We start from the raw sequence: 115,343 nt of genomic DNA, 5'->3' as shown, positions 1-115,343 counted from the left end.
CCATGTACTTCAACACCATCAAAGCCTGCTTTTATTGCATTAATAGCCGCTTGTTTATAGTCGTTCACAATCGCTTTAATTTCTAAAGCACTAAGCGCTCGTGGGGTTGGGCAATCAAGCATGCGCCCTTGTCCATCATCACCCACAACCCAAACTTGTGCATCTGGAGCCAGTGCTGATGGCGCAACAGGTAAGCCATCACTATGAAATGAAGGATGTGACATACGCCCTACATGCCACAGCTGTAAAAATATTTTCCCGCCTTCGTTGTGCACCGCCTGTGTTACAAGTTTCCAACCTTCAATTTGCTCCTGCGAGTAAATACCAGGTGTGAACGAATAACCTTTACCTTGCGGGCTAATTTGCGTTGCCTCTGAAATAATCAGCCCAGCACTTGCGCGTTGAGCATAGTACGTTGCCATTAACTCAGTTGGAATATCACCTGGTTGCGCTGTGCGTGAGCGGGTCATAGGCGCCATAACAATTCGATTGTTAAGGGGTGTATCGCCAATTTTTTTAGCGTTGAATAACGATTTTATAGACATAATTTGCTCTCTTATTTAATAATTTACACTAGGGCCTGTTGACCTTTAGCGATTGATTTTGCAGCTGCATGTTTAGTATTTAGGCAAGGCAGAGCCTATGGTGTGTGGTTACTCCCCATAAATAGGCGATAACGCAATATAAATGCCAAACATGCGCTGCCCTTTGAGCTCGATCTAGGGACGATTAACTCTTTGTTGCCTACACGCATGTCGGTAAGGGGCGTGAGCAGGACGCGGAAGCTTTGCTCGGTTTTGACTTAGCCCGCTAGGTTACAAACCTCGCGCCGCGATTAAACCGCCCCTAGATTGAACAAATTTCAATCCACAAAGGTCAACACGCCCTAGGGTTAAAACTAAATTTCATTACTATTAAATAGCATTTCGATTTTTAGCCCTTCAGGCCCATCTATAAAAATCTGATGCTCTAGCAGCTCAGGCACTGAGCGCTCAAAGTAAATGACTCCTGTTTGATCTAAACGATTCTTGAATGCTTGGTAACGTAAGCTACGAATTGCAATATGATCTACAACACCTCGGCCTTGCATTTTGCTATTAACCGCTGATAAATAACGCTGCTGTGCTTTATTTCCAGCAGCGTTGACTAAGTGGATTAACGCAATATTATCGGTGCCATATAGCCAACTACCTTCAAATGAAAACGGTGGCCGGTACCCTTGCGTTAATCCAATTGAGTTGATAAAAAATTGGCGCATTACTGGATAATCAGCACTCGCAATTAACACATGATCTAATCGCATTCGTTTTCTCTTGTCGTTTTTAATACAGCCAGTTTAATTGTTTATGATAATTTGATAATTGAGTTAATATTAAAAAGACTATTCATAAAAACTGAATATAGAAGTGAGGATTAATGGCTAAAATTGATGATATGCAGCTTTTTGTTCATGTAGTGAGATCCTCAGGACTTGCGGCAGCGGGACGGAAAATAGGTTTATCGCCAGCGAGCATGACGGCGCGAATTAATCAGCTCGAAAATCACTATCAAACACGTTTATTGATCCGTAATACCCGCAGCATTAAGTTAACGGATGCAGGTGAGCGATTTTATCAAGGCTGTTTAAGAGTGATTGCTGAAGTTGATGCCGCCGAGCAGAGCATCGCTATCAATGACTGTGAGCTTTCTGGCAGCCTAAAAATCACTGCACCTTCAGATTTTGGTAAGCAGTTTGTTGCCCCTGCGCTATCAAAATTTGTCGCCCTTAATCCGCAAGTAAAACCGCATCTTCATTTAACAGATGGCTTAATCAGCTTAATTGAAGAAGGCATTGATGTCGCTATTCGCTTTGGTAACTTACCAGACAGTAATTTAATCAGCCGTATGATCAAACCCAATAAACGGGTGCTATGTGCCTCAGCTGATTACATAGAAAAACATGGGAAACCTTTATCACCGGGTGATTTAGTTGATCATCGATGCCTGGTGATGGAACGATTTGGCCAGCCGATGAATGAATGGCATTTTAAAAACACAATAATACGTGTTCCAGTCGCTATGAGTAGCTGTGATGGTTCGGTGATCAGGCATTGGGCTATTAATGGAGCTGGTATTGCACTTAAATCATTCGTCGATATTAGTGTTGATTTAGCTAACGGTAGCCTAGTAACTTTACTCGATGAAGATATTCTTGGATTTAGTAATAAAGATAAAGAACAGATTGGTTTACAGTTTGTCTATCCGTCACGTAAATTTCAGCCTAGGCAAGCGGTGGCATTTATGGACTTTTTACAGCAACAATTAATATAAAAAAACCTTGAGAGCTTGCGCTTTCAAGGTTGTAATTTTGAGGCTATATGATACTTACAAAAGTTAAGCTGTACCACCAACGGTTAGATTATCAATTTTAAGACTTGGCTGACCAACGCCTACCGGTACGCTTTGACCATCTTTACCACAAACACCAACACCTTTATCAAGTGCTAAGTCGTTACCAACCATCGATATTTGCTGCATTACTTCTGGGCCATTACCAATAAGTGTTGCGCCTTTAATCGGCTGAGTAATTTTACCATTTTCGATTAAATACGCTTCTGATGCGCTAAATACAAACTTACCTGAGGTTATATCTACTTGCCCGCCGCCAAAGTTAGGCGCGAATACCCCTTTTTTAACGCTGCTGATAATATCGGCCTGGCTGTGCTCTCCACCTAACATGTAAGTATTGGTCATGCGAGGCATAGGTAAATGCGCGTAAGACTCGCGACGTGCGTTACCTGTAGGATTTACACCCATTAAACGCGCGTTTAGCTTATCTTGCATATAGCCTTTTAAAATACCTTTTTCGATCAGTACATTGTAAGCTGCAGGTGTGCCTTCGTCATCTACGTTAAGCGACCCTCGGCGATCAGCCATTGTACCATCATCAACCACTGTACATAGTTCAGACGCTACTTTTTGGCCAACTTTACCGCTAAATGCAGATGCACCTTTGCGGTTAAAGTCACCTTCAAGTCCATGCCCTACAGCTTCGTGTAAAAGCACGCCAGGCCAACCATTACCAAGTACAACTTCCATAGTACCAGCAGGGGCATCAATTGCTTCAAGGTTTACTTTTGCTTGGCGCACTGCTTCTTCGGCAAATTCCATCCAACGTGGTTTACCATCAACAAGTTCTTTAAAATAACCATAGTCTAAACGTGCACCACCGCCTGCGCCACCGCGCTCACGGCGACCCTCTTTTTCAAGCAGTACCGAGCAGTTTAAACGAATAAGCGGGCGAATATCGGTGGCAAACGTGCCATCACTTGCCGCGATTAATACTTCTTCGTATACCGCAGACATTGAACTAATTACTTGCTCTGCATCGGGTGCTAGTTCACGAATATAGTTTTCAAGTTCGCGTAATAAGTTGACCTTGTCGGTATCGCTCATACTAGAAATTGGCTGATGTGGTGCAAACTGCTCTTTGGCTTTAACATCGCTAAATACTTTAATCGCTCTATCTTCACCTGCATCTGCAATGCTACGCGCTGCTGTTGCAGCTTTATTTAGTGCTTCAAGATTTATTGCATCAGAGTAAGAAAAACCTGTTTTTTCGCCGCTTACAGCACGCACACCAACACCACGCTCAACATTGTAAGAACCTTCTTTTACAAGCCCGTCTTCAAGCACCCACGATTCGTGGTGGCTTGATTGAAAATATAAGTCAGCGTAATCCACTTTATGCTGATGTATGTAAGCGAGCGTTTTTTCGAGCTCTTCTCTATTTAGCTGGCTGTCGTGTAGTAAATGCTGTTCAACCGAATTCATAATAAATGCTCTCTAAATCGTTGATGAGATTGCACTGGCATATCTCGTCTAATTTTTTGTAACTGGTCTAAATCTGCGTTGCAGCTTATAAAACCGGTGCCTGTTGGCAATTCACTTAGGATGTTTCCCCAAGGTGAAACAATAATACTGTGACCATATGTTTGTCGGCCATTTTCATGTATACCGTACTGAGCTGCTGCAACTACATAACATTGTGTTTCTATTGCGCGAGCTGCTAATAGCGGTTGCCAGTGTGCTTGCCCTGTTGGTACAGTAAAAGCACTCGGTACTAAAATAATATCCGCGCCTTGGCGTACTAGTTCGTTGAATAAGCCACTAAAGCGCAGATCATAACATACTGTTAAACCTATTTGGCCAAAGGGAGACTCAACCACCACCACATCGCTACCTGCTTGAGTAAAATCTGACTCTCGGTAGTTTCCTGTTTTGTCATCAATGTTTACATCAAACAAATGTATTTTGTTATACGTTGCAACTAGCTCGCCTTGGTTATTGAATAAGTGCGACGCTGCATAATATTTATTTTCATTAAACGGCTCTGGCATTGTGCCTGCATTTAACCAAATATTATGAAGTTTACACAATTTACTAAGTTGCAGTTTGTATTGTTCAACTTTCTTAGCAACAACGAGCGTATCGTGGCCACTTTTGCTAAAGACTAAAAAAGCCTCAGGTAAACAAACAAGCAATGGCCTGGTTGCTGGTAATGTTTTCAACACGCACTTTAAGCTTGCCATGTTTTCATCAGCATTTAGCGTTGAGCACATTTGCACAGCAACTATTGTAGGTGTTTTAAGGCTCTCGGTATTATTCATTGGCTGTTTTTACATCAGTATTTTTAAGCGTTAACTCTGTTGATGTTTGGGGCTGATTTTGCGCTGCTTGTGGTAACGTAACTTCACGGCTTTTTCTGTCAAGCTCCTGCACAACAGGATCGTTCATTTTCCCTGTTACTTTAAAATTAATTTCTGAAATAACATTCGCTGAATGAATAACTTTATCAAGTGCTAGCGCCGCAAGCCCTGTTACTGGATTCACCATCCAAGCAACAATAACCGGAATACTCGACGTTACTTGTGGTGCGACAGCAAGGTCGTAATTTATATCAAGGGTGTTTAAGTTTGCGTAGCCCTTAATGGTTAGATCAGCAGGTACACCATCCATTTTAGTATCTTTAGTATATGCGATGCCATTTTCTAGCTGCATAGAGCCTTGCATGCTGTTATAAAAAAAACCTTTTGAAAAAACATCTCTAAAATCCAGCTTTAGCTTACGTACCAACGAATCCAGGCTCAATAATGAAAATACCCGAGCACCGCCATCACTAACTTCAGTTAAATGCCCTTCTCCTAAATCCCACTGTATTTCACCACTTAAACTTGCAACATCAAAGTCATAAGGAGCGCCTTGCCACCCTAAATTATAATTAATGTTTGTTTTAGAATCTTTAATCGCTGTAGTTATATCAAACTCATCAAACAAGGCACCTACATCATCACTTTTAAGCTCGCCATTAAGATTAGTTAAACCATTTTCCCATTGTCCTTTGGTTCGCAGTATATGGTCGCCTTTATCAACAACGAGTTCAGAAATAACAAGTCGCTTGCCATCACCTAATAGCGAGGCACTTACTTTATCTAATTGATAATGAGATATTTTACAGTCACTACATTCAAACTCTATTGCCGGCACTTTAGTTAACCAACTTAAATCTTCGTCGAGTTCTGCATCCTTGGTATCTAGCTCTTGTTGGATTCTCTGTGCAAAGTTAAGTCTTAAATAATCAGCATTAATACGTATTGGCTGACTCGGCTGGGAGGTAGGAATAAATACACCAGCACGCAACTCTTTTGCGTTTAATTTTAGAGAAAAATCACTTTGCGTAGGTGCCAACTGCATTTCAAAGTCATTAAATACAATACTACTTGCATTAAAAGTACCTATATTTGCAACGACCTTATTTAGCGGCGGCATAATGCCTGATGATTGGCTATTTGGATCGTCTTTTGCTGCATCAATTATTTGATCAATAAGATCAATCCACGGGACTAACTCTGTTTGCTCGAGATTAATATTAACGCTTAAATCTTTTGGGCTAAGCCCTAAATCTTGTTTACCCAGTACAAAATGAGCATTGCTAAATTGCGACTTATTATTTTCTAAAATAGCATTAAAGTAAAATTGCTGATTTGCATTTGCTGTAATAAGATTTGAAATTTCATCGCCTTGCACAACAGCATCAAGTGCCCATATTTGTTCACTCGTTTTATTATAAGGTGCTGGTAAGTTGCTCGTTAAACCAAGTAGTTCTGAAGTTACCTGTGCACGATAATTAAAACCTTGCTCGGTAAAGTTAAGGACTAAACCAATATCAATATCACTTTGACCCTTAAGGTAATCTTTTAAAATACCTTGTCCGCGTGCTATTAAGGTATTGGCGTCAAGTTGCGCATTAATATCTATATTTACTTGGTAATTTTTAGCATCACTTTTACTGCTGTAGTTAATATTTAATGGCATACCAAGCCACGTAGCTGTAGCATTTTGAAGTGTGATATTGTCGTTTTTAAAACTAAGTTCACCACTTAGGTTTTTAAGATCAATACCTGGAGTCGCAATGAATACTGGCAGATTACTTAAATCAACTTTGCCACTCACACTTGCACCATCTTCAAACTTAGAGCCAATTAATAACTCAATACTGGCTTGTGCCTCTCCTTTGCCTTGCACAACAGTAAAAATCTCAGCAAGAGGATTGGCAATAGGAGTGGCTGCAAAAAAATCATGCAACTTTTCCATTGGTGCTTTTTTATCTATTTGTACAATAACTTCGTCAGCATTCATCAAATCGGCAATGCTTACTTTTACGCTGCTGCCTATGTCTAAATTTACTAGTTTGCCCTGCTGACTATATATATACATACGTTCATTAGCAAAATGCAGAGCAACATTTGCATCAGTAACAGTTGGCCAATCAGGATCAAATTCATAGGTTGCATTATCTATTTGTGCCAATACATTAAACTGACCTGAACCATCAGCAAATGGAAATCCCGATACAGGTCCGGCAAATAAAATCTGCGCTTTGGCTATTTCGCCACCTTTAATTGCACCATTTAGATAGCTAACAAGTTCTGAGCTCATCGCTTTAAGCGGAAAATAATTACCTGCAATGCTCGCATCTGGTGCGAACGCTTCTGCATATAAATCTAAGCGGGGGGTTTTACCTAAGCTCAGTGCCATCTCGGCAACTAATGTCACTTCGTTGTTATCAAACCAAATATTATCACTGCTGATATGCCAGCTATCATTTTGCTTAGCTAAATCAAGCACAATATTAAGCTGGTTGTAAGCTATATCATTACTAAAGCTGTCGCCTGTAACCAATGTACCGTTTTCGCCAAACAATGAAATACGACCGCGGCTTTGGTTAACTAAACCGTTTACACGCAACCCTTGCACTGCTGGTATTGAATCCAATTCTTGCCAGCCAATCTCGTTCGCCTCGAACCATAACTGCCATTGCTGTGCATTATTAAAACTGACATAAGCTTGTTTTATTTGACCGCTAGGTTGTCGATTTAAAAATGGTTTAAGTGCATCAAAACGTGTAAGTTCCGCTAAATTAGCAAGTAACCCCAAATCAACTTGCTCTAACCATAGTTGCTTTTGAGTACCTAGTTGCGCTTCAAATTTTAAACTTGGCCACGTTGTTTTATTACTATTAAATGTTAAACCAGTGCTTTTTAAGTGCCAGCTGTTTTGCTCTGGATATAAATGAAAGCCGCCTTCACTCAAACTTACTTGCTGATTTTGCTCTGCACTTTTCCATCGAACAAAGCTAGGTAACCATTGCATTTTTATATCACTTACAAGCCCTTTTTCAAGCTTAAGCCACGCCTGTAAATTTATATCGCTACTTAATTGCTGCTTTTCAGTGTTAATGTATTGCGATAACAAATTAGACACATCAACTTTATTTGCTTGCACATATATATCACCCGCCACTTGCTCAATTGTTTCACCAGTAAGTGCAATGCGTGCATCAAAATTGCCCACTGAAATCCCGGGTAAAGCTAAGGTGCCACTGCCTAAATGCTGGTTTTCTTCGTTTTGCCAAGTGATATTTTTGAGCAACAATTTCCGCTCTGTGCCATCTTCTAGCACAAAGTTAATGCTCGAGTTTTCTACTGCAAAATGGCCTGTTTCACCTAAAAAAAGCTCTTCTATTAATTCTTTTTGTTCAAACGAAACCTCTTCAGTCTCGTTACTATTAAATAAATTAGCCATATTGACGCTGGTATGAAAACCATTAATAACAAAATAGTTAGATTTAAATTGCAGCGTTTTTAAGCTTTCCCACAAGTTAAGCTCTAAGCTTGTTTTGGCTATGGTGAGTGATATAGGCGCAGTTTCGTTATCTTTAAACGATAAGTTTTCAAGTACTAGAGCAGGCCCACTGCCCTGCCAGCTCGCCGAAATTGCGCCAATTGACAGGCTTATTGCAAACTTATCATATAGGTAGGTTTCAATATTGCTTTTGTAATCGTTTGCATAGGGAAGTGTATATTTTAAAATAGAGACAATAACGGCCAGTAACACTAAAGTGATGGCACAAGTTTGCCATAACTTTCTAAAACAAAAAAAACAGGCCGCTTTTACCTTCATTACATCATCACCACATCAAACTGTTCTTGGCTGTACAAACTTTCGGTTTGAATATGTACTTGCTTACCTATAAACAGTTCAAGTTCCGCAAGGTTATGATATTCATCATTGAGTAAAGCTTCGCTTACAGCAGGTGCGGCATAAACCATAAATTTATCTGCCGCATAAGCTCGGTTAACGCGGACTATTTCGCGTAATATTTCGTAGCAAACTGTTTCAACCGTTTTTTGCGAACCGCGACCTGAACAGGCAGGGCATACATCACATAAAATATGCTCTAAACTTTCACGGGTACGCTTACGAGTCATCTCTACCAAGCCAAGTGCTGAGAGTCCGTTAATGTTTGTTTTGGTTCGATCTTGTGATAAAGCAGCTTCAAGTGAATGAAGCACTCGACGTTTGTGATCCTCGCTTACCATGTCAATAAAGTCGATAATAATAATACCGCCTAAATTACGTAACCTAAGTTGGCGAGCTATGGCTGAAGTAGCCTCAACATTGGTATTAAAAATGGTTTCTTCTAAATTTCTATGACCCACAAACGCGCCAGTATTTACATCAACCGTAGTCATCGCTTCGGTTTGATCAATAATGATATAGCCACCCGACTTTAACGTAACTTTGCGATGTAGCGCTTTTTGGATTTCATTTTCAACATCAAATAAATCAAAAATTGGCCGTTCACCTGGGTAATACTCCAAGACTTGCGACAATTGTGGTACAAATTCTTCGGTAAATAGTTTTAATTCTTGGTAAGTGAGTTTTGAATCAACACGAATACGCTCCATGTCTTCACCGACATAATCTCGTAGCGTTCTAAAGGTAAGCGTCAGATCTTCATGTAATATACTGGCTTTGCTCGTTTTTTTACGACGGGATGTTATTCTCTCCCAGAGCTTTCTTAAAAAGCCGGCATCGTGCCGTAATTCAGCTTCACTAGCACCTTCTGCAGCAGTGCGAACAATAAAACTGCCATTTTCGTCACCATATTCAGCAACAATTTTTTTAAGGCGCGAACGCTCTTCTTCGGTTTCTATGCGCTGACTAACACCAACATGAGTCGCATCAGGCATAAAAACTAAGTATCGAGAAGGTATCGTTATATCAGTAGTAAGCCTAGCACCTTTAGTACCCAGAGGATCTTTTACCACCTGCACCATTATGAATTGGCCTTGGCGAACTAACTCTCTAATATCTTGTACTTTTTTTATTGGTACGTCGTCGACCCCTTCAACAATAGATGCACTGTTGACAATATCTGATGCATGTAAAAATGCCGCTTTTTCAAGACCGATATCAACAAAAGCCGCTTGCATACCAGGCAAAACACGGCTTATTTTTCCTAAATAAATGTTACCTACAATACCTAGGTTACCTATTCGTTCTAATTGAATTTCTTGTAATACGCCGTTTTCTATTAGGGCAACACGGCTTTCGCTTGGCGTGACATTGATCAGTAATTCTGTACTCATGTTACCTTCTTAAGAATGCTTGTAATAATTGTTCGGTCTCATATAAAGGTAAGCCTACTACACAAAAATAGCTACCCGAAATATGGGTAACAAAGCGACCGCCTAAACCCTGTATACCATAACCACCGGCTTTGTCTTGTGGCTCGCCACTTAGCCAATAAGCTTTTATTTCTTCATCGGTGAGGTCTTTAAAAGTAACGTCTGTTGTTACAACACAACTCAATATTTTTTCTTGTGTAGCAAAAGCAACTGCCGTTAACACTTGATGTGTTTTACCCGACAAGCGCTTTAACGTTTGTGTAAAGTCAGCTTCGTCCAAAGGCTTACATAAAGACTCGTTATCAATCACAACAACCGTATCACTGCCTAGCACTGGACGGTCAATATAGCCAAGCTCAACACCTGTTTTTGCTTTTAAACGCGCTAAGCGCTCTACATACTTCTGTGGTTGCTCATTAGGCAACTGGCTTTCGTCTGCGTCAACACTAAACTGCGAAAACTCGATACCTAGCTGAGCTAGTAATTCTTTACGACGGGGAGAGGCTGATGCCAAATATACTGCGGTAGTCATTTACCTAATCCTAAAATGTCTGCGATATTTACGAAGTAATAAAAAGACCCAAAACCAACTTAACATGCCGGTTAAAACTGGCCATAAATATTGTGGATTAAAGTAAACACCCAGTAAAAAGTGATTTAACCAAAACTGCATTAGATGATAAAGCGTTAAAAATAAACCAATTAATAAGCTTTGTTGCCACAAAGAAAAATTGCGGATTTTTTGAAAATTACTAGCCGTTACAAAAATACAGATTGAATAGGTTAACGAGTTAACGCCAAGCGGCGAGCCAGATGCTAAGTCAATTAATAGACCAACCACCCATGCCGTACCAATATTTAAACGATGTGGCGCTGCAAGAGACCAGTACATTAATACCAGTAATACCCAATCAGGGCGAAATGGTTCGAACGAAAATGGCAACGGCATGAGCGCCATTATCAAAGCAAAAAATATGCTTAGTGCAATTAATAATGAATAACGGCTAATCATTATTTAAGCGCTCCTGTTCGTTTCGCCACAAAATAACTAATAAACGGACACGATCTAATTGTGCAATTGGCTCGGCATAAACTTGTGCAAACGGACGCCCTTCATCACGATTAATTTCGGTGATTACTGCAACAGGATAACCTTCGGGAAACGTTGCACCTAGGCCTGAAGTTACTAATATATCGCCAATACGTACGTCTAAACTATGTGGTACATGCGACAGCTTAACCACGTTAATTTTTCCGATCCCTTCGACCACGGTACGCACGTCATTACGCAAAATACGCACTGGTGTAGCATGAGTCGTATCAGTCATTAACAATACACGTGATGTGGTTGAGCCCACTTTTGTTAGCTGACCTACAACGCCCATTTCATCAATGACAGCTTGACCTTCACTGAGTCCATCGGTTGTGCCTCGATTTATAACGACTTGATGACTATATGGGTTTGAATGGACAGAAAGTACTTGGGCAATTATTTTTCGGTTAGATTGCTTTGCTGATGAGCCTAATAATGCACGTAATTTTTGATTTTCTCTGGCTAGGTACTGATACTGCTGAAGCTGCTCACTTTGTAACATTTGCTTTTTCTTCAGTGCTTCATTTTCAGTAAGCAGTTGATCGCGCGTATGTAAACTTTTAGCGCTTAGACTAAATAATTCATAAGGTAAGTTAGCAACATAGATTAATGGGCTTACAAGCGTATTTAGGCTGGTACGAATAATCGTACTGCCTTGTGTATACCTATCACCTGCTATGAGTACGATACTCAAAAACACTGCGACAAAAAGTCGCAGTTGTAAAGACGCGGTTCTTTCAAACATTGATTTCATTAATCGTAACTAAAAACGTCACCACCATGAACATCAATCATTTCAAGTGCTTTACCACCACCACGTGCTACACACGTTAGAGGATCATCAGCAACAACAACCGGAATACCTGTTTCTTCCATTAATAAACGGTCTAAATCTTTTAGTAATGCACCACCGCCAGTTAAAACCATGCCGTGTGCAGAAATATCTGATGCGAGCTCTGGCGGAGATTGCTCAAGAGCTACCATAACAGCACTTACAATACCCATTAATGGCTCTTGTAATGCTTCTAATATTTCGTGTGAGTTAAGTGTAAATGAACGCGGCACACCTTCAGCAAGGTTACGACCGCGTACTTCAATTTCAATTGGCTCATCTGTTTTAAACGCAGAACCGATTTGGTGTTTAATATTTTCTGCTGTCGCTTCACCAATTAAGCTGCCAAAGTTACGGCGCACATAATTAATAATTGCTTCATCAAATTTGTCTCCACCAATACGAACAGATGATGAGTAAACAACACCATTGAGTGAAATAATAGCCACTTCAGTTGTACCACCGCCAATATCAACAACCATAGAACCGGTTGCTTCTGATACTGGTAGGCCTGCGCCAATAGCTGCTGCCATTGGCTCTTCAATTAAGTAAACTTCGCGTGCACCCGCGCCCATTGCAGATTCACGTATTGCGCGTTTTTCAACTTGAGTAGCCCCACACGGTACACAAATTAATACACGTGGGCTAGGTCGCATAAAGTTATTATTATGCACTTGCTTAATGAAGTGTTGTAACATCTTTTCTGTTACATAAAAGTCAGCAATAACACCGTCTTTCATCGGGCGAATGGCTTTAATATTACCAGGTGTTCGGCCTAACATTTGCTTTGCTTCTGTGCCTACAGATGCAACACTTTTAGGCCCACCAGCACGCTCTTGGCGAATCGCAACTACTGAAGGTTCATTTAGTACAATACCTTCTTCTTTAACGTAAATCAGGGTATTGGCTGTACCCAAGTCGATCGATAGATCGTTAGAAAAAATACCACGGAGTTTTTTAAACATGAGGCTGGATGACCTTTGAAATATTTTGTATTAACGGCACTCTAATTTTTAGATTTTAAAATTCAAACTAAAAATAGAGGCTTCCTTTTATAAATTATCGTTCTCGCATTAAGCGAAAACCAATGTAATTTGCTCTAAAATCAGGGGTCAAAATTAAGCGCGTTGACGCTCGAGCAAGACTTGGAGCAAAATTCCACGCCCCACCTCTAACTGCAACATCAGATTCTCCTGACTCTTTGTCAGTCCATTCCCACACATTACCAACTGTATCGTATAAACCAAACGCATTGGGAGAAAAAGAGCCCACAGGTGCTGCACGCTTATTTGACCATTCACTACCACACCAACCACAGTTAGCTAAGTTTTTATCTATGTCGTTACCCCAAGGGTACTCAGTGTCAGTACCTGATCGTGCGGCATATTCCCACTCAACCTCATTCGGTAAGCGAAATTGTTGCCCTGTTTGACCCGACAGCCATTCTGCGTAGGCTTTTGCGTCGTTATACGTTAAACATACAACTGGAAAATCATTACCTTGATCAAAACCTGGGTTACGCCAATTTAAATTAGTTTCCCATACCGGCTCACCATTTAAATAGTACGCACACCCCTTGCCCTGCTCTGCTTGCGTTTTATAGCCGCTGTTTAAAACAAACTTCTCGTAAGCGCCAACGGTTACTTCTTTACTTTGCATTGCAAAAGAGTTTGCAATCGTTTTTTCAACAACAGGGCGTTCGTTTGCTAAGCCACTGCCGTTAATATCGCCCATTTTAAACTTTCCCGCAGGAATAATGACAACAGGCTCATCAACGATTGTATTTAATATTTTTACATTTTCATTTACTTGACTAGTAATGACTTCTGGTTGCTCACGAGTATATGTCGGTGCAGCAATCGACTTAGACTTTTTTACTAAATTAGCATGAATAGTTTGCGCTTTATTCAAGTCGATTCTAACTTGGTAAGGTTTATAACCTAGTTTACGCACTTCTACATTGTGAATACCGCTTGGTAAACGAGTCACTAAGCGCGTTGATCCAAAACTTACGCCATCAATAAACACTTCATCATCGTATACGTTTGAACGCAGTGTTAATTCAATTGACTGGTTTTCATCTTGCCCAGCACTAATGTTGTTATCTATTGTTAGCGACTTCATCGCGTAATCAGATGATGAGGCTGCACTATTATCAGCGTCATTACTGAATGTTAACTGACTATCTGAATAAGTATTGCTGCGGTAGCTTGGCTGATATGTTGTCGCCATCGGAGTACCGTATTCAGAACAATAGCGATTATCTATACTTAGTAAATTACATAAACGGCTGCTGTTAACTTCGCCGCGCATCGTGACACTTAAATTAACGTTATAATTGCCTTGTCCACTAAAAGCACTACTTACTACATGGCTACTTAAAATTTGCACCTGAGCGCCCGCCATATTTCGCTTTGGCTCAACTAAACGCTCTTCGGTTAAATTAACAAATATTTGATCGACAAACCGCTTAGTTGCTTTTTGTAATCCCATTTGCTGGCCACGCTGCTCACACGCTGCAAGCGTTTCTGTACGCTTACAATTTATAGTGTGATCTACTTCTAATGTACCCTCACGCGTAAACTCATTACGTAATCGTTCAACACGCGCAGTGGTTAATTGCTCTTTTAAACTCTCTAATGTGTTTAAAAGTGTATGCTTGGCAACACGAATTTGTTCAATATCTTTACGGTGGGATGCAATTGCCGCCAACTGCATAGAAATATCGTTCTTATTTTGCTTATGATCGACCACCGCTTTTTGATAGCGCGATTGAGCCACACTAATATCAAGTGTCGGGTCGTCGATTAATCGGCGATACATTTCATTCATCGCATCAAGAGCTTGGTTTTTTTCTTTATCTAACTCTGTAGAGCGTGAACGAAGCAATTCAAGTTGACTTTGTAACTGATTTTCTTCTTTTAAGTGTTTATCAAGTATTCTTGTCGAGCTATCGTATTCAGTTTGTTTAATACTAATCTCAGACTCAATTCCAGTCACAGTGGCTGTATCTTGTGCAAATGCACTACTAGCTAATAAGCTAGCTGAAATTAGCAGAGATAAAGAAGCAATTCGCATATATTCTAGTCCCAAAAAGCGGCAATTATTTGGTCGTTATTTTTTTTATAATTAAAGTCTTATGCTATGTACTTGCGGCGCAAAACACAAGCTTTGTTCAATTATTATCTTAGTTTACAACTATTCCCGTGCTCCACGCCAGTAAATAACCCGATCATTTCTCCTAAAGCGGACAAATCGTAAAATAGTGCTGGGATCGAGTTCGAGTTTGTAACTTATTAACCCAAGTAAAATTGCGTAACAAGGGGTAATTATCTTTAAAAAGAATCTTTAGTAATGTTTATTCTTTACAATTTTGCACTCGATTGAATAGGCATGACAAAAGCTTCATTTGTGCAAGTAGCGATAGCAACTGTATACTTAATCTGAACTCTGGATATTAAATCTATTTCAAACTGTTATTTTCAGCGCAAACTGCGTTGAAAATCTCTGACTAGAGAAAATAAATTTAAATATCATTATGGTTCAATATGCTAGAAGTTTAGGTTACTTATTCTTGTTCAAAAACACGCCCAGATAAAAAATATGAATTTTCCGCAGTTAAAAATAAATGAAAATAATGCTATTCAACAAATAAATACGACATTTCTAAAAGAGAGGGATATTTATTTAGGTATAAAACGTGACGATTTACTTCACCCACAAATAAGTGGCAATAAGTGGCGTAAGTTAAAATATAACTTAGCCCGTATGCAAGAGCTAAACAAAACAGAATTACTTACTTTTGGAGGTGCTTTTTCAAATCATCTTCATGCTTGTGCTGCTGCAGGAAAAGAATTTAATTTAGTCACCCATGTTATTGTTAGAGGTCCTGAACTCGATAACAATAACCCCACAATTCAATTTGCACAGCAATGCGGGATGAATTTACACGTAGTTAATAGACTTGAATATCGGCAACGTAATAACCCTGAGTATCTTAAAGAAATTCAAGCTCGCTTCCCAAATGCATACATCATTCCTGAAGGAGGAACAAATGAGTTTGCCATACAAGGTTGCATTGAGTTAGCGCAAAGCTTGCCTCAACATGACTATTTAGTTTGCCCTACGGGAAGTGGCGGAACACTCGCAGGACTCATTGAAGGCAGTGAATTAACAACTCAAGTTATTGGTATAGCTGTGCTTAAGCAGGCTGAATACTTGAAAAGTGAAATATGTAAACTAAGCAATAAAGCTAAGACTCAAACTAATTGGCAATTAGTGACTGATTTTCATGGTGGAGGTTATGGTAAGTTTACCCCTGAACTCTGGCAATTCTGTCAATATATGAATAACACTCACAACTTACCTTTAGAGCCAATTTACAGTGGAAAAATGATGCATGCCTTGTGGCAGCTTATTGAGCAGGATTACTTCCCAACTGGCAGTAAAATAATTGCAATACACACCGGTGGATTGCAAGGATTGAACGGCCTAAAATACCGAGGGCTGATTTAGCCTGAACGCTGGATAATAAATCTCTCTCGAGCAGCTACTTTCAGCGCTAACTGCGTTGAATATACTTGCAATAGGCCCCTATTGACGCATAAATTCGCCTTGTTTTCACTGAAAATCTTTGGCTAGAAAAAATAACTTTAAATATCACCATGATTCAATACGTTAGTAAATATCTTAACCAGAGCTCAGGTTATTTAATGAAATACGGCTTCAGTCAATTCTTGTAAAGGCCTAGAAAAATAAAAGCCTTGTGCTGCGGCCACACCAAGCTTAGTCAGTGTAAGTAATTCTTTTTGAGTTTCTACACCGACAGCATATACAGGTAAATTTAATAATTTCCCTGCATTTATTATTCTTTTTATTTGTTTTTGGTGCTGAGTTTTCTCATTAATTAGGTGGACTAATTGATACGAGAGCTTTAATCCACAGACTTCTTTGTAATTAATAAGCATCGGGATATTTTTACTGCTATTAACATTATCAAGGATGATATGAGCGCTATCTTTTTTAATGACTCTAAATGCATTAATCACTGCCGCTTTATGAGCAAAGAAATAGTCATCACTTATTTCAAATTGTAACTTACTACTTAACTTTAAATCATCAACACATACAGATAACCAACCCCAAAACTGAGTACTGAGCCAATTGTCAGGGTGTAAATTAATACTAACCGTCAAGGATGAGCTTTCTGTAACTACCAACTTCAAAATTTTTGCCAAAATACTTTTATCTATCATTAATGCGTCTTTAGCCGTTTTAACCTGCGTTATATATGGCTTAGCATCGAGTAGGCCATGCGTATTATGCCTAACTTTAATAATTGCCTCATGCTGAAGAATGTCACCATCAGTAAGATCAAACAAAGGTTGAAAAGAAAGTACAAACTTATTTGTTTTAATATTTTCAACGATTTGTTTGCTTGTTATGCCTTTTTCTTGGTTATCGCTTAAGGATAATCGATGGCAATGCTGCAATAGGCTAAACTGGGAAAGCGTAAGCGCCGATTTCGCTAACTGATAAACATTTGTTTGATCATCCCCAAAACAATAATCACATGCGCCTACTTTAATATTTTTTCTTACAATCGTTTTTTGATGTTGTTGGCATAATAAAAAAATACGTTGATGTAAACGATCTATATACCGATCTAACTCTATAATGGGCACATTGAATAATGCTATAGCAAAGCTTCCATTATCCAATAGTTTGAAAGATGACTCCCGCAACTCAGGAAAGCTTTTAATGATTAAAATTTTAAAACTAGCTTCTTGATCAGTATGTTTATCAAATCTGCAATCACATTTTATAAGTACATATAAACTGTGACATGTTACAACCTCCTTATCTAAAGTTTTCAACTCTCTGCTTTTTAATGGTTTTATTAAACTTTTTATTTTTTTTGCATCAGCCGTACTTGGTTTCGCTATTAGATATTGAAGTGAATTTAACTGTGACGGCTTTAAAGTATCTCGCCATTTATAAAACCAACGAGCAGTCCCTAAAATAATAAGGTTTAGCAATATAAATAGATAACTTTCAACAATCCAACTCGGGTAATGGTATAAGCTTATATTGAGAGTTTTATAAGAAAAAACATCACGCTCTGGCTGTATAAAGCTAGCAGAAGATGGGTCGAGTTTGAGCATAAAACCGCGACTTTGAGCGAGTGCTGTAACGATCTGGGAATCAATAGTGGGGTCTATTTGTAGTTCGTAAATTTGCTTAACAAACTGCTGCCCTAAGCGGTGAGCCTTATCATGCAATGCATTATTTAAGGTCAAGTTTAGCACAATGAGTGACAGTACAAGAAAGAGTAAATAAATCGCCTTGAATTGATTTAAGAACCACAGCCTTACCTGTTGCATAGCTTGCTCACTCGTTAATGTAATAGTTGAAGTGTTGTTCAAAATTTCTATTAACACAAGGCAGCACAGCAAGTTTAAATTTTCAAAAAAACAAAAAAGCCGCTATTAAGCGGCTTTAAAATACTTTTTCAACATTTTGTATTTTGTCTTAGGTCAGAATGGGATATCGTCGTCAAAATCAATGGTTGGTTCCATTGGGTTTGATGCACCACCTTGTGGGGCATTTTGTGGTTTAGGAGCGAAACCACCTTGTTGCTGCGGTGCACTATTTTGTTGTGGTGCAAAGCCGCCTTGCGGTTGTTGGTATTGATTATTTTGTTGTGGTGCTGGCGCTGACTGAGGTTGCGCTGCTGGTGCTGTTTGCTGTTGTGGAGCATAACCACCTTGTTGCTGGTTATTTTGGCCTTGATTATTTTGACCGTAACCACCGCTTTGTTGACCACCTTGCGCTTGATTACCTTGGTAACCACCACCTTGTTGTCCACCTTGTGATTGATTACCTTGGTAACCACCACTTTGCTGATCGCCACCACGTGCGCCTAACATTTGCATTTGACCAGTAAAGCCATCTACAACTATTTCTGTAGTGTATTTTTCTTGGCCTTGTTGATCGGTCCACTTACGAGTTTGAAGTTTACCTTCAACATAAATTTGTGAACCTTTACGACAATATTCACCAACAATTTCAGCTAACTTGCCAAAAAATACAACACGGTGCCACTCAGTTTTATCAACCATTTGGCCAGTGTTTTTATCTTTATAGCTATCTGAAGTTGCTAAGGTAATATTTGCTACACCGTTGCCGTTAGGCATATAACGAACTTCAGGATCTTGCCCTAAATTACCAACCAAAATTACTTTGTTCACACCGCGTGCCATGGAACCATCTCCTATAAATGTTAGATTAAACCAGCGACTTTACGCGCTTGGTCTAGGTCAAATTCTTTATCATTAATCTTTAAATAGCTGCGATTTTCATCGCGAACCACAGTTGCTTCTATTACGCCTGGTAAAGCAACTAACTGAGAAGCGAGTGTTTGAGCATGCTCTTCAGAATCTAATTTGGTCATTAAACTAATAACTTTACTTTTGGGTGGGACTTGCATTTTCCACGCAATAATAAGCCATATTAACCCAACAAGTGCCGCTGCCGCAAACACAGCTTGCGTCGTTGTAGTTTGTGCTACATAGCCGCCTAACATACCACCTAAGAAGGCGCCTAAAAACTGACTAGATGAGTAGCCCCCCATTGCTGAACCTTTTTGGCTTGCAGGTGCAATACGCGATACAAGTGCAGGCATTGTGGCTTCTAAAAAGTTAAATGCTACAAAATAAAGTAGCATACATACAGCAATACCTACTACGCTATTTACCCACGCCGACATTGCTAACATACTTATAGTTAACAAGGCTACTGAGCCAATAAATGCTTGTTTTTCTTTCTCTTTTTTAATAGCCACTATCATTATTGGGACCATTAATAAAAAAGCTAAAAACAACACTGGAATATACAAATACCAGTGATGATCGGCAACCAAGCCATCTTTAATGAGTTGACTCGGCAATACCACAAAGATTGTGGTTAGGGTTAAATGCAATAGCAGCACACCTGCATTTAATCGCGCTAACTGAGGGTGTTTAATTAGTTTTTTAATATCACTAAAGCTTGCTAACGTATCGCCTTTGGGTGCTTTATTTACCGCATTTGGCACTAGCATAGTAACAATAAATATACCAAAAACAGCTAAAATAGCAGTCAGCCAAAATACGCCGGCAATGCCCCACGAAGCTGCAACAATTGGCCCCAATAACATAGCAAACGCAAAGCTCATTCCTATGCTCATACCAATGACAGCCATTACTTTTGGTCGTTGCTCATCGCGGCTTAAATCTGAAGCAAACGCGAGTAGCGCACTGGCTATTGCGCCCATACCTTGTAAAGCGCGGCCTACCGTAACCATTTGAATAGAATCTGCTAATGCAGCCACTACCGATCCAATAGCAAATACAATTAAGCCACCTACAATAACCTTTTTACGACCAATTTTATCGGATAATCGGCCCATAGGTATTTGTAATACAGCTTGCGTTAAACCATACGCACCAATGGCAAAACCAATCCAAATAGGCGAAAAACCTTCAAGCGATTGTCCATAAATAGCCAATACAGGCATCAGCATAAACAAGCCGAGCATTCTAAATGCAAACACACTCGCTAATGATACAGCGGCGCGTTTTTCTCGTGAATTAAGTGAAGATGCGGTCATTATTTACGTGATCTTACTCTATGAAAAATTGAGGTGGGGATTCTACCATAAGCTTGGCAATAATTAATCGCCTATAAGTAAGGATTTTTTCATTGATCAAGGATTAATATTGCTTCGTATTATGCGATACTGAGTAAATAATTTTGGTAATAAACGAGATAGCATGGAAAACATTGAAGTCCGAGGCGCCCGCACGCACAATTTAAAAGACATCAGCCTAACCATCCCACGTGATAAATTAATAGTTATTACTGGCCTATCTGGTTCGGGGAAGTCATCACTTGCATTTGATACACTTTATGCAGAAGGGCAACGCCGGTATGTTGAATCACTCTCTGCGTATGCAAGGCAATTTTTATCGCTTATGGAAAAGCCTGATGTCGATCACATCGAAGGCCTCTCTCCTGCCATTTCTATTGAGCAAAAATCAACGTCTCATAATCCACGCTCAACCGTGGGTACTATTACCGAAATTTACGATTATTTACGACTCATGTTTGCCCGCGTTGGCGAACCACGATGTCCTACACATGATTTACCACTTGCTGCGCAAACAGTGAGCCAAATGGTCGATAGCGTTTTGGCACTGCCTGAAGGCAGTAAATTAATGCTGCTTGCGCCTATAGTAAAAGAGCGTAAAGGTGAGCATGTTAAGTTATTAGAACAGCTATCAAGCCAAGGTTACATTCGCGCCCGTATAGATGGTGAAGTATGTGACTTATCTGATCCACCAACCCTTGAGCTTCATAAAAAACATACCATTGAAGTGGTTGTAGACCGTTTTAAAGTAAAAGATGGCTTACAACAACGCCTAGCAGAATCGTTCGAAACCGCACTTGAAATGTCTAATGGCGTTGCACATGTAGCATATATGGATGATAGCAGCGCTGAAGAAATTCTATTTTCAGCAAATTTTGCCTGCCCTACTTGTGGCTATGCAATGACTGAACTAGAACCGCGTTTGTTTTCGTTTAACAACCCTGCTGGTGCGTGCCAAACCTGTGATGGTTTAGGTGTACGCCAATATTTTGATCCTAATCGTGTAGTGCACAATCCTGAGCTCAGCCTTGCTGGCGGTGCAATTAAAGGCTGGGATAAACGCAGCTTTTATTACTATCAAATGCTACAAGCCGTTGCGGATCATTATAGTTTTGATTTAGATGTGCCTTATCAAGATTTAGACAGCGACTCGAAAAAAATTATTTTAGATGGCTCTGGTAGCACTAAAATTGCGTTTAATTACCGTAACGACCGTGGCGATTTAATTACGCGTAACCATGAGTTTGAAGGCGTTTTAAACAACATGAATCGTCGCTACCGCGAGACCGAGTCAAACTCTGTACGCGAAGAACTTGCTAAATACCAAACAAGCCAAGCGTGCCCTAGCTGTCATGGTTCACGTTTACGCGAAGAATCTCGAAATGTATTTATTGGGCAAACCAACTTACCTGCAATCACGTGCATGAGTATTGGTGAAGCCATGAGCTTTTTTGAAGGGTTAACACTCACCGGACAAAAAGGCCAAATTGCTGAAAAAATATTAAAAGAAATTCGCGACCGTTTATCGTTTTTAATTAATGTTGGCCTAAATTACTTATCACTTGAGCGAAGCGCCGACACTCTATCGGGCGGTGAAGCACAGCGTATCCGCTTAGCGAGCCAAATTGGTGCTGGCCTTGTAGGCGTAATGTACGTACTAGATGAACCATCTATTGGATTACACCAACGCGATAACGACCGCTTATTACAAACACTGGTCCATTTGCGCGACTTAGGTAACACCGTTATTGTGGTAGAGCACGATGAAGATGCTATTCGTGCCGCTGACCATATTATTGATATTGGCCCAGGCGCGGGCGTTCATGGTGGGCATATTATTGCTCAAGGTACACGCGACGATATTTTAGCAAGCAAAGAGTCTGTTACGGGCCAATTTTTATCAGGCGTACGTAAAATAGAAATACCAAAAGAACGCCACCCAACGAACGAAAAATGGCTAGAGCTATTTGGCGCTACAGGGAACAACCTCAAAAGTGTGGATTTAAAAATTCCATTTGGTTTAATGACCTGTGTTACCGGTGTATCAGGCTCGGGCAAATCAACGCTAATAAACGACACTTTATTTAAACTTGCTCATACAGAGCTAAATGGCGCAACCACTGCCGAAGCTGCACCGTATAAATCAATTAGTGGTTTGGATCATTTTGATAAAGTAATCGATATAGATCAAAGCCCAATTGGTCGTACTCCGCGTTCAAACCCGGCAACCTACACTGGTATATTTACCGGTATTCGCGAGTTATTTGCAGGTACGCAAGAAGCGCGCTCACGTGGCTACAAAGTAGGCCGCTTTAGCTTTAACGTTAAAGGCGGACGCTGTGAAGCGTGCCAAGGCGACGGCTTAATTAAAGTTGAAATGCACTTTTTACCTGATGTATATGTACCGTGTGACGTATGTAAGAGTAAGCGCTATAACCGCGAAACACTCGAAGTACAATACAAAGGTAAAAACATACACCAAGTGCTTGAGATGACTGTTGAAGACGCCCATGATTACTTTGATAAAATACCGGCTATTGCCCGTAAGCTTAAAACGCTGATGGACGTTGGTTTGTCGTATGTCCGTTTAGGTCAAGCCGCTACTACTCTCTCTGGTGGTGAGGCGCAACGTGTAAAATTAGCGCGCGAGCTATCAAAGCGTGATACCGGTAAAACACTCTATATATTGGACGAGCCAACAACAGGCTTACACTTTGCTGATATTGAACAGCTGCTTGTTGTGCTTCATCGCTTGCGCGATCACGGCAATACAATTGTGGTTATTGAGCACAATCTTGATGTTATTAAAACAGCAGACTGGGTTATCGATTTAGGACCTGAAGGCGGTGCTGGCGGTGGTGAAATACTCATTGCAGGTACACCAGAAGAAGTAGCCGAATGTGAGCGTTCACATACAGGACATTACTTAAAACCTCTCTTAAGTAAATAGAGGTTTTACTTACCATAAAGAAAGTCGGTGTTGAGTACTCTAGAGTTATAAAGTGGCGGGCAAATAAGCTTCTATATAAATATAATTCTATTAATCCGTATCATATAAAAAATGCCGCTTAATAAAGCGGCATTTTTTGTTTTTAAACTTATATAATTTAACCGCGAGGTATAAAACCAAGCGCATCGTATACCGACTTCAGTGTTTTCTCAGCGTGTACACTGGCTTTTTCAGCACCTGATTTCATTATGCTATCAAGTAGGTTTTGATCTTCTCTGATCTCTTTAAAACGTGCTTGAATCGGCTCAATCATGTTGACAACTGCATCAGCTGTATCTTTCTTTAAGTGGCCATACATTTTATCTTCATACTCAGGCACTAAGTCTTCAATTGAGCGCTTAGTTGCAACACTCAATAAAGTAAGCAAGTTTGACACACCTGGCTTTTCTGCGCGATCGAAGTAAATGCGCGCTTGCTCATCTGAATCAGTTACTGCTTTTTTAAGCTTTTTCACAATTTGTTTAGGCTCATCTAATAACATGATGTAACCATTTGGGTTTTCGTCAGACTTAGACATCTTTTTAAGTGGATCTTGCAAGCTCATTACGCGTGCACCAAACTGTGGAATGTACGGCTCTGGTAATTTAAATACGTCACCGTATAAATTATTAAAGCGTGTTGCTATATCGCGAGTCAGCTCTAAATGCTGCTTTTGATCATCCCCTACAGGTACTTGGTCAGCTTGGTATAATAAAATATCCGCCGCTTGCAATACTGGGTATGAAAATAAGCCCACGTTTACATTATTTGCATGCTTAGATGACTTATCTTTAAACTGAGTCATTCGATTAAGCTCGCCCATCTGCGCGTAACAATTTAATACCCACGCTAACTGTGCGTGCTCAGGTACTTGCGACTGTACAAATAACGCAGATTTTTCAGGATCAATGCCACATGCCGCGTATAGAGCAATACCATCCAACACACGAGAGCGCAGTAATTCAGGCTCTTGGCGAACCGTAATAGCGTGTAAGTCTACTAACATAAAGAAACTTTCGTGGTCTTCCTGTAACTTTAGCCACTGGTTAATAGCGCCAACATAGTTGCCTATTGTCATACCACCGGTTGGCTGAATGCCGCTTAAAACTACTGGTTTACTCATGATTTTCCTTTATTTTGCTTAATGAATAATATTTAACGCTGTGTTAGAACAGGTATTATATCTAAGAAGTTATCGCATAGGTACTGCGGATTATAATCCTCAAGATTTTCGCCTTGATTATAGCCGTAACTAAGTGCAATTACGTCTATATTAGCGGCTTTAGCGGCGAGTATATCGCTTTTTGAATCGCCTATCATTATGGCTTTATTGGGTTCAACATTTAGCTTTTTGCAAGCAAAAAGCAATGGTTCCGGCGATGGTTTTTTTGCCATATCATCACCGCAAATAATCACATCAAAGTGGCTTGTTAGCGCTAGTTTATCAAGTAGCTTTTCTGTAAATATACGGGCTTTATTTGTAATTAACGCTTTTGGCATACCACGAAGTGCCGCAAGGCCTGTTTCTACATGTTGGTACAATAAGCTGTATTCACCAACTTGATGCTCATAGTGCATATGAAACTGCGTTGTTGCTTTGCTACTTAGTGCTTCATCTAAATGTTCGCTAACTTGCATATCACCGCTTAAAGCGCGTTTTACTAGTACTTCAATACCATTACCTACCCAGCTTTCAACTAAGCGCTGACTAACAATAGGAAAAGCGAGTTCACTCAAGGTAAGATTAAGGGCAATGTATAAATCATAAACGCTATCAACCAAGGTTCCATCTAAATCAAATAAAGCGACATCGTACTTCATTATTTAACACTTCCGAGCTGCTCACGCATTTGATCTATCACCTCTTTGTAATCTGGTTGATTAAAAATAGCAGAACCCGCAACAAACATATCTGCACCCGCAGCTGCTGCAGCTGCAATGTTATCAACTTTAATGCCACCATCCACCTCCAAACGAATTTCACGACCTGATTCAACAATTCGTTGTTTAGTTTGGCGTAGTTTTTCAAGCGTGTGAGGTATAAAACTTTGCCCGCCAAATCCGGGGTTTACCGACATAAGTAAAATGACATCAAGTTTATCAATAACATGATCCAAATAACTTAAGCTGGTTGCAGGGTTAAACACTAAGCCCGCTTTACAACCATGATCTTTTATTAGCTGGATGGTGCGATCAACATGCTCACTCGCTTCTGGATGAAACGTAATAATTGAGGCACCCGCTTGTGCAAACTGGGGAATAAGGCTGTCGACTGGTTTCACCATTAAATGTACGTCGATGGGTGCTGTAATACCGTAATCTCTAAGTGCTTTACATACCATAGGGCCAATAGTTAGATTAGGTACATAATGATTATCCATTACATCAAAGTGCACCACATCGGCACCGGCTGCCAAGACTTTGTCGACGTCTTCACCTAGTTTTGCAAAATCAGCAGAGAGAATTGAAGGGGCTATCAAGTATTTTTGTTCTGGAGTAAACATAGTAAATCCATCAATGAATCATTTATTCCATAATGTAACTTAATTTGTGATGTTACCCAAGTTACTACAACAAAATAGTCGTAGCTTTAAAGTTAATTATTTAAAAGTTAAGTTATTATTTTATATAATTATTACCTATATTCAGTTAAATTTAAGTTTGTTATTTAATCAATTTTTGTTATGCTTAAAAAAGTAACAAATTATTAGGTTATATTATGCGGGCTTTTAAAATTGGGATATTAATTGCATCGGCAATACTATTTATTGGGGCGTTTAGTTTTGCTTCAGATAGCGAGCAAGAACTTAGCTCTGTAAATAGCTGCCAACATCAAAAAACTGTAAATGCATGTATCAAAATAGAAGATGACTCATCTTGGTTTTCTTGGGTTACCGGTGATAGCCGAAGCGCTCAGTTTCATTACCTTGATTTGTTAGAACTACTTACCAGCAACGAAGACTCTAAAAACACCTCATCTTTAAAGCCATTGTTTAAATAATGCTGCATTTTTTTAGCGCGATACAGAGTGTGTTAGCAGCATTTTTTGGTGTTCAATCTGAAAATAAGCGCCAAACAGATTTCAAACAACACTCCCTATTTTCAATTGCAATAATCGCTATTGTTTTCTTTATTCTATTTGTTGTCGCTATTTATGCCGTGGTCGTTCTGGTGTTAAATACATAGCCATCAGCTCATTGACTTTATTACGAGATCCCCCTTTAGGACTAATAGTACGTTTTACTTGAATTTGCTCAAGCGATGCTTGGCTGTAAATTTTACGAGTCCAGACGGTATCGTGATTCGAAATAAGTACGGGGGTATTATTTTCAAATGCAGCTTGTTCAGCTAAATTAGCTAAATTAGCTTGATCATCTAAATTGAACCCGCCTTTAGCATAAGATGTAAACGACGCTGTTTTGCTTAATGGTACATAGGGTGGATCGCAATATATAACGGCATTTTCGGGCACCAGTTTAAACACATCATCGTAACCTAAACACGTAAAGGTAGCTTGCTGCGCTTTTTCGGCAAAGAAATACATTTCTTTTTCAGGAAAATAAGGCTTTTTATATTTTCCAAAAGGTACATTAAAAATACCTTTTAAGTTATATCGACAAAGGCCATTATAACCAAAACGGTTCATGTATAAGAACAGCATTGATCGCTCATAAACATCGCGGCTTTGATTGAACTGCACACGATACTCATAGTAAGCGTCGGGGTGATTATTTAAATCTACAAATAGCTTTTTAGCATCACTGATAAACTCATCAGGAGAGTCTCTCAGTTCTTTATATAAGTTGATTAAATCAGCATTAATATCATTAAGAATATAGTGTTTAAAATTGCTATTTAAAAAAACTGAGCCCGCGCCAACAAAAGGTTCAACCAAAGTATCAGCATGCTTAGTTGCTTGCTTTAATCGCGCGTTAATATCATCAACTAGACTGTATTTTCCGCCGGCCCATTTAAGGAAGGCTCTACTCTTTTGCTGCATTGGGCTCTTTACTTCAATTCGGTGTTGCAAGATTTTACACTAAAGTCGTTTAATTTACTGATCTAGTAATGCAATTTCTTGTTTTATTTTATTAATTCTTTTATAGAAAGGCTTATTCTTTAAAATACCTATTGGCAAATTTTTCATCGCTAAGGTCGCATCACTTAAATTTTCGAAACTGCCGTATGTTATTACCCACCAAGCTTTATTATTTCTTTTTGTTTGATAAATATGCACCGTATTCTGTAGCTTATATTGAGCAATAAATTGAACACTCACTTGCTGCTGCGTAACTGCTAATAACTGAATAACAATATTAGCTTCTGGTTGCTTGAGGTACCATTGTTTTTCACTTTCGGGCTGACTAGTCTTATTAGTAATTTGTTTGCTGACTTTTGCAAGCGGTTCAATAACAGGAGTCGATTCTCTATCATTGCTAGCGACAATATCAATGCTCTCTTTAGGCTTTGTGAGGCTTTGCATTATTGCCGGCACATCATTATGAAGTGGTTTACGCTCAGCAATGCTTGGCTCAGCAATTACTTCGTCAGCACCAAAGGTAGAGCTGTTTGGTGTAGATAAAGCGCTTTTTACATTATCTTTTTCTAGCGACGATTCGGTAATCTGCTTTACAGAAATTGCTGTGGTACTAACCTCAACCTGCTCTTGCTGATAGTATTGTTGCCACCATTGAGTCATGTCTGATTTATATAAAAAACCTATAATTAAAAACATGATGATCAACATCAAAATAAGCAAATGCAAACGCCAAGATACCTTGTCTTTTACAACAACATCGGCAACGTGATCATTAGCTTGCCATGCGAGTAATAAACTTGGGTTTCCGTGTGCCTCAGTTAAAAACGCTTGAAATACGGGATCTTCATCATAAGGAAGGTCCTTAAAATACCATCCCATTAATTGCTTACTCTCACTCAGCGTTAGCGGCTCTAAATAAATTTCTACCGCATTATTCAAAGGTAACTTTGATGATGATGCAAGCATGATGTACAAAGTACTCGGGCTATTTTTTGCAAGTAATTCTAATTCAGACAAAAATTCTTCAGATAGATTTCGGCCGCCATCAAGCACCCATAAGCAGGGACCACAAGATTGCTGTTGTGATAGCTGGAAAAAATTTTCAGATAAAGTTAAGTTATGATCAACTAAAGGGGTCTTAAAACTTTGCTCCAACAAATTACTCATTAATTGAGTGTCAGTCATTTTTGCACTTGTCTGCACAAAAACTTTATTAAACTCGGTATATTTGTCAGTAATGAAAGTTTCGAGCATATAGCTTTTACCGAGCCCTGAAGTGCCCAATAAAACAATGAGGTTTTGCCCATATTCAAATTGCAGTGCGATTCTATCCACCAAAGCAGCACGGCTTGGTAAAATTTGTAGCTGCATTTATTGCTCGATTAAGTCTCGAACTTGGTCGTCAGATACATCATCAACTAATGCACATTGGCCAAATTGGGTGGGTAAAATAAAACGAATCGTTCCTTTTTTATTCTTTTTATCTTTACGCATGTGCGTTAGAAATTGCTCGCTTGTCATTTTTGTAGGTATTTTGGTAGGTAAGTTATACTGTGCAATCACATCAATAATACGTGTTACTTCGTCCACACTTAAATCTTCACGCGCATTCGCCAGCTTAGCCGCAAGTACCATCCCAGTAGCAACAGCTTCTCCGTGTAACCAAACACCGTACCCCATTTGCGCTTCAATCGCATGAGCAAATGTGTGGCCTAAGTTGAGTAGTGCTCGTAAACCATGTTCTTTTTCATCTTGAGCAACAATTAATGCTTTAATTTCACAACACCTAAAAATAATATGTTGCAAACAAACTTCATCTAATTGCTGTAAATCTGTCACATGTTGCTCTAAATAACTAAATAGATCGGTGTCGTAAATCAAACCATATTTAATTACTTCAGCCATACCAGCAGCAAACTCTCTGGCAGGTAACGTATGTAGTGATTGTGTATCGATAAAAACAGCTTGTGGCTGATAAAACGCCCCTATCATATTTTTACCTAGAGGATGATTTACAGCGGTTTTACCACCTACTGATGAATCAACTTGCGATAATAACGTTGTGGGTATTTGAATAAACGGCACACCGCGCTGATAACATGCAGCGACAAAGCCCGTTAAATCACCAACAACACCACCGCCCAATGCAATTAAGCACGTATCTCGGCCGCAATTGTTTTGAAGTAAAAAGGCAGATATTTTTTCAAACCATTCTAATGATTTATACTGTTCGCCATCAGGAATGATAAAAGAAAGTGGATTTAGCTCAGCTAATGAATCAAGTAGCTTTTGTAAATATAAAGGCGCTATTGTGTCATTAGTAATGATGATAGGCCGACAATCACCAATGTGGTGGACTAGGCGGCCATTATCTTGAAGTGCAGATTTACCAATGTATATAGGGTAACTTCGCTCGTCCAAATTAACAGTTAATTCAAGCATGCTCCGTTATTCCTTTATTATTAGTTTTTAAAAATCTAGTTTCTCGATGATTTGGTTAGCAACAACTTTAGCGCTTTGCTCATCAGTGCGTACAACAAAATCTGCCACTTCTTTATATAACGGTTCGCGTTCTTCTGCTAAGCGCTCTAATACATCACGAGGTGCTTCTTCTGTTTGCAGTAACGGGCGACGCTTGTCGCGTTGTGTGCGTGCAACTTGTTTTTCAATCGGTGTCTCTAGGTATACAACGATACCTCGAGCCGAAAGCTTGTTTCGAACTTCTTTACTCATTACTGAACCACCACCGGTAGCAAGTACAATACCTTGCATTTCCGTTAAGTCGCCAATAACAGATTCTTCACGAAGTCTAAAGCCTTCTTCACCTTCAAGATCAAACACCCATGCAATATCTGCACCTGTTCGGCGTTCGATTTCTTGATCAGAATCAACAAATTCAAGGTGTAATTGATCGGCAATGTGACGACCAATTGTGCTTTTTCCAGCCCCCATGGGGCCAATTAGAAATATATTACGTTTCTCAGCCATATCTTTTAGTACAAACGAACTCTAAAATTTGAAATAAAACCCCGCCTAACGACCTGGCCCCAAAATTAAGGAGGGGATTATCTCAGTAATTGCAGGAGCATTTCAAGTCAATTAGCATAAAAAGCTATATAACGAGCAATTAATCTAAATAATTACCCGTTGGTTAACAAAAAACTATCTTATTTTAATCAATTTGTATTTTTGGAGTCACGAAAATCAGTAATTCACGTTTTTCGTTAAACTCACTGGTACTCTTAAACAACCTTCCTAAGTATGGAATATCGCCTAAAATTGGTACTTTTTTAGTCGAATTTATAATTTGTTGCTGAAAAATCCCACCAAGTACGACTGTTTGGCCATTTTCAACAAGCACTTGTGTTTCTATTTGTTGAGTATCAATAGCAACAGCTGGACCAGTTCCAGTTTGAACTGTATCCCCTCGTGTATCTTGAGTGATAATTAAATCTAAAATGACTTTATTGTCAGGTGTAATATGTGGTGTTACTTGCAAACTTAACACTGCTTTTTTAAAGCTCACCGTTGTCGCACCACTTGAAGCCGATTCAACGTAAGGGATTTCAGTCCCCTGCTCTATACGTGCCTGTTGTTGATTTGCTGTAGTGATACGAGGACTCGCGATAATTTCGCCTTTATTTTCTTCCTCAAGTGCAGTTAACTCTAAATCAATCAATGTCCCATTGGCAAGCTTCGCAATATGCATACCTATACTTGCTGACGGATTTGCAACGGGTAAGTTTACATTTAATCTATCTGATATAGCTGGGATAACACCATTAGAAATTGTGTTAGCCCCTTCCAATGTGCCCGATATACCATCACTACCTTGCTGATCACTAAAGCCCAAAATCACACCTAAGTCTTCTTTTACGTTATCGCGCACTGTGACCATGCGGGCTTCTATTACAACCTGCTTAACTGCTATATCGAGGGTTTCGACCATCCGGCGCACACTTTCAATGCTTTTTGCGGTGTCCTTTATCAATAATGTATTCGTGCGCTTATCAACAGAAACACTTCCCCGTTGAGTGATGATACTATTGGTATCTGTTTTTAGTAGATCGGCAAACTCCTCAGCTTTAGCATAATTTAGACGAATATACTCGCTATATAGCGGCTCTAAATTTTCAACATCTTGCTTTGCCTTTAAATCTTTTGCCTCTCGCGCCGCTAGTTCCTCTGAGGGAGCAACCATTAATATAGAGCCATCCATGCGCTTATCAAGCCCTTTAATACGAAGCACTACATCAAGCGCCTGATCCCATGGCACACCATCTAATCGTAGCGTAATATTGCCTGTCACTGAGTCACTGGTCACTAAATTAAAGTTATTGTAACCTGCTATAATTTGTAACACAGCTCGAACAGAAATATCTTGAAAATTTAAGGTCATTGGGCGACCTTGATACTCTTTACCACCATCTAAATAAGCATTTTGAGCATCGTCTTTTTCTACTGTTAATGTAAAAATATTATCTATTTGTTGATAAGTGAAAGTGAATGCTGCATTTGGCTCAATAACTATTTGGGTTAGACCCTCTTTTTTGAATGTTTCTATTTTACTAACAATCGTTCCAAAATCGAGCACGTCTAGCTCATACAGTAAATCATCTAAAATATCAGTATGGTGAAAGTCAGCGATAATTTTACCGCCACTTTCATGTACCTCTATTGCCGCTTGAGTATCTTGTAAAAAAACAAGCACCTTCGCTTCACCTTTTTCACCTCGACGGAAATCTATCGATTGAACGCGGTTAATATAATTACCCGCTATTTCTTGAGAGTTAGTATTTTCACCTTCAACAATATGCTCTGTTAATGGATTATCAGAAACCCGTAAAGAAACAAGATTGTTATGGATTTGTGTTTCATAAATTTTCAAACGCTCAAGATTGACGATAACTTTTAAGCCATTACTTGTTAGCGCGCTAGTAACACTCTTGATGCCCGCTTGATTAACCGGTACATTTTCTAATCCCTCCTCCAAGTGAGCAGCACTGAATAACATTTCTATACGTGCCGGATTATTAAAAACTTGGATTTTAGGCTCTTGAATTAATTCTTCGTCAAATACCAGCTGTAACTCAGTTTCACCTTTAAGCAGTGGGTTATAACGAACATCATAAAGTAACGGTGTTGCGATAGCGGAGTTAGCTGTAAACACACTCACGATAACAAATAAAATTATCGAGATGCGGTTAAGCCAAGGAACATCCTTATGCATGCTGTTTTTACCTTTTTTCTTATTAATTTGCGCCATCAATTGCCGCCTCTAACATTTCCAATTTCGTCAGGCGCTCTTTCCAACAACCAGACCCATCAGGGATTAATTCTACAAGCTCTATATAGTCATTCGTTACTAATCTTACCTTTCCATCATAACTGCCTAAATGGTTGCCAACGGTTACCCGGTGCAAAGTGGCGTCAGCAGCAGTAATAAGTGCCCATACTTGTTCAGCTGATCCGATTGTGCCTTTCATTGCCAAATTATCCAACGGGTATTTTTCCAGCACTTCGCGTGTACGCTCTGGATCTGGATGCAAACAGTTTTTAATTTGTGTTAGTTTATTTTGAATAATCTCTGGTTGCGGTGCTACAAAAGGGCTTCGCAATTGTTTTGCGTTATATTCAAAATGTTCAAATTTTAATAATTCAGGAATTGAGTCAACTTTAGGCGTTGTACTCGCTTTAACTTGGTCAATAAATTCTTTTTGCTCAGATATGTCATCGTTACACCCGCATAGCACAAGGGCCAGTACTGAAGTTAAAAACAAGCGCTTCATTTTTGCAGACCTTCTTCATAACGATATGTTTTTGCCACTACGCTAAATGTTAACTGTTTTTCACCTGATGATGAAATAGAAAAGTCGTGCAAACTAACAATACGGGGGAGTTGCGCTACTTTACCGACAAATTCACCAAACTCATGATAGGTTCCTACCACTTCTATCTTTATTGGTAATTCAGTATAGAATTCTTTTTCAACTTCAGGTAACCACCCTATTTTTAAGAATGTTAAGCCACTAGTTGTTCCTACATACGACAAATCATCTAATAAACCAGGGGTTTCATTTGAAGTAGGTAAGCGCTTTAATAATTTAGAAAATTTATCTTCCATTTCAAGCATTTGTTGACGATAAATATCAAGTTTACTGCCCACTGCATACTTTGTACGGTAAGTCGTTCGTAACTCAACTTCTTTTGCAACAGCATTGTGATAACTATTAATTTCATCAGAAACCAATAAGCTATAGCTAAAAAACAACACAAGGCTCGCAATAAATGTGCAGCAAATGGCCTTAACTGCGATAGGCCATTCACTGATGTTATCAAGCTCTATTTCATTCCAATCAATATCATTAAGTGCTTTAAAATCAAGGTTCATTGTTAACTTCACCAATTTTATTGAATGGTTTTACATAAAATTCCATATTAAAGTCACTCAGTAGGCTCGATGATTTATTACCAGCAACAATACCTTGCATTGATGGTCGTTCTAATAGGTATGAGCTTTGCACTTGGCGAAGCATAGTCGACAAACGATTATTAGATTCGCTACGCCCTAAAACATGAATTTGGTTACCTCTGCGCTCTAGCTTTGTAAAGTAAACGCCCGCTGGGACAATTTTTGCCACCTCATCCATGATTTGAGTCCCTAAATTACGACTACTTTGTAGCTCTTCTATTAAACGCATTCTTTGTTGTAAGTTCTCTTTTTTCTTATCTAAGTCTCTAATATCAGTGATTCTTTTATCAAGTTTGTTAATCTCTGCACTGAGATAACTATTCTTTAAATTTTGCCCATCTTTTAAAGCTCCATAAAATGAACTCAACAAATACATGCTCGCAAAACATACAATGACAATGGCAATTAAAATGGTGACAAATTTCTTCTTCGACTCTTGGCGCTGTTCCTCACGCCAAGGCAGTAAATTTATATGTGGCACGATGAAAACCCTCTCAATGCCAATCCTGTAGCAATTGCAAATTGCGTTTTATGTCGCTGCATTACATTACGATCAACCTTAGGAGATATTTCCATATTATCAAAAGGTTCAACAACCACAGAGTGGATACCCAGCTCTTCAATTAACAGACGATCGACTCCCTTAATCATGGCAGTACCTCCTGTTAAAACAATATAATCAACTTGATCTTTACCGCTGGTTGTTAAAAACATTTGCACGGCTCTGCGTACTTGTTGAAGTAACGATGTCTGAAATGGCGCAAGTACTTCGAAAGTATAATTTGGAGGCAAATCGCCCGTTGTTTTGCCAATTTCAGCTTCATCAAAACCTTTATTATAATAAGCAACAATGCTGTTTGTATATTGATCGCCGCCAAACATTTGATCTCGGGTGTATATAGTCTCTCCTGCTTGCACAATACTTACAAGCATAAGCACCGCGCCAATATCAACAACAGCTACGCATTTATTAAATGCATCACTAGGTAGTTGCTGATAATAAACATCCATTGAGCGACTAAGCGCGTAACTTTCTACGTCTACAACCTTCGCTTCTAAATTTGCAACCTCAAGCGCACCAACACGGGCTTCCACACTTTCTGTCCGCGCAGCTGAAAGTAGTACGTTCATCTTACTTGGATCGGCTTCGTTTATTGAGAGCTTTTCAAAATCAAGATTTACTTCATCGAGGGGGTAAGGAATTAAGCTGTCTGCTTCAATTTCTATTTGCGACTCCAATTCAGCATCGGTTAATGACACATCCATAAAAATCACTTTTGTGATAACAGTTTGGCCTGAAACAGCAACAGCGGCAAATTTTAACGATCTTGGTAGTTTTCTTTTCAACTTAATAATTACATTGCCAATCGCTTCAATATCTTGAATGGCGCGTTCACTCATTGCACCTTTTGGCATTGGCTCAATGGCAAGCGCCTCTAGCCGAAATCCAGTTTCAATTTCACTTAAAAGTACCGCCTTAATGGAATGCGATCCAATATCAATTCCGACCATCATAGTCGACGGTTTTTGAAATAGTTGACTTAGCATGTTTGCAACTTGACCTTTGTTTTAATAATAAACAAGTTATAATTTTTATCTGAAAAAATATTATTCATTTTTTAATCAATATATACTAGCAGTCTCCATGCATAATTGGGAGTCAATTTAGGGAAATATAAGTGATTTTATTAAAACGAACTTTACAATTTTTTATCATTTGCACGTTACTTGGACTGATCACTTTAATCAGCCTTTATTATTACGTTAAATCGGATATCCCTAGCGTTCAAGTTTTGAAAGACGTGCAACTGCAAACCCCCATGCAAGTATTCACTAAAGATGGGCTTTTAATAAATCAATTTGGCGAAAAACGACGTATTCCCGTTACTATAAACGAAATACCAACACCTTTAATCAATGCTTTTTTAGCAACAGAAGATAATCGGTTTTACAGCCACATTGGTATAGATCCTATCGGAATAGTACGCTCGGCGTTAGTACTTATTTCTACTGGTGAGAAAAAACAAGGTGCTAGTACAATAACAATGCAATTAGCGCGTAACTTTTTCCTTACCCGCGAAAAAGCGTATATCCGTAAAGTTAAAGAAATATTTATTGCGCTACATATAGAAAATATATTAACAAAAGATGAAATCCTTGAACTTTATCTAAACAAAATAGAATTAGGCAATCGTGCATTTGGTATTGGTGCCGCCGCACAAGTGTATTACGGAAAAGAATTAAAAGATTTAACACTTGCACAAATGGCAATGATCGCAGGTTTACCTAAAGCACCGTCAGCACTCAATCCTATTCGTAACCCCACACGTGCAAAGTCTCGTCGTAATGTAGTACTTGGCCGCATGCTGACAGAAAAGTACATAACGCAGTCCGAATATAATGACGCAACAAATCAACCTATAACCGCTTATTTTCATGGGGCAGAAATTGATTTATATGCACCTTATATATCTGAGATGGTACGTGCAGAGATGGTTGCCCGTTACGGAATTGATAAAGCGTATAATTCTGGCTATAAAATTTTTACAACGGTTGAATCTAAAGTACAACAAGCAGCACAAACAGCACTGATCAATAATTTGCACAACTATGATATGCGACATGGCTTTAGAGGCCCTGTAAAGGTGTTGTGGGAGCAAGAAACTCAATCAGTACTTAGCAAATCACAAATTATTAATGAGCTACAAAACGTACAAGAACTAGGCTCTCTAAAAATCGCGGTTGTAGTTGCTGTTAATGAAAAAACAGCTGATGTTATTCTCAAAAATGGTACGCAAAGCACACTTACTTGGGATAATTTAAAATGGGCGCGTAAATACATTACGCGTTACCGCCAGAGCTTTGCACCAAAAGCGGCGACCGACATCCTAGCACCAGGTATGCAAATATGGCTTCGTAAAAATAATGACGACAGTTATTTGCTAAGCCAAATACCTGAGCCATCAAGTGCGATTGTATCGCTCAATCCTCAAGACGGACGCATTAAAGCAATTGTAGGTGGTTACAGTTTTGAGCAGAGCCAATATAACCGAGCGGTGCAAGCTAAACGCCAAGTGGGTTCAAACATTAAACCTTTCATTTATTCGGCAGCGCTTGAAAAGGGTTACACCTTAGCGTCTATATTAAATGATGCGCCTATAAATTTATGGGATAAGGGGCAAGGCGTAGCATGGCGCCCAGAAAACAGCCCCGCTATTTATAATGGACCGATTCGTATTCGCCGCGCTTTAGCACAATCTAAAAACGTTATTTCCGTACGTTTGCTTCGTGGTGTAGGGCTGCAACGTACCGCCGATCACTTACTAAAATTTGGCTTTAAAGATGAAGATATAAACCGCAGTGAATCATTAGCACTAGGTAGTGCATCAATAACTCCACTTGAACTAGCCCGTGGTATGAGTGCATTTGCCAATGGTGGGCACCTAATAGAACCTTATTTTATCTCTGAAATTCAAGACCCCTACGGCAATATATTATTTAAAACAAACCCTGTTGTTGTATGCGATGAAGAAATGAATAAAGCAACAACTATCCCTACTAACTTTACAACTCAAAATAATGAGAATGAAACTAACCAAATCACACAATGTGCGCCACGTATTATTTCTAAGCAAAATGCATTTTTAATTGCTGACGCTATGCACAGTGGTATTTGGGGCGGAGGTAGTTGGGCGCAAAAAACTGGCTGGAGCGGTACGGGGTGGCGTGCTCAAGCATTAGATCGCCGCGATCTTTCTGGCAAAACAGGCACGACTAATAACTCCGTTGATACTTGGTTTAGTGGATTTAATAAAAATGCGCTAACCTCTGTTTGGGTTGGCTTTGACAACCCTGGAAACCCTTTAGGTCGTTCAACATACAATAATAATCTTGATAGTAGTCAAATATCAGGAGCTGAGTCTGGAGCAAAAACAGCTCAACCAGCATGGATTGAATTCATGAAAGCCGCACTTGAGGGCGTACCAGAGGCGCCGATAGAGCCACCTGAAGGTCTTATTTCAATTCGAATTGATTTAGCGACTGGCTTGTTAAGCCATAAAAATGACTATACCAGCCGGTTTGAATACTTTGATAAAGGCACTGCACCAACGAAATACGTACTTTCGCAGCCAACTGATATTTTTGAAGAAGAGACTAAAACTGAAGAAGAGCTATTTTAGGTTACTTTCGCAAATAAACAGGCAGCTAATTTAGCTGCCTGTTTGCTTTTGACTATATGCTATCACTTTAAATTTTGCATCAGCCAATATAAATCTGAGTGAATGCCAGCTGCTGTAACTTCCTTTCCAGCACCTGGACCCTGAATAACTAACGCGTTATCGCTGTACCATTGACTGTTAATTACAAATATATTGTCGCCAGGTGTTAAGTTCGCCAAAGCATTGCCTTTTGCTACATAACTGATACCAACCTTCGCGGTTACTTTACCTTGATTTATTTCTAATAACCCCGTGTAACGAAGAACTGAATTCTCTAATTGCGCTTTATGGGCATGCGCTTTTATAAATTCATCTAACTGATCTTTTTGATCAATAAAATCATTCCAACTACCTTGAGCCAGCTCATCGGGCATAAGTGCCGATAACGCTATATCGTCAAGGTCTAATTTAATGCCCAGCTCACGCGCTAAAATCAGCAACTTGCGCTGCATATCTCGACCCGATAAATCCTCTCTAGGGTCAGGCTCTGTAAAGCCCATATTTTGTGCTTCGAGCACTAAATCAGAAAATGCTTTTGAACCATCATATTTACTACATAACCACGATAATGTCCCTGAGAAAACACCTTCTATGCGCGTAATTTTGTCGCCACTATTTTGTAAATCAGCGAGTGCAAAGTTAATTGGTAAACCAGCTCCAACACTTGTGTTATAGCGCCAATGCAAGTTTTTTTCTGTAATGCTTTTACACAGTGATTCATACCAAATAGTTGGAGCTGTTCCTGCATATTTATTAGCGCTAATTAAATGGCAATTGCGTTCAACAAGATCAGTATATAACGCACTAAATTTTTCACTGGCGGTTATATCAACAACTACTTTATGCTCATAATCTAGCTCATTGATCGCGCTCAATAAATCATGTTCATTGTAGTTATTTGCTTCATGTTGCCATTGAGTTTTCCATTGTACTGTATTGATACCACTGGCATTAAATAGCATCTGTGTCGAGCGCACTAACCCCACAAGTTTGACGCTAAAGTTATCCGATAAACGATCGAGTTGAGTAGATAGCTGCTCAATAAATACTTCACCGACATTACCCAGCCCTGCCACTATCAGCGCAACTTCTTGCCCTTTATTAATAAGCTTATCGTGTAATATACTTAAAATATCACTATCAATTAATTGATCTGTCAGTAGTAATACATAGCCATCACCTTGATGTACAAAACGAGGCTGAATACTTTGTAGGTTGAGTAAATCAAGGGCATGTAAAGCTAACGTATTTACGTCCTGCTCAGGAGCTAAAACCGCACAACCATTTAAATTCGATTCACTAATATTCGCTCTGCCAGCGAAGTAGCTTACTACCTGATACGTTGAAGCTGCTGGTACCACTAAATACGTATCTCCATTTTGACTAAAATGATGAAGGCTGTGCTGAATAAGCTGGCTAACATGAGTAACCTCACCTTCACTCAGACCTTCAATAACTAATAAATCGACATTCTGTAAGGTTGTTATAAAACGCTTTTGTTTTACACAGCCTTCTTTAACTATATCGGTTTGGCTGGCTTGTACATCGTAACTACTGCGCACAGCAAGTTTTATGTCGGTATTTTTAAGTGGGGATAGTGTTTTTGCATGCAAAACAGGATTGCCTAATCTGGCTAGCAAATTCGCTTGCCCGCGACACACTTTTGCGTACTTAATCGCTTTATTTACTTTACGGGGATCGGCGCTAAATATACCTTGCGTATCAGTCCAGATACTTACGTGCTTTGCATTACAGTAACTTGCTAATAAAGTCGCGCTGTAATCGCTGCCATTACGCCCAAGCGTTACGGTATCACCAAGGCTGTTGGACGCAATGAACCCAGTGACGACATTAATTTTATTACTGGCAATTAACTCACTACATTGTTGAATATTTTGCGCATGTAATAATTGCCCGTCATTTAAGATAAACAGATTTCTGGCATCTTGCAGGCAAGCTTCAACATTAAGCTGCTGTAAATAAGCGGCCAATAAACGCGCCGACCATAATTCCCCATGAGCAAGCAATGCAGATTCTTGTAACTGTCCATTTTGAGCAAGCTCAGCGATTAAATTTAACTCTTCGTTTAATGTATGTAATGCATTGCGCTTAACATCTGCGCGCAGTAATTGTTCAATTAAATCACCTTGATGATTACTCAACTGCAACACAATATCAGCAACAGCTTGCGTGTCTTTTTGTTGATAGCTTTGCCACAAAGTTACTAAGGTATCGGTTGTTTTACCTGATGCCGACACAACCACACAATCACCTAGTTGAGTGTGCCCTAAAATAATTTTTGCCACACTTTGATAACGTTCGGCCGACCCTAAGCTCGAACCGCCAAATTTATGTACACAGTTAACCATATTGTACCAATCCATTTTAATCACCAAAGTGCCGGATGAGCAGCACTTAATTTAACATTGTTATTAGAAACGCCAGCCCTTTTCCCTGCGTGACTTTCGTTCTTTTTATACCCTGGTTTAACAAGATTAAATACGCGATCAAAGTCTGCAAGTAAATCATGTATATCTTCAATACCAACCGAAATACGGATAAGCGTATCGCCCACCCCCGCTTCTAAGCGTGCTTCTTCTTCCATTCCTGCATGAGTCATTGTCGCAGGGTGGCAAATTAGACTCTCCACTCCCCCTAATGACTCAGCTAAACTAAACTCTTTTAAGCTTGTTAAAAATGCAGCCGCATCGTGTATGTCGCCTTTAATATCAAAGCTAACCATGCCACCAAAACCAAGCTGCTGTGCTTTCGCTAATTCATGTTGAGGATGCGACTCAAGACCTGGATAATAAACTTGGCTAACAAACTCAGATTCTTCAAGATACTTAGCAATTGCTAATGCGTTTTCTTGGTGCTGTTTTAAACGGATATTTAAGGTACGCAAACCTCGTAATGTTAAGTAGCTATCAAAAGGTGCCCCTGTAATACCAATATTATTTGCCCACCAAGCAAGTTCATCACCCAGTGCTTGTGTTGCGGTTATGACTGCACCACCAACAACATCCGAATGGCCATTGATATACTTAGTTGTAGAGTGCACGACAATGTCTACTCCAAATTTAATTGGGTTTTGTAATGCTGGTGACAAAAATGTGTTATCTGCTGCAACCAATGCACCGCATTGTTTTGCAATTTCAGTGACCGCTTTAATATCAGTTAAACGTAATACTGGGTTACTGGGTGTTTCTATCCAAATTAATTTTGGTTTAATCTCTAATATTTGATCAAGGCTCTGTTGTTTAGTTAAGTCTAAAACTTTAAGTTTTAATAAGCCGCGCTTTTGTAATGAAGTAAATAAACGATAACTACCACCGTAACAGTCGTGTGGGATCACCAATGTATCGTCGTGATTAAGTAGCTGCGTAGCTAAATGCACAGCAGCCATGCCTGTAGCTGTAATAATGCCACGCGCCCCACCTTCGAGCTCTGCAAGCGTTTCAGCTAAAATATCACGATTAGGATTACCGCTACGGCCGTAATCATATTGGCGCTTAGTATCAAAATCAGCAAACGAATACGTTGTCGACAAATAGAGTGGAGCCACCACTGCACCATGCTGTTTATCAGCCTCTATACCGCTACGCACTGCAATAGTTGCTTTATTTTTTCCACTCATACTTGTCACCTAATTAATTTGGATGTTTAGACGTCTAAAAGAGTAGTTTATTCAATTTAAGAAGTCAAAACATTTAAACCGCTAGATGGCTAAATAACAAGTATTTGACTATCTTTTTTAAATCGATAGAATTTCACGCATATTCACACGCTTTTATCTTGTGTGAGCAATTAATAATCTGAGGCAACGATACATCTTATGGCTAAATGGAATGGTGAGTATATTCACCCATACGCAGAACACGGTAAAAAATCAGAACAAGTTAAAAAGATCACCGTTTCGATCCCACTAAATGTATTAAAAGTATTAACTGATGAACGTACACGTCGTCAAATTAGTAACCTACGCCATGCGACAAACAGTGAACTATTATGCGAAGCTTTTTTACATGCATTTACAGGCCAACCTTTACCTAATGACGACGATTTACGTAAAGATAATGCCGAAAAAGTACCTGAAGAAGTGAAAAAAATAATGCAAGAAATGGGGCTTGAAGTACCTGTTTTAAATGAAGATTAAGCGTTTAAAAAACATAAAAAACCTCAGTAATTACTGAGGTTTTTTTATAACTGAATTTTACTGCATATTTTACTGCATACTTTACTGCATACTTTACTGCATACTTTACTGCATACTTTACTGCATATAGTTTTCAGGTAGCTCAATACGCGCTACACCCGACTCAACAGCAGCAAGAGCAACCGCTCTTGCTATACGTGGAAGTAAACGTGGGTCCATCGGCTTTGGAATAATATAATGAGCGCCAAATTCTAACTTATCTACACCTGCGGCTTTTAATACTTCAGCCGGTACAGGCTCTTTAGCAATACTGCGAATAGCTTCTACTGCGGCTATTTTCATTTCGTCGTTTATCGCGCTTGCACGAACATCAAGTGCGCCACGGAAAATAAACGGGAAACATAAAACATTGTTAACCTGATTAGGGTAATCAGAGCGCCCTGTTGCCATAATTAAATCGCTACGTGCGCTGTGTGCGAGTGCAGGATCTATTTCAGGATCTGGGTTTGAGCACGCAAACACAACCGGCTTATCAGCCATTAACTTTAAATCTTCAGCACCTAATAAATTAGGTCCCGATACACCAACAAATACATCTGCGTCTGCAATTACATCTTGCAACGTACGTTTATCGGTATTATTGGCAAACAATTGCTTGTACTCATTTAAATCATCACGGCGTGTGTGAATAACCCCTTTGCGATCTAACATATAGATATGCTCGCGTAGTGCACCACACTTAATTAGTAACTCCATACACGCAACAGCAGCGGCACCGGCCCCTAAACAAACAATAGTCGCATCTTCAATTGACTTTCCCTGTACCTCAAGCGCATTAAGCATACCTGCTGCGGTAACAATGGCGGTGCCGTGTTGATCGTCATGAAAAACTGGAATGCTACAGCGCTCAATTAACGCTTTTTCGATTTCAAAACACTCTGGTGCTTTAATATCTTCGAGATTAATACCACCAAATGTATCTGCTATATTTGCAACTGTATTTATAAAGTCTTCGGTAGTACGGTGCTTAACTTCAATATCAATCGAATCTAGGCCTGCAAAACGCTTAAATAATAAAGCCTTGCCTTCCATTACGGGTTTAGATGCGAGTGGCCCTAAATTACCCAGACCTAAAATTGCAGTACCATTAGTAATGACCGCAACCATATTACCTTTACCGGTATATTTATAAGCATTTGCAGGATCAGCAGCAATTTCACGCACAGGTTCAGCAACACCTGGGCTATATGCTAGGGCTAAATCTTGAACCGTTTCGGCAGGCTTGGTTAGCTCAATGCTGATTTTTCCTGGAACGGGATGAGAATGGTAATGTAGTGCTTGTTCACGAAAGTCTGACATAACGCGATTGTATCCTGCAATTTAAGTTAAAGTGAGAGGTGTTGTCTGGGTTACGATACCCTTATTATTTTTAAATTCCAAGCAATATCAGGTCTATCCTGTTATATGCTAGATTCATTGATTTTAAGAGGTTTTTCAGTAACTTTGCGAAGATATACTGACATTTCATAAATAGAAATTCATATAAAAAGAATTTTAGAGGTACTTTTAGCCGCGAGTCGTTTTCTCTAAAAACGACTGTCAAATTTTTAGTATAAATAACTATAAACAGCTTAATACTCTACTTTAAAAACATTTATCTTCACGTTAGCTACATTTAACAACTTAGTTAAAAATTGAACACTTCAAAATATAGAGACTATTGCGTACTTTGTCTGCAAAGGTTTATGCATACTCAGAATAAGAACAGGAAATAGTTATGCAAAGAAGATAACGTCAAAATAGGCAGGAAAAGTAAATAAAAGATGAATTTTAGACATAAAAAAAGCACCCTAAGGTGCTTCCTTTAACTAAATAGAAAAAATTACTTCTTGCTACCAAGTGCACCGAAACGCTTGTTGAAACGATCAACACGTCCGCCAGTGTCTAAAACTTTTTGCTTACCAGTGTAAAACGGATGACACGCAGAACATACGTCTAAGTGAATGTTTTTACAAAGAGTAGAGCTTGTTTCGAATTCATTTCCGCATGAACATGTTGCTGAAATTACTTCGTACTTAGGGTGAATACCTTCTTTCATAGAAACCTCTAGTTAAGGCCGCATCGCTCTCCAAACCCGTAGTTTGGTACCATACGTCGTTAAAACAAATTTGTTGGTGGCGGATTTTATCCAACAACTACCAAGCACACAAGGTTTAATTATATTTTTTGCTAAAAAAGTAATCAAATAATAAAACGGTTATAATTTGCTAGTAGGTTTTTAACCGTATATTTAGTACATTACACCATTAATTTTATTAGTTGAGTTGTTATGCGTTTTGTTGAAGTTGCTATAAAAGTCCCGTTACCGCGCACCTTTGATTATAAAGTAGATGAACAGCTCTCAGGCTTGGTTTCGGATCTAAAGCCTGGAATGCGTGTTTTAGTCCCTTTTGGCAACCAACGTAAAGTGGCCGTTATATTAGCTTTAAAAACCAGCACTGAAGTTCCTGAAAATAAAATTAAAAGTATTCTTGAAGTCATTGACGATGCTCCTATTTTATCTACGCAACACTTAGCGCTTCTTAGCTTTACCGCTCGTTATTATTGCTACCCTTTGGGCGAAACGATTCATATAGCCCTGCCTAGTGCACTACGCCAAGGTGAATCACCAGACAAAACAAGCATTAACATGGTAATGCTTACCGAAAAAGGCGCTAAAGTACCGTCATTAAAAGCCAAAACTCAACTCAACTTATTGAAGCAGTTATCACAATCAGGTAAGTCGTCTTTAACTGAACTAAAAGCCTTAGGCTTTAGCAAAAAAACCATCGATAGCCTCATTGATAAAGAACTTGTCACACAAACTATCGAACACGATAACCAATGGCAAAGCATTACCCCCAAAGTGGGTAGCAAACCAATTCTTAATAAAGAGCAAGCGGTTGCCTGTACGGCGATTAATCAAAGCAAAGGCTTTAGCAGCTTTTTATTGGAAGGTGTGACAGGCAGTGGTAAAACTGAAGTATATTTACAGTGCCTTGAAGAGGTATTAAAGCGTGGTGAGCAAGCCCTCGTATTAGTTCCCGAAATAGGTTTAACCCCCCAGACAGTTAATCGCTTTCGTCGCCGCTTTCCTGATACACCCATTATGCTTTGGCATTCAGCCCTGACCGATAACGAAAGACTCCAAACATGGCGATTTTGCGAAAAAGGCAGCTGTGCAATCGTAATAGGCACTCGCTCGAGTATCTTTCTGCCCTTTTTGCAACTCGGTATGATAGTGGTTGATGAAGAACACGACTCTTCATTTAAGCAGCAAGATACCCTTCGCTATCATGCTCGTGATTTAGCCGCATACAGAGCATTTCAGCATAAAATTCCACTCATATTAGGCAGTGCTACGCCCGCGCTTGAAACACTTCACAAAGCGATTAATAATAAATATCAGCTATTGAGCCTAACTGAGCGTGCACAAACCGCGACCGACAACCAATTCAAATTACTCGACATGAAAGGCCAGCCCGATCAAGCTGGTATAGCCCATGCAAGCCTTGCCACTATGCGTCAGCATTTAAATCGTGGTAAACAGGTGATGGTATTTTTAAATCGCCGAGGCTTTTCGCCCACGCTTATTTGTCATGAATGCGGCTGGCTAAGCGAGTGTAAACGCTGTAGCACTAGCGCAACGTTTCACAAAGCGATTGGTCAAATGATTTGCCACCATTGTGGCGATCAATACCCGGTGCCTCATCAATGTCCTGATTGTGGCAGTACGCAAATATTCCCCAACGGCAAAGGTACAGAGCAAATAGAAGAGTTTTTATCAACTGAGTTCCCTGATACGCCGATCACGCGCATTGATCGCGATTCAACTCGTCGTAAAGGGAGTCTTGAAAAAGCACTTGATGAAATTAACTTAGGGGGAGCACGTATTTTAGTTGGCACACAAATGCTTGCCAAAGGTCATCACTTTGCAGATGTCAGCTTGGTGCTTATTTTAGATGTAGATAGCGGTTTATACTCCTGTGACTTTAGAGCAACCGAACATTTAGCTCAGCTTGTTACACAAGTAGCAGGACGTGCTGGGCGCTCTGGAGAACCTGGCCAAGTACTATTGCAGACCCACTTTCCTGAGCATCCACTTTTACAAGACTTGGTTAACAATGGATATCAAGACTTTGCTCGCTTTGCACTGAGTGAACGCGATGATGCCGATCTCCCTCCAATTACAAATATGGCTATTGTTCGTGCTCAAGGACATAGCATTAAGCAAGTCGTCGACTTTTTGACTGATTTGGTTCCAGTCAATGGGGTATCTGGTATACAATTGCTCGGCCCGATACCTGCGCCTCTAGAAAGGGTCGCAGGTATGTATCGTTTTCAGTTACATATTCAAGCGCAAGATCGCCGCATACTGCACCAATATCTTGCGCAAATGGTTGATTATTTAAGCTCAAGCAAACTCGCACAAAAAGTCCGCTGGAGCTTAGACGTAGACCCTATAGACATGATTTAGGTTAAGGCCAAAATAACGCTATGGCACAGCACGATTACATTAACAAAAAACCAGCAAACAGAAAAAACAATAAGCAAGCACCTGCGAAAAAACCATTTCCGATTTTTTTAGTGAGCATTGCTCTTTTACTTGTAGGCGGTTTCGTCTACGGGTTATGGTTTATTAAAAGTAACGCCGATCCTAAGCTGGTAGAAAAGCAGGCTAACCCGACGACAGCTGAAAAAAAAGTCGAAGTGGTTATCCCACGTACGCCCGCATTTATTAAAGAAATTAGAAACCACGAAATTCAAGTTGAGGTAAAACAGCTTGAGCAAAAAGGTCCTTACGTTATGCAATGTGGTTCATTTAAAACCCACGCCCAAGCCGAATCACTCAAAGCTAAAATTGCATTTGCAGGACTTATATCTGAAATTAAGCAAGAAGGCACTTGGCACAAGGTGCGTTTAGGGCCTTATAAAACCAAACGCCAAGCCGAAAGTGATAAAAACAAGCTTAAACGTGTGAATATAGTCAGCTGCGGAATTTGGAACTGGACTTGAAAATAAACCATTCACCCATATAACCTCATCATAATCGTTTTTTACGAGTTGTCTCTACAGCTCGATGATGAGGAATAACATGACTACTATCGTAAGTGTACGCCGCGGCGACAAAGTTGTAATCGGCGGTGACGGCCAAGTATCTCTTGGTAACACCGTAATGAAAGGCAACGCCCGTAAAGTTAGACGCCTTTATAATGGCAAAGTAATTGCTGGCTTTGCCGGCGGTACTGCTGATGCCTTTACCCTTTTCGAACGCTTTGAAAGTAAATTAGAAATGCACCAAGGCAACCTCACCAAAGCAGCGGTCGAAATGGCTAAGGACTGGCGCAGCGATCGGGCTCTTCGAAAACTCGAAGCATTGCTCGCTGTAGCAGATGAAACTGCATCTCTTATTATTACCGGTAACGGTGATGTGGTGCAGCCAGAGAATGATCTAATCGCCATCGGCAGTGGCGGTAATTTTGCCCAATCTGCAGCAACAGCCTTATTAGAAAATACCGACTTAAGCGCTCGTGAAATCGTCGAAAAAAGCTTAACTATTGCAGGCAATATCTGCGTATTCACTAATAATTTCCAAACCATCGAAGAATTATAATAGGAACCGCTATGTCTGCAATGACCCCAAGAGAAATTGTTCACGAACTAGATCAACACATTATTGGCCAAGCGAATGCAAAAAAAGCAGTGGCTATTGCACTTCGCAATCGCTGGCGCCGTATGCAACTTAATGAAGATTTACGTGGTGAAGTGACACCTAAAAACATTCTAATGATTGGCCCAACTGGCGTAGGTAAAACAGAAATTGCACGCCGTTTAGCAAAATTAGCGAATGCGCCATTCATTAAAGTAGAAGCGACAAAATTCACCGAAGTTGGCTATGTTGGTAAAGAAGTTGATACGATCATCCGTGATTTAGTCGACGTGTCGATTAAAATGACTCGTGAGCAGCAAACCAAAAAATTTAAACATCTCGCAGAAGAAGCGGCCGAAGAGCGTATTTTAGATGCCTTGCTTCCTCCTGTTAAAGATCAATACGGCGAAACACAGCGTGATGATAACTCCTCAACACGTCAAACGTTTCGTAAAAAACTACGTGAAGGCCAGCTAGATGATAAAGAAATTGAAATTGATTTAGCTCAAACACAGCCAAACGTAGAGATTATGGCGCCCCCTGGTATGGAAGATATGACCAACCAGCTGCAAAGCATGTTTCAAAACATGGGTGGCGACAAACGCACTAAACGTAAGCTAAAAATCAAAGAAGCCTTCAAACTATTAACGGAAGAAGAAGCCGCGAAATTAGTGAACCCTGAAGAGCTAAAAGAACAAGCTATTTTTGCAGTAGAACAAAATGGTATTGTGTTTATTGATGAAATAGACAAAATTTGTAAGCGTGGTGATTCTTCAGGTCCTGATGTTAGCCGTGAAGGTGTGCAGCGCGATTTACTGCCGCTTATTGAAGGTTCAACAGTAAACACTAAACACGGCATGGTTAAAACTGACCATATGTTGTTTATTGCCTCTGGTGCATTTCAAATGGCAAAACCATCTGACATGATCCCTGAGCTACAAGGTCGCCTGCCAATTCGTGTAGAGCTTGAAGCGCTTACTGCTGATGACTTCAAACGCATTCTCACAGAACCTCATGCATCGCTTACAGAGCAGCAACGAGAGCTTCTAAAAACTGAACAGGTAACTGTTGAGTTTAGTGATGATGCTATTGATCGTATTGCAAAAGCGGCATGGCAAGTTAACGAAAAAACTGAAAATATCGGTGCTCGCCGTTTGCATACTGTGATGGAAAAGTTAATGGAAGAGATTTCATACGACGCTTCTGAAAAAGCAGGCTCGTCACTTACTATTGACGCCGCTTATGTTGAAAAACACCTAGGTGCATTGGTTGAAGATGAAGACTTAAGTCGCTTCATTCTTTAATTGATACCACCTATACTAAAAGCCTCCGTTATGGGGGCTTTTTAATGGGATAAAAATGAAACACGTAACAAAAATACATTACCACAGCATAAGTAAAAACGTAGATATTTACTTTGATGACGAAAGCAAATCGGTATTTAGTAGTGAATTTTTACGCGTCCATTCTCCATCTGCTGAAGTACAAGGACATGGTTCAGGTCCGATGAAGTTAGTGTTTAATAAGCAATCTGTGAGTATTAACAGTATTGAACCCGTTGGGCACTATGCGCTTCGTTTAGGCTTTGATGATGGTCATAATAGTGGATTATTCAGCTGGCAATATTTTGCAAAACTACAAGAGCAGCAAAGCGCACTGTGGGATGAATATTTACAACGTATAAACGAGCATAAAAACAATAAAGATAGTGTGCCAATAAAGTTTATTCCTTAAACCTTATTGGCCATTTAATAGTTTATTATAAGTTATAAATAGCTTATTGATTACACCTTAAACTTATCTATAGCGGCAAATAGCACACGAGATTGTTGAGATACTTCTTCACTTGTTTGTGCATTGCTAGATGCATTTTCTGATGCGCTTTGTGCAATATCGCGTATACGCACTACGTTTTTATTTACCTCTGATGCCACTTGGCTTTGCTCATCAATGGCTACGGCAATTTGTGTGCTCATTTCCATTATCGTTTGTACATCTTCCGTTATTGCTCCAAGTAAATCGCCAGCTTTAATTGCCTGCGATGCACTTTCGTCCCCCTGTGAGCGGCACTTATGCATAATACTGACGACTTCTTGTGTACGCTGCTGCAAAGTACTTATTATACCTTCAATCTCACTTGTGGACTCTTGGGTACGTTTTGCTAATGAACGAACTTCATCTGCTACAACCGCAAAACCGCGTCCATATTCACCAGCTCTTGCAGCTTCAATCGCTGCGTTAAGTGCCAATAAGTTGGTTTGTTCTGCAATGGCACGAATCACATCGAGTACAGATCCAATAGTCTCACCATCTTTTTCTAATTGAGAAACAACGCTCGATGCATCTCCCAGTGAGCCAGACAGCTCTCTAATTTGCTTAACGGTTGACTCAACCTCATTACGCCCTTGCTGTGCGCTCAAGTTGGTTGATTCAGCTTTTTTAGCCGCAGCCTCAGTATTATGTGAAATATCCTGAATTGTTGCTTGCATCTCAGTGGCTGCCGTTGCCACCATATCAGCTTCATGCAATTGCTCTTGCATACCAGAGCTTGTTGCTGCTGTATTCTCTGACAAATGCTCTGTGGCAATATTAAGTGTATTCAAAGCCCCATTAACATCGTTAACTAGGTGTTTAAAGTCACCGATTAAGCTATTGAAGTCGACTGTCATCGTGGTGATTTCATCTTTGCCAGTCTGCTCTATCAAAATAGTAAGATCATTGCTGCGGCGAATATCATTTATAGTATGATAAACACGTTCAATAGGAATGATAATTGAGCGACTAGTAAAATAAACCAAAGCTAAAACAATAACACCTGCAATAACAAAAACGAGAATAGCTAAAAACTGCGCTTGCTCTACGCTTTTTTCAACTTGTAGCTTGGTATCTTGAACGATTTGAGTAACAATTTTTTCACTTTTATTTACGCTCTCTTGCATAACACCCAGCGCACCAGAGTTGAGATCTAACCCTAATTCAGTTTGCGCTTGCACAAGTGTTTTAAACTCATTTTGGTAGGTATCAATTAGCGGGGTTATTTGTGTTTTATAACTACTTAACAAATCAGCCGATGCAATCTGCTGCTTAAAGGTATTTATACTTTCATTAAAGCGGCCTAGATATTTATCATCAAATCTAAGCATAAAATCTTTTTCTGAGCGCCGAAGTTGTAACATAGATGATAAAAGCTTGTAGTTTTCTTGCTCTTTTAATAGTACTTCGACTTCGTGCACTGCACTTCTTAGCTTTCCGTATAAGCCATCTTTAGGGGTCAACCCAATCTCTTTTTGCAGCGTAGTAACCGTGTTAAAGTCGTTGTTATAGCTGTTTATTAGTTGTTCAAAACGTTCAAGCTGAGCAGCAGAAATCCCCTGCTGAGTCATTAATTGTTTTAACTTAGTAATTTTAATGCTTAGCTGCTTAAAATTCATTTCAAACTCAGCCAGTGAATCTTCTTGCTTGTAAAACAAGAAGTTTTTTTCGTGGTTACGTAATGCTAATGAATGTACATTAAGCTCTTCCGCCAATTGAATCGTTTTATTTAAATTCAAAGTGGTACGTGATTCAAAAATTATCACACATAATAAAACAATCATTGCTAAGCCAACAACAATCGCATTTAATTGCAAGCGACGTTTGATAGTAAGATTCTGCAAAAAATTCATTCTAAGAGCCTATATTTAATATTCTTCTCTAGTATAGCTAAGCATAGATCAAGTGGTTCAATTATCAGAGTAAATTTTTAATTTATTTCTGCTATGACACATTTACACTTCCCCAAAGCCCTTTATGCAGTGATTGCGTATTACACCATTGCTTATTTACCAACCAGTTAATTAACGGTGTGGGATCACTAGGATAATTAATTCGTTTATTTTGTGGGGCACTATTCCAATCATCTAGTGCTTGCGGGTTTAAGTAATTCATTACATGCGCCATCCTCATTGATAACAACGTTTGCGCATTCGCGCCTTGCTCAAACTGCCCATCAAGTGGTTTTAAAAGTAGCTTTTTACCTAGCTTAAGCGCCTCACTTGCCAGCTCAAACCCTGCATTACCAATAACACCACTGGTATTGGCTAAGTCATTTAAAAAACTAACACGCGATGGAGCACGTAAATGAATATGCCCCATTGACTGATTTGATGCATGAGGGTGGTAACAATAAAACTCTTTTTCGGGGAAATCTTTTAAGTAATCGATAATGCTATTTAAATTTTCAAATGGTAAATATACCAATACCTTATTCATTACTGCAACAGGGTTACCATGTTGATGGTTTGCGATAAAAGGAGGAATAATATTATCTGCAAATGGCTGCCAATGAACACCGAGATAAGTGTTTGCTGGGGCATAATATTTAATTAAAGATTTACGTAAAATACCTCGGCTGAACATCGGCACGCTGTCTGATAAAAACGCCGCTTGGTGGCTAATTCCTACAACAGGAACGCCTGCACGTTTTGCAGCCCATGCCGTAATTGGTTCAAAGTCGTTAAGTATAAAATCATACTGTTTTATATCGAGTGACTTTATATCTGAAACCAACTCACAAATCCGCGCATTTTTAACTGTTTGTAAGCTTTTTATTTGACCATTTTTAGTGTTAAAAGATAACCCTCGAAAACTCTTATAATGTCCAAATTCCTGCATATCAAAATAGTCTTTAGTAGCACGCCCTGAAAAAATATAATTAACATCAATTCCATGTTGTTTAAAACAGCTCGCCATAACACGAGCTCGCGTTATGTGACCATTACCAGTGCCTTGAATGCCATACAGTATTTTCATACAGGAACCACCAAGACTAATGCAAATAAGCCACAAGAACTGCCAATAATTGCACCGAGAATAATATCTGCAGGAAAGTGTACACCTAAGACCACACGAGAAATTGCCACACTAGAAGCCCAGCCAAATAACAACCACACATACTCAGGGAAAAAATTGCTCAATATAATAGCAACAAGAAATGCGGCGGCACTGTGCCCTGACGGTAAACTAAATTTATCACTGGGTACTATGTACGCATTCGTAACTAAGCAATCACAAGGTCTCACCCGGGCAAAGCTCTTTTTCGCTAAAAAATAGATGGGTCTTTCTATGGCAAAGCCAACCAAAATTGTAATGGGTAGTAATTGGTGCTGCTCGTTATTGCTAAGCCACCAAACAGCTGCGCACATAAGCAAGTACAAACCACCATCGCCGCTTTTAGACAACCCAAATGCTATTACTTTAAGCCATCTAGGTGAGTTGTAATTAAACAGAGTTAAAAATAATTGCTCATCCACCTGAGCTACCTTTTTAAGCATATTATTATCATCCATCACTTACTCCACGCTGCATAATATATGAACACTGATTTAGCTTAGGTGTTGTAAATAACAATTGAGTGACGCTTTTAAGACACTATTGTTGCTATTATTGATTTAGGCTTTGTTTTGGCTAAATTTACTGCGATTAAGTCGTTGTTATTGCATATAAGGAGGGTATACTGAGGTATAAATTAATGTATCTTTTGAGGATAAAATAATGGATTACAGCACTTCTGACTTATGTGACCACTTTGCTGATGTGGTTGACGTGCTAGAGCCTATGTTCATCAACTTTGGTGGTCGACACAGCTTTGGTGGCCGCATTAAAACGGTCAAATGTTTTGAAAATAATGAACTGATCCGCGAATTGCTTTCTCAAGATGGTACAGGCTTAGTGCTGCTTATTGATGGCGGTGGCTCAACTCGTCGTGCACTTATTGATATTGAACTGGCCGAGTTAGCACTTGAAAATAACTGGAATGGCATTATTGTTTACGGCGCAGTGCGCCACGTAGACGAGCTTGAAGAGCTTGATTTAGGCATTCAAGCCATTGCTTCTATTCCTGTTGCAGCCGACAGTGAGGGTGCAGGCGAAGACGCTATAGGTGTTAACTTTGCTGGCGTATCCTTTTTTGATGACGACTTTATTTATGCCGACAGCACAGGCATCGTTCTATCTGCTGAGGAACTAGAATTGGAAGTCGTAGAAATATAACGTGACCATTCAATTAAAAGTATATGATGAAAGCGCGGTTACAGCACTTTGCTCTACCCGCGCAAACGAGAAAAAAGCTTGGCAAACAATGGCCTTGCTCGACACCCAAGTAAACGTACAACAAGCTCTTGTTGACGCTGCACAATTTGGTATTCGCTATGTTCTTCTTGGTATTTGCGAAGATATTGGCCCCAAAGCAAACTTAGGTAATGGCGGTGCAAATCAAGCATGGTCAGCATTTCTAAAACGCTTTTTAAACCAGCCTCATAATCAATTTATCACGACTCAAAAAGTACTTTTGTTGGGTGAAGTTAATGTTGATGATTTAATGGCGCAAAGTAATCTACTCGATAATCAACAAACTCAACAATTAACTCAGTTACGCGCTTTGTGCCAACAACTTGATGAACGCGTTGAATCTGTTTTGAATCTTATTTTTAAAGCAGGACTTGAACCCATAATAATTGGTGGCGGACACAACAACTGCTTGGGAATTATTCGAGCGCTGAGCAAGCATAAAAACACACCAATAAATGCGATAAACTTTGATCCCCATGCTGATTTTAGAGAGTGTGAAGGTCGCCATAGTGGCAATGGTTTTCGCTATGCATACAACGAAAAACATTTAAATAATTACCATGTTATTGGCTTACATGAGTTAAAGAACAACCAAGCAATTATTACAGCAATGAATGAAGCCAACTTTAAGTTTAATAGTTATCAAGCAATACAAGTTAAACGAGAGATTACTCTTACTCAAGCAATTAATAATGCACTAAATTGTTTTGATGAAGCACCGCTAGGTGTAGAAGTTGATTTAGATAGCATTACTGGTATGCCGGTTAGTGCTTATACATGCTGTGGATTTAGCGTCAGCGACACTGAACATTTTGTACATTTAGCAGCTAAAAAACGTCAATCTACATATTTACATTTATGTGAAGCGGCACCGAGTCAACACCCCAATGGACTAGATAGTGGAATGCAGCATTGTGGGCAAGTAATAACGGCACTCGTCAATAGCTACATACAATCTAAAGAGAGCCTTTAACGCTGAGCTAATAGCCACTGCTTTAGCCAGCTCATTAAGCCTACACTACTTAGTGGGTGCCCAAAGTAATAACCTTGTGCGGCATAAGCATTTAAGCTTTTAATAAATCTCAGTTGCTCAAGCGTTTCAATCCCTTCAAAAATAACTTTTGTTTTTTGCTGGTTATGCATTTCAACCATACCACCGATCAAACTGCGTATCGTATTTTGATTACTAAAATCAGCGGTTAATGATGGCGCAACTTTAATATATTCAACGGCCAAGCTGGGTAATTTAGACAGCAGCACAGGATTATCGCCTAAGCCATCAACACATATTTTTAAACCAATATTATTAAGTCGAGCAATCATTGCTTTACCTTTACTGTCTAAGTTAGTAAAAATATGCAATGGACATTCAACAATTAAATCGCCAGTTTCTAATTGATGATCTTTTGTTATGTTGTCAACAAACTCTACAAATTCTTCATTTAGCATCTCAGGACCAAATACGTTAACACTGAGCGGTATCGCCATACCTTCCATGCGTAACGCCATCGCCAGCTCCGCCGCTCGCTCCATCACAAACGTCGCTAATTGAAAAGCAAGCCCCGCAATTTTAATGTCATCAATAAATCGGTTAGCCGATAAAATACCTTGCTTTGGATGCTGCCAACGCAGCAGTAGTTCTAAAAACTCAATCTTTCCATTTTCATTACAAATTATGGGTTGAAAATATAACTCAAATTCACTCGAAAAATCGATATTGGCCAGCTCCTTTAACCTAGCTTGCTGTTCTAATTGCTCAACCATCATTTGTTTTCGATAAGCAATGACTTGTCTATCTGGGTAACTATCAAGCGCAAGGTAAGCAAAGGATATTAAATTATCAAAGTCATTTTTTTGCTCTGTACAATCCACATAGCTTGCTCTTGCTTTTACTTCAACGGTGCAATTGGCAACATTAAAAGGCTTAAGTGTTGCATCTAGTATTTTTTGTATTAGCTGCTCATGAATATGCTTTTGATTCGCGAGATCACAAATAAATGCGAAGTTGAGCCCGCCCAAATGCGCAAGCTTCTCTTGTGGGGCTAAGCTAACAACCTCATCACTCTCTAATAGCGCCTTTATTCTATTGGCCGATTGCGCTAAAAGTAAATCTCCAAAATTACGTCCTAAATGCTGATTTACCTGCTCAAAACCTTCTAAACGGATAATAACAAGTACGGCGTTGAGTGGTTTATTAATACACCACTCATCAACCTTTTTACGCAATTTACTTATATTACTGAAGGCGGCAAGAGGCGAGTTATCAATAAATGTTTCTTGCTCTGGTGTATTTTCTATTCGTTGATTTTTTATAGCTGCATTATCATTGAAAAAACCTGCTAATGTTAACAATAGGATAGCGAGCACGACCCAAAATAAAGGGATATGTATTAAAAAATAGGCACTTAGCAGTAATACAAACAATAAGCCTGCAGCTGCACTGACCATGATCATAGCCCAATTATTATGCTCAAAAGCTTGCCATAAATAAAAGCAAAACCCAAAGGTAAGTAAAATAACAAGCCAAGGCGTTTCATTGCTCAAAATCGCAAAGCCAATCAGCGCAATACATAAATAACTAAATTTAATACTGTTACTTTTAACAACAAGCAAAGTAGCAATCATCGCCATAAGCAACGCACCGCTAAAAAAAATAGCAAAACGGCTATCAGCTAAAATTCCCAAATCTGTACCGCTCGTATTGATTAAAAAATTCAGTATAAGCATATTTATTGTGAACCAAATTAATTCAAACTAATTAAGTTTACCCAAAACCCATAGATTTAACAGTTTATTTACACCAAATTGATAGCTCAGCTGTGATGGATGACCTATTTCCCAGTGCGCTATATCAGCTCTGGCACCCACCTTTAGCACACCACGATCTTTTAATCCCAATGCCTTAGCCGCATTTTGAGTTACGCCTAATAAGGCCTGTTCCGGCGTTAACCTAAATAGAGTACATGCCATATTCATCATCAGCTGCACAGAGCATAATGGCGAAGTTCCGGGATTAAAATCACTGGCTATCGCTATCGGCACCTTATATTGATTGAGTAGTTCAATGGGTGGAAATTTAGTTTCTCTCAAAAAATAAAATGCACCAGGCAATAACACGGCAACAGTACCTGCTTGTGCCATTGCTTTTACCCCCTCTTCATCAAGATGCTCAATATGATCGGCCGAAAGACCATTAAACTGCGCTACTAGCTTAGCACCATGTTGATTAGATAACTGTTCAGCATGACATTTAACTGGAAGATTGTGCTTTTTAGCGGCTTCAAAAACACGCTTGGTTTGTGCATAACTAAATCCTACATTTTCACAAAATACATCGACAGCATCAGCAAGATCACTAGCAACTACTTGCTCAAGCATTTCTGTACAAACTAGATCAATATACTCATCAGCACGGCCTTTGTACTCTGGCGGTAAAGCATGTGCTCCCAAAAACGTAGTTTTAATATCTATAGGATGGTGTTCACCTAACAAGCGGGCGACTTCTAATATTTTTATTTCGTTTTCAGTATCTAACCCATAGCCTGATTTAATTTCGACTGTGGTAACCCCTTCTTTTAACAAAGTATTGAGTCTGTCTTTTGCATCAACAAATAATTGTTCTCGATCAGCCGCTCTAGTCGCTTTTACCGTACTCGCTATGCCACCGCCTTGTGCTGCAATTTGCTCATAGCTAACTCCTTGCAAGCGTTGTTCAAACTCTTGCGATCTTGAACCTGCAAACACTAAATGCGTATGACAATCGATTAATCCAGGCGTTAGCCATTGCCCTTTTATACTTAATGTCGGCGTTGCAAAAACATCAAAACTTGGTAATGTCGACTGCTTTCCAAGCCACACAATCTCACCATTTTTAATGGCTATTGCTGCATTCTCAATGGCACCATAAGCCGCATCGATACTGCTATCCATAGTGGCAATATTGGCGTCGGTTAAAAGTAAGTCGAGATCTTCTAACTCATAATGTTGTGATGTGCTTTGCATCTTATACCCTTTTTTGCCCTATTATGATGAAAATATAGTCTAGCAATTCACCTTGTATATACAAGGTAATTATGCCATCTTGTTTATATAGTTTACTTTCAATGTAACCATTAATTTAATGACGACACCTAAATTTGCGCAAATAAAACAATTTATTGTTGATAAAATTCGCAGCGCCACATGGCAAGAAAATCAACGTGTGCCCTCTGAAAACGAGCTGGCTAGTCAATTTAGCGTGAGCAGAATGACGGCTCGTCGAGCCCTAAGCGAACTAACCGAAGCCGGTATTTTAACGCGCAGCCAAGGGTTAGGTACATTCGTTGCTACATTTAAATCGCAGTCATCATTACTCGAAATCAAAAATATTGCTGATGAAGTAAAAGAGCGCAACGGGAACTACACCTGTAATGTACTCATACTTGAATCTATAAATGCAGTCGCGCCCATAGCTATTGCACTTGGTGTTGAAATTGACAGCGTAGTATATCGCAGTGTACTCGTACACAATGAGAACGATAGCCCTTTGCAGCTAGAAGAACGCTTTGTAAATCCAGCACTTGCTAGTGGCTATCTACAGCAAGATTTTACGGCACTCACTCCTCATGAATATCTATCGAGCGTTGCACCGCTAACTCAAGCAAGGCATACCGTAGAAGCCATTATGCCAAACAGCGAAATGTGCCAATGGCTCAATTTATATAACGAAGAGCCATGCTTACAAGTTATTCGACGCACATGGTCTATTCATGGCATTGTAAGCTTTGCACGCCTTGTATCACCTGGCAGTAAATACCGCTTAGGTGGCCATTTAACATTTAAAAAATAACAAAAAAATTGCGCTTATTGCGCTTTTTTTATAATTAACAACCTTGTATATACAACAGGAGCAAAACATGAACAACCGACTCGACACAAGTCGCGTAATACGTGCACCGCATGGCGATAAAATAAGCGCTAAAAGCTGGCAAACTGAAGCGGCTAAACGCATGCTCATGAATAATTTAGATCCTGAGGTTGCAGAACATCCTCATTCGCTTGTTGTGTATGGTGGTATTGGCCGTGCAGCACGCGATTGGCCAAGTTATGACAAAATTATAGAAACCCTCGATAGGCTCGAAAACGACGAAACCCTACTTGTACAATCGGGCAAACCCGTCGGCGTATTTAAAACCCACAGTAATGCACCGCGCGTACTGATTGCCAACTCAAATCTAGTGCCGCATTGGGCAAATTGGGAACACTTTAACGAGCTCGATAAAAAAGGCTTGATGATGTATGGGCAAATGACTGCCGGATCTTGGATTTACATTGGCTCGCAAGGCATAGTGCAAGGCACTTACGAAACGTTTGTTGCCATGGCAAAACAGCATTTTGACGGTCAAGCTAAAGGAAAATGGGTATTAACAGGTGGTCTTGGCGGCATGGGCGGCGCACAACCGCTTGCAGCCACAATGGCTGGATTTAGCGCACTTGTTGTTGAGTGCGATGAAAGCAGAATCGATTTTCGTATAAAAACAGGTTACGTTGATGTAAAAGCAACGAACCTTGAACATGCACTGCAATTAATAACCGATGCATGTGTTAAAGGTGAGGCCCTCTCGGTGGGCTTACTTGGCAACGCTGCCGATGTATTTAGTACACTCGTTAAAACAGGCATTACCCCTGATGTAGTCACAGATCAAACATCTGCTCACGATCCACTTAATGGATATTTACCACAAGATTGGACAATGGAGTACGCAGCAAAAATGCGTGAGCAAGATCCGAAAGCCGTAGTAAAAGCGGCGAAGCAATCAATGGCAGTGCAAGTTAACGCCATGCTAGCGCTGCAAAAAGCAGGTTCTGCAACAACTGACTATGGTAATAATATTCGCCAAATGGCGTTTGATGAAGGCGTTACCAACGCATTTGATTTTCCAGGCTTTGTTCCTGCTTATATTCGACCTTTATTTTGCCAAGGTATTGGGCCCTTTAGATGGGTAGCCTTATCGGGCGACCCAGAAGATATTTATAAAACCGATGCAAAAGTAAAAGAGCTGATTCCCGATGATGCACATTTACATAATTGGCTAGATATGGCGCGTGAACGTATTCAATTTCAGGGCTTACCTGCACGCATTTGTTGGGTTGGTTTAAAAGACAGAGCACGCCTTGCATTGGCCTTTAACGAAATGGTTAAAAATGGCGAGCTTAAAGCACCGATAGTCATTGGTCGCGATCACCTAGACTCAGGCTCTGTTGCAAGCCCTAATCGTGAAACAGAAAGCATGAAAGATGGCTCTGATGCAGTATCAGATTGGCCATTACTTAATGCATTACTTAATACAGCAAGTGGCGCTACATGGGTATCGCTTCACCATGGTGGTGGCGTTGGTATGGGCTTTAGTCAGCACTCTGGTGTGGTTATTGTTGCCGATGGAACAGACGAAGCCAAAGAGCGTGTTGGCCGTGTGTTATGGAACGACCCTGCAACTGGCGTAATGCGCCATGCAGATGCGGGCTACGACATCGCAAAAACCTGTGCTAAAGAGCAAAACTTAGACTTACCAATGCTAAACGAGGAATGATCATGGTAGAACTTACTCTCACACCTGGCTCGCTTGATTTAAGCACGCTGAGAAAAATTAATAATTCATCAGTAAAGTTAAGCCTTGCCAAGCATGCTGAGTCACAAATAGCAGCAAGCGCACAAACCGTTCAAAATGTGATTAACGAACACCGCACTGTATACGGAATAAATACCGGCTTTGGATTATTAGCCAATACTAAAATTGCCGATGATGAACTTGAATTATTACAGCGCTCCATTGTACTTTCGCATGCAGCGGGTATTGGCGAATACATGGATGACAGTACAGTAAGGCTGATGATCACCTTAAAAATTAATTCGCTGTCTCGTGGCTACTCAGGTATTCGCCTGCAAGTTATCGAATTTTTTATGCAATTGCTTAATAGTGAAGTCTACCCATGCGTACCTAAAAAAGGCTCTGTGGGTGCGTCGGGCGATTTAGCCCCTCTTGCGCATATGTGCCTACCTTTACTCAGTGAGGGTAACATGCGCTATAAAGGTAATATTATTAGTGCCGAAGAAGGCTTAAAAATAGCAGAGCTTAAACCGCTTACCCTTGCAGCAAAAGAAGGCCTAGCATTATTAAATGGCACACAAGCATCTACTGCATTTGCACTACAAGGCTTATTTAGAGCTGAAGATTTATATGCACAAAGCTGTGTTATTGGATCTATTAGTATTGAAGCCGCAATGGGCAGTCGTTCACCATTTGATGCGCGTATTCATGACATTCGCGGTCAACGAGGGCAAATAGATACTGCTCAAGTATTTAGAGAGTTACTTGATACTCATTCACAAATTAGCGATTCACACGTCAATTGTGAAAAAGTACAAGACCCTTATTGCCTGCGCTGCCAACCACAAGTGTTAGGTGCGTGTTTAACGCAAATACGCCAAGCTGCAGAAGTATTACTCTGTGAATCAAACGGCGTCACCGATAACCCATTAGTTTTTGCGGATGTAGGCGATATTATTTCTGGTGGGAATTTTCATGCAGAGCCGGTAGCGATGGCCGCCGATAACTTAGCGATCGCTATTGCCGAAATTGGCGCATTAGCAGAGCGACGAATTGCATTACTTATCGATTCTAACTTATCTAAATTACCACCATTTTTAGTTGAAAACGGCGGTGTAAATTCAGGCTTTATGATTGCACAAGTAACCGCCGCAGCGCTCGCATCAGAAAATAAATCATTAGCACACCCCGCTTCGGTCGATAGTTTGCCAACATCAGCAAATCAAGAGGATCATGTATCTATGGCCACTTTTGCAGCTAGGCGCTTAGGTGAAATGGCCAATAACACTCAGGGGGTTTTAGCTATAGAATGGTTAGCATCGGTGCAAGGGCTAGAGTTTAGAAAGCCACTCAAACCATCTAATAAGGTACAAAACGCAAAAACATTATTACGCGAACACGTTAGTTACTATGATAAAGATCGCTATTTTGCACCGGATATAGAACAAACAAATACACTATTAAGTGAAGGCAAGTTATGTGACTTTATTGACAGCAACCCCTTGCCTTCATACTAATACCAATTTTATAAAAAACATGATCGTTCTAGCGCATTGAATAGCGCTATAATAGATCACTCATTTAATGCAATTGGTATAAAACTTTAGTGGAATGTCTTTGCTAAATCCCATATTGATAAGTAAAGCCTAACGCCTCAATAGCTGAGCCAATCACTTTGCGCTCAGCTTTTTCGTCACTGGCAAAACGAGGCATTTCACTCCCCTGCTGCAGACACTTTAATGCGTAATATTCAGCTTTTGTTGGATGCGCCGGATTAACCACATTATAAATATTTTGCCCAACTGACCAATGTTCTATCACAGCAAAAATGGCATTAATAACATCTTGTTGATGCACCATATTTACCACTTGCTCACTTGATGTATTGAGCTCCTTACCCGCAACAAAACGGCCAGGTTCTCTGTTAGGACCAAACAACCCAGCTAAACGAAGTACTTTGCCATCTTGTTGCAGCACTTGCTCTTCAGCCTCATAAAGCTTTATCTGTCGCTCATTAGTACACGAAATATCACTGCTTTCGCTATATACACCAGGCTCTTGATCGTACACACCTGTTGATGAACATAACAAAAAACCTTTAGCGTTTAGCCCCTTTGAAAGTTTAAGTGCTGCCATGAGTGTGTCAGGATAATTACTTTCATTGTGCCTGCTACGCGGCGCGATAGCACACACCCAATAAGCATCTTGCAAATCTATTTGATGTGTTAATTGGTCATTCTCGAGTATAAATTGACGTTCAAAATCAAACTTGTGTACATCACTTCTATGCGTCCCTTGCACTTGCCAGCCCGCTGTTTGTGCATTTACACATAAAGTATGACCTAGCCAACCGGCTCCTAAAACTACCAATTTATTTATTTTATTTTCCATTTTGTGTAAGCCTCCACTTTAAAAGAAAAATTAGTATTTTTGTCTAACTTTAATACAGATTTCAAACGCGATATAATTATAGGTACTCTTAAATCAAAAGAATATGTGCACTTGTATTAAACCGTTAGTTATTACGTAAAATGCAACAACACTATTTAACCTGAACTCTTGATAATAAATCTATCTCGAGCAGCTATTTTCAGCGCTAACTGCGTTGAATTTACTGCAATAGACCAGCCATGATTACGAGTGAGCCACATGTTTTAAATGAAAAAGAGGCTCTTATTTAAGTGCATATTTAAGCGTTAAATTTAAGCTAAGTGTGACCCTTGTTTTTAATTTATTAATCACCATATCTTTACAGCTAGCTACTGTTTTTTGTAACGGTTTAAGGGTATAGCGTTATTTTTACTAACTAGATCAAATTTTTCCATTTTAAATACACATCTTTTTGTCGAGATAGTTTGTTGTTTGGCAGAGTCTGGTATAGTAGCGCACGTAATAAACAGTGCTTTTAAGTACTTCAAATACAAAATTGCTAATTAATATGTTCTAAGTGTTATTTAAAGCACATATTAATTACCAATTATTAAAAATGGGTTGGCTGATACTCGGCTGACAAAGAATACATTGTAACGGTTTTATCATGATATCTAATTTATTTACCAAAATTTTTGGTAGTCGCAATGACCGCACTATTAAAAACTTTAGAAAGACGGTCGCGCTTATCAATGCACTAGAAACGCAATTAGAAGCGCTTTCTGATGAAGATTTAAAAGCGAAAACAGCTGAGTTTAGAGAACGTTACGATAACGGACAAAGTCTAGACGACATTTTGCCAGAAGCTTTTGGTGTGGTACGTGAAGCATCAAGACGTGTTAATGGTATGCGCCATTTTGACGTACAGCTACTAGGCGGCATGGTTTTGCACGAAGGCCGTATTGCAGAAATGCGTACCGGTGAAGGTAAAACGTTAACAGCAACATTACCAGCGTACTTAAATGGTTTAACTGGTAAAGGCGTTCATGTAATTACCGTAAATGACTATCTTGCAAAACGTGATGCTGAAACTAACCGTTCATTATTCGAGTTTTTAGGCCTGACGGTTGGTTGTAACGTACCAGGTATGATGCCACAGCAGAAAAAGCAGGCGTATACTGCCGACATTACATACGGTACTAATAACGAATTTGGTTTTGACTACCTTCGCGACAACATGGCATTTAGCATTGATGAACGTGTACAGCGTCCATTATTTTATGCTGTAGTCGATGAAGTGGATTCAATACTAATTGACGAAGCACGTACGCCACTTATTATTTCAGGCCCTGCTGAGGACAGCTCGGAGCTTTACACTGAAATAAATACCATCGTTCCTTTACTTGAACTTCAAGAAAAAGAAGACGAAGAAGGTATTGAAGGCGATGGCGACTACACTATCGATGAGAAATCTAAACAAGTTCATTTAACTGAACGCGGCCAAATTAAGGTAGAAGAGCTACTAACTGAACGCGGTTTGATTGAAGAAGGCGATTCGCTTTATTCAGCAACAAGCATCACGCTGTTGAGCCATGTATACGCAGCACTTCGGGCTCACAAGCTATACCAGAAAGATGTTGATTACGTTGTAAAAGAAAACGAAGTAATCATCATCGATGAGCACACTGGTCGTTCAATGGAAGGTCGTCGTTGGTCAGAAGGTTTACACCAAGCTGTTGAAGCTAAAGAAGGTGTAAAAATTCAAAACGAAAACCAAACGCTTGCCTCTATTACATTCCAAAATTACTTCCGTTTATACGAAACGTTAGCCGGTATGACAGGTACTGCGGATACTGAAGCTTTTGAATTTCAGTCAATCTATGGTCTAGACACTGTCGTTATGCCAACTAATAAGCCAATGATCCGCGATGATCGTGCTGATTTAGTATACCTAACACAAGAAGAAAAATACGAAGCTATTTTAATCGATATTAAAGATTGCCAAGAGCGTGGACAACCTGTGCTGGTTGGTACTATCTCGATTGAAAGCTCTGAATATTTATCGCAGTTTTTACGTAAAGAAAAAATTAAGCACAACGTACTTAACGCTAAATTCCACGCACAAGAAGCCGATATTGTTTCAGATGCGGGTTTACCTGGTACAGTTACAATTGCAACTAACATGGCTGGTCGTGGTACCGATATCGTGTTAGGTGGTAACTGGAACAGTGAAGTTGAAAAACTTGAAAACCCAACGGATGAACAAATTGCTGAAATTAAAGCAGCTTGGAAAATTCGTCACGATGCTGTAATTGACGCGGGCGGTTTGCATATCATTGGTACTGAGCGTCATGAATCACGTCGTATAGATAACCAATTACGTGGTCGTTCTGGTCGTCAAGGTGATGCCGGTTCAAGCCGCTTTTACTTATCGATGGACGATGCGTTAATGCGTATTTTTGCTGGTGAGCGCATGACTAACATGATGCGTAAATTAGGCATGCAACGCGGTGAAGCGATTGAACACCCTTGGGTAAACCGTGCGATTGAAAATGCACAACGTAAAGTAGAAGCACGTAACTTCGACGTTCGTAAGCAACTACTTGAATACGATGATGTAGCAAACGATCAACGTCGTGTTGTTTACTCTCAGCGTAACGAGCTACTTGAAGAAGGCGATATTTCAGAAACGATTACTGCAATTCGTGGTGACGTACTTAGCAATATAATTGATCAGTACATTGCACCGCAAAGCCTTGCTGAAATGTGGGATATCCCCGGTCTTGAAGAACGCTTAAAACAAGATTTCTTAATTGAACTGCCAATCGCTCAGTGGCTAGCTGACGATAATAAACTATACGAAGAAAAACTTCGTGAACGTATTGAAGAAGCAGTTGAGCAGTCATACAAGCAAAAAGAAGAGATGGTCGGCGATTCTGTCCTACGTCAATTCGAAAAAGCAATTATGTTACAAAGTCTTGATCAGCACTGGAAAGATCACCTTGCTGCTATGGATCACTTGCGCCAAGGTATTCATTTACGTGGTTACGCGCAAAAGAACCCTAAACAAGAGTATAAACGTGAATCGTTTGAGCTGTTCTCTGAAATGCTTGAAAACTTGAAAGTTGATGTTGTAAGCATTTTAAGTAAGGTGCAAGTACGCGCAGAAGAAGATGTTGAAAAAGTAGAAGAGCAACACCGTAAAAGTGAAAGCGCTCCTCGCGAATACCAACATGAGGAAGTTGAGCATGTTGGTGGTGAAACGCCAGAAACAGCTACAGTGATGGCTCGTACAGAACCAAAAGTTGGTCGTAACGACCCTTGTCCTTGTAAATCAGGTCAAAAATTCAAACAGTGTTGTGGTAAATTAAAGTAACCAATACTGTATAAGTAGTTAATAAAAAAACGACGTTAGCGTCGTTTTTTTTATGGAGTTTCAGAGTTATGACTATAGAAATTGTGCATGTTGCTGTTGGTGTGATTAAAAAAAACAATGCGATCTTCATTTGTAAACGCGCAGATGAACAACATCAGGGCGGGTTATGGGAATTTCCAGGTGGTAAGGTTGAGGCAGGCGAAAGTGTTTTTGCAGCACTTAAGCGCGAACTTATTGAAGAAGTAGGGTTAACTATTCACAGCTCTAGCCAACTTATGGTTATTGAACATGACTACGGCGATAAATGCGTTAAGTTAGATGTACACGTAGTAAGTAACTTTAGCGGTGAAGCGCATGGTGCAGAAGGACAACCTAGCGAGTGGGTAGCAATTAGTGAATTAGGAAATTATGATTTTCCTGAGGCTAATGCCGACATAATCGAAAAGATAATCTCTCGGTACGCATAATACCAATTCGCTTAATTTAGTGATCTATTTTGAGGTAAGAAAACCGTGTCGATAACAAGGCAAAAGTTTTTTATTTAATCAGAGCTCAAGTTAAATAACCTGAACTCTGGATAATAAATCTATCTCGAGCAGCTATTTTCAGCGCTAACTGCGTTGAATTTACTTGCAATAGGCCTGCTATTGACGCGTAAATTCGCCTTGTTTTCACCAAAAATCTCTGGCTAGAGAAGATAAATTTAAATATCACCATAATTCAATACGTTAGTAAATCTCTTAACCAGAGCTCAGGTTAAGTATTATTGCGGATTGGTATAACCAAAGTATCTAAAAACTGCTCAGTTAGTCAGTAATGCAAAGCTGATTGAGCAGCATTTAATTTTAAAGCGCTCAAAAATACAGTTTATAACGTATCCGAAACCAACTTTCGCTTTATAAAAATAGACTAAAGATGGTCATGGATACGATCGTATTTAATCACTTCACCTTAAAAGTCTATTCCGGCTTTTTAAACATAGCCCGTAAATTAGCCACTCTTGCTTGGCCTTTTTCCATACGTTCTGCTTGCGTATTAGGTGCCTTTTTATTTTCAAACGCAAGATCGTCTTGCGGTAATTCTTGTACGAACCGGCTTAATTCGGTTTGTGAAGTTTCACCAAATTGACGTCGTATTTTTGCATAAGTAAGTGTTAACTCTTGCTGGGCACGTGTAATACCAACGTAAGCTAATCGGCGTTCCTCATCTACGTTGTCTTCATCAATACTTACCTGATGAGGAAGTAAACCTTCTTCCATACCCACCATAAATACATACGGGTACTCTAAGCCTTTTGATGCATGCAGTGTTGATAAATGCACCGCATCAGCTTCGTCTTCTTCTTCGTTACGCTCAAGCATATCGCGAAGAGTTAACTTACTCACAACTTCAGCCAATGTCATTGGCTCGTTATCGGCATCACCGGTCAACATATCGGTTATCCAGCGATACAGTTCGGATACATTTTTCATGCGCATTTCAGCGGCTTTTGCACTCGGTGATGACTCGTACAAATACGCCTCGTAGTTAATATTACGCACTAAGTCTTTAACTGCTTCAAGCGTGTCACTGCGTACTGCGTTATCAGATAGCTCAACAACCCAGCGCGCAAATCCGGCAAGCGCATTAAAGCCACGTCCTTTTAATCTGTAGCCTAAATCGTTATCAAAGCAAGTAGCAAACAAGCTCGCATGTTTTTCGTTAGCTAATGTGCCAAGCTTTTCAAGTGTGACCGTGCCTATTTCACGGCGCGGAGTATTTACGATACGTAAAAAAGCATTGTCATCATCTTGATTAACTAACAGGCGTAAGTACGCCATAATATCTTTAATTTCTGAACGAGCGAAAAACGACATCCCACCACTAATTTTATAAGGGATACGGTTACTCATTAACGATTTTTCAAAGCCACGCGCTTGATGATTACCACGATACAAAATCGCATAATCTTTATAGCTGGTGCGCTTCATAAACTTATGCGAAATTATTTCAGCAACTACACGCTCAGATTCATGTTCTTCATCACGACAGCTAATTACCTTAATTGGCTCACCGTAACCTAGTTCACTGAATAGTTTTTTCTCGATGTCATGAGGGTTATTGGCAATTAAAATGTTAGCCGCTTTTAGTATTCGCCCTGCACTTCGGTAGTTTTGCTCAAGCTTTATAAGCCTAAGCCCTGGATAGTCTTTACCTAATAACACTAAGTTTTGCGGACGTGCACCACGCCATGAGTAAATTGATTGGTCGTCATCACCTACCACGGTAAAACGGGCACGCTCGCCTACTAACAATTTAACAAGTTGGTATTGGCTAGTATTAGTATCTTGATACTCATCCACCAGCAAATACTTAAACCGTTGTTGCCAGCGCTCACGAGAAGTGGCGTTATTAGTAAGTAGCAAAGTAGGGATCATAATTAAATCATCAAAATCCAGTGCGTTATAAGCACGTAGCTGATTTTGATAGCGTGCATAAAGCTGTGCAAACAAGGCTTTTTGCGCATCACGTGCTTCGCGTATTGCTTGCTCGGGCAGCACTAATTCATTTTTCCAACTACCAATTTCCATTTTAAGTAGTTTGAGTAAATCTTTGTCTTTTTTTAGCTCATCTTCGGTTAAATCACCCAGTAATTGATTGGTATCTTGGTCATCAAATAACGAAAAGCCAGGCTTGAACCCCAGTGTACTTAGCTCTTTTTTTATTATTTCTAAACCTAGCGTATGAAACGTTGATACCCATAACCCTTTAGCATCTTGCTTACCAAGCGTTTGCAGCACTCGCTCACGCATTTCTTTGGCTGCTTTATTGGTAAAAGTAACCGCCGCTATATTTCGCGCTTTGTACTCACATTTTTTCACCAAATAAGCAATTTTATTAGTAATAACACGGGTTTTACCAGAGCCCGCGCCCGCGAGTACTAAGCATGGACCACTAATATATTTTACGGCTTCATCTTGTTTAGGATTGAGTTTCATAACGACCAAAGAAATTTAAAAGACGCGCAATTTTAACGTAACCATTACTGCGAGCATAGCAATTGCCTTAATTAATTAAGGCAAAGATGATCATGTGTTAAATAGTGTAGGTATAAGGTATTATTATCATTTTAGGCAGCAGCGAAGGGGAAAATATGATCAATCCAGCAAAACTTGAAGAAATTGCTAAACAAATCACTAGCAATATGCCACAAGGTGTAAAAAACCTAGCAGAAACACTCGAAGGTAAAACAAAGCAAGTTTTACAAAACAAGCTTGCTGAGATGGACTTTGTGAGCCGTGAAGAATTTGATGTGCAAAGCCAAGTACTTATTCGTACTCGCGAAAAGCTAACTGAACTCGAAGCTAAAGTAGCATTACTTGAGCAACAACTTAGCACTGAGACTGACGCTGAATAATTAATTTGTTGTGCAAAAAAGGCAGCTTAGGCTGCCTTTTTGCGCTTTACTAAGTTTATTCAAGTAGCTCATCAAGTACATAGTAAGATAACTTAACCTGCTGCGCTAAACTCACACTCAGTATTTTTTGCGCCACTTGCTTACCCGTTATTGGTTTATAGCGTTTTAAAAACGGGAGTCGTGTAATAACAGGGAAAATAACACTGCCTATTCTTTCTGCCACTCTAAACTGCTCACGATCACCTAATAGCAACGACGGTTGAAAAATACTTATTTTGTCAAAAGCGAGTGCTTTAATATGCTGTTCAAGCTCACCCTTCATTTTTAAATAAGGGCTATTACTGTGTGCATTAGCACCACTTGATGACACTAAACAGTAATGTGAGATGCCATTACTTGCCGCCAGTTGCGCGGCTATAAACTGATAATCAACATCAACTCTGCGCTGAGCTTGGGTTGAGCCTGCTTGCTTACGTGTTGTGCCTAAACACGAGAACAATACGTCACCTTTAAAAAGCTCAACGTATTGAGTTAATTTTTCAAAATCAATAACGTGATTAACTAACTTTGCGTGTGTAATAGGCAAAGCCCGACGACTTAACGTAACCACTTTGATATAACGATCGCTATTAAGTAGCTTATGTAGCAACTCATTACCGACCAAACCTGTAGCACCTATTAATATCGCCGTCTTAGTCATAGTTTTATTTACTCTCACCTACTTTTTTAAGCACGTGCTGTACTGCTCTTTTATAACTTTGTGTTTCCTCGCTGGCGCACGTTACAACCGACTCCAAATCATGAAGGTGCCCATTTTCTAAACCATAAACCCAACCATGAACACTGAGCTCTTGCCCGCGCTCCCACGCGTCTTGCACAATGTTAGTACGACATACATTACGTACTTGTTCGATTACGTTTAACTCAATAAGACGGCTTAAGCGCTCGCTTTCTGGCATTGCGTTAAGTTGCTCAAGGTGCTTTTCTTTTACATCACCTACATGGCGCAGCCAGTTGTCAATAAAGCCAAATTTTGCATTGCTTAAAACGGCTTGTACGCCACCACAACCGTAATGCCCCACAACCATAATGTGTTTTACTTTTAATACTTCCACAGCGTACTGCATAACCGACAAACAGTTATGGTCAGTGTGTACAACCACGTTAGCAACGTTACGATGTACAAATAATTCGCCTGGTAGTAAATCAACTATTTGATTAGCAGGTACACGAGAGTCAGAACAACCAATCCATAAATATTCAGGATTTTGTTGCATTGATAAAATTTTAAAAAAGTCAGGGTCGGCTTCGCTTGTACGAGCAGCCCAGCGTTTATTATTTTCGAATAAATTTTTTAACTTTCTCATTACATCTCTTATTAAGTCGAGGACGGAAATTTAATGGATACTGGCAAGAATTAAAATATTACGAGGCGTTAACTGCTTCTCGCAAAAAATATTAACACTCACCTGATAACCTTGCTGCTGCAAATATAAAGCACGATCGAGCACAAGCCAAACCTCAATTGCTCTTCGGAACACATGTCGAACCAGTTCAATTCGGTCAGTTATTTTTTTTCGCGCCTGCCCCACTTCTAAAAACTGATTATAATCAGTAGATTGAGGTAACGTTATATCTTTTTTTTCAGCAGCCCATGCGCAGAATGATTTGAACGAATCTGAGAATATTGCTTTATTAACCGAAGGCACGCTTACGTAGTGTGATTCATTCGTAATCGACTTTCTTAGTGCGTCAAAACCGAGTCGCCATTCTAATTCTGTTTTACGCACTTTTTCCAGACGAGAAGGCGCTGTAACGGTTTCTTGCAATGCGAGCTTTAAATCACGATGCGTTAGCTTAAGCGTACTTTGCTTTGCAACCTCACTCATAGCAAGGTATTCATTAGCCGTAAATAGGTGATAACAACAAGGTGAAAAGCTAATTTTTTGTACTTTAGCTAAACTTGCTTGGCGCATAAATGTTTGGTGCAAGCCACCGCATGCGTGCAGCGCTACAGCATGCATATCAGCATTAAAAAATTGAGTGATGTCATCTTTTAGCACATCTGCTTGGCTAAAGTGCATTGCTAAGCCTTGTTGCTGTGCACTTTTTTGCCCTTGCTCACATAAGCTTTGTTGCAGCTCAATACTGTGCACATCACTTGCGCCATTAAAAGCAAGCATTCGCCCTAAATGCCCTTTACCAGCACACCACTCTAAAACTGGCTGTTTAGTATTAGGCAGTGCCGATACAAAATCTTGTAACTGATCAAACTTACGACCTTTAATACCGTTACTTATCCAAAATGGATAATCAGTTCGGTTTAACTCCGCGCCTGGTAGTTCACACAAATTAGCAAGTTCACCAAGGTCATTTATGTATTGACTAAAAAATTGATATAACTGACTTTGATCGTTATCAAGTGCAGTAACTTGATCGTCACTTAGCCCATTAAGTACCTCTTGTAGTTTTGGCCACGGGATCGCGTTAAAATCAAATGCAGTACACTGCCAATACTGGCGATTGCGTAGTAAAAGTGAATCAAGGGCAAAGAATTGCTCAGCTAAAGTCATAACAACTTAAAGTAAAAAAAAAGACAGTCGATTATAGCAGTTCAGTAGATTCTCATTAAGCGGTTATTTTTTGCTAAAAATCAGCCGTATATACAAAGGTATCGAAATGATACTCACCAGAATAGCGGCTATGAGCATCCAAGATAATTGCATTGCTTCGGGTTCTTGATATTTATATATAAAACTTGCTTTAACTTCATCAAATTTACTTTGCTGTATGCTATATAAATCCGCGATTAAACGCCATTTTGCTATAGACATATGCCCTAAGTTGGTTGTAGGAGGCATTATGTAATTTTTTAATACTTCAGCCTCAAAAGCGAGCTGATGAAAACTTTTACTTGGCGCATATACTTGTTGCGTAATATTAATTGCTTCATCCATGTTCATCATCGCATAACGCCAGCCTTTTAAACTGGCCTGATAAAATTTCTCGACGGTTTGCGGGTGTTTTTTAAGCATATATTCGCTGGTAAATAAAATATCAGCGTACACATCCATACCATATCGCTGCGGACAAATAAGGCGATGCGCAATACCTTGCTGGGTCATATAATAAGGCTCAGTAGTGACGTATACTTGCATCGCATCTAGCTTGTTTTCAATCCATGCTTGATTTGGATTTTCCCCCTCATAAACCTTAAGCCTATCAGTATCTACCCCGCTGCGCTTTAGCATAACCATTAATTCGGTAGCATCCTTACGGCTTACGCCAGTAATGCGTTTATTAGCAAAGTTACGTGGATGGAAAATATCGGAAGTATCTTTAACCATCCAACAGTAAGGTGAAAACTGCAGCATGGCAGCCATAGCAACAAGGGGTTGACCATTAATACGTTGTTGTAAAATACCTGAATGACCGACACCAAACTGTGCTTTATTATTGGCAACAGGTTCGAAGGTATCGGGCATCATCGGATTAGCGGGTTTAATAATTACATCAAGGCCAACTTCGTCATAAAAGCCTTTTTGTTTTGCCATATAATAACCAGCAAACTGAAATTGATGCGTCCATTTTAGCTGTAATGTGACTGATTCTTGCGCCACTATATGGCTACAAAAAAAGCACAATCCAATAATTAATCCCTTAAATAGCAACTAGGTATCCTCAAAAGTATGGCGATTACCTGTAACTATATGTAAAACTTGTGATAAAGCAAGCACCCTAGTTAGGTGCCTGCCTTTAAAGAAGGATTATACTGAGGCGAGTTTTTCAGCTTTTTCTGCTTGCGGTTTTGATGTTAAAAATTGGCTAAAACACGGGTTTTGCGTTTCATCTTGTACGCTATAACCTAAGCGATTTAAATGCTCGTTAAACACCTCATATTGACTTGGCTCAATAGCAAAACCTGCTAGCACATTCCCCATCGACCCACCATGATTACGATAATGAAATAAAGTAATATTCCAATTACTGCCTAAGGTATCTAAAAAGCGTGCAAGCGCCCCAGGATACTCAGGAAATTCAAAGCGAAGTAAGCGTTCATGCAATTGCTCAGGTGCTTTTCCGCCGACCATATAACGTACATGTAATTTAGCGAGTTCGTTATCCGACAGATCGCAAAATTGATAATCGTTATTTGTTAAGTCTTGCTTTAACTCATTAAGCTCTTGCTCACCTTGACGCAGGGCAATACCGACAAATATTTGTGCTTCACCAGGTCCTGCATAACGGTAGTTAAACTCAGTAATAGCACGGCCACCTAAAGAAGCACAAAACTGTTTAAAACTGCCTTTTTCTTCTTTGATTGTAACGGCTAATAACGCTTCATTTTTTTCACCCAGCGCAGTACGCTCTGCCACATAACGCAGGCGATCAAAGTTTAAATTAGCACCCGATAAAACAGCCGCTAAATGTAACCCTTTTAACCCCGATTGTTGGCTCCACTTTTTAAGCCCTGCCGTTGCAAGTGCACCTGAAGGCTCTGCAATTGCACGGGTAGATACAAAAATATCCTGCATGGCTGCACATATTTCGTCGCTAGTTACTGTAACAACCTCATCGCAAAACTTTTGCGCTAAACGAAATGTTTCAGTGCCAATAATTTTAACCGCTACGCCATCGGCAAAACTGCCAACGCGATCAAGCTCTACTGGCTTACCCGCTTTAAGTGCAGCTTGTAAACACGCACTTTCGTCGGCTTCTACGCCAATTACTTTTATATCTGGACGCAGCGATTTAATATAAACCGCCATACCAGCAAGTAAGCCACCACCGCCAACAGGAATAAACACAGCATCAAGCTCGTTTAATTGCTGCATTAACTCGCGCGCAACAGTGCCTTGACCAACAATGACGTCTGGATCATCAAATGGTGGGACAAATATACCGTTACGTTGCTCTGTAAGTTCAAGCGCGTATGCTTTTGCTGCATCAAAATGATGCCCATGTAATACAACTTCACCGCCAAGTGCGCGTACGGCGCTTACTTTTATTTCAGGCGTTGTTACTGGCATTACAATGGTGGCTTGATGCCCTAAGTGAGATGCACTTAATGCAACCCCTTGAGCATGATTACCCGCAGAAGCGGTAATAACCACCGAACCTTTAGGTAATTTATTTAATTTGTTATACGCCCCGCGTAATTTAAATGAATACACGGGCTGTTGGTCTTCACGCTTTAACCAAACATGGTTACCTAGCTTTTTACTGAGTTCAGACATTTTGCTAACCTCAGTAACTTTAGCCAAAGGCTCCATGTTTGCTTGAATAATAGCGCGAAAATAATCGAGCTCTTGAGAGACCATAATTAACTAAGCGCCTCCAATTTAGCTAAATCGCGAACAGCGCCTTTATCGGCACTCGTTGCAAGTAATGCATAGGCTTTTAAAGCAGACGACACATAACGTTCACGATCAACTGGTTTGTACGCCATTTTTCCGCGTGCTAATTGCTTTTGTTTACGTGCCTCAAGTTCTTCATCGCTTAGCGCTAACGTAATTTCGCGTGTTGCGATATCAATAATGATTTTGTCGCCATTTTCAACATAAGCAATTGCACCACCACTTGCAGCCTCTGGCGACACATGGCCAATTGATAAACCCGAAGTACCACCTGAGAAACGACCATCAGTAATAAGTGCGCATTTTTCAGCTAAGCCTTTCGATTTTAAGTAGCTTGTTGGGTATAGCATTTCTTGCATCCCTGGGCCGCCTTTTGGCCCTTCATAACGAATAACAACAACATCGCCGGCTTTTACTTCGTTATTTAAAATCCCTTCTACTGAATCATCTTGTGATTCGTACACTACTGCGGTGCCTTCAAAATGCAGCATTTCGTCAACGACGCCTGCACTTTTCACAACACAACCATCAACGGCTAAATTCCCCGAAAGCACAGCTAAGCCACCGTCTTGACGAAAAGCGTGTTCAACGCTTCGAATACACCCATTCACACGGTCGTTATCGCCTTCATCCCAACGACACTCTTGGCTCATTGCTTTAGTGGTACGAATGCCCGCAGGGCCTGCACGATAAAACTTGCGCGCCGCTTCGTTCGTAGGGTCAGTTGCATCCCATTTTTTAACAAGTTCAGCCATTGTTGACCCAGCGACATGATTAACCGACATATCAACTAAACCTGCTTTACCAAGCTCGCGAACAACTGCCATCATACCACCAGCACGGTGGACATCTTCAATATGGTACTCTGGTGTTGCTGGTGCAACTTTACATAAAAACGGTGTTTTACGAGAAAGCGCATCAATGTGCGACATATCAAAATCAACGCCCGCTTCTTGCGCTGCAGCGAGTAAATGTAATACGGTATTTGACGAGCCGCCCATTGCAATATCAACAACCATTGCATTCATAAAGGCTGTTTTATTGGCAATAGCGCGTGGCAATACATCTTGATTGTCTTTTTGGTAATACTCACGACATAAATCAACAATACGGGCACCCGCTTCAACATACAGTTGTTTACGGTCTTTATGAGTCGCAAGCGTGGTACCGTTACCCGGCAATGCTAAACCAATCGCTTCTAGCAAACAGTTCATTGAATTTGCAGTAAACATACCTGAACACGAACCACATGTAGGACACGCAGAACGCTCTACTTGCTCTGAATCTGCATCACTTACCGATTCATCAGCACCTTTAACCATGGCATCAACTAAATCAAGTTTAATGTCGATGTTAGCAAGTTTAGTTTTACCCGCTTCCATTGGACCGCCCGATACAAATATTACCGGAATGTTTAAGCGTAGTGCTGCAAGCATCATTCCTGGCGTAATTTTGTCGCAGTTTGAAATACAGATCATCGCATCAGCACAATGACCATTTACCATGTACTCAACCGAATCAGCAATTAAATCGCGCGAAGGCAGCGAATAAAGCATACCGCCGTGCCCCATCGCAATACCATCATCAATCGCAATGGTATTAAATTCTTTTGGAACGCCACCGGCTTGGGTTATTGTCTCACCCATAAGCTCACTAAGCTGATTAAGGTGTACATGCCCTGGTACAAATTGTGTAAACGAGTTAACTACGGCAATAATCGGTTTACCAAAATCAGAGTCTGTCATACCTGTTGCGCGCCATAATGCTCTTGCGCCTGCACGTTTACGTCCTTCAGTTGTTGTTGCACTTCTTAATTTAGCCATAGTTACCTCAGTTTTTGCCGCAATGTAAGCGGGCATTCCTCATTCTAAAATTGGTGAATAACCGAGTGACTCAGTTACTCGTAAATTATTTTTTAATGCGTAATTACACAGCCTGTTGGTGCTGTAAATTTTGTAAAGTGACTTCTTTTACATCCACCAGCTTGTTTAGCTGGCTGGTTAATAGGTGAATAGGTTTATCACTATCTACCGTCATGACCACATTGTATAAGCCATCATCCATATTGAGCTGAAAATGCGTGAGGTCAAAACCACGATGACGCACAACGCGTAAAAAGCGCTCTACCGCTATACTTTGGCTTTTTAATGCAATAGTTAGGCTATGTTTCATTGTGCTTTCTCCGTCATCATTTCGTCGTTAGCAGCCCCAGGTGGTACAAGTGGCCAAACGTTTTCTTTATTATCAATACAGGCATGTACTATGTACGGGCCTTTACTGTTAACTAATGCTGTAATAGCATCATCAACTTGGTTCGCGTGGGTAATTGTTTGCCCAGGAATACCAAATACAGCAGCTAATTGAACAAAATCTGGATTATCCGAAAGGTCAGTTTCAGAGTAACGCCCTTCAAAAAATAGTTCCTGCCATTGGCGAACCATACCCAAGCGCTGATTATCTAAAATTAATATTTTTACAGGTAAATTATTACGGCGAATAGTGGCCAATTCTTGAATATTCATCATTATTGAGCCATCACCCGACACAGTAATAACAAAGTCATCAGGGCGTGCTACCTGCGCGCCAATAGCCGCAGGTAAACCAAAGCCCATTGTACCTGCACCACCACTGCTTAAATGATTACTCGGGTGAGTAAACTTCATGTGTTGTGCTACCCACATTTGGTGTTGACCAACATCGCAACACACAACACCCGTTTTTGGCATGCGTTGGCTCAATTGGTTTAACAAGTACGGTGCATATACCTTCTCACCTGGGTAGTCGTAACGCCACGCGTGCTTAATATTCATTTCTTTATTTGTGTCACACCAGGCTTTAGGTGTTACAAAGCACTCAAGTGCGGGTAACGACGTTTTTAAATCAGCAATTAATGAGGCTTTAGCAGGTTTTCGTTTACCAACTTCAGCGGCATCTATATCTAAATGGATTACTTTTGCTTTAGCTGCAAATTTAGCTAAGTTACCTGTTACGCGATCATCAAAGCGTGCACCTATACATACAAGTACATCACATTCTTGCACCGCAATATTAGCAGCTTGACCACCATGCATACCTAACATACCTAAGTAATGCTCGTAATCTGGTAACACACTGCCTAGCGCTTTAAGTGTTGATACAGCTGGCATCTGCGTTTTGTTTAAAAACTGCATTAACTCGTCTTGCGCATCAGCAGCTTGTACACCACCGCCTACATACGCTACAGGCTGTTTAGCCTCACTCAACAGTTGGTTAGCAATAGCAACTTGCTTTAAATCTAACTCTGGTAAGTATTCATCAGCTGCAAGCCAAGGCTTAAAAGGGACTTGCGCCATTTGAATATCTTTTGGGATATCGACAAGTACGGGACCTGGTCGGCCGCTTTGCGCTAAATGGATAGCTTCTTGTAATATCTCTGCTAAGTCTTCAGCTCGTTCTACCATGTAGCTATGTTTAGTACACGAAAGCGACATACCTAGTACATCTATTTCTTGAAATGCATCAGATCCAATGGCTGCAGTAGGCACTTGGCCGGTGATCGCTAACAACGGAACTGAGTCCATCATCGCATCAGCAAGGGCTGTTATTAAGTTAGTTGCACCTGGGCCCGATGTTGCAAAGCACACGCCTAATTTACGCGTACTGCGAGCATAACCAACAGCGGCAAACCCTGCACCTTGCTCATGGCGAGTAAGGTAGTGTTTGACTGGCGCACCATACAGCGCATCGTAAATTGGCATAATAGCTCCGCCTGGGTAGCCAAATACTTCATTTACGCCGTGTTTGGTCAATAAATCGATTGTTAGTTCTGCGCCTGTCATTAATAAACCCTCATTCCTCAGTGACAACCCAATTACATTTTTACGCTAAAAACTTTACCCTTAAAACTAAAAAGCCCTCCGAACGGTTAAGTGCGGAGGGCTTTTTAATGCTTAAGTTTTTAAAGCACTACGAAGCCCTCGCGGGAATAATCACCACGATAATAATCAGGACTAGGTTAAGTGCATTTGTAAGCATGTAATTAATACCAAATTTTGTTCAATTATTGCGAAGATTAACTCTTCACTCTCTTTTTATATTAGTACCGCGCTAGGCCCTTTAAGTCAACACCAAAGTTAATCTAACAAAAAGACTAAAAGGCAATTTATCAGGTTTTAAAATTCATTATATAAACTGGTGGTGGTTTTTTTATGCTCTAATTTCATTCTCAGAAATTCACTATTCTTATATCCCTTATTTAAGGTTTGATTAATTTTTAAGAATATTTTTATAAATAAAATTATTTATCACCTTCAGGTAATGCGTAGGTTCTCTTAAGCAGTTCTTAAGTGTTGTTGCATAGCATGGCGTTGTTATTTTAAACGAGCCTAAATATGAACGTCATTAGTCAAACACCAGCACAAAAAAAGCCAAATCGTAGTAAACGATTTTACATTCACTGTAGTGCAAATGCCTTTGTAGTGATGATTGCCTGTTATTACTGTTTAGTTATAAACATTCCTTTTATTCAAGGTTCGTTTAGCGCCATCACCTCCCTTGCATCTTTTTCGTGGCTATTTTTACTTTCAGTGCCACTACTGTTGTTATGCCTTTTAATTATTTTCTTTTCGATAGTGTCGGTTAGGTGGTTACTAAAGCCAATTAACTACTTTTTACTGATAATTTCGAGCGCTGTGTTTTACGGCTCATTAAATTACGGCGTCGTGTTTGACTATTCAATGATTCAAAACACATTTGAAACGGATTCAAGCGAAGCACTGAGCTATTTAAATCCGCAGCTCATAGGTTTTCTACTGCTGTTTTGTGCGCTACCTGTTTTTATATTAAGCAAAGTAAAAATACACTTTACCCGCCCTCACCAAGAAGCGATTAGTCGTATAAAACTTATTGTAGCGTGCTGCTCATTAATTGCTTTAGTGGTCGTAAACTTTTACGCCGACTACGCAGCCACAGGCCGTAATAACCGTATTTTAAAAAAAGAAATCATCCCATTTCAGTATCTCTCTAGCAGTTATAAATATATGCGCGATCAGCTGCTGTATACCAATATGGAATTTAAAAATATAGATGCAACACCTACGCTTATTGCGCCTAACACCACCAGCGTAACAGTTATGGTTGTTGGCGAAACCGCACGAGCAAAAAACTTTGCTTATCAAGGTTATAAGCGCAACACCAATCCTTACACACAAAAGTACAATGTGACGTATTTCAAAAATGTGGCGTCTTGTGGCACCGCTACGGCTGTGTCTGTGCCGTGTATGTTTTCACTGCAAACACAAAATAACTTTGATCGATTAGCAGCCGACAACCAACAAAACCTGATTGACTTAGCACAGCAAGCTGGCAGCGGCGTACTGTGGGTTGATAACAACAGCGGCTGTAAAAATGTATGCACCCGTGTTGTTAATATTGATATACCGACCACCCCATCAGCGCTTTGCGATGGGAAATATTGTTTTGATGAAGCACTGCTTGCTCCACTTAAGCGCAAACTCGCTAATTTAAGCCAAGCTAATACCGTTATCGTCCTACATATGATGGGCTCACACGGACCAACCTACTTTAAACGCTACCCAGATAAATTTAAGCAATTTACGCCTACGTGCGACAGAAGCGACATTCAAAACTGCTCACTTGATGAATTAGTTAATACCTACGACAACACAATTGCGTACAGTGACTTTGTTAACGCTCTAGTGATTGAGCAATTAGAAGCGCTGCCAAACAATATAGATAAGCAGTTTTTATATGTCTCTGATCATGGTGAATCACTTGGCGAAGCCGGTGCTTATTTACATGGTTTTCCGTATAGCTTTGCACCTAGCACACAAACGCATGTTCCTCTTTATATGTGGGCTGATGAACATAATCAGCGCATTACCAATACCTGCTTGGCTAATTTAGACACCACTGCTGCGCGCTCACACAACAATATTTTTCACACCCTTTTAAATTTAATTGGCATTAAAAGCAAAACGTATCAAGCATCGCTCGATTTACTTGCTAGCTGCCAAACAACACCAAGCGAAATACAATTATGAGCAATAAAACCGTTATAAAACGCCAAGGCTTAATGCGCCTTATTTTTACCTTAAGCCATTCTTTTAACGGCTTAAAATGGATGAGTCGATTTGAAGCGGCGTTTCAACAAGAGCTAGCACTGTTTTCGTTACTCGGTGTGTTTGTGTGGCTACAAGAAATTGCACTAAGCGATAAGCTATTACTTATAGCCAGCCTGCTTTTTGTATTATTTGCTGAGCTGGTAAATACGGCAGTTGAGGTTGTAGTTGATAGAATTGGCAGTGAATACCATGAGCTTTCGGGGCTCGCTAAAGATATTGCCTCTGCAAGCGTGTTTATAGCTATGCTAATTGCCGCTCTTATTTGGTGGGCTGTGTTATGGGCATAAAGCTAACTTTTATACCTAAAATACAAAATGCACTTGGCCCTGTATGGATTTTTATTGTATTTGCTATTTTAGCACTTAGCTTTTTAACACTTGCTCGCTTTGGATTAAGTATATGGCAAGGGGAGCGTGTATTTGGATCGCATGCGTGGTTATCTATATTTATAGGTGGTTTAAGAGTTGATATAGCCACTCTAAGCTACATTATTATGCCCGCATTACTACTTACTTTACTGATGCAAAGCGTAGGTTGGCAAAATAAAGTACGCGGCCTCATTAAAATTTATTTAGTGACAATGTCTGCTTTACTTGTTTTTTTTGAAGTGATTACGCCTACGTTTATAAACGAGTACGATTTACGCCCTAACCGCTTATTTATAGAATATTTAATTTACCCTAAAGAAGTCTCAAAAATGATTTTTTCAGGCTATAAGTTAGAAGTATTTATTGCTGTTATAGCACTTATTTTAAGCTGTAAATTTGCAAGTAAAGTATTTAGCAATCAATGGCAAAGCAAGTCATCACTAACAGGCTTAAATCAATCAATTTTAGCGCTTGTTTTAGTATGCTTAACTATTTTGGGCGCGCGTAACTCATTAGGGCACAGACCACTTAACCCCGCCATGGTCTCGTTCTCTACTGATCACTTACTTAACGACTTAACCCTTAACTCACTTTATAGCGTCGCATTTGCAGTTAAGCAACTTTCTAATGAGCAATCAAGCCAAGACTATTATGGCAAAATGCCCACCGATGAATTGCTTAGTATTGTGCGTAGTAACATGCAAAACACGCAAGCCGCATTTAATGATGTAACCGCCCCTACAAAAACGTTTCATGGCGCAAGTAATACAGGTAAACCAAAAAATCTAGTCATTATTTTACAAGAAAGTTTAGGTGCTCGTTACGTAGGCACGCTTGGTGGTTTACCGCTTACACCTAATATAGACGCCCTTTATAAACAAGGCTGGGGGTTTGATAATTTATACGCCACGGGTACACGTTCAGTGCGTGGAATTGAGGCGGTAATTACAGGGTTTACACCAACGCCTTCGCGTGCGGTTGTTAAGCTTGATAAATCACAACGTGACTTTTTTACCATTGCTGATTTTTTAGCGAAGCAAAATTACAACACACAGTTTATTTATGGTGGCGAAAGCCATTTTGATAACATGCGAAGCTTCTTTTTAGGCAATGGTTTTAAAAGTATCGTAGATACAAATAACTTTAAAAAAATAGACTTTAATGGCTCGTGGGGCGCATCAGACGAAGACTTGTACGATCAAGCCGACATAGAACTTACTAAGCTTAAAAATCAAAAAAAAACCTTTTTTAGCCTTATATTCTCAAGCTCTAACCATAGCCCGTATGACTTTCCTGACGATAAAATAACGCTGTACGATAAACAAAAACAAACTCGTAATAATGCTGCCAAGTATGCCGATTACGCACTAGGCACCTTTATCGAAAAAGCTAAAAAATCGAGCTACTGGGACGATACCGTGTTTATAGTTATTGCCGATCACGACTCACGCGTATCTGGGGCAAGTTTAGTACCGGTTGATCACTTTAAAATTCCGGCCGTTATTTTTGGTAAAGGTATTACTCATAAACGAGATAGCCAACTAGCCAGCCAGATCGATATTCCTGTTACTCTACTGTCTTTAATTGGCGCAAGTGGTAAGCACCCTATGATAGGCCATGATTTATCAAAGCCAATTAGCGACAACAAACAACGCGCCATGATGCAATACGACAAAAACTTTGCCTACATGCACGATAATAAAGTGGTGGTGTTACAACCACAAAAACCAGCAACCACCTATACATATAGCAATAACCAGCTTGTGCCATGTGAAAACGATGAGCAACTAGTTAGAAAAGCCCTAGCCCACGCGAACTTAGGTAATCTAGCCTACACAAATGGTTGGTATCATTAACCAAGTGACTTGATAGTAAAGCCTTGTTAAAGTAACAAGGCTATTTTTATAAACCGAGTAAACATGAAAATCCTCGTTATTGAAGACTCTGAAGCACTAAGACGCAGCTTGCAAGTTGGCCTTAGCAACCTTGGTTTTACCGTAGATGAAACTGGTGATGGCTCAGAAGGGTTGAGTATGGCACTGAGTGGAAACTACGACCTCCTCGTACTTGATTTAATGCTACCGAGCGTTGATGGCATGAGTATTTTACAAGCACTGCGCAGCAGTAATAGCCAAAGCCGTGTGCTAATTTTATCGGCACGAAGTGAGCCTCAAGATAAAATTAGCGGCCTTATGAAAGGCGCTGACGATTATTTAACTAAGCCATTTTCGTTTGAAGAACTCCATGCTCGCGTCCTTGCATTACTTCGTCGTGGTTCACTGCAAACCCAACAAAATACCCTTACCGTAGGTGATTGCGTATTAGATCTCTCCCTTAAAACTCTTAACTACAAGCAACATGCCATTGAGCTCACGCGTAATGAATACAAAATAATAGAATGCTTATTTAACGCCCCAGAGCGAGTATTGGGGCTTGAGCTTATAAGTGAAGCGGTGGTAGGTCAGTTTGATATGCTCTCTAAAAATGCGCTGGAAGCACACATCTCAACCATACGTAAAAAAGTAAGACAGTTTGATGGCGAGCTCCCGATAAAAAATAAACGTGGATTTGGTTATGTCGCAACAACAAAATAAAAGTCACTCAATAAAACGTAAACTCGTTAATAATATTAGCGCTGTACTTTCGGTTATTTTATTCACCATATTTTTAACCGTTGATTTAAGCGTTGATACTTGGGTGGAAGATCAGTTCAATCAGTCTTTAACTAATAAAGCTAACTACTTAAAAACCTTAGTTGAAGATGACAACAACGTGGTTGAATTTGATTTTGCTGGTGAGTTTATGTCGGAGTATGAGGCTGCCGATGCCACTGAGTTTTACCAGCTATGGCATGGCAGTGATGTTTTTGAGCGTTCGGACTCATTAGCGCTTTATGAAAATGCTAACCTGCCTTTTTTAAAAATGCCGATAAACGAATCTAAAATTATAGATTACGAGCTTCCTAACGGGCGTGATGGCCGCGCACTTATAAGTCACTTTGTAGCCCAAAAAGATGATAGAAACCCCACTCACTCTGCTGTTTTTAATACCATGACACTTGCAATTGCAGCGCCGACAGCCGAACTTAATAAAGTACTGATTATTATTGATGTGGTCTTTATTTTAACCTGTGTGCTTGGTGTGTTTGGTGTGCGCTATTTAGTGACACGCATTGTAAATAAAGGCCTGCACCCGCTACACAATTTAAACGACCAAATTAAGCTACTCGATATTACTGGTGTTGCGCAAACAATAGAAAGCGACTTTAAAGTAGAAGAAATAGAACCCATACGTAACGAGCTAAATAAGTTTATTACCGTTAATCAGCAACTCTATAGTAATGAAAAACGCCTAACAAGCGACATTGCACACGAGCTAAAAACCCCAATAGCTGAACTCATAAGCCTTTCAGAAGTGGCTATTCGCTACCCTGACGATAAACGTATTAGCGACACCTATACCAGTGATGTACTTAATATTTCACAGCGTATGAAAACGATAGTAAATAACCTATTGTTATTACAACGTTCAAACAGCAGTACAATGAAATTAGATATAAAAGCAATCACCCTCAATAACTTAGTCAATCAAACTATTAATGAACTGACTTTTAAGCACCCAACTATTAAATCGCGTTTAAGAAGCAATATTAGTGAAGACCTTACACTTATGGCTGACGAATTTAGTTTAAATACTATTTTGTGTAATTTGATTGATAACGCACTATTTTATGGACTTCCTGAAGACCCTATTAGATTAAGTGCGGTAAATAACACGAAAAATATTACTGTCTGTGTTAGTAATAAAATACACAAGCCACTAAGTCACGATCAGTTGACCGCTATTTTTGATCCGCTCTATCAGTTAGATTCGTCACGAACTAATAATCAACGCCACGGTTTAGGGTTATCTATTGTGCAGAGCTTGTGTAACTTAAATGGTCTTACAATTACAGCTAACAATACCAAAGATACCACGCTAACGTTTATATTAACGTTACCCACTAAGTGAATTTAGGTTAGTATTTATATTACTAATTCTCGAAATTTTAAGGATAAACCATGAATGCCCTGATCCGCATGAGCCATTTATTTATTGTGGCGTTGCTTATAACATTTAGTTTTAACAGCTACGCTGATCCCGCTTTATATAAAATAGAAAAAAATGGCGTTAGCTCTTACTTATTTGGCACTGTACATGTTGGTGATGCCAGCATGAATGGGTTACCTAAAAAGATAACAGATGCAATTAGCGCAAGCAAAGAGGTTATTGTAGAGGTTGATATAAGTAAACTTACACCATTTGAAATGCAGCAGCGCTCAATGCCACTTATGATGCAAACCAATGGCAAAACACTGCAAACAGAACTGACTAAACAAAATTACAATAAACTAAAAGGCTACTTTGCTAAAAAATCGATTGATATTGCTATGTTCAATGCTTTAAAGCCATGGGCCGTAATGGTTACCATGATGCAAATTGAATTTCAAAATGCAGGCTTTTCTGATCAAACGGGCATAGACAAGCAAGTGCTTAGTTATGCTAAAGAGCATAATATTAAAATTGGCGAGCTTGAAACCCTAGAGCAGCAACTACAAATGTTTGATGGTATGGCGCTATTAAGCAATGAAATGATTGAAGAAACCTTTGAGCAACTAGCCGATATTAATACTTACTTTATCAAGTTAGTTAATGCATGGAAAAGCGGTGACATGGATACACTAACCGATTACTACAACATGAGTTTTGATGAGAGTGACTACGGTAAGATCAGCGAGCAAGTAATGTTAATTAATCGTAACAACAATTGGGTTAAACAACTCACACCACGTTTAGCAAACGAGCAGCTATTTATTGCGGTGGGCGCTCTACACTTACCTGAGCAACACGGTTTAATTAAACAACTACAAAAGCAAGGTTTTACCGTTAGCCGTATTTAATCCTCTATAAAATGAAATGAGCAGGCCAATGTTTGCTCATTTTTATACGCTGAGCTACTTCCTAATTTTATTTACACAATAACAATTTAGATAATTTACTTTACAGCTAAAAGCACTGAGTTGATAAAATTTTGTCATTTGAGATATCAAAAATAGACCTATTTACGACTATACACTTTCGCTAATACATCAATCACCATCTGCTTATCTATAGGCTTAAAAACATGGGCATTAATCCCACATTCACCTGCATACGCGATATCACTATCGGAGGTATTTGCAGTAACAACAATGATTGGTGTTGATTGATCAAATGTTCGTATTTTTTTACTCGCTTCAAAGCCATCCATTACGGGCATATTTAAATCCATAAATATTACGTCATATCGTTCTCTAGTGACCATTTCACAGGCTACTTTACCATTTTCAGCAGATACGCAGCTATAACCGAGTGATGTCAAAACTCGTGTTAATACCAGCATATTTAATGGGTTATCTTCAACAACTAAGCAATGAAGCGTTGAAGGTAGTATTGTCTTCTTCGATTTATCTGGCTCATTAATAGTAATTGGTATTTTAAGCGTGACCAACGCCCCCCCATGTTCATTATTTTCAAATAATATTTTGCCATGAAAAGCTTTAACAATGTATTGCACGCGCGCAAGGCCTGTTCTAAGGCCTTGAAAATGATTGCTTTGCTCCTGCGAATTAAATACAGGGCTATCTACCTGACTTAAAAAACCACATCCTGTATCTTTTACCGTAACAATTAATTGCTCGTAATCCACTTTAGCATCGATATGAACTTCACCCTGCACGGTAAACTTTAACGCATTACTTAATAATTCAGCTAGCATCTGCTGCAAACGCTTATGATCGAGTTCAGTAGTACAATTAAGAGTCGAATCGAACGAGGTTATCAACCTTATACCTTTCTGCTCATAAGCATACTCATAAGTGGTTAATATTCTTTCTAGTGATCGTAATAAATTTGTATTTGTTAATTGCAGTGACCAATGCCCTAAACTCAATGCTTGTAAATCTTGAAGTTCATCGAGCATCGCTATTATTCTTGACGCGCAAAAAGCCGCCTGCATTTTAATTTTTTTTTGCTCATCTTTAATATATAGAGTTTCGATTGACGAAATCAGCCCTTGCAATGGCGTTCTGAATTCATGACTAGCTCTGGCAATAAAATGTTCTTTATTTTTACTCACCTGATAAGCAAACTCCTTCTGTTTTTGAGAATCAGTCAACGCATTAAGTATCTCCTTTTCCATTGGCATAAATACAAACCGTAGCTCTACAAGTAGCAATAGCATGGCAGCAAGCCAAAATAGTAGCTCAAGATTAGACACCCAGTTCATTTTTGTGATTGCTTCGGTCTCAAATAAACTTACAGCATAATCTAACTGTTTTAATAGAACTTCAACTTGTGTAACAGAGAATATTTGCCTATCTACTTGTCCTTGTTGATAAAGTAGACTTTCAGCCTCTTGAATAAATACCTTAACTTGAGAGTCGAGTTTATTCGGAGTTGATGTGTATAGCTTTACAAGCTTAGGAGTAAGGTACTGATATTCGCCATCATCATTTTTAGAAAGCAAATACTCATGACTATTTTTAAATAATAGTAATGACGCTTTTAGCGCTTTAATATGGTTGCTAGCATCTACTGAAGATATGAGTAATTCATTACTATGCCAAGCAATTTTTTGCGAAAGCATTCTTTGTTTACCTGCAATATTGATAATTTTTGCATCATATTTTTGCACTGATAAAAAATACTGCATAAGTGATGCTGATATGCTTATTAATACCGCGATTGCGATTAAAGCCCATTGGTAGCGGGTTCGGATATTTGCGACAACTTTAAACATACTATGGCCAGTTTTTGTTTTAAGTGTAGCTTAATTTTTTAAAACAAATAAACGGCTTCAATATGATTTTTAAATAAAAAAGCCCAACTTAAAAGCTGAGCCAATAAAAAAAACTATTTTAATTATCGGTTCTCTAATCGATTATAATCGAACATTCCATATTCTATACCGCGATACTGTTTAGCTGTATCGTGCAAAATATCACTATACTGCCAAAATTGAGGGTGAGTACGTCGAATACCAAACTTAGACTTTAATGCTCTATAATCAGCCTCTATTTCCATCATGGGTAATTGCTCTGTAAAAGCAGCCACTTGCTGATCATTATTTAAATACCAAATAGATTCTGGATAGTCACCAATAAAGCCTGGAACAATAGTCGCTGTATCCTCCTTATAAGCACGTTGCCCATCTTCATTCAATAAACTGGATATATTGTAGTGTGCATTGTGATGAATAATAGTATAAGCCTTGTGGCTATCATCAGACTGCTTAACTAAAACAAAAGATAATTGCGGCAATAAATTAACTGCTTTTGCTGGCATAGCATTTATTACGCCTAGCGCTTTAGGCACTTGAGTATAGTCATATTGCTTACTTAACACTGGCGCTAAAGCCTCTTTCATTAAGCCATAAAGCTCATGTTGAGGGTCATTTGTTTCATATTTAATACCACTTGGTTGGCTAAACTCTCGATTATTTTTAAAAAAGTCAGCAAGACTCGGTGGCGATTTGCGATACCAATGTTTTTTAATTTGATCACGCTTATGCTCAGGTAATAATGCTAAAAAGTTTTGCTCACCTTCTAAACGTAAAAAGTCCATATATAAACGCGTTATTAGCTGATGCCCAACATTACCATACACATCAAAGCCGGCGACTAGAAGGTAATGTATACGTTCAAATAAGGCATAATCGAGGATCCATGTAGTTTTTGGCTCTTGTCCTATAAAGCCTTTCACAACAGTAGCACTATCAAAATGACGAAAAATAGTCAGTGCCGCATTTTCATTATGCCCATCGCCTTTCCATAATAAGTCAGTTGTTAAGTGCTCCCCGCCTTTAAACATTTCATTAGCAAGGCCAACCTTTGCTTTTAAATATTTTTGTTCTAACGCTGAATATTTAACCCAGTTAGAAATAGGTAAGGCATTACTTTCCTCAGCTGCGGGCAGTTCAAGCGCATCTTCATGTTGCATTAGCATTTCACCAACAGCGGGAGTAGCTACTTTAGCTGGATCAGCAAACGCGACCCAAAAATGGTCATTAATCACATTTAAAGCAATTTGACCACGACAAACAGGCCCTTTAATAAAGCCCATTATAATTAATTCTGCCTCATCCAGCATAAACTGATATTTTGAATTAATAGGAATAACTTCGAATGTTTTAAATGGGTTAGATGCTGACTCAGGCTTATAACTTGGCATTTGAGTAACAGTATAATCAGGAGCAATAAATTGATCATATAAACGCAGTAATTTAGCTTCATTAAGCTCTAGCGGTAAATGCGTTTTAGATAATATTGTTGTGCGCTCTTGCATAAATCGGTAATAAACACGACTAACCTTAGGGTCGTCATAAGGGCGACGTGTATTAATAAGCTTTATTTTCTCTCCTGGGGGTGTGCTAGATCGTACTAACTTAAAAAAGCTCTGTGGATTTTCTGGGGTAAAATAAATATGTGCTAAAAACCAGTGTTCATAAATATAACGAGCCGATAACTGATATTTTAAACTGTCTTGATTTAAAAAGGCTTCCCATCCGTTTATTTTATTTTGCTCGAGTTTACTTGGCGGCGCAATATGCGACATTTTACCGCCTGTTTTAAGCCATCTTTGTAGATGATTAAACTCTTCGCGTGATACGCCAGGCAATCCATAGGGCATACCACCATGAGGTTGTTCATCAGCTAATTGATCAAATTCCCCCATCGTTGCACAAGTTTGAGAGCGATTTAAAGAAAAATCAAACTCATCGTCTAATACTTCATTTGCTGGTAATTCATGGCTTTGTTTAAGTACTAAACTATTAAATAAAACACTGCCGGCTAAATTCGCCTCTTCAGTTTGTATTCGCTCATTAAGTACCGGCGTAAAGTTTTTTTCCCGCCATTGCTGAGTGTTAGTCGCATCAAATAATAAACGGCTCGGAGTAGTTGCCAATAAACGAGTTCCATCGTAAACCAACTCTTTACTCAACCCTCGATCTATTCCTTCAGGCGATGACAGCTTAAGTTGGCACGGAGCATCATAGCAACCATGGCAAACCACACAGCGGGTATCTAGCACCGGCTTTACATTTTGTAAAAAATCAGCACCAGAAAGTGTAGAGTGTGAAACAATTCGCTCTTGTGTTTGTTCCAAACCAAATAAATCATTGTAGTGAACATTACCTAAGTACGCACAACCACTAAGAATTATTAATACAAATGTACTTATTATGATTTTTTTCATTCGTCTTCGTCGCCCAAGTCGAAAGTAGGCATCATATCCATTTGCGGAGAAACGAATGCCTTTTGATCTTCAGTATTTAAAATAACACTTAAAAGCGGTCCGTGCGTTAATGTTATTTGCGCATCATGTTCTTGATCTAATATCTTTAAATATGGGGAGTCAGCAATAAGTAATTCATAACTATTAACGGTAATAGCGATACTGCTATCTTCACTTGGATTCTGGCAAATTTGAGCAAGTAACTCATCATCAAGTCCAATTGATATTTCAAAATCAGGCTGCTCTAAATCTCTTTCACTTAATGTTTCATCTAAAAGAAATAAAGGGAGGGTTAAATTGCTATCTTGTTCAAATTCCATTGCGTTCTCTGCACTTACTGACGATTTAATTGGTTAGCATTATAGCAAAATTGCAAATAAATTAACGCTAAAGGGAGTGTAAAATAATTAAGCACAAAGCCATTTAACTTTGCACTTAATAATTATACCAATTGCATTAAATTAGTGATCTAATACAGCCATAAGAAAATAGCGCAATAACAAGGCCAAAATTATGATACATAGTTGTTCTATATAAATAATTTTTAACATCGTTAGTGAGTTATTTAATACGCTAGAATGATCATGTTTTTAATAAAATTGGTATTACATAACCGCATTAAACGTTATCCATAGCAGATTCGATCACCGAAAATACAGCGCCTTGGGGGTCGCAGATAACACTAAAACGCCCAACTTCAGGGATATCTGTCGCAGGAACACATATTTCGCCCCCAAAACTAATCGCTTTATTTACAGTTGCATCGCAGTTTTTTACCGCAAAGTAAATCATCCAATGAGCAGAAATATCTTCTGGCCACTCACTTGTCATTTCAAGCATGCCAGCAATGGGTTGCCCATCTACTAAAAACAAAGTGTAGTCCATGCCTTCCATCGGCTTTATTTCGCTTGTCCATCCCAATAAAGAACAATAAAAATCGCTACTTACTTTGCTATCTTTGGTTGCTAGCTCATGCCAATATGGTGTATTTAATTCACCTAAGCGTTTACAGCCTTTATGCTCATTTGCTTGCCACAAAGCCACCGTAGCACCAGCAGGATCTATTAGCATCAGCATACGCCCAGCATTCATAACATCATGAGGACCCGCAATAATCTCAGCCCCGAGCATTTTTGCTTTAACTGCGCAATTATCAACATTATCAACTGCAATATACGCCAACCAGTGACTGGGAACTCCGCCATCAACTTGCTCTTTGGGCATTTCATACATAGCGGCTATATCATCCCCTTGTTTTTGTAACATGGTGTAATATACGCCTTCTCCAATAGCTTGATCATCATATCCCCAGCTGAATAATGAAGTATAAAAGTTTTTACCCTCTTTCCAGTTTTGCGTACATAATTCAGACCAGCAAAAAATCCCATGCGAATGGCTTTTAGTCTTATTCATTATTAAACCCTTATTATTTTAATTTTTATTTACGCGATAAATCATATAACTAAAATTTAGCTTAGAGCAGTAATTAATCAATATTAATAGGCAGAAATTAAAATGGCTTAAAGTAGAGTGATATACATTTTTATATCTAATACCAATTCGCTTAATTAAGTAATCTATTTTGAGGTAAGAAAATCGTGTCGATAACAAGGCAAGAATTTGGTTATTTAGTTGTTCTATATCAGAAATTTTTAACGCAGTTAGCGTTGAATTTAATCTCTCAAATTGATTAAGTATTATTGCGGATTAGTATAAAAAACAGATAAATTATATCAACCGGCTAAGTACCAGCTCTGCTCAATATTAAGGAAATTATCAGCGGTTAATCTTTTGAAGGTTTAATTTGCGGCAGTATGTTTTATTTTTACGCAAAAAAGAGATTATATAATGCGCTTGCTCCCTATTATACCAATCTACTTATATATGAGGCCTATTTAACGTTAAGAAAATTACGCTAGAACTAGGCAAAAATTTTTGTATCTAGTTGTTCTAAATAAAAAATTTTTAACGACGTTATAGTGCAATTTAATTCGTTAAATTGATCAAAGATTTATGCAGTTTGGTATAAGTAAGCGGTAATAACAAAAAACACCACTTTCGTATTTTAAGTATCCAGCAGCAAAAAAGTCGCTACATTGCTGTAACGGGTTTCTCTTAATTAAATCCAGGTAATGTCACAGTGCCTACAGCTTTAAAGAACCACATAGCAAATGCTACATCATCACTGGCCATGGCTCGGCTTCGAGCTATTTCGTTTGATGTATAGGAATACAAATACCGTAGACTAGAGCATAGGATATGCAAGAGGCCACTACGGAGCTCAGCATACAATATTAGCTATTTACCAAACTCCAAATAGCAAAAAACCCGTTACATTGCTGTAACGGGTTTCTCTTAATTAAATTCAGGTAATGTCACAGTGCCTACAGCTTTAAATAGCCACATAGCAAATGCTACATCATCACTGACCATGGCTCGGCTTCGAGCTATTTCGTTTGATGTATAGGAATACAAACACCGTAGAGCATAGGATATGCAAAGAGGCCACTACGGAGATCAGCATACAACATTAGCTATTTACCAAACTCCAAATAGCAAAAAACCCGTTACATTACTGCAACGGGTTTCTCTTAATTAAATCTTGGTAATGTCATAGTGCCTACAGCGGTAAAGAGCCACATAGCAAATACTACAGCTACACCATCACTGGCCAAGGCTCGGCTACGAGCTATTTCGTTTGATATATAGGAATACAAATACCGCAGAGTAGAGCATAGGATATGCAAAGAGGCCACTACGGAGCTCAGCATACAACATTAGCTATTTACCAAACTCCACATAGCAAAAAACCCGTTACATTTACTGTAACGGGTTTTTCTTAATTAAATCCTGGTAATGTCCTACTTTCACATAGCAAATGCTACACTATCATCGGCGCTGTTTCGTTTCACTACTGAGTTCGGCATGGAGTCAGGTGGGTCCAAAACGCTATTGTCACCAAGAAAATTCTTTTCAATTTTCTTATTTTTATTTATTAAGATTTAAGTCCTTCGACTAAATTTGAAGCCTGGTAATGTCCTACTTTCACATAGCAAATGCTACACTATCATCGGCGCTGTTTCGTTTCACTACTGAGTTCGGCATGGGATCAGGTGGGTCCAAAACGCTATTGTCACCAAGCAAATATGGTGCAAAGAAGTAATGACAAGCACGTAGTGCTACCATTTTCTTTGCGCAAGGTGCCTCAATGTTAACGCTACGCGCTAAGAGTCACCTCTTGAATTTGGAAAATATCTGATAATATTTTTTAAGTCGTTCTTTCAGTAATATCTACTTTAGTCATATTAACTTCTTCGCTTGTTTCACTATCACATAAAACGCGTTTGGCGTTGTATGGTTAAGCCTCACGGGTAATTAGTACAAGTTAGCTTAATGGCTCACACCACTTCCACATCTTGCCTATCAACGTTGTAGTCTTCAACGGCCCTTCAGAGACTTTAAAAGTCTAGTGAGAACTCATCTCGAGGCCTGCTTCGCGCTTAGATGCTTTCAGCGCTTATCAGTTCCGAACGTAGCTACCGGGCAATGCCATTGGCATGACAACCCGAACACCAGCGGTTCGTTCACTCCGGTCCTCTCGTACTAGGAGCAACCCCTCTCAATTCTCAAACGCCCACGGCAGATAGGGACCGAACTGTCTCACGACGTTCTAAACCCAGCTCGCGTACCACTTTAAATGGCGAACAGCCATACCCTTGGGACCGACTTCAGCCCCAGGATGTGATGAGCCGACATCGAGGTGCCAAACACCGCCGTCGATATGAACTCTTGGGCGGTATCAGCCTGTTATCCCCGGAGTACCTTTTATCCGTTGAGCGATGGCCCTTCCATTCAGAACCACCGGATCACTATGACCTACTTTCGTACCTGCTCGACGTGTCTGTCTCGCAGTTAAGCTGGCTTCTACCATTACACTAACCGTACGATGTCCGACCGTACTTAGCCAACCTTCGTGCTCCTCCGTTACTCTTTAGGAGGAGACCGCCCCAGTCAAACTACCCACCAGGCACTGTCCGTAACCCCGATTCAGGGGCCAACGTTAGAACATCAAAACTACAAGGGTGGTATTTCAAGGTTGACTCCACAACAACTAGCGTCGCTGCTTCAAAGTCTCCCACCTATCCTACACATGTAGGTTCAATGTTCAGTGCCAAGCTGTAGTAAAGGTTCACGGGGTCTTTCCGTCTAGCCGCGGGTACACAGCATCTTCACTGCGATTTCAATTTCACTGAGTCTCGGGTGGAGACAGCGTGGCCATGGTTACACCATTCGTGCAGGTCGGAACTTACCCGACAAGGAATTTCGCTACCTTAGGACCGTTATAGTTACGGCCGCCGTTTACCGGGGCTTCGATCAAGAGCTTCTCCCTAAGGATAACCCCATCAATTAACCTTCCGGCACCGGGCAGGTGTCACACCGTATACGTCATCTTGCGATTTTGCACAGTGCTGTGTTTTTAATAAACAGTCCCAGCCACCTGGTCACTGCGGCTCCCGTCCGCTTAGAGAGCAAGTCTCATCACAGATAGGAGCGTACCTTCTCCCGAAGTTACGGTACGATTTTGCCTAGTTCCTTCACCCGAGTTCTCTCAAGCGCCTTAGTATTCTCTACCTGACCACCTGTGTCGGTTTGGGGTACGATTCCATATAATCTGAAGCTTAGAGGCTTTTCCTGGAAGTATGGCATCAGCAACTTCATCACCGTAGTGACTCGTCTCGTGTCTCAGGTTTAGTGTTCGTCCGGATTTACCTAAACAAACGCCCTACTCACTTTCACATAGACTACCAACGCTATGCTTGCTTAGCCTGCTCCGTCCCCCCATCGCAATTATATCGAGTACAGAAATATTAATCTGTTTCCCATCGACTACGCCTTTCGGCCTCGCCTTAGGGGTCGACTTACCCTACCCTGATTAACATGGGATAGGAACCCTTGGTCTTCCGGCGTGGGAGTTTTTCACTCCCATTATCGTTACTCATGTCAGCATTCGCACTTCTGATACCTCCAGCATACCTCCCGGTACACCTTCAACGGCTTACAGAACGCTCCCCTACCACTCAGAATAAATTCTGAATCCGCAGCTTCGGTGCATAGTTTAGCCCCGTTACATCTTCCGCGCAGACCGACTCGACCAGTGAGCTATTACGCTTTCTTTAAAGGATGGCTGCTTCTAAGCCAACCTCCTGGCTGTCTGGGCCTTTCCACATCGTTTCCCACTTAACTATGACTTTGGGACCTTAGCTGGCGGTCTGGGTTGTTTCCCTCTTCACGACGGACGTTAGCACCCGCCGTGTGTCTCCCGGATATTACTTTACGGTATTCGGAGTTTGCAAAGGGTTGGTAAGTCGGGATGACCCCCTAGCCTTAACAGTGCTCTACCCCCGTAAGTATTCGTCCGAGGCTCTACCTAAATAGATTTCGGGGAGAACCAGCTATCTCCCGGTTTGATTAGCCTTTCACTCCTAGCCACAGGTCATCCCCTAACTTTTCAACGTTAGTGGGTTCGGTCCTCCAGTTGATGTTACTCAACCTTCAACCTGCCCATGGCTAGATCACCGGGTTTCGGGTCTATACCTTGCAACTCGTCGCCCAGTTAAGACTCGGTTTCCCTACGGCTACCCTATTCGGTTAACCTCGCTACAAAATATAAGTCGCTGACCCATTATACAAAAGGTACGCAGTCACCCAACAAGTGGGCTCCTACTGCTTGTACGTACACGGTTTCAGGTTCTATTTCACTCCCCTCACAGGGGTTCTTTTCGCCTTTCCCTCACGGTACTGGTTCACTATCGGTCAGTTGGGAGTATTTAGCCTTAGATGATGGTCCACCTATATTCAGTCAAAGTTTCACGTGCTCCGACCTACTCGATTTCACTTAAAATGTCTTTTCATGTACGGGACTATCACCCTGTATCGTGGCACTTTCCAGAGCCTTCCATTAACACATAATAAGCTTAAGGGCTGTTCCGATTTCGCTCGCCGCTACTTTCGGAATCTCGGTTGATTTCTTTTCCTACGGGTACTTAGATGTTTCAGTTCTCCGCGTTCGCTTCGTTAACCTATGTATTCAGTTAACGATACCTGCAAGCAGGTGGGTTTCCCCATTCGGAAATCCTAGTCTCAAGTGCTTTTTACTAGCTTGACTAGGCTTATCGCAAGTTAATACGTCCTTCATCGCCTCCAACTGCCAAGGCATCCACCGTGTACGCTTAGTCACTTAACCATACAACCCAAACGGGTCTTTGTTGTGTGACAGTTTAACTTCGCCAGAAGTCAATATTGAATACTAAAGTAGATACCAATCAATCAACTCAAAAGAGTTAATTAAATGGCACTGAATGGTACTGCTACCATTCTTTTTTTACTTTTGAAAACTCTTGATAAATACAATGTATCTATCAGAATTTTATTATCAGCTTTTCCAAATTTTTAAAGAGCATATTAATTAGTTATCCCAAAGGGACACGCACTAATTAACAATCATCTGTGTGGACACTACGAACAAATAAGTTCTAAATCGTATAAGGAGGTGATCCAGCCCCAGGTTCCCCTAGGGCTACCTTGTTACGACTTCACCCCAGTCATGAATCACTCCGTGGTAAACGTCCTCCCGAGGGTTAGACTATCTACTTCTGGAGCAACCCACTCCCATGGTGTGACGGGCGGTGTGTACAAGGCCCGGGAACGTATTCACCGCGTCATTCTGATACGCGATTACTAGCGATTCCGACTTCATGGAGTCGAGTTGCAGACTCCAATCCGGACTACGACGCACTTTAAGTGATTCGCTTACCTTCGCAGGTTCGCAGCACTCTGTATGCGCCATTGTAGCACGTGTGTAGCCCTACACGTAAGGGCCATGATGACTTGACGTCGTCCCCACCTTCCTCCGGTTTATCACCGGCAGTCTCCTTAGAGTTCTCAGCATTACCTGCTAGCAACTAAGGATAGGGGTTGCGCTCGTTGCGGGACTTAACCCAACATCTCACAACACGAGCTGACGACAGCCATGCAGCACCTGTATCAGCGTTCCCGAAGGCACCAAACCATCTCTGGTAAGTTCGCTGTATGTCAAGTGTAGGTAAGGTTCTTCGCGTTGCATCGAATTAAACCACATGCTCCACCGCTTGTGCGGGCCCCCGTCAATTCATTTGAGTTTTAACCTTGCGGCCGTACTCCCCAGGCGGTCTACTTAATGCGTTAGCTTTGAAAAACAAGTCCGAGGACCCGAGCTTCTAGTAGACATCGTTTACGGCGTGGACTACCGGGGTATCTAATCCCGTTTGCTCCCCACGCTTTCGTACATGAGCGTCAGTGTTGACCCAGGTGGCTGCCTTCGCCATCGGTATTCCTTCAGATCTCTACGCATTTCACCGCTACACCTGAAATTCTACCACCCTCTATCACACTCTAGTTTGCCAGTTCGAAATGCAGTTCCCAGGTTGAGCCCAGGGCTTTCACATCTCGCTTAACAAACCGCCTGCGTACGCTTTACGCCCAGTAATTCCGATTAACGCTCGCACCCTCCGTATTACCGCGGCTGCTGGCACGGAGTTAGCCGGTGCTTCTTCTGTCAGTAACGTCACAGCTAGCAGGTATTAACTACTAACCTTTCCTCCTGACTGAAAGTGCTTTACAACCCGAAGGCCTTCTTCACACACGCGGCATGGCTGCATCAGGCTTGCGCCCATTGTGCAATATTCCCCACTGCTGCCTCCCGTAGGAGTCTGGGCCGTGTCTCAGTCCCAGTGTGGCTGATCATCCTCTCAAACCAGCTAGGGATCGTCGCCTTGGTGAGCCATTACCTCACCAACTAGCTAATCCCACTTGGGCCAATCTAAAGGCGAGAGCCGAAGCCCCCTTTGGTCCGTAGACATTATGCGGTATTAGCAGTCGTTTCCAACTGTTGTCCCCCACCTCAAGGCATGTTCCCAAGCATTACTCACCCGTCCGCCGCTCGTCAGCAAAGTAGCAAGCTACCCTCTGTTACCGCTCGACTTGCATGTGTTAGGCCTGCCGCCAGCGTTCAATCTGAGCCATGATCAAACTCTTCAATTAAAAAGTTTTATGTCTTTCGACAGCTCAATGAATTCTGAATTTATTTTAATATCTTTCGATATTGAATTGACTGTGCCGAAGCAACTTATAAATAAGTTACTTCTGTTGGTCACTCAGTTTTCAATTGAGACTCTAATTTGTTTGCCTTACTTAGCGAACTAAGCTTGGCTGTTAGAACTCAATCTGTACGAGTGCCCACACAGATGATTGCTTTATATTGTTAAAGAACGTTGCGGTTAAAGTTAAACTTTATCTCGCTAGGGCTGCGCATACTACGCTTTCCTATTTTTTTGTCAACACTTAATTTTGGTAAACGTTATATTTATCAACACTAAGTTTTACTTAACACCCTGAGTAGTTTGGGTCTCGCTAGGCGTTGACCTTTCCCGTCTCAGTGGGGTCGCATTATAGGGAGATCCGAAAACAGATCAACTCTTTTTTGAAGAAAACTTGAAATAATGTGCTGTTCGCTGAGTATTTGAGCTAAACAGGCTAAAAACAGAACATAACTAGCAAATTATTAACAACTAAACGCGTTTTAACTCACCTTATATTAAAAATAGAGTTAAGCGATCTTCATATAAAGGCTTATACCCCAGATGATCAACACGATCGTTAATGAAAGTGTTACGGCTGCAGATCCCATATCTTTAGCTCTACCTGACAATACATGTAATTCTGTACTTACCCGATCTGTTAATGCCTCTATGGCAGAATTTAGTAATTCAACTATTAGTATAATAAGCAATGAGCTTACTAGAACTGCCCAATGTAATAGTGATGAGGCAAGCCAAAATGAGATAGGGAATAATATAAGGCTTAGGAGTAGTTCTTGTCTAAATGCTGCTTCTTCTTTAAATGCAGCTTTAAAGCCAAGGTAGGAGCAATAACTTGCTTTGAAAACACGCTTAAGGCCTAAGCCATTTGGTTTTAATACATCTTTCATTAATAAACTCTATAAATGAAGGTCAAAATAAAGCCCCGCACTGCGAGGCTTTTTTATTTATACTACGCCGTATTGATCACGGTACGCTTTAACTGAGGCTAAATGCTCGTCCATCGTTCCTTGGTTTTCAAGGTAACTAATAAGATCAGCTAATTTTACAATAGAGATCACTTGGGTATTAAAGTCGCGTTCAACTTCTTGAATAGCTGATAACTCGGCCTTACCTTTTTCTTGACGATCTAATGCTATTAATACACCACTAAGATCTGCGCCATTTTGTGCAATAATTTCCATTGACTCACGAATCGCAGTACCTGCGGTTATTACATCGTCCACCAGCATTATTTTGCCATTGAGTTCTGAACCTACTAACGTGCCACCTTCACCGTGTGCTTTTTTCTCTTTGCGGTTAAAGCAGTACGGTACATCTTTATCATGGTGATCAGCTAATGCAACCGCTGTTGTTGTCGCTATTGGGATACCTTTATAGGCAGGTCCAAATAATACATCGTACTCTATTGCTGAATCTTCTAATGCCGATGCATAAAAACGACCTAAACGCGCTAAGTCACGACCTGTATTAAACAAACCGGCATTAAAAAAGTACGGACTTGTACGGCCTGACTTTAAAGTAAACTCACCAAATTTTAATACCTGCTTCTCTAGAGCAAATTCTATAAACTCTTTTTGATAATCTTTCATATCTAGTGGCCTACCTATTTATGCTAATGCTTGCTTTTGTACGTCAATAATTTCGCGGATAGAATGTTTAGCTAGAGTAAGTAACTCATCTAACTCATCAAACGAGAAAGGTTCGCCTTCGGCTGTACCTTGAATTTCAATAATTTTACCTGTTTCGGTTAAAATTACATTCATATCAGTCTCAGCAGCTGAATCTTCAATGTATTCTAAATCGCTAATTGCTTGGCCTTTGTAAATACCAACTGAAATAGCTGCAATCATATGTTTAAGTGGGTTTGAATTAATCATACCTTTTGCACGCATGTGCGTTAGTGCGTCAACAAGTGCAACACATGCACCACTTATAGAAGCCGTACGTGTACCGCCGTCAGCTTGAATAACATCACAATCAATAGTAATTGTGTTTTCGCCAAGTGCTTTTAAGTCAACAGCCGCACGAAGTGCACGTGCAATTAAGCGTTGAATTTCCATAGTACGACCGCCCTGCTTACCACGTGCAGCTTCACGAGCATTACGTGTATGCGTTGCTCGCGGTAACATACCGTATTCAGCGTTGATCCAACCCTTACCTTGGCCTTTCATGAAACGAGGAACGCCCGATTCAACTGTAGCTGTACAAAGTACTTTGGTATTACCAAACTCAACAAGTACTGAACCTTCAGCATGCAGAGTATAATTACGTGTAAATGTAACAGGTCTAATTTGGTTAGGTGTTCTTTCGCTTGGACGCATTGACGATCCCCTTAATTCAGAATTTGCGACATTATAAGTGTATGTGGGTGTAGATACCATGCTGATTTAAATAAATAGCTGTATGTAAAACATTCAGTGCTTTAAATTTTCCCTAGAGCTTAAGCAGTGTTACGATATAATCATCGTAATATTGTATTTATAAATTTAGGAAATCATCCATGATCCACAGTATGACAGCTTATGCGCGTCGCGAAATAAAAGGCGATTGGGGCACTGGCACTTGGGAAGTTCGTTCTGTTAACCAGCGTTACCTTGAAACATTTATTCGCGCACCAGAGCAATTTCGTGGCATGGAGCCAGTTATTCGTGAGCGTTTACGCAAACACTTACAACGCGGTAAAGTTGAAGTTTTTTTAAAATTTGTTGCAAACCCTGCTCACGTTGGCGAGCTATCAATTAACCAAGCGCTTGCTGAGCAACTAATAAATAGTGCCAAATGGGTTCAACAACAAAGTAATGGCGATATTAACCCTGTTGATATATTGCGTTGGCCTGGCGTTATGGAAGCACAAGAGCTTGATATGGATAGCGTTAATACAGCACTAATAGCTGGTCTTGATCAAGTTATAGAAGATTTTAAATCGGCGCGTGGCGATGAAGGTGCAAACCTTGAAGAAATGATAGCAACCCGTCTTGATGCGATTTTAGAACAAGTAGAAATTGTAGAAACGCACATGCCAGAAATTGCTAAATGGCAGCGTGAAAAACTGGCTCAAAAATTAGAAGACTTAACAGCAAACATTGACGAATCGCGCCTTGAACAAGAACTTATTTACCTTGCGCAAAAACAAGACGTGGCTGAAGAATTAGATCGCTTAAAGTCTCACGTTAAAGAAACTAAAAAAATCCTTAAAAAAGGAGGCGCATGTGGCCGCCGCTTAGATTTTATGATGCAAGAATTTAATCGTGAAGCTAACACGCTAGCGTCTAAGTCTATCAATAGTGACATCACTACTGCAGCCGTAGAGCTAAAAGTACTAATTGAACAAATGCGTGAGCAGATCCAAAACATAGAATAATATTATTTGAACCTTTGTGGCTAACTTGAGAAAATTTACTTAAATACAGTACAATGCATTTATTAAAGGCTTGCGTTATTTATAACCCAAGCCTATTTATTTTTAGATAGAGATTAAAATGGCACACACTCGCGGAAACCTATTTATTTTATCAGCGCCTTCTGGTGCGGGTAAATCAAGCTTAATTAATGCGTTATTAAAAAAGCATGCTGATATGAAAGTATCGGTGTCGCATACGACTCGTTCGCCTCGTCCTGGTGAAGAAGATGGCGTGCATTATCATTTTGTAGCTACAGATGAGTTTAAAGCGCTGATTGAAAAAAATGACTTTTTTGAATGGGCTCAAGTATTTGATAATTACTATGGCACATCAAAGCAAGCGATTGAGTCGCAACTTAATGCGGGTATTGATGTGTTTTTAGATATTGACTGGCAAGGCGCGCAACAAGTGCGCAAAATTATGCCAAGCGTACAAACCATTTTTATACTGCCTCCTTCAAAAAAAGAGCTAGAGCAGCGTTTAAATAATCGTGGCCAAGATTCGGCTGACGTTATTGCCTCTCGTATGGCAAAGGCTCAGTCAGAAACGTCGCATTATAACGAGTATGATTTTGTGATTGTGAATGATGACTTTGAGAGCGCACTTGCTGATATAGAAATAATTGTAATGGCACAGCGCTTAACACTAAAAGCACAAAAAAATCGCCATCAAGTTTTACTAAATAGTCTACTTAAATAATTTAAGCCCATTCAAATTAGGCTTAGGTAAGTAAAACTGATAAAAATTGAACACTGGCTATTGGCGAAAGTGGCTGCTTGGAGTAAACTACGTCTTTGCTTTTAAATTATTTTGGAGTGCTGTGATGGCCCGCGTAACAGTTGAAGATGCAGTAGATGCAGTTGGTAATCGTTTTGACTTAATTTTAGTTGCGGCTCGTCGTGCCCGCCAAATTGCTGTTGGTGGTAAAACGCCACTAGTAGACCCTGAAAACGATAAGCCAACGGTTGTTGCTTTACGTGAAATTGAATTAGGTTTAGTTGATAGTGCTTCAATGGACTTAATTGACCGTGAAGAACAACAACACCAAGAAGCGGCAGAACTAGCTGCTGTTGCTGCCATTGTTGGTGGCAATCAATAATCGACCTCCCGGTCTGATTTAGCCAACGGCGCAGTATTTCTACTATAGCCGTTGGCAATCCTCTGTTTTCATCGTATATTCGTAACTTACCTAATTTACTTCACTAGGGCCTGTTTATCTTTCGAGGTTAAATTTGCAGCAGCATGCTTGGTATTTAGGCAAGGCAAAGCCTATGTAGTGTGGTTATTCCCCATAAATAGGCGATAACGCAGCATAAATGCCAAACATACGCTGCCCGAAGGGTTCTGCCTAGGGGCAATTTACTCTTTGTTGCTCGGTTTTTACTTAGCCCGCTAGGCTAAAAACCTCGCGCCGCGATTAAATCGCCCCTAGATTGAACAAATTTTAATCCACAAAGGTCAACAGGCCCTAGAACATTGGAGTGTAAATGTATCTTTTTGAAGGTCTAAAAAAGAAAATTTCTGAATACTTGCCTGCCGCAGATGTGGAGCTAGTACAAAAATCTTACGTGGTAGCCCGAGAGGCCCATGAAGGACAAACTCGCTCAAGCGGCGAGCCCTACATAACTCATCCTGTTGAAGTAACCCAAATTCTTGCCGGCATGCATCTTGACCATGAAACGCTCATGGCGGCGTTAATGCATGATGTAATTGAAGATACCGATTTTAGCCAACAAGATTTAGCTGAAATTTTTGGTGAAACGGTTGCTGAATTGGTTGAAGGTGTAAGTAAGCTCGATAAGCTCAGCTTTAAAGACAAAAAAGAATTCCAAGCTGAAAACTACCGTAAAATGATTATGGCAATGACTCAAGACATTCGAGTTATTTTAATCAAGCTTGCTGATAGAACTCACAACATGCGTACATTGGGCGCACTTCGCCCCGATAAACGCCGCCGTATAGCACGCGAAACACTAGAAATATACGCGCCAATAGCAAACCGTTTAGGTATTCACGATATTAAAAATGAACTTGAAGATTTAGGTTTTCAAGCTCTATATCCTATGCGCCATCGTGCACTTAAATCTGAAGTTGCAAAAGCACGTGGTAATCGAAAAGAAGTTATTTCAAATATTCAAAACGAAATTGAAGCACGCCTTGAAGAATCAGGCATAAAAGCGACGGTATCGGGCCGCGAAAAGCACCTTTATAGTATTTATAAAAAAATGCTCAATAAAGAGCTGTTATTTAACGAAGTCATGGATATTTATGCGTTTAGAATTGCGGTTGATTCTATGGATACGTGCTATCGCGTATTAGGTGTTGCTCACAGTCTTTATAAGCCGATTGAAACGCGCTTTAAAGACTATATTGCAGTGCCTAAAACCAATGGCTATCAGTCGCTTCATACTTCTTTAGTTGGCCCACACGGCATACCTGTTGAGATCCAAATTCGTACTCACGATATGGATCATATGGCAGACAAAGGCGTGGCCGCACACTGGATGTATAAAAAATCGGGTGATGGCGCGGGTAATACGTCACAACAACGTGCTCGTCAATGGATGCAAAGCTTATTAGAGCTTCAGCAAAGTGCTGGTTCGTCATTTGAATTTATTGAAAACGTGAAAACTGAGCTATTCCCTGAAGAAATTTACGTATTTACGCCAGATGGTCGGATAGTTGAATTACCGATGGGCGCAACCGCAGTTGATTTTGCATATGCTGTGCACACTGACGTTGGTAATACGTGCGTAGGGGCAAGAGTAAATCGTAAACCTTATCCATTGAGTAAAGCACTGGATACCGGCCAAACAATAGAAGTAATTACAAGCTCTGGCGCGCATCCAAATGCAACTTGGCTAAACTTTATTGTTACCGGTAAAGCACGTTTGGGTGTTCGTAACTACCTTAAAAGTCAGCATCATGAAGAAGCGCTGTTATTGGGTAGACGTTTACTTGATTCAGCATTAGGTGAAAATAAGTTAGATAGTATTGCTGATGAAAATATAGCACGCGTACTTGAAGAGCATGAGCTTTCTACATTACTTGAACTATTAGTCGCAATAGGCTCTGGTAATCTAATGAGTATGTTAATTGCTAAACGCTTGTTACAAAACGAAAATGATGATTTAACCGATATTACTAATCAAGCCAAAGCAACCATTATCGGCACCGAAGGCATGTTAGTTAATTACTCTAAGTGTTGCCGCCCTGTACCAGGCGATGCTATAACGGCGCATGTAAGCCAAGGTAAAGGCCTGACTGTTCACCGCCAAGAATGTAAAAACATTCGTGGTTGGGAAAATGAACGCTCTAAATACTTAGTTGTAAAATGGGACGATAACCCAGAAAAAGAATATATTGCTGCGCTTAGGGTTGAAATTATTAATCATCAAGGCGCATTAGCAAAATTAACCAATGTTGTTGCTACAACCCAAGCCAATATTGTCGAAATTGCCACCGATGAAAAAGAAAGTAATTTATACGTGATAGATTTAGGGGTCACCGTTAAAAACCGTGTCCATGTTGCTAATATTATGCGTAAAATTCGTGTAATGCCTGATGTTCAAAAAGTCTATCGTAAAAAGTAAAATAGGAAACTCATGAATAAAGCATTTATTTCTACCGACAAAGCACCAGCAGCTATTGGCACATACAGCCAAGCAGTTAAAGTTGGTACCGCTGTTTATTTATCTGGCCAGATCCCATTAGTGCCAGAAACCATGGAAGTTATATCAGAAGACTTTAGCGAACAAACACATCAAGTATTTAAAAATATTGCTGCTGTATGTGAAGAAGCTGGCGGTCAGATACACGACCTAGTTAAGGTGAATATTTACCTTACTGATTTATCAAACTTTGCTATTGTTAACGAAGTAATGAGCCAATACTTTAAAAAGCCATACCCAGCGCGTGCTGCGATTGGAGTACGTGCATTACCAAAAAATGTGCAAGTTGAGATTGATGGCATTATGGAGCTTCCTTCAACTAACTAATATTATTTTTGAGCTATAGACCTGCGCTATAGCTCAAACCTTCTAGCCTCTTCCTACATCACTTTGTTTTTCTTGATTTCTTGACTCAAAAGTAAATTAATAGCACTCTATAATTAGGTTATTAATACAAACATAACTTAACCTGAACTCAGGATAATAAATCTATCTCAAGCAGCTATTTTCAGCGCTAACTGCGTTGAATTTACTAAAAATCTCTGGCTAGAGAAAATAAATTTAAATATCACTATAATTTAATATGTTAGTAAACCTCTTAACCAGAGTTCAGGTTAACTTAAGTAACCCTAGTTCAGGTTCAGTAGCAAAAAAGGATTAACTCGTGTTTAAGCTTGATCATAATGGAAACGTTTTACTCGATATAAACGCCACTGCGCCTCCAAGCGCTGCGTTTGTAATTGAAGCGCTCGAAAAATCAACTTTTTGTGATTGTAAAATAGATCTTGATGCTATAAATAACTTTTTTAAAAGCGAAAGTAGCGAATCTATTTTAATTGTTGCAAGCAAACACGACGCCGCATTAGAGGTGGTTATCAATGATGATAAAATGCTTGCTGTAGGAGAGCTGACTACGGCTCAAGGCGGCAAATTACTCAGCTTAGACGTGGCTAAAAAACAGCTCGTAAAAGCAGGTATTGTGCGCGGTTACAAACAAGTATTTTTAGAACAGTTACTGCAAAAACAACTTAAGGCACCTGCTGGCACTGTTGTAAAAGGAGTTTTAGCAAAAGGCCGTTTACCCAGTGATGGCTTAGCGACAAAACTTACTACAACAGTAAAAACCCTTAAAGATCGCCTAAAAACCCCTAAGCTAAAAGAAGATGGTAATGTTGATATGCGCGATTTTGGTAAGCTGGCAAGCGTAGAGCCAGGTACCGTGCTTATTCGTCAACAACCAGCGACACCCGGTAAAGAAGGTTTTACCGTTACCGGAGAAATACTTGCCCCAAAACCAGGCGACAACAAGCAATTAGTTGCTGGTGAAGGCACTGAAATATCTAAATCTAATCCTATGGAATTAGTCTCAACTATTTCAGGCGTGCCCGTCGAAATTAATAATGGAATGCGCGTTGATGACATTTTTACTATTGCTGATGTGAATGTAAAAAGTGGTCATATTGATTTTGAAGGTAGTGTAATTGTTACGCGTAACATAGATCCAGGAATGAGAGTAACGGCCAAAGGCGATATTACGATTTTTGGCACGGTCGAATCAGGTGAGCTTACGGCAGGCGGTAATATAACCGTGAAACAAGGTATTATTGGCCATCAAAAACCTGAAGATAAATCATTATCCTGTAAACTCGTATCCGTTGGTGATATTCATGTATCCCATTCTCAGTATTGTTATATCGAAGCGACTAATATATTCATCGAACGCCAAACAAGCCATTGCATAATGAAAGCAAAACGCTTACTGCAAGTTGGGCAAACAGACTTACCTAAAGGCAAAATATTTGGTGGTGAAATATTGGATGCGACAACGCTTATAGCTGGTGAGGTTGGTAATGAATCAGGCGCTAAAATGGTCATTAATTTAGCGACCTCAGGCGCCGAAATAACAGCAGACACAGATAATTGCTTTAAAGATTTAGCAAAAACAGATCAGCAGTTAGACACCTTACAAGATGCTCTTGAAAAAGCCGACCAAGTTAAAGATACCGAAAAGAAAAACCAGCTGATAGCAAAAATTGGGGCAACCCAATTACACTATTGCCAACAAGCAGAGCAATTAGAAAAACGCCTTTCGACTTTAGATCATGACTTGCACGATCTACTCAGTGATGCGAACCTTGCCGTAAATGCTATTTTGCACTCAGGGGTCGAAATTCATATTTTTGATAAAGTACTTAAAACGACGCGTAATTACCCACCCTGTAACGTTAGGCTGCAAAATAATAAAATAGAAATAGAGTTTAAAACGTCATAACCAAAGTGCGTTTAGCACTTTGGTTTTATTACTATAACCTTAACCCTGGTTAACAGGCTTACTAACACATTGAATAATAAGGATATTTAAATTTATTTTCTCTAGCTAGAGTTCAGGTTACTACAGTAAGCCGCTAACCTCTGCATGTGTATGCTGCGGCCATACTCCCACTTGTACTTGACCAATATGCTGCTTTTGCAAAAGTAACATGACTAAACGCGATTGCCCTATCCCACCACCAATAGTTTGCGGAAATTTACTTTGTAATAAGGCTTTATGCCAATCAAATTCTAAGCGGTCTTTATCTCCAGTTATACTTAACTGCGCCTTTAAAACCTCAGGGCTTACACGTATACCCATTGATGATATTTCAAAAGCATCTTCAAGTACGGGGTTCCATACTAAAATATCACCATTTAAACCCATATATTGATCGCACGTCTGTGTAGACCAGTCGTCGTAGTCAGGGGCTCTTACATCATGAATTTTTCCATCACCTAATGCTCCACCAATACCAATTAAAAACACGGCCCCATACTCTTGTGTAATAGCTTTTTCGCGCTGCTTAGCGCTAAAATCAGGATACATTTTACGTAGCTCTTCACTGTGTACAAACTTAATGTTAGCCGGTAAAAATAGCATAAAGCCATAAGCTTCACTTACAAAGGCTTCGGTTTCTTTAATCCCTTTGTAGATAGATTGAACGGTTTGCTTAAGTGTTGCCAGCGATCGCTCTGTGGTTTCGTTAATTACTTTTTCCCAATCCCACTGATCAACATAAACAGAATGAATAGGACTTAGTGAATCTTCATCTGGGCGCAGCGCTTTCATTTGCGTATAAATACCTTCACCAACACCAAAGCCATAAGTGGCTAATGTTTTACGCTTCCACTTTGCAAGTGAGTGCACTACTTCATAGTCGCTATCAGTAATAGCTTTAACTTTTACAGCAACTGCATTTTCATGCCCACTGAGATTATCTTGTGTGCCATCACCCACTTTAGCCAAAATTGGTGCTTGAACTTCAATGAGCCCAAGTTGGATTTCTAGTTGTTGTGAAAAAAATTGCTTAACTTTACTTATTTGCTGCTGTTGCAGCACATAATGTGAATTCATAATAATTGGCCTCATTCCCAGTTATTGTTACTTACTTAATTGATACAAAGCGCTCCAATCAGCACCTTTAATGAAGTTAATGTAACAATTTAATGAATTAACTCAACATCCAATAACAAAAATAGCTTTACCATGTGAAAATCATTAATTAAGTGGTATAAAAACAATATATTCGATAATTTTATGAGAAAAATACAGTGGAAAATTACTTAATCGATAATCTCGATAAACAGATACTTCATGCATTAATGGAAAATGCCCGTACTGCGTACGCCGAATTAGCAAAAAGATTTAATGTAAGTGCCGGTACAATTCATGTTCGTATAGAAAAAATGAAACAAGCAGGGATCATCACCGGCACTCAATTAACAATAAATACTAAGCAGCTAGGCTATGATGTATGTTGCTTTATAGGTATCAATTTAAATAATGCACGCGACTACCCGCAAACACTAATTAAGCTAGAAGCATTGGAGGAAGTGGTTGAAGCCTATTACACAACGGGGAACTACAGTATTTTTATTAAAGTAATGGCGAAATCGATTGATCACTTGCAAGATGTGTTAATCAACAAAATCCAAGCCATTGAAGCAATCCAATCAACAGAAACGCTTATATCGCTGCAAAACCCAATTAGCCGTACGGTAATGCCTTAACTGTAAAAATCTCGTATAATTGCCGAAAAAAGAGGATCACCATGCAGCAAACTCGCTATCAAAGAATTGAAGATGTACTTTCGCGCCGCCAAACAGACCTAACAGTGTGCTTAGAAGACGTACATAAACATCATAATTTATCTGCAATCGTGCGTAGCGCTGACGCAGTAGGTTGCCATCACGTACACGCTGTATGGCCAGAAAAACAAAAATGGCTAACAAACAATACCTCGGGTGGCAGTAAAAACTGGCTAGAGACGCACCTGCATAGAAACATTGATGATGCCGTAGTGGCAATGCGTGAACGCAATCCAGAAATACAAATATTAGCAACGCATCTATCTGAAGACGCTGTTGATTTTAGAGAAGTAGATTACACCAAGCCAACTGCTATTATTGTTGGCCAAGAAAAAACAGGAATATCTGAAAAAGCATTAGAGTACGCAGATCAGAATATTATTATTCCAATGCAAGGCATGGTGCAATCACTAAATGTTTCGGTTGCTGCCGCACTAATTTTGTTTGAAGCACAGCGCCAGCGCGAGCTTGCTGGTTTGTATAACAGAGATATGCTCAGCGCAGAAGTTAAACACCCTCTTTATTTCGAAGGCTGCCATCCTATTATTGCAAGGCAATGTAAACAAAGGAAATTGCCATACCCTGCACTTGATGAAAATGGTGAAATAGTTGCCAGTGAACAATTTTGGCAAGCTTTAAAACATACTTGATGCACCTACACTGTATAAGTACACTTAACTCACTAAATAATAAAAATTGAGCCTACTTTGTCTAAACCTAGCTTAAGCCAATATCCAATAACAGAAATTAAAGGGATCGGTCCAAAAATGGCCGAGCGCTTGTTGAAGCTAGGTATTAGTACCGTACAAGATATGCTCTTCCACTTACCACTTCGCTATGAAGATCGTACTCGCTTATATGCAATAAACGAGTTATCGCTTCATAGCCATGTAAGTGTGGAAGCAACGATTGAAACAAGCCAGGTTACCTTTGGCAAAAGGCGAATGCTGGTTTGCCAAATAAATGATGGCACAGGTAGGCTCACACTTCGATTCTTTAATTTTACCGCAGCACAAAAAAATGCGCTCAGTGCTGGTAAAATAATACGTTGTTTTGGTGAAGTACGTCGTGGGCGTGTGGGACTTGAAATGAATCATCCTGAATATAGCATCAGCGATACTCATAATGAGCAACCCACAGTAACAACGTTAACGCCCGTGTATTCAACAACCGAAGGCTTAAAGCAGCTCTCAATTAGAGCCCTGAGCGAACAGGCTATTGACTTACTAAACAAATATTCGGTAGAAGAACTACTTCCTACGCAGTTTCAGCCATCAAATATGGCTTTAAGCGATGCTTTACTATTACTGCACCGCCCGCCAAATGATGTTGATATAACCGCACTAGAGCAAGGTATGCACCCCGCACAACAACGCCTTGTATTTGAGGAGCTACTTGCACAAAACCTCAGTTTATTAAAAGTACGAGAGCAAGGGCAACAAGTTAAAGCCGTGGCATTAAATCCGGTAAATACATTAGAAAGTCCATTTTTAGAGCAGCTTCCTTTTGCACCCACAAATGCACAAAGCCGAGTAGTGGCTGAGATAAAAGGGGATATGCAACACACATATCCAATGATGCGCTTAGTGCAAGGCGATGTAGGTTCAGGCAAAACCTTAGTCGCGGCTATAAGTGCGTTAACAGCGATTGCAGGGGGCTTTCAAGTTGCTTTAATGGCTCCTACTGAAATTTTGTCTGAACAACATGGCGTTAATTTTACAACTTGGTTTAATCCGTTAGGTATCACAGTTGCTTGGCTTGGCGGTAAAACAAAAGGTAAAGAACGTATAGCAACACTTGAAAAAATAGCCTCTGGTGAAGCGCAAATGATTGTAGGTACTCACGCTTTATTTCAAGATGAAGTAAAGTTTAATAACTTAGTGCTAATAATTATTGATGAGCAACATCGCTTTGGTGTGCATCAGCGTTTATCACTACGCGAAAAAGGAAAATTTGCTGATTGTTACCCTCATCAACTGGTTATGACTGCAACACCTATTCCACGCACACTTGCCATGACAGCTTATGCTGACTTAGAAACCTCTGTAATTGATGAATTACCACCGGGGCGGACTCCAATTACAACAGTCGCACTGCCTGACACACGTAGAGACGATATTATTGAGCGTGTTAAATTAGCCTGCAATGATCAAGGTCGTCAAGTTTACTGGGTATGCACACTAATTGATGAATCTGAAGTGCTGCAATGCCAAGCAGCTGAAGATAGTGCACTGCAATTAAAAGAGGCATTACCAGAGCTGAGCGTAGGTCTCGTTCATGGACGAATGAAGTCAGCTGAAAAGCAAGCCATTATGAGTGAGTTTAAAGCAGGAAATATACATGTATTAGTAGCCACTACCGTTATCGAGGTAGGTGTGGATGTTCCTAACGCAAGTTTAATCATAATAGAAAATCCTGAGCGCTTAGGTTTAGCACAGCTCCATCAGTTACGTGGCCGAGTTGGCCGTGGTGCCACAGCATCGCATTGTGTACTTTTATACCACGCACCACTATCTCATACCGCTCAAAAGCGACTTGGTGTACTAAGAGATAGTAATGATGGCTTTGTAATAGCGGAGCGTGATCTAGAAATACGCGGACCAGGTGAAGTCCTCGGCACAAAACAAACCGGCTTAGCGGAATTTAAAATTGCAGACTTAACGCGCGACAAACAAACACTTAATCAAGTAAGGCCTATTGCGCTGCAAATGCTAAAACAATACCCTCAAAGTGTAGATCCCCTGATTCATAGATGGCTTGGCAATAAGTCAAACTACGCACAAGCTTAAACTACCTGAAAACACATTTTCACTTTTCTGTAGACGTAAAAAAGCCCGAATCGTTAGATTCGGGCTCTCTATAATTTGAAGTCGTTGCGCTACGCAGTAGAATGTCGTAGTGCCCACAGCGGTGGAGAGCCACAGTGCAAATGGGATACTATCTTTGCGTCGGGGCGGCCTTCCGTGGGGCTCGCCTTCGAGCTGTTTCGTTTCACTACTGAGTTCGGCATGTGCTCTTGGCTATTTACTAAATCCCAGAAAGCAAAAAACCCGTCACATTGCTGTAACGGGTTTCTTTAATTTGAAGCCTTGTGATGTCGTAGTGCCTACAGCGGTAAAAAGTCACATAGCAAATGCTACATAACCTGAGATCTGCTTAAGCGATAACTAATGCATTAAGCTCTACGTCAGTTAAATTAAGGTGTGGCTTATTTTCTTTAAAGCAATAAGCCACCAATCCAGCCACTAAATTCAACATAAAGCCGTTCATACTCCGATGTCTCGAATGTTCAATGAAGGATATATTCTTGAGTTGGTCATTAATTGTTTCGATTATAAAACGCTTTGAAAGCATCGCTCTATCCCATAATGACATCGCTTTTGCCTTCATATTTTTGCGAACCGTCGTAATGAGCTTTACCCCTTTATCGAGCAAATCCGCTTCTAAAGCCTTACTTAAATATCCTTTGTCACCGTATAATTTATCCGTCAGGCAGCTCGCTAATTCGCGGACTGGTTGAGTATCATGTACATTTCCTGTTGTCACTTTCGCAGCAACAATTTCACCATGATGATTAACGACTAAATGCAGCTTGAAGCCGTAAAACCATCCCATCGTTCCTTTACCTCGCTGGGCTATTCCATCAAAGGTTTTGTGTCTTGGAATACGAATATTGTGGCAGACCTTAATAGATGTAGAGTCAATGAATTCAACGCCTGTGGGTTTACCTTTAAGTGAAGTGAAATAGGCACACATTGGCACAATTACTCTCGGCATAACGGCTAGAAATCGTGTGTAACTGAGTAAGTTAGGAAATTCACTTTTGTACATAAGTGATACATAACCAAGGTAGTAGTTTTTGAAATCACGATGATGTGACATGTGAAAACTAATAACAATAGTCATAATTTCACTGGTCGTCATACGCCCTGCTCGCTGACGTTTTTGGGTGCCATCTTCGAGTAATTGTTTTTTCCATTGGGGTATAAATACTTTGCAAAAATCATCGACATCGCAAAACAATTCAACTAATTTAATCATGCCTGTTCCTTGTTTATCCAATCGTTCTTGGTCGAAAGATCGGATCTCGGAACAGGCATTTAGTTCAATTTCTTAAACGAGATTCAGGTTACATACTTATCGGCGTGCAGAGGTATTGAGTGATTTTGGTGTGATTAAACATAATTTTAACGTCGAGAGTCGCTGCGCCCGCCGGACCTACGTGATGGCTGTTGGGTAGGTGTCTGTTAATTCCGCGTATTTCACTTTTCTACAGACGTAAAAAAGCCCGAATCGTCAGATTCGGGCTTTTTACAATTTGAAGCCTGTGTAATGTCGTAGTGCCCACAGCGGTGGAGAGCCACATAGCAAATGCACACTATCATCGCTCGAAGCTTTGGTTTCACTATTAAGTTCGGTTTGGGCTCTTGGCTATTTATTAAACTCTAAACAGCAAAAAACCCGTCACATTGCTGTAACGGGTTTCTTTAATTTGAAGCCTGGTAATGTCCTACTTTCACATAGCAAATGCTACACTATCATCGGCGCTGTTTCGTTTCACTACTGAGTTCGGCATGGAATCAGGTGGGTCCAAAACGCTATTGTCACCAAGCAAATATGGTGCAAAGAAGTAATGACAAGCACGTAGTGCTACCATTTTCTTTGCGCAAGGTGCCTCAATGTTAACGCTACGCGCTAAGAGTCACCTCTTGAATTTGGAAAATATCTGATAATATTTTTTAAGTCTTTCTAAGTAATATCTACTTTAGTCATATTAACTTCTTCGCTTGTTTCACTATCACATAAAACGCGTTTGGCG

General features: G+C 40.0%; 89 protein-coding genes and 5 rRNA genes (1 of these 94 running past the window's edge). 35 read left to right on the top strand and 59 right to left on the bottom strand.

Going from position 1 to position 115,343, the window contains the following annotated elements:
- Together PALI_RS13810 and PALI_RS13805 are read right to left on the bottom strand one after the other, a co-directional pair.
- Positions 1-545 carry the beginning of an alkene reductase gene (locus tag PALI_RS13810; protein WP_077536153.1) on the bottom strand. The gene continues 556 nt to the left of window position 1, outside the view, so only the first 545 of its 1,101 coding nucleotides appear in the window; the start codon lies at positions 543-545; its stop codon lies off the left edge, out of view.
- A 353-nt stretch (positions 546-898) separates the two neighbouring features.
- Positions 899-1,303 carry a VOC family protein gene (locus tag PALI_RS13805; RefSeq protein ID WP_077536155.1) on the bottom strand — a complete coding sequence of 135 codons (405 nt, stop codon included), beginning with the start codon at positions 1,301-1,303 and terminating at the stop codon, positions 899-901.
- Positions 1,304-1,416: 113 nt separating this feature from the next.
- On the opposite strand from PALI_RS13805, the gene PALI_RS13800 reads away from it, so the two are divergent.
- Complete coding sequence (locus PALI_RS13800) at positions 1,417-2,310, top strand: LysR family transcriptional regulator (RefSeq protein WP_193156191.1); 894 nt, start codon at positions 1,417-1,419, stop codon at positions 2,308-2,310.
- A 63-nt stretch (positions 2,311-2,373) separates the two neighbouring features.
- On the opposite strand, the gene tldD is transcribed toward PALI_RS13800, so the two are convergent.
- The 9 genes from tldD to PALI_RS13755 all read right to left on the bottom strand — a co-directional run bounded on the left by tldD (position 2,374) and on the right by PALI_RS13755 (position 15,016).
- Positions 2,374-3,813: a metalloprotease TldD gene (tldD, locus tag PALI_RS13795; RefSeq protein WP_138584335.1), complete on the bottom strand. Its 1,440-nt coding sequence runs from the start codon at positions 3,811-3,813 to the stop codon at positions 2,374-2,376.
- Positions 3,810-4,649 carry a carbon-nitrogen hydrolase family protein gene (locus tag PALI_RS13790; RefSeq protein WP_138584336.1) on the bottom strand — a complete coding sequence of 280 codons (840 nt, stop codon included), beginning with the start codon at positions 4,647-4,649 and terminating at the stop codon, positions 3,810-3,812. Before PALI_RS13790 ends, tldD begins: the two co-directional genes overlap by 4 nt.
- Positions 4,642-8,502, bottom strand: coding sequence for a YhdP family protein (locus PALI_RS13785; protein ID WP_193156190.1), 3,861 nt, complete (start codon positions 8,500-8,502; stop codon positions 4,642-4,644). Before PALI_RS13785 ends, PALI_RS13790 begins: the two co-directional genes overlap by 8 nt.
- Positions 8,502-9,974 carry a ribonuclease G gene (gene rng / locus PALI_RS13780; RefSeq protein ID WP_077536165.1) on the bottom strand — a complete coding sequence of 491 codons (1,473 nt, stop codon included), beginning with the start codon at positions 9,972-9,974 and terminating at the stop codon, positions 8,502-8,504. The genes PALI_RS13785 and rng overlap by 1 nt, the downstream gene beginning before the upstream one ends.
- 1 nt (position 9,975) lies before the next feature.
- A complete protein-coding gene (locus PALI_RS13775) occupies positions 9,976-10,545 on the bottom strand; it encodes a Maf family protein (protein ID WP_138584338.1) in 570 nt (189 codons plus the stop codon).
- The gene (gene mreD / locus PALI_RS13770) at positions 10,546-11,025 is read right to left on the bottom strand and encodes a rod shape-determining protein MreD (protein WP_077536168.1); all 480 of its coding nucleotides are present in this window, start codon (positions 11,023-11,025) and stop codon (positions 10,546-10,548) included.
- Positions 11,018-11,860, bottom strand: coding sequence for a rod shape-determining protein MreC (mreC, locus tag PALI_RS13765; protein ID WP_171037454.1), 843 nt, complete (start codon positions 11,858-11,860; stop codon positions 11,018-11,020). The genes mreD and mreC overlap by 8 nt, the downstream gene beginning before the upstream one ends.
- A complete protein-coding gene (locus PALI_RS13760) occupies positions 11,860-12,903 on the bottom strand; it encodes a rod shape-determining protein (RefSeq protein ID WP_002958401.1) in 1,044 nt (347 codons plus the stop codon). Before PALI_RS13760 ends, mreC begins: the two co-directional genes overlap by 1 nt.
- A gap of 94 nt (positions 12,904-12,997) precedes the next feature.
- Entirely contained in the window at positions 12,998-15,016 is a 2,019-nt protein-coding gene (locus PALI_RS13755) for an SUMF1/EgtB/PvdO family nonheme iron enzyme (protein WP_193156189.1), read from the bottom strand.
- 525 nt (positions 15,017-15,541) lie between these two features.
- Here PALI_RS13755 and PALI_RS13750 point away from each other — a divergent pair.
- On the top strand, positions 15,542-16,453 hold the full coding sequence (locus tag PALI_RS13750; RefSeq protein ID WP_193156188.1) for a 1-aminocyclopropane-1-carboxylate deaminase/D-cysteine desulfhydrase: 912 nt from the start codon (positions 15,542-15,544) through the stop codon (positions 16,451-16,453).
- Between the two features lie 194 nt (positions 16,454-16,647).
- On the opposite strand, the gene PALI_RS13745 is transcribed toward PALI_RS13750, so the two are convergent.
- The 3 genes from PALI_RS13745 to PALI_RS13735 all read right to left on the bottom strand — a co-directional run bounded on the left by PALI_RS13745 (position 16,648) and on the right by PALI_RS13735 (position 20,588).
- Entirely contained in the window at positions 16,648-17,976 is a 1,329-nt protein-coding gene (locus PALI_RS13745) for an EAL domain-containing protein (protein ID WP_226894553.1), read from the bottom strand.
- Between the two features lie 498 nt (positions 17,977-18,474).
- Positions 18,475-19,200, bottom strand: coding sequence for a single-stranded DNA-binding protein (ssb, locus tag PALI_RS13740; RefSeq protein ID WP_193156187.1), 726 nt, complete (start codon positions 19,198-19,200; stop codon positions 18,475-18,477).
- A 20-nt stretch (positions 19,201-19,220) separates the two neighbouring features.
- Positions 19,221-20,588, bottom strand: coding sequence for an MFS transporter (locus tag PALI_RS13735; protein WP_193156186.1), 1,368 nt, complete (start codon positions 20,586-20,588; stop codon positions 19,221-19,223).
- Positions 20,589-20,751: 163 nt separating this feature from the next.
- On the opposite strand from PALI_RS13735, the gene uvrA reads away from it, so the two are divergent.
- Entirely contained in the window at positions 20,752-23,577 is a 2,826-nt protein-coding gene (uvrA, locus tag PALI_RS13730) for an excinuclease ABC subunit UvrA (RefSeq protein ID WP_193156185.1), read from the top strand.
- Positions 23,578-23,734: 157 nt separating this feature from the next.
- Here uvrA and trpS read toward each other — a convergent pair whose 3' ends face one another.
- Genes trpS through rpe form a run of 3 tightly spaced genes read right to left on the bottom strand, consistent with a single transcriptional unit; the run spans position 23,735 to position 26,120 of the window.
- A complete protein-coding gene (gene trpS, locus PALI_RS13725) occupies positions 23,735-24,739 on the bottom strand; it encodes a tryptophan--tRNA ligase (RefSeq protein ID WP_193156184.1) in 1,005 nt (334 codons plus the stop codon).
- Positions 24,740-24,771: 32 nt separating this feature from the next.
- Positions 24,772-25,437 (bottom strand): phosphoglycolate phosphatase, encoded by a 666-nt coding sequence (locus PALI_RS13720; RefSeq protein WP_138584635.1) that lies wholly within the window; start codon positions 25,435-25,437, stop codon positions 24,772-24,774.
- A complete protein-coding gene (gene rpe / locus PALI_RS13715) occupies positions 25,437-26,120 on the bottom strand; it encodes a ribulose-phosphate 3-epimerase (RefSeq protein WP_138584634.1) in 684 nt (227 codons plus the stop codon). Before rpe ends, PALI_RS13720 begins: the two co-directional genes overlap by 1 nt.
- A gap of 215 nt (positions 26,121-26,335) precedes the next feature.
- Here rpe and PALI_RS13710 point away from each other — a divergent pair, with 215 nt between their 5' ends.
- Both PALI_RS13710 and PALI_RS13705 read left to right on the top strand, forming a co-directional pair.
- Positions 26,336-26,617 carry a hypothetical protein gene (locus tag PALI_RS13710; RefSeq protein WP_138584633.1) on the top strand — a complete coding sequence of 94 codons (282 nt, stop codon included), beginning with the start codon at positions 26,336-26,338 and terminating at the stop codon, positions 26,615-26,617.
- Positions 26,617-26,802 carry a DUF2970 domain-containing protein gene (locus PALI_RS13705; protein ID WP_138584632.1) on the top strand — a complete coding sequence of 62 codons (186 nt, stop codon included), beginning with the start codon at positions 26,617-26,619 and terminating at the stop codon, positions 26,800-26,802. Before PALI_RS13710 ends, PALI_RS13705 begins: the two co-directional genes overlap by 1 nt.
- Here PALI_RS13705 and PALI_RS13700 read toward each other — a convergent pair.
- The 9 genes from PALI_RS13700 to PALI_RS13660 all read right to left on the bottom strand — a co-directional run bounded on the left by PALI_RS13700 (position 26,765) and on the right by PALI_RS13660 (position 35,675).
- Positions 26,765-27,616: a Dam family site-specific DNA-(adenine-N6)-methyltransferase gene (locus tag PALI_RS13700; protein ID WP_138584631.1), complete on the bottom strand. Its 852-nt coding sequence runs from the start codon at positions 27,614-27,616 to the stop codon at positions 26,765-26,767. The two genes, PALI_RS13705 and PALI_RS13700, sit on opposite strands and share 38 nt — an antisense overlap.
- A 54-nt stretch (positions 27,617-27,670) precedes the next feature.
- Positions 27,671-29,026 (bottom strand): SPOR domain-containing protein, encoded by a 1,356-nt coding sequence (locus PALI_RS13695; protein ID WP_193156183.1) that lies wholly within the window; start codon positions 29,024-29,026, stop codon positions 27,671-27,673.
- Entirely contained in the window at positions 29,027-30,097 is a 1,071-nt protein-coding gene (gene aroB / locus PALI_RS13690; protein ID WP_193156182.1) for a 3-dehydroquinate synthase, read from the bottom strand.
- Positions 30,098-30,124: 27 nt separating this feature from the next.
- A complete protein-coding gene (gene aroK / locus PALI_RS13685; RefSeq protein ID WP_006793103.1) occupies positions 30,125-30,643 on the bottom strand; it encodes a shikimate kinase AroK in 519 nt (172 codons plus the stop codon).
- 184 nt (positions 30,644-30,827) lie between these two features.
- Positions 30,828-32,921, bottom strand: a complete 2,094-nt coding sequence (locus tag PALI_RS13680; protein WP_193156181.1) for a type IV pilus secretin PilQ — start codon at positions 32,919-32,921, stop codon at positions 30,828-30,830.
- Positions 32,908-33,444: a pilus assembly protein PilP gene (locus PALI_RS13675; protein WP_138584628.1), complete on the bottom strand. Its 537-nt coding sequence runs from the start codon at positions 33,442-33,444 to the stop codon at positions 32,908-32,910. The genes PALI_RS13680 and PALI_RS13675 overlap by 14 nt, the downstream gene beginning before the upstream one ends.
- Positions 33,441-34,046: a type IV pilus inner membrane component PilO gene (locus tag PALI_RS13670; RefSeq protein ID WP_077536199.1), complete on the bottom strand. Its 606-nt coding sequence runs from the start codon at positions 34,044-34,046 to the stop codon at positions 33,441-33,443. Before PALI_RS13670 ends, PALI_RS13675 begins: the two co-directional genes overlap by 4 nt.
- Positions 34,036-34,608 (bottom strand): PilN domain-containing protein, encoded by a 573-nt coding sequence (locus tag PALI_RS13665; protein WP_077536201.1) that lies wholly within the window; start codon positions 34,606-34,608, stop codon positions 34,036-34,038. Before PALI_RS13665 ends, PALI_RS13670 begins: the two co-directional genes overlap by 11 nt.
- The gene (locus PALI_RS13660) at positions 34,596-35,675 is read right to left on the bottom strand and encodes a pilus assembly protein PilM (protein ID WP_077536202.1); all 1,080 of its coding nucleotides are present in this window, start codon (positions 35,673-35,675) and stop codon (positions 34,596-34,598) included. The genes PALI_RS13665 and PALI_RS13660 overlap by 13 nt, the downstream gene beginning before the upstream one ends.
- A gap of 131 nt (positions 35,676-35,806) precedes the next feature.
- Here PALI_RS13660 and PALI_RS13655 point away from each other — a divergent pair, with 131 nt between their 5' ends.
- A complete protein-coding gene (locus PALI_RS13655) occupies positions 35,807-38,308 on the top strand; it encodes a penicillin-binding protein 1A (RefSeq protein WP_193156180.1) in 2,502 nt (833 codons plus the stop codon).
- Positions 38,309-38,370: 62 nt separating this feature from the next.
- Here PALI_RS13655 and metL read toward each other — a convergent pair whose 3' ends face one another.
- Both metL and metB read right to left on the bottom strand, forming a co-directional pair.
- On the bottom strand, positions 38,371-40,716 hold the full coding sequence (gene metL, locus PALI_RS13650) for a bifunctional aspartate kinase/homoserine dehydrogenase II (protein ID WP_193156367.1): 2,346 nt from the start codon (positions 40,714-40,716) through the stop codon (positions 38,371-38,373).
- A 20-nt stretch (positions 40,717-40,736) separates the two neighbouring features.
- Complete coding sequence (gene metB, locus PALI_RS13645; RefSeq protein ID WP_193156179.1) at positions 40,737-41,984, bottom strand: cystathionine gamma-synthase; 1,248 nt, start codon at positions 41,982-41,984, stop codon at positions 40,737-40,739.
- 198 nt (positions 41,985-42,182) lie between these two features.
- Here metB and metJ point away from each other — a divergent pair, with 198 nt between their 5' ends.
- Positions 42,183-42,503, top strand: a complete 321-nt coding sequence (gene metJ / locus PALI_RS13640) for a met regulon transcriptional regulator MetJ (RefSeq protein WP_077536207.1) — start codon at positions 42,183-42,185, stop codon at positions 42,501-42,503.
- 117 nt (positions 42,504-42,620) lie between these two features.
- Here the strand turns inward: metJ and PALI_RS13635 are convergent, their stop codons facing one another.
- Positions 42,621-43,862, bottom strand: coding sequence for a malic enzyme-like NAD(P)-binding protein (locus PALI_RS13635; RefSeq protein WP_193156178.1), 1,242 nt, complete (start codon positions 43,860-43,862; stop codon positions 42,621-42,623).
- A gap of 523 nt (positions 43,863-44,385) precedes the next feature.
- Positions 44,386-44,601 carry a 50S ribosomal protein L31 gene (gene rpmE, locus PALI_RS13630; RefSeq protein WP_007377245.1) on the bottom strand — a complete coding sequence of 72 codons (216 nt, stop codon included), beginning with the start codon at positions 44,599-44,601 and terminating at the stop codon, positions 44,386-44,388.
- A 231-nt stretch (positions 44,602-44,832) separates the two neighbouring features.
- Between rpmE and priA the strand changes: the two genes are divergently transcribed.
- From priA to PALI_RS13605, 5 genes are all read left to right on the top strand, one after another.
- Positions 44,833-47,019, top strand: a complete 2,187-nt coding sequence (gene priA, locus PALI_RS13625; RefSeq protein WP_193156177.1) for a primosomal protein N' — start codon at positions 44,833-44,835, stop codon at positions 47,017-47,019.
- Positions 47,020-47,039: 20 nt separating this feature from the next.
- Entirely contained in the window at positions 47,040-47,558 is a 519-nt protein-coding gene (locus tag PALI_RS13620; protein ID WP_077536212.1) for an SPOR domain-containing protein, read from the top strand.
- A gap of 79 nt (positions 47,559-47,637) precedes the next feature.
- Complete coding sequence (gene hslV / locus PALI_RS13615; protein WP_002958366.1) at positions 47,638-48,156, top strand: ATP-dependent protease subunit HslV; 519 nt, start codon at positions 47,638-47,640, stop codon at positions 48,154-48,156.
- Positions 48,157-48,167: 11 nt separating this feature from the next.
- A complete protein-coding gene (gene hslU / locus PALI_RS13610) occupies positions 48,168-49,496 on the top strand; it encodes an HslU--HslV peptidase ATPase subunit (RefSeq protein WP_193156176.1) in 1,329 nt (442 codons plus the stop codon).
- Positions 49,497-49,551: 55 nt separating this feature from the next.
- Positions 49,552-49,926: a gamma-butyrobetaine hydroxylase-like domain-containing protein gene (locus PALI_RS13605; RefSeq protein ID WP_138584622.1), complete on the top strand. Its 375-nt coding sequence runs from the start codon at positions 49,552-49,554 to the stop codon at positions 49,924-49,926.
- A 50-nt stretch (positions 49,927-49,976) separates the two neighbouring features.
- Here PALI_RS13605 and PALI_RS13600 read toward each other — a convergent pair whose 3' ends face one another.
- The 3 genes from PALI_RS13600 to PALI_RS13590 form a co-directional block, all read right to left on the bottom strand.
- Positions 49,977-51,857 carry a methyl-accepting chemotaxis protein gene (locus PALI_RS13600; protein ID WP_193156175.1) on the bottom strand — a complete coding sequence of 627 codons (1,881 nt, stop codon included), beginning with the start codon at positions 51,855-51,857 and terminating at the stop codon, positions 49,977-49,979.
- A gap of 91 nt (positions 51,858-51,948) precedes the next feature.
- Positions 51,949-52,983, bottom strand: coding sequence for an MJ1255/VC2487 family glycosyltransferase (locus tag PALI_RS13595; RefSeq protein ID WP_193156174.1), 1,035 nt, complete (start codon positions 52,981-52,983; stop codon positions 51,949-51,951).
- Positions 52,980-53,519, bottom strand: coding sequence for a phosphatase PAP2 family protein (locus PALI_RS13590; protein WP_193156173.1), 540 nt, complete (start codon positions 53,517-53,519; stop codon positions 52,980-52,982). The genes PALI_RS13595 and PALI_RS13590 overlap by 4 nt, the downstream gene beginning before the upstream one ends.
- A gap of 205 nt (positions 53,520-53,724) precedes the next feature.
- Between PALI_RS13590 and rraA the strand changes: the two genes are divergently transcribed.
- The gene (gene rraA / locus PALI_RS13585; protein WP_138584618.1) at positions 53,725-54,222 is read left to right on the top strand and encodes a ribonuclease E activity regulator RraA; all 498 of its coding nucleotides are present in this window, start codon (positions 53,725-53,727) and stop codon (positions 54,220-54,222) included.
- A gap of 1 nt (position 54,223) precedes the next feature.
- Positions 54,224-55,273 carry a formimidoylglutamase gene (locus tag PALI_RS13580; RefSeq protein WP_138584617.1) on the top strand — a complete coding sequence of 350 codons (1,050 nt, stop codon included), beginning with the start codon at positions 54,224-54,226 and terminating at the stop codon, positions 55,271-55,273.
- On the opposite strand, the gene PALI_RS13575 is transcribed toward PALI_RS13580, so the two are convergent.
- Both PALI_RS13575 and hutI read right to left on the bottom strand, forming a co-directional pair.
- The gene (locus tag PALI_RS13575) at positions 55,270-56,931 is read right to left on the bottom strand and encodes a bifunctional diguanylate cyclase/phosphodiesterase (RefSeq protein ID WP_171037467.1); all 1,662 of its coding nucleotides are present in this window, start codon (positions 56,929-56,931) and stop codon (positions 55,270-55,272) included. The two genes, PALI_RS13580 and PALI_RS13575, sit on opposite strands and share 4 nt — an antisense overlap.
- A gap of 123 nt (positions 56,932-57,054) precedes the next feature.
- A complete protein-coding gene (gene hutI / locus PALI_RS13570; RefSeq protein WP_138584615.1) occupies positions 57,055-58,302 on the bottom strand; it encodes an imidazolonepropionase in 1,248 nt (415 codons plus the stop codon).
- Between the two features lie 118 nt (positions 58,303-58,420).
- On the opposite strand from hutI, the gene hutC reads away from it, so the two are divergent.
- The 3 genes from hutC to hutH all read left to right on the top strand — a co-directional run bounded on the left by hutC (position 58,421) and on the right by hutH (position 62,404).
- The gene (hutC, locus tag PALI_RS13565) at positions 58,421-59,128 is read left to right on the top strand and encodes a histidine utilization repressor (RefSeq protein ID WP_077536229.1); all 708 of its coding nucleotides are present in this window, start codon (positions 58,421-58,423) and stop codon (positions 59,126-59,128) included.
- Positions 59,129-59,195: 67 nt separating this feature from the next.
- Positions 59,196-60,869: a urocanate hydratase gene (hutU, locus tag PALI_RS13560; protein ID WP_182701828.1), complete on the top strand. Its 1,674-nt coding sequence runs from the start codon at positions 59,196-59,198 to the stop codon at positions 60,867-60,869.
- Between the two features lie 2 nt (positions 60,870-60,871).
- Entirely contained in the window at positions 60,872-62,404 is a 1,533-nt protein-coding gene (gene hutH, locus PALI_RS13555; RefSeq protein WP_077536233.1) for a histidine ammonia-lyase, read from the top strand.
- 103 nt (positions 62,405-62,507) lie between these two features.
- On the opposite strand, the gene PALI_RS13550 is transcribed toward hutH, so the two are convergent.
- A complete protein-coding gene (locus tag PALI_RS13550) occupies positions 62,508-63,278 on the bottom strand; it encodes a Rossmann-fold NAD(P)-binding domain-containing protein (RefSeq protein ID WP_193156172.1) in 771 nt (256 codons plus the stop codon).
- A 646-nt stretch (positions 63,279-63,924) separates the two neighbouring features.
- On the opposite strand from PALI_RS13550, the gene secA reads away from it, so the two are divergent.
- Both secA and mutT read left to right on the top strand, forming a co-directional pair.
- Complete coding sequence (secA, locus tag PALI_RS13545; protein WP_182701831.1) at positions 63,925-66,633, top strand: preprotein translocase subunit SecA; 2,709 nt, start codon at positions 63,925-63,927, stop codon at positions 66,631-66,633.
- Positions 66,634-66,701: 68 nt separating this feature from the next.
- On the top strand, positions 66,702-67,100 hold the full coding sequence (gene mutT / locus PALI_RS13540) for an 8-oxo-dGTP diphosphatase MutT (protein WP_182701832.1): 399 nt from the start codon (positions 66,702-66,704) through the stop codon (positions 67,098-67,100).
- A 492-nt stretch (positions 67,101-67,592) separates the two neighbouring features.
- On the opposite strand, the gene rep is transcribed toward mutT, so the two are convergent.
- Positions 67,593-69,611, bottom strand: coding sequence for a DNA helicase Rep (gene rep, locus PALI_RS13535; RefSeq protein WP_193156171.1), 2,019 nt, complete (start codon positions 69,609-69,611; stop codon positions 67,593-67,595).
- A 155-nt stretch (positions 69,612-69,766) separates the two neighbouring features.
- On the opposite strand from rep, the gene ubiK reads away from it, so the two are divergent.
- A complete protein-coding gene (gene ubiK, locus PALI_RS13530) occupies positions 69,767-70,030 on the top strand; it encodes a ubiquinone biosynthesis accessory factor UbiK (RefSeq protein WP_024608186.1) in 264 nt (87 codons plus the stop codon).
- A 55-nt stretch (positions 70,031-70,085) separates the two neighbouring features.
- Here the strand turns inward: ubiK and PALI_RS13525 are convergent, their stop codons facing one another.
- From PALI_RS13525 to ilvG, 8 genes are all read right to left on the bottom strand, one after another.
- Positions 70,086-70,730 carry an NAD(P)H-binding protein gene (locus tag PALI_RS13525; protein WP_193156170.1) on the bottom strand — a complete coding sequence of 215 codons (645 nt, stop codon included), beginning with the start codon at positions 70,728-70,730 and terminating at the stop codon, positions 70,086-70,088.
- A gap of 4 nt (positions 70,731-70,734) precedes the next feature.
- Entirely contained in the window at positions 70,735-71,397 is a 663-nt protein-coding gene (can, locus tag PALI_RS13520; protein WP_077536252.1) for a carbonate dehydratase, read from the bottom strand.
- A 30-nt stretch (positions 71,398-71,427) separates the two neighbouring features.
- Positions 71,428-72,603: a methyltransferase gene (locus PALI_RS13515; protein ID WP_193156169.1), complete on the bottom strand. Its 1,176-nt coding sequence runs from the start codon at positions 72,601-72,603 to the stop codon at positions 71,428-71,430.
- Positions 72,604-72,666: 63 nt separating this feature from the next.
- Complete coding sequence (locus PALI_RS13510) at positions 72,667-73,701, bottom strand: ABC transporter substrate-binding protein (protein ID WP_193156168.1); 1,035 nt, start codon at positions 73,699-73,701, stop codon at positions 72,667-72,669.
- Between the two features lie 96 nt (positions 73,702-73,797).
- Complete coding sequence (ilvA, locus tag PALI_RS13505) at positions 73,798-75,351, bottom strand: threonine ammonia-lyase, biosynthetic (protein ID WP_193156167.1); 1,554 nt, start codon at positions 75,349-75,351, stop codon at positions 73,798-73,800.
- Positions 75,352-75,353: 2 nt separating this feature from the next.
- The gene (gene ilvD, locus PALI_RS13500; protein WP_096794061.1) at positions 75,354-77,210 is read right to left on the bottom strand and encodes a dihydroxy-acid dehydratase; all 1,857 of its coding nucleotides are present in this window, start codon (positions 77,208-77,210) and stop codon (positions 75,354-75,356) included.
- Between the two features lie 103 nt (positions 77,211-77,313).
- Positions 77,314-77,559: an acetolactate synthase 2 small subunit gene (gene ilvM, locus PALI_RS13495; RefSeq protein WP_096792339.1), complete on the bottom strand. Its 246-nt coding sequence runs from the start codon at positions 77,557-77,559 to the stop codon at positions 77,314-77,316.
- A complete protein-coding gene (ilvG, locus tag PALI_RS13490; protein WP_077536262.1) occupies positions 77,556-79,205 on the bottom strand; it encodes an acetolactate synthase 2 catalytic subunit in 1,650 nt (549 codons plus the stop codon). Before ilvG ends, ilvM begins: the two co-directional genes overlap by 4 nt.
- A 552-nt stretch (positions 79,206-79,757) precedes the next feature.
- On the opposite strand from ilvG, the gene PALI_RS13485 reads away from it, so the two are divergent.
- The 6 genes from PALI_RS13485 to PALI_RS13460 all read left to right on the top strand — a co-directional run bounded on the left by PALI_RS13485 (position 79,758) and on the right by PALI_RS13460 (position 86,817).
- The gene (locus tag PALI_RS13485; RefSeq protein WP_193156166.1) at positions 79,758-81,428 is read left to right on the top strand and encodes a phosphoethanolamine transferase; all 1,671 of its coding nucleotides are present in this window, start codon (positions 79,758-79,760) and stop codon (positions 81,426-81,428) included.
- The gene (locus PALI_RS13480) at positions 81,425-81,796 is read left to right on the top strand and encodes a diacylglycerol kinase (protein WP_024605310.1); all 372 of its coding nucleotides are present in this window, start codon (positions 81,425-81,427) and stop codon (positions 81,794-81,796) included. The genes PALI_RS13485 and PALI_RS13480 overlap by 4 nt, the downstream gene beginning before the upstream one ends.
- Entirely contained in the window at positions 81,787-83,733 is a 1,947-nt protein-coding gene (locus PALI_RS13475; RefSeq protein WP_193156165.1) for an LTA synthase family protein, read from the top strand. Before PALI_RS13480 ends, PALI_RS13475 begins: the two co-directional genes overlap by 10 nt.
- Before the next feature lie 63 nt (positions 83,734-83,796).
- Positions 83,797-84,471, top strand: a complete 675-nt coding sequence (locus PALI_RS13470) for a response regulator transcription factor (protein ID WP_193156164.1) — start codon at positions 83,797-83,799, stop codon at positions 84,469-84,471.
- Positions 84,452-85,888, top strand: coding sequence for a sensor histidine kinase (locus PALI_RS13465; RefSeq protein WP_193156163.1), 1,437 nt, complete (start codon positions 84,452-84,454; stop codon positions 85,886-85,888). Before PALI_RS13470 ends, PALI_RS13465 begins: the two co-directional genes overlap by 20 nt.
- Before the next feature lie 50 nt (positions 85,889-85,938).
- Positions 85,939-86,817 carry a TraB/GumN family protein gene (locus tag PALI_RS13460; RefSeq protein WP_193156162.1) on the top strand — a complete coding sequence of 293 codons (879 nt, stop codon included), beginning with the start codon at positions 85,939-85,941 and terminating at the stop codon, positions 86,815-86,817.
- A 158-nt stretch (positions 86,818-86,975) separates the two neighbouring features.
- Here PALI_RS13460 and PALI_RS13455 read toward each other — a convergent pair whose 3' ends face one another.
- The 11 genes from PALI_RS13455 to rph form a co-directional block, all read right to left on the bottom strand.
- Positions 86,976-88,697, bottom strand: coding sequence for a response regulator (locus PALI_RS13455; RefSeq protein ID WP_193156161.1), 1,722 nt, complete (start codon positions 88,695-88,697; stop codon positions 86,976-86,978).
- Between the two features lie 122 nt (positions 88,698-88,819).
- Positions 88,820-91,153 (bottom strand): fatty acid cis/trans isomerase, encoded by a 2,334-nt coding sequence (locus PALI_RS13450; RefSeq protein WP_193156160.1) that lies wholly within the window; start codon positions 91,151-91,153, stop codon positions 88,820-88,822.
- The gene (locus PALI_RS13445) at positions 91,150-91,512 is read right to left on the bottom strand and encodes a hypothetical protein (RefSeq protein ID WP_077536274.1); all 363 of its coding nucleotides are present in this window, start codon (positions 91,510-91,512) and stop codon (positions 91,150-91,152) included. The genes PALI_RS13450 and PALI_RS13445 overlap by 4 nt, the downstream gene beginning before the upstream one ends.
- Before the next feature lie 298 nt (positions 91,513-91,810).
- A complete protein-coding gene (locus tag PALI_RS13440; RefSeq protein WP_193156159.1) occupies positions 91,811-92,605 on the bottom strand; it encodes a VOC family protein in 795 nt (264 codons plus the stop codon).
- A 1,435-nt stretch (positions 92,606-94,040) separates the two neighbouring features.
- Positions 94,041-94,155, bottom strand: a 5S ribosomal RNA gene (gene rrf / locus PALI_RS13435).
- Positions 94,156-94,218: 63 nt separating this feature from the next.
- Positions 94,219-94,333: ribosomal RNA gene (gene rrf / locus PALI_RS13430) — 5S ribosomal RNA — on the bottom strand.
- Positions 94,334-94,546: 213 nt separating this feature from the next.
- Positions 94,547-97,436: ribosomal RNA gene (locus PALI_RS13425) — 23S ribosomal RNA — on the bottom strand.
- Positions 97,437-97,735: 299 nt separating this feature from the next.
- Positions 97,736-99,271, bottom strand: a 16S ribosomal RNA gene (locus PALI_RS13420).
- The 16S, 23S and 5S rRNA genes sit together here, the layout of an rRNA operon.
- A 565-nt stretch (positions 99,272-99,836) precedes the next feature.
- Positions 99,837-100,217 (bottom strand): diacylglycerol kinase, encoded by a 381-nt coding sequence (locus PALI_RS13415; protein ID WP_033029967.1) that lies wholly within the window; start codon positions 100,215-100,217, stop codon positions 99,837-99,839.
- A 57-nt stretch (positions 100,218-100,274) separates the two neighbouring features.
- On the bottom strand, positions 100,275-100,919 hold the full coding sequence (pyrE, locus tag PALI_RS13410; protein ID WP_077536278.1) for an orotate phosphoribosyltransferase: 645 nt from the start codon (positions 100,917-100,919) through the stop codon (positions 100,275-100,277).
- An 18-nt stretch (positions 100,920-100,937) separates the two neighbouring features.
- Entirely contained in the window at positions 100,938-101,651 is a 714-nt protein-coding gene (gene rph / locus PALI_RS13405) for a ribonuclease PH (protein WP_002958890.1), read from the bottom strand.
- Positions 101,652-101,830: 179 nt separating this feature from the next.
- Here rph and PALI_RS13400 point away from each other — a divergent pair, with 179 nt between their 5' ends.
- The 6 genes from PALI_RS13400 to PALI_RS13375 all read left to right on the top strand — a co-directional run bounded on the left by PALI_RS13400 (position 101,831) and on the right by PALI_RS13375 (position 108,674).
- Positions 101,831-102,691 carry a YicC/YloC family endoribonuclease gene (locus PALI_RS13400; RefSeq protein ID WP_138584556.1) on the top strand — a complete coding sequence of 287 codons (861 nt, stop codon included), beginning with the start codon at positions 101,831-101,833 and terminating at the stop codon, positions 102,689-102,691.
- A gap of 118 nt (positions 102,692-102,809) precedes the next feature.
- The gene (gmk, locus tag PALI_RS13395) at positions 102,810-103,430 is read left to right on the top strand and encodes a guanylate kinase (protein ID WP_193156158.1); all 621 of its coding nucleotides are present in this window, start codon (positions 102,810-102,812) and stop codon (positions 103,428-103,430) included.
- A gap of 124 nt (positions 103,431-103,554) precedes the next feature.
- Positions 103,555-103,830 carry a DNA-directed RNA polymerase subunit omega gene (gene rpoZ, locus PALI_RS13390; RefSeq protein ID WP_007378835.1) on the top strand — a complete coding sequence of 92 codons (276 nt, stop codon included), beginning with the start codon at positions 103,555-103,557 and terminating at the stop codon, positions 103,828-103,830.
- Positions 103,831-104,218: 388 nt separating this feature from the next.
- Positions 104,219-106,324, top strand: a complete 2,106-nt coding sequence (spoT, locus tag PALI_RS13385) for a bifunctional GTP diphosphokinase/guanosine-3',5'-bis pyrophosphate 3'-pyrophosphohydrolase (protein ID WP_077536288.1) — start codon at positions 104,219-104,221, stop codon at positions 106,322-106,324.
- Between the two features lie 12 nt (positions 106,325-106,336).
- A complete protein-coding gene (locus tag PALI_RS13380) occupies positions 106,337-106,729 on the top strand; it encodes a RidA family protein (protein WP_077536289.1) in 393 nt (130 codons plus the stop codon).
- A 337-nt stretch (positions 106,730-107,066) separates the two neighbouring features.
- The gene (locus PALI_RS13375) at positions 107,067-108,674 is read left to right on the top strand and encodes a DUF342 domain-containing protein (protein WP_193156157.1); all 1,608 of its coding nucleotides are present in this window, start codon (positions 107,067-107,069) and stop codon (positions 108,672-108,674) included.
- 120 nt (positions 108,675-108,794) lie between these two features.
- Here the strand turns inward: PALI_RS13375 and asnA are convergent, their stop codons facing one another.
- Positions 108,795-109,790 carry an aspartate--ammonia ligase gene (gene asnA, locus PALI_RS13370; RefSeq protein WP_193156156.1) on the bottom strand — a complete coding sequence of 332 codons (996 nt, stop codon included), beginning with the start codon at positions 109,788-109,790 and terminating at the stop codon, positions 108,795-108,797.
- A gap of 197 nt (positions 109,791-109,987) precedes the next feature.
- Between asnA and asnC the strand changes: the two genes are divergently transcribed.
- Genes asnC through recG form a run of 3 tightly spaced genes read left to right on the top strand, consistent with a single transcriptional unit; the run spans position 109,988 to position 113,313 of the window.
- On the top strand, positions 109,988-110,446 hold the full coding sequence (gene asnC / locus PALI_RS13365; RefSeq protein WP_182703121.1) for a transcriptional regulator AsnC: 459 nt from the start codon (positions 109,988-109,990) through the stop codon (positions 110,444-110,446).
- Positions 110,447-110,487: 41 nt separating this feature from the next.
- The gene (trmH, locus tag PALI_RS13360; protein WP_193156155.1) at positions 110,488-111,174 is read left to right on the top strand and encodes a tRNA (guanosine(18)-2'-O)-methyltransferase TrmH; all 687 of its coding nucleotides are present in this window, start codon (positions 110,488-110,490) and stop codon (positions 111,172-111,174) included.
- Positions 111,175-111,231: 57 nt separating this feature from the next.
- Positions 111,232-113,313: an ATP-dependent DNA helicase RecG gene (recG, locus tag PALI_RS13355; protein ID WP_193156154.1), complete on the top strand. Its 2,082-nt coding sequence runs from the start codon at positions 111,232-111,234 to the stop codon at positions 113,311-113,313.
- 367 nt (positions 113,314-113,680) lie between these two features.
- On the opposite strand, the gene PALI_RS13350 is transcribed toward recG, so the two are convergent.
- Entirely contained in the window at positions 113,681-114,565 is an 885-nt protein-coding gene (locus PALI_RS13350) for an IS982 family transposase (RefSeq protein WP_077538070.1), read from the bottom strand.
- A 456-nt stretch (positions 114,566-115,021) separates the two neighbouring features.
- Positions 115,022-115,136: ribosomal RNA gene (gene rrf / locus PALI_RS13345) — 5S ribosomal RNA — on the bottom strand.
- Between the last annotated feature and the right edge of the window lie 207 nt (positions 115,137-115,343).

The sequence above is a fragment of the Pseudoalteromonas aliena SW19 genome (genome assembly GCF_014905615.1).
Lineage (GTDB): Bacteria > Pseudomonadota > Gammaproteobacteria > Enterobacterales > Alteromonadaceae > Pseudoalteromonas > Pseudoalteromonas aliena.
The sequence above is the reverse complement of the archived record's forward strand: the minus strand, read 5'-3'. Positions and strand labels throughout refer to the sequence as shown.

What these genes read in the sequence shown, in the direction of transcription:
- PALI_RS13485 (WP_193156166.1), top strand. Translation starts at nt 79,758, where the DNA reads ATGAACGTCATTAGTCAAACACCAGCACAAAAAAAGCCAAATCGTAGT.
- rraA (WP_138584618.1), top strand. Translation starts at nt 53,725, where the DNA reads ATGGATTACAGCACTTCTGACTTATGTGACCACTTTGCTGATGTGGTT.
- mreC (WP_171037454.1), bottom strand. Translation starts at nt 11,860, where the DNA reads ATGAAATCAATGTTTGAAAGAACCGCGTCTTTACAACTGCGACTTTTT.
- PALI_RS13480 (WP_024605310.1), top strand. Translation starts at nt 81,425, where the DNA reads ATGAGCAATAAAACCGTTATAAAACGCCAAGGCTTAATGCGCCTTATT.
- hutI (WP_138584615.1), bottom strand. Translation starts at nt 58,302, where the DNA reads ATGCAAAGCACATCACAACATTATGAGTTAGAAGATCTCGACTTACTT.
- gmk (WP_193156158.1), top strand. Translation starts at nt 102,810, where the DNA reads ATGGCACACACTCGCGGAAACCTATTTATTTTATCAGCGCCTTCTGGT.
- trmH (WP_193156155.1), top strand. Translation starts at nt 110,488, where the DNA reads ATGCAGCAAACTCGCTATCAAAGAATTGAAGATGTACTTTCGCGCCGC.
- PALI_RS13695 (WP_193156183.1), bottom strand. Translation starts at nt 29,026, where the DNA reads ATGCAGCTACAAATTTTACCAAGCCGTGCTGCTTTGGTGGATAGAATC.
- trpS (WP_193156184.1), bottom strand. Translation starts at nt 24,739, where the DNA reads ATGAGTAAACCAGTAGTTTTAAGCGGCATTCAGCCAACCGGTGGTATG.
- PALI_RS13445 (WP_077536274.1), bottom strand. Translation starts at nt 91,512, where the DNA reads ATGGAATTTGAACAAGATAGCAATTTAACCCTCCCTTTATTTCTTTTA.
- PALI_RS13460 (WP_193156162.1), top strand. Translation starts at nt 85,939, where the DNA reads ATGAATGCCCTGATCCGCATGAGCCATTTATTTATTGTGGCGTTGCTT.
- secA (WP_182701831.1), top strand. Translation starts at nt 63,925, where the DNA reads ATGATATCTAATTTATTTACCAAAATTTTTGGTAGTCGCAATGACCGC.
- PALI_RS13790 (WP_138584336.1), bottom strand. Translation starts at nt 4,649, where the DNA reads ATGAATAATACCGAGAGCCTTAAAACACCTACAATAGTTGCTGTGCAA.
- aroK (WP_006793103.1), bottom strand. Translation starts at nt 30,643, where the DNA reads ATGGCTGAGAAACGTAATATATTTCTAATTGGCCCCATGGGGGCTGGA.
- ilvD (WP_096794061.1), bottom strand. Translation starts at nt 77,210, where the DNA reads ATGGCTAAATTAAGAAGTGCAACAACAACTGAAGGACGTAAACGTGCA.
- hutU (WP_182701828.1), top strand. Translation starts at nt 59,196, where the DNA reads ATGAACAACCGACTCGACACAAGTCGCGTAATACGTGCACCGCATGGC.
- mreD (WP_077536168.1), bottom strand. Translation starts at nt 11,025, where the DNA reads ATGATTAGCCGTTATTCATTATTAATTGCACTAAGCATATTTTTTGCT.
- PALI_RS13750 (WP_193156188.1), top strand. Translation starts at nt 15,542, where the DNA reads ATGAATTTTCCGCAGTTAAAAATAAATGAAAATAATGCTATTCAACAA.
- PALI_RS13450 (WP_193156160.1), bottom strand. Translation starts at nt 91,153, where the DNA reads ATGAAAAAAATCATAATAAGTACATTTGTATTAATAATTCTTAGTGGT.
- metB (WP_193156179.1), bottom strand. Translation starts at nt 41,984, where the DNA reads ATGAGTGGAAAAAATAAAGCAACTATTGCAGTGCGTAGCGGTATAGAG.
- PALI_RS13735 (WP_193156186.1), bottom strand. Translation starts at nt 20,588, where the DNA reads ATGACCGCATCTTCACTTAATTCACGAGAAAAACGCGCCGCTGTATCA.
- mutT (WP_182701832.1), top strand. Translation starts at nt 66,702, where the DNA reads ATGACTATAGAAATTGTGCATGTTGCTGTTGGTGTGATTAAAAAAAAC.
- asnA (WP_193156156.1), bottom strand. Translation starts at nt 109,790, where the DNA reads ATGAATTCACATTATGTGCTGCAACAGCAGCAAATAAGTAAAGTTAAG.
- PALI_RS13470 (WP_193156164.1), top strand. Translation starts at nt 83,797, where the DNA reads ATGAAAATCCTCGTTATTGAAGACTCTGAAGCACTAAGACGCAGCTTG.
- uvrA (WP_193156185.1), top strand. Translation starts at nt 20,752, where the DNA reads ATGGAAAACATTGAAGTCCGAGGCGCCCGCACGCACAATTTAAAAGAC.
- PALI_RS13525 (WP_193156170.1), bottom strand. Translation starts at nt 70,730, where the DNA reads ATGACTAAGACGGCGATATTAATAGGTGCTACAGGTTTGGTCGGTAAT.
- PALI_RS13415 (WP_033029967.1), bottom strand. Translation starts at nt 100,217, where the DNA reads ATGAAAGATGTATTAAAACCAAATGGCTTAGGCCTTAAGCGTGTTTTC.
- PALI_RS13465 (WP_193156163.1), top strand. Translation starts at nt 84,452, where the DNA reads ATGTCGCAACAACAAAATAAAAGTCACTCAATAAAACGTAAACTCGTT.
- PALI_RS13400 (WP_138584556.1), top strand. Translation starts at nt 101,831, where the DNA reads ATGATCCACAGTATGACAGCTTATGCGCGTCGCGAAATAAAAGGCGAT.
- PALI_RS13705 (WP_138584632.1), top strand. Translation starts at nt 26,617, where the DNA reads ATGCTGCATTTTTTTAGCGCGATACAGAGTGTGTTAGCAGCATTTTTT.
- tldD (WP_138584335.1), bottom strand. Translation starts at nt 3,813, where the DNA reads ATGAATTCGGTTGAACAGCATTTACTACACGACAGCCAGCTAAATAGA.
- PALI_RS13575 (WP_171037467.1), bottom strand. Translation starts at nt 56,931, where the DNA reads ATGGCGATGATTGCTACTTTGCTTGTTGTTAAAAGTAACAGTATTAAA.
- rpe (WP_138584634.1), bottom strand. Translation starts at nt 26,120, where the DNA reads ATGTTTACTCCAGAACAAAAATACTTGATAGCCCCTTCAATTCTCTCT.
- PALI_RS13760 (WP_002958401.1), bottom strand. Translation starts at nt 12,903, where the DNA reads ATGTTTAAAAAACTCCGTGGTATTTTTTCTAACGATCTATCGATCGAC.
- PALI_RS13680 (WP_193156181.1), bottom strand. Translation starts at nt 32,921, where the DNA reads ATGGCGCAAATTAATAAGAAAAAAGGTAAAAACAGCATGCATAAGGAT.
- ilvM (WP_096792339.1), bottom strand. Translation starts at nt 77,559, where the DNA reads ATGAAACATAGCCTAACTATTGCATTAAAAAGCCAAAGTATAGCGGTA.
- PALI_RS13720 (WP_138584635.1), bottom strand. Translation starts at nt 25,437, where the DNA reads ATGAAGTACGATGTCGCTTTATTTGATTTAGATGGAACCTTGGTTGAT.
- PALI_RS13675 (WP_138584628.1), bottom strand. Translation starts at nt 33,444, where the DNA reads ATGAAGCGCTTGTTTTTAACTTCAGTACTGGCCCTTGTGCTATGCGGG.
- PALI_RS13380 (WP_077536289.1), top strand. Translation starts at nt 106,337, where the DNA reads ATGAATAAAGCATTTATTTCTACCGACAAAGCACCAGCAGCTATTGGC.
- PALI_RS13660 (WP_077536202.1), bottom strand. Translation starts at nt 35,675, where the DNA reads ATGCTAAGTCAACTATTTCAAAAACCGTCGACTATGATGGTCGGAATT.
- PALI_RS13455 (WP_193156161.1), bottom strand. Translation starts at nt 88,697, where the DNA reads ATGTTTAAAGTTGTCGCAAATATCCGAACCCGCTACCAATGGGCTTTA.
- PALI_RS13755 (WP_193156189.1), bottom strand. Translation starts at nt 15,016, where the DNA reads ATGCGAATTGCTTCTTTATCTCTGCTAATTTCAGCTAGCTTATTAGCT.
- PALI_RS13670 (WP_077536199.1), bottom strand. Translation starts at nt 34,046, where the DNA reads ATGAACCTTGATTTTAAAGCACTTAATGATATTGATTGGAATGAAATA.
- PALI_RS13635 (WP_193156178.1), bottom strand. Translation starts at nt 43,862, where the DNA reads ATGTCAGACTTTCGTGAACAAGCACTACATTACCATTCTCATCCCGTT.
- PALI_RS13440 (WP_193156159.1), bottom strand. Translation starts at nt 92,605, where the DNA reads ATGAATAAGACTAAAAGCCATTCGCATGGGATTTTTTGCTGGTCTGAA.
- hutC (WP_077536229.1), top strand. Translation starts at nt 58,421, where the DNA reads ATGACGACACCTAAATTTGCGCAAATAAAACAATTTATTGTTGATAAA.
- PALI_RS13805 (WP_077536155.1), bottom strand. Translation starts at nt 1,303, where the DNA reads ATGCGATTAGATCATGTGTTAATTGCGAGTGCTGATTATCCAGTAATG.
- PALI_RS13590 (WP_193156173.1), bottom strand. Translation starts at nt 53,519, where the DNA reads ATGGATGATAATAATATGCTTAAAAAGGTAGCTCAGGTGGATGAGCAA.
- hslU (WP_193156176.1), top strand. Translation starts at nt 48,168, where the DNA reads ATGTCTGCAATGACCCCAAGAGAAATTGTTCACGAACTAGATCAACAC.
- can (WP_077536252.1), bottom strand. Translation starts at nt 71,397, where the DNA reads ATGAGAAAGTTAAAAAATTTATTCGAAAATAATAAACGCTGGGCTGCT.
- rph (WP_002958890.1), bottom strand. Translation starts at nt 101,651, where the DNA reads ATGCGTCCAAGCGAAAGAACACCTAACCAAATTAGACCTGTTACATTT.
- PALI_RS13700 (WP_138584631.1), bottom strand. Translation starts at nt 27,616, where the DNA reads ATGCAGCAAAAGAGTAGAGCCTTCCTTAAATGGGCCGGCGGAAAATAC.
- rpoZ (WP_007378835.1), top strand. Translation starts at nt 103,555, where the DNA reads ATGGCCCGCGTAACAGTTGAAGATGCAGTAGATGCAGTTGGTAATCGT.
- aroB (WP_193156182.1), bottom strand. Translation starts at nt 30,097, where the DNA reads ATGCTTGAATTAACTGTTAATTTGGACGAGCGAAGTTACCCTATATAC.
- PALI_RS13605 (WP_138584622.1), top strand. Translation starts at nt 49,552, where the DNA reads ATGAAACACGTAACAAAAATACATTACCACAGCATAAGTAAAAACGTA.
- PALI_RS13620 (WP_077536212.1), top strand. Translation starts at nt 47,040, where the DNA reads ATGGCACAGCACGATTACATTAACAAAAAACCAGCAAACAGAAAAAAC.
- PALI_RS13710 (WP_138584633.1), top strand. Translation starts at nt 26,336, where the DNA reads ATGCGGGCTTTTAAAATTGGGATATTAATTGCATCGGCAATACTATTT.
- ilvG (WP_077536262.1), bottom strand. Translation starts at nt 79,205, where the DNA reads ATGACAGGCGCAGAACTAACAATCGATTTATTGACCAAACACGGCGTA.
- rng (WP_077536165.1), bottom strand. Translation starts at nt 9,974, where the DNA reads ATGAGTACAGAATTACTGATCAATGTCACGCCAAGCGAAAGCCGTGTT.
- pyrE (WP_077536278.1), bottom strand. Translation starts at nt 100,919, where the DNA reads ATGAAAGATTATCAAAAAGAGTTTATAGAATTTGCTCTAGAGAAGCAG.
- hutH (WP_077536233.1), top strand. Translation starts at nt 60,872, where the DNA reads ATGGTAGAACTTACTCTCACACCTGGCTCGCTTGATTTAAGCACGCTG.
- PALI_RS13550 (WP_193156172.1), bottom strand. Translation starts at nt 63,278, where the DNA reads ATGGAAAATAAAATAAATAAATTGGTAGTTTTAGGAGCCGGTTGGCTA.
- spoT (WP_077536288.1), top strand. Translation starts at nt 104,219, where the DNA reads ATGTATCTTTTTGAAGGTCTAAAAAAGAAAATTTCTGAATACTTGCCT.
- metJ (WP_077536207.1), top strand. Translation starts at nt 42,183, where the DNA reads ATGGCTAAATGGAATGGTGAGTATATTCACCCATACGCAGAACACGGT.
- PALI_RS13775 (WP_138584338.1), bottom strand. Translation starts at nt 10,545, where the DNA reads ATGACTACCGCAGTATATTTGGCATCAGCCTCTCCCCGTCGTAAAGAA.
- PALI_RS13785 (WP_193156190.1), bottom strand. Translation starts at nt 8,502, where the DNA reads ATGAAGGTAAAAGCGGCCTGTTTTTTTTGTTTTAGAAAGTTATGGCAA.
- hslV (WP_002958366.1), top strand. Translation starts at nt 47,638, where the DNA reads ATGACTACTATCGTAAGTGTACGCCGCGGCGACAAAGTTGTAATCGGC.
- rpmE (WP_007377245.1), bottom strand. Translation starts at nt 44,601, where the DNA reads ATGAAAGAAGGTATTCACCCTAAGTACGAAGTAATTTCAGCAACATGT.
- PALI_RS13600 (WP_193156175.1), bottom strand. Translation starts at nt 51,857, where the DNA reads ATGAATTTTTTGCAGAATCTTACTATCAAACGTCGCTTGCAATTAAAT.
- metL (WP_193156367.1), bottom strand. Translation starts at nt 40,716, where the DNA reads ATGGTTAACTGTGTACATAAATTTGGCGGTTCGAGCTTAGGGTCGGCC.
- PALI_RS13515 (WP_193156169.1), bottom strand. Translation starts at nt 72,603, where the DNA reads ATGACTTTAGCTGAGCAATTCTTTGCCCTTGATTCACTTTTACTACGC.
- rep (WP_193156171.1), bottom strand. Translation starts at nt 69,611, where the DNA reads ATGAAACTCAATCCTAAACAAGATGAAGCCGTAAAATATATTAGTGGT.
- PALI_RS13595 (WP_193156174.1), bottom strand. Translation starts at nt 52,983, where the DNA reads ATGAAAATACTGTATGGCATTCAAGGCACTGGTAATGGTCACATAACG.
- PALI_RS13800 (WP_193156191.1), top strand. Translation starts at nt 1,417, where the DNA reads ATGGCTAAAATTGATGATATGCAGCTTTTTGTTCATGTAGTGAGATCC.
- priA (WP_193156177.1), top strand. Translation starts at nt 44,833, where the DNA reads ATGCGTTTTGTTGAAGTTGCTATAAAAGTCCCGTTACCGCGCACCTTT.
- ilvA (WP_193156167.1), bottom strand. Translation starts at nt 75,351, where the DNA reads ATGGTCTCTCAAGAGCTCGATTATTTTCGCGCTATTATTCAAGCAAAC.
- PALI_RS13475 (WP_193156165.1), top strand. Translation starts at nt 81,787, where the DNA reads ATGGGCATAAAGCTAACTTTTATACCTAAAATACAAAATGCACTTGGC.
- PALI_RS13350 (WP_077538070.1), bottom strand. Translation starts at nt 114,565, where the DNA reads ATGATTAAATTAGTTGAATTGTTTTGCGATGTCGATGATTTTTGCAAA.
- ubiK (WP_024608186.1), top strand. Translation starts at nt 69,767, where the DNA reads ATGATCAATCCAGCAAAACTTGAAGAAATTGCTAAACAAATCACTAGC.
- ssb (WP_193156187.1), bottom strand. Translation starts at nt 19,200, where the DNA reads ATGGCACGCGGTGTGAACAAAGTAATTTTGGTTGGTAATTTAGGGCAA.